This is a genomic window from Parashewanella sp. 2304DJ23-3 (assembly GCF_056591695.1).
The window spans coordinates 115,343-230,685 of the sequence record NZ_JBWQOH010000002.1 but is presented as its reverse complement, the minus strand read 5'-3'; the positions used below and the strand labels follow the sequence as shown (position 1 = coordinate 230,685).

Here is a 115,343-nt window from a genome sequence, read left to right as displayed (position 1 = left end):
GAACCAGCATGGATGACGCTGGCATTGACTTTACCAGAAGTAGATGAGCAGTGGCTTGAAGCCTTTACCAAAGGCTTATACGAAATTGCTGAGTATTACAGTATTGCTTTGATTGGCGGAGATACAACGAAAGGCCATAGAAGCCTTACTATCACAGTGAATGGTCAGGTGCCGCCTAAACTGGCATTACGCCGAAGTGGGGCACAAAATGGTGACTGGATTTACGTAACAGGTACTTTAGGTGACTCAGCGTTAGGTTTGGATGTTCTGCTGGATAAACGAGATGTTCCACAAGAGCATAAAGACTATTTGGTCAAGCGCCATTATCGTCCTACACCAAGAGTTTTTGCTGGACAATCGATTAGAGGTTTAGCGACCAGTGCAATCGACTTGTCTGACGGTTTAGTGTCAGATATTAATCATGTGCTTAAAGCATCTGGCGTTGGAGCAAATATTGCTGTGAATGCGTTACCGTTATCTGATGAATTGATTGGTTCTGTGGGTAAAGAGCATGCCATTGAATATGCATTAGCTGGTGGTGAAGATTACGAGTTACTGTTTACCGTGCCTGACGATAATACAGGTGCTCTAGATACGGCTTTGAAGCAAACTGGTGTGAGTTATACCAAGATTGGTCAAATTACTGCAGATGGTAAGTTGACATTAAGGCAGGGAAAGCAAGAATACATACATCATAAACAAGGGTTTAAACATTTTTGATGTTATTTATCTCTCAAGATCCAAACCTTAAAAAGCTTTCTTTATCCAATCCAGTGCATTTTCTGGCACTGGGTTTTGGCAGTGGGCTAGCAGCTAAAGCTCCTGGTACATTCGGAACCGTGGCAGCATTGCCAGTATTTTGGTTAGCCAGCCAGTTATCACTAACTGGATACCTAATCTTTACGCTTATCGCTTGTGTTATTGGTATTTATATTTGTGATAAAGCGTCGAAAGACATGGGCGTTCATGATCATGGTGCTATTGTTTGGGATGAGGTTGCAGGTTTACTGATTACTTTGATCGCCGTTCCTGCTGGATTACTTTGGGTATTACTGGGGTTTGTTTTATTTCGCTTCTTCGACATAGTAAAACCTTGGCCAATCAAGTGGCTAGATACAAAAGTATCAGGTGGTTTTGGTATTATGATTGATGATGTCGTAGCGGGGATTTTCTCATTTATCTGCCTTCAAGCAGTGTACTACTTGACGCTTTAAGCTGGGAAACGGATTGATTTTAGTGTTCTGATTCAGAACGAATAAAAACGAGAGCAATGGCTCTCGTTTTTTGTCACTGTAATTCTCTATTTCGATTCAATCGGTTCAAAACTCGGTTTACTTTTATAAAAATAAAGCACATTCACCACCCAAATGATCGGGCTTAAACTGCAAATTGTTCCAATAAACCAAGCCGTTTTATTTCTTTGTAATATTAAAAATGAGCAAGCGAATAAGACAACATTCACTACTAACATAAATATTGCTCTCTCTAGACCTTGATTCATGCTTTCGGCGATGGTGATTTCTCTAGCTTCTAACGCCAAGAAGAAGACTGACTGAAGGCGGATACTGAAAGCAAACCAAGGTAACCAGATTTGTGAGTATTGATTAGTTTGCTGCTCTTGTTCGAGTTTGTCTAGGTAATTACAAGTAAAGAAATAAGCGAAAAAAAAGCAGGCGATTGAGATATATGCGTGAACCATTTTTGACTCCATCCTTGAGATATCAAAACATTACTTATCTCAAAATAGTGTAGTCTGCATGTCATTAGCCTGCCACTCGTATGGTGTTGAAAGTGCTATCTCATAATGTTCATATTAGTATTAACAGTAAACCAATTTATCACCTTTTTACTGAAAGAAAACCAAAGTTGCAGCACGCAAAAAGCACTTGCGATAGATATCGCTAAAACATCGTAATCTGAATTAAATGCGATAGAAGCTGGTAGTTTTAGCAATTGGCTAATGGATTCGCTATCTTGGCTTAAAATAAAAGGAAATAGAGATAACGTAATACCTTGTAGGATAGCAAAAGCACGCAGCATATTAAGCGCTGCTCTTTGCTTGCCAATTATAGCAATAGCTAAAATGATCAGCAGTACGCCAGCAATGACGCCTATTTTTAAGATGAACAGGCTAATAGCAGTAAGAATGTAAATAGAAATTAAAAATAGTAATCGTTTAGGCATGTTAGTTTTATCATCAGAAATATTGCTGCCGATGCTATCCATTTTAATCTTTAGATTCAACCGTTCTGTGGCGTCTTTGCTCTTTCCATGGGTCACTGTGTTCAGGCATCGTAATAAACGTTTCATCGGTTAAGGTTTTTAAAAAAGTGATCAGTTGTTGTTTTTCTTCATCGGTTATTTCAAAGCCTTTTACAAATTGGCTTTTTAATGGGTTTTTTCGTCCGTCACCTTGATGAAGACCTTTAGTCACATTTCTTCCACCTGCCGCATAAATATCAATCACTTCTTCTAGCGTAGGCACACTGCCATCATGCATATAAGGAGCTGTAAGTTCGATGTTTCTCAGTGTCGGTGCACGGAAGCGACCATCATCAAGAAAGTTGCCAGTGATACCGGCAAGGCCAATGTCTTTTTCTGGATAACCCAGGCTAACCTCTCCTTGGTCGAGCTTGGTTAATGTTAACTTCTTACGTTCAGTGAAATACAGCCCTGTATTATGAAATGGTCTTCGATCTAAAGGCTGTTTTTCATGGCTGGTAGATTGAGTGAAGTTAAATCCGCCATGACAATGATGACATTCTAATTTTTCTGAAAAGAATAGATTCATGCCAGCCAAAGCATCTGCTGATATAGCATCGTCAATCCCTTGATAAGCATATTCATCAAAAGGTGTGTTTAATGAGATTAAGCTACGAGTGAAGCTTGAAAGGGCTTGAACAATCTTATTAAAATCAGGCTTTGGCTCGCCGAACGCTTTTTTGAATAGTTTCGGATAAGGAGCTCGTCCAAATCGATGAAGTATTTTCGTCTCATTTCCTGTTGCGCCTAGCTCTAAAGGACGCTCACCAAAAATAGGAAGCAGTAACTGCCTTTCTAATTCAGTCAAACCGTCATGGGCCCAAGTGAGTGTTTTGTTATAAGCAATGTTAACCAAAGCGGGCGAATTTCTATGATGTGCTTCGCCAGTACTACCGATGGAAACTTTTAAAGGCTCAGCAAAAGCGTATTTTTGTATATGGCAACTTGAGCAGCTTTGTGACTGATTGCTTGAAAGTGCTTTGTCATAAAAAATGTAACGGCCAAGCTCTATTTTAGCTTGCGTCATAGGATTATTTTCAGGAACAAAGGGTTTTGGAAAGCCTGCCGGTACATCCCATGAATATTCTTGCTCTTGAGTACGTTCTTGCTGCTTGAAGCACGACGTAAGTAATATTGATGACGAGAGAATAATAAAACATTTGATGAACTTCATTTCTGCTCCCCCCGCCAAATTGAATTCGTTCCAAGCGTTTTAAATAACATCTGACAAACGCTGTTTTGAGGTTCGGACATGCAGGATTGAGAGTGAAATTCTTGTTTGCTCAACACTGCATCGAGAAGCGGCTTTAAATCCAGAATCAGTGTATGACTTGATAAATCGACGTCATGAGTAAAACGGTTGGGTTGCTTACACCCTTGTGAAGGGCTTCTCATAACACTTGCAGACTTACAGCCTGTGGAGCCTAAATGAAAATGCCAACCTGTTTGAGGGCTCACTGGGTTATTGTTTTTCAGATCTAATCGAAGAAATTTATGCCCTAGCTGCCAATTCCAAAACATATCGCTTTGATTCAACGGGCTGTCTTGAGTCAGCGGGTTTTTATGGTTATCGGTAAAAGGTACGCCCAAGTCGAAGCTTAATTTTCCAACACTCATTTTGTTAGAAAACAAGAGCGTTAAATTATCTGGTGACTCACTATTGCAGAGCTTATTCAACAAAGCTGTTGTTGAATTTTGATTTTTCGTCTTTTTGAGGTTTAAGGGTTCACCATTAACACTAAAGTTCGATAGAAAAAACTGAAGCTGTTCAAGTTGAAAATCAGAGTTTTTGGCTATTGGCACATCGCATTCAAGTTTCGTTGAACCGTATTTTAGAATGATGTTAACTTGTTGATGCTGTTCAGAACTTCCACAGCTAGATATGAGTATAGCTGTTCCAACTAACAAACATTTTTTTACCTTGTGTTTTATTGAAACAGTGTTTCTAACTAAAAATGAAAATAGCAGCATTGTTATTATTTTGTTTGTTATTTGTTATATTGCCGATTCTACAAATAAAAAATAAGAAATGCACGGGCCTAAATGTCGTGGGGAGTAATTTAAGTTCGGAGCAGCTAGGAGCTACAAATGAAATTACGGAATGCAGTTATATTTTCTATTGCTGCAACGGCAACAATAGCGCCTCTCGATAGAGTTTTGGCTCATGCAGAGCATGATAAAGCTCGATTTGTGTCCACGTCGGGCAAAGATATTGGACGTTGTGATAACCCTCTAAGACCTTGTGAAACCATAGCGTATGCGGTTAAGCATGCCAATAAAGGCGATAGAGTATTAGTGTCAGGTGGGCAGTACGACTTTAATAACTCAGAGGATGTCTTTCTTTTGACTAGCGAGCTTGTCCCTGTTTTAGGTGGGTACAATAAGTTCGATCACTTTTTAGCACAAGCACCGCAGCATAACCCAACTTTACTGACTGGCATACCGCAAGCATTCGTTTCAGATTTAGAGTCAAAGGGATTTAAAATTCTCAATGATGGTATTGCTCAATATGGAATTGAGTTATCTCAAAAACTTGAACAAAATAAAGCACTAGAGCAAAGCCAGCCAGCAACGGAATGTACTAACGGTAAAGCAGGTAACTTCAGCTGCAATAATATTGATTTAGTCGCTCATATGGCATTGGGAGACTTTTCAACATCACCTGGTTCAGGTAATGATATTTGGGGGCATGTAGATCTCAATTCTGGTACTGAATATGCCATTATGGGGTTCAATAATGGTACGTCTGTCATCAATCTGTCTGATCCTGAAAATCCAACCGAGGTAGGCTTTATTGGTGGAACAAGAACGACGTGGCGAGACATTAAAGTCTATCAATGGTTTGATTCCGAAGCGTTACGTTGGAGTGCGCACGCATATGTCACCTCAGAGGGCACTGATAGTGTTCAAATCATTGACTTAAGTAATTTACCTGATGATATTTCTAAAATTGCTACAGATAGTGCAAGTAAGAGTGCGCATAATGTTTATATTAGCAACGTGGATTACACAACCAACTCAGCACTAACCGGGTTAACCCCGTCGCTGCATTTGGTTGGTCAAAATATTGGTGGCGGTGCATTTCGCAGTTATCACTTAACAAATCCTGCAGCCCTAGGGGCTGAGTTTAATCATACTGGGTCTACACGTTCTGATTATGCTCATGATGCATCATCTATGGTTGTAACTGACAGTAGGGCACAGAGTAGCTGCCAAACGTCAATTTGTACCGTGTTACTTGATTTTAATGAAGATGAAATGCGCTTATGGAATATCTCTGAACAAGCTTCTCCCGATGAATTGTCTAATACGACTTATCCCAATGCGGAGTACGTGCACTCGGGTTGGTGGAGTGAAGATAAGCGATACGTATTTGTCCATGATGAGCTTGATGAACAACGTCATGGTTTAAATACGACATTACGAGTGTTTAATGTCGATAACTTACAAGCTCCACAGCTGGTTAAAACATGGTCTGGGCCAACGAAAGCTATTGATCATAATGGCTTTGTTCGTGGCAATCGATATTACATGTCAAATTACCAACGTGGGGTTACGATTTTAGACATTAGCGATCCTTCTTCACCTTCTGAAATGGGATATTTCGATACGTTTCCAGCCTCTGATGGCAATGCATTTAACGGAGTATGGGGCGTCTATCCTTATCTACCATCAGGGCTAATTTTAGCCAGTGATATCAATAGTGGTTTATACATTCTTCGTGATAAAACTCATCGTCAAGCTCAAGGAACAGTTTCATTTGTTGCAGCTGAAAGCCGAGGGAATCCAGGAGATACAATCTCTATTTCTGTTCAGCGTCCACAAGGTTCAGGGGAAGTCAGCGTTGCGTATGAAGTGGTAGACGGGAATACTGAATTTGGTATTGATTACCAGCTAATTTCTGGTCGTCTGACGTGGGCATCTAATGATAATACACCTAAAACGATAGAATTAGTTACGTTAAATGCTAATAAGGATATAGAACGCCAAGCATTTGTGAAACTGCATGACCCAAGAGGAGGGGCTTCAATAGTCTCACCAACTTATCATGTCGTGAAGTTTGGTGAAAATGCACCAAGACCAGGTACGCTGGCTTTCGAGCAAACTTCAGTAACTTTTGCAGAGAATGCGCAGAATGCCTCAGTAAATGTTTTACGCTCAGGTGGAACATCCGGAACAGTCAAAGTGAATTACCAAATTGCTAGTGGAACGGCTGAAGTCGGGGATGATGTAGAAGATACTTCCGGTGAATTGGTATGGCAAGATGGTGACTCAGACTCTAAATCAATTTCAGTTAAGTTAATTGATGATAGTGAAGTTGAAGAAAGTGAGACCTTCACGATTCAATTGACGAGCGTAGACGGTAGTGTTCTAGGTGTAAAAGAGTTAGTTGTAACAATTTCTGATAACGATAGCGTGAATAATGCTCCAGTCGTTTCTGCCGGTGATAACCGTGATGTTAATGCTTCAGAGACGGTAACATTAACGGCCACAGCGACGGATGCAGATGGTGATAGTATTTCTTATCAATGGAAGCAAATAAGCGGTACCAGTGTAACTCTGAACAATGCGAGTACTCAGGAAGCGCAATTTGTGGCACCAAATCAAAATAGTGTACTTGTGTTTTCTGTTATGGCTACCGATGCAAAGGGTGAAAGCAGTGAAGCCGAGGTTTCAATCAATGTAGTTGTTCAGCAAGTGCCGGAAGGTGATGATTTTGGAAAGTCTGGTAGTTCTGGAGGAGGAAGCTTGAGTTTTATCAGTTTAGTATTACTTCTTTTGATTCGAAGAAAGCGAATTTAAAATGATATAGGGCAGTATTTACTGCCCTATAGATAAATTATTTTGCAGGGAATCGAGCACCTAAAATGGCTTCTCGACTAGCTCCTGTTACTTCAGGTAGGTTTGCCGATAAATGATGTTCAAAGCGATAGGCAAGCCAAGCAAAAGCAATCGCTTCAACCCATTGTGGGTCAACACCTAATAAACTCGTAGTCTCAACGGTATAAGTTGGGAGTAATGTCTTCAGACGCTTCATCAATTCTGTATTTTTAGCACCGCCACCACAGACAAAAAGTTCTCCAGATTGAGAAAGTTTCAAAATGTCATTAGCAATACTGTGGCAAGTTAAATCAAGCAATGTCGATTGAATATCTGCAACAGACAAGTGTGAATATTCACTGATTTGTTGTTCTAACCAGTTTTGACTGAATAATTCTTTACCAGTGCTTTTAGGGTAAGGTTGAGCAAAATAAGTATGTGACAGTAAGTGCTTCAATAACTTTTCATTAGTCGAGCCCGATGCAGCAAGTTGGCCATCATTGTCATAAGGTTCTTCTCGTGACTGTTGAATCCAAGCATCTACAAGCGCATTTCCTGGGCCGGTATCGAAGCCTAAAACTGGCTGATCATCTTGCGGTAAATAAGTGATGTTGGCGATACCACCGATGTTCAAGATGACTCGATCTGCAGTTGCTTTACTGAATACTTGTTGGTGAAAGGCTGGTACAAGAGGAGCGCCTTGACCGCCAAGAGCAACGTCTTTACGACGAAAGTCAGCGATAACATCAATACCAGTTTCAACGGCGATGGTGTTCGGATCACCTATTTGAGTCGTAAAAGCAACTTCAAGGTTAGGCATGTGACGCACAGTTTGGCCGTGGCTGCCAATTGCAACGATATCTGATGTTGCAACGCCTGCTTTTTCTAAAAGCCCATTTACTGACTTTGCAAAGGCTTTCCCAACTTGACGATCGAAACGTCCGAGTCGATTAATTTCATCATTACTTGGCTGACTGAGTCGTTGAAGCCCTTTAAAAAGGTGAGAAGGGATCTCTTCAGTGTAAGTTTCAATTAATTGTGGTTTTTCAGAGGAAAAATCAACAAGCACAGAGTCGATACCATCCATGCTTGTTCCTGACATTACGCCGATATAATAATTCTTGGACATAATTGTTAAATTACTGCCTTTAAATTGTGCCTGCTAAGTGTAGTTGTTTTTTATGCTCTAGTTCGGCCATGATGTTTGAACTATGCGCTAAAAACACTTGTTTTTCTTTCTTAGCAATAGGGTTAGATTTTGGCAGCTTAACAGTCCTAGGGTTTCTGTGCACTCCATTTACAATGAACTCATAATGAAGATGCGGCCCTGTAACTCGACCAGTACTGCCCAATGTTCCAATAATTTGACCCTGTTTAACAGATTGCCCTTTTCTTACTTTGCGTTTTTTAAGATGTAAATACTTCGTCGTATAAGTATCATTATGTTTGATGAATACGTAATGACCATTGTATTTATTGTAACTTGAGGCAATGACTTTACCACGGCCAGCAGATTTAATTGGGGTGCCGACCTTTGCAACATAGTCCACGCCACGATGCGGTTTCACTCGACCCGTAACAGGGTGCAAACGTCGAGGGTTAAAGTTAGAACTCACACGGTTAAAGTCTACTGGAGAGCGCAAGAAGGCTTTACGCATACTGCGGCCTTCATCTGAGTAATACTCACCGTCTGAGTGACGAATTGCAGTATAACGATCGCCTTGGTTTGTGAATTCTGCCGCAAGGATATTACCGTTTTCTAAAAATTCGCCGTCAGTATATTTTTGTTCGAAAATGAGTGCGAAATTATCACCTTCACGAATATCAAGTGCGAAATCGACATCCCAACCAAATAACGTGGCTAGCTGCATAATTTGATTAGCGGTTAAACCTGCATCTACGCCAGCATTCCAAAAGTTACTGGTAATTGTGGCGGTGGTGAAGCTTTTACGAACATTAACCTGTTTCTTATGAACTCGTTCTTTATACTCATCACCATTATGAGATATTTCAAGTGATGTAATTGGGTCCATTTGATAAGTGAGATTGATGAAGTCGCCTTGTGAATCCTTGGTAAGTCCAATGGTTTCGCCAGGAATTAACTTTAACAAATTCTTCTTTGCGAGCGGTAGCCTTGATACTTCATAAACATCACGTGAGGTTAAGCCTGCACGATGAAACAGTTTTGCAAGCGTGTCGCCAGAACGAACCTTAAAGGTTTCTATATTCTCAACTTCTTGTTTTTTCTCAGGCTTAGGCGCAGTGACGCTTTCAATATCTTTGGTTATTGAGGATTGAGCATGTAATGATTGAGGCGGCTCTGGCGTGCGAAACGCCAAAGGTACCGTATAGCGTTTATTCGGTTGGTACTGATTTTCCACAGTCTGTCTAGACGCTTGCGCATCTTCAGAAGGTAACATCACAATAATAAGAGAGACTACAGTCAATACACTTAGAATAATTTTGTGAGTTTTTGGTAATAATTTAAATAATGTGACAACTCTTAACATCGACCCTGATACCAAATTGCAATATCTCTATTACAACCCAGTTTACACGCTTTCAATTGTTCTGGCTAACAAGTAACATTACAACCTTCAAATTTTGAGATTTAGGCACAGTTCCTAATTATAACGAGGTCGCATAGGCAATGGCTGATTTAGATAAAGCTTTAGCTGAAATAAAACGTGGTACAGATGAGATATTGCTAGAAGCTGATTTAATTGAAAAATTAAAATTAGGACGTCCACTTAAAATAAAATTAGGGGCAGATCCTACCGCACCTGATATTCACTTAGGTCATACGGTAATTTTAAATAAGCTGCGTGCATTTCAAGAGCTTGGTCATGAAGTGATCTTCTTAATCGGTGACTTCACAGGTATGGTTGGTGATCCAACGGGGAAAAATAGTACTCGTCCACCATTAACCAAAGACGATGTCATGCGTAATGCTGAGACCTATAAAGAACAAGTTTTCAAAATTTTAGATCCAGCCCGAACTCGTATCGAATTTAATTCTAGTTGGTTAGAACCACTTGGTGCGGCCGGCATGATTAAGTTAGCGTCAAATCAGACCGTGGCGCGTATGCTAGAACGTGATGACTTTAAAAAGCGTTACGGCTCTGGTCAGCCTATTGCCATTCATGAGTTTATGTACCCACTATTGCAAGGTTGGGACTCTGTTGCATTGGAAGCAGATGTTGAGCTTGGTGGTACGGATCAGAAATTCAACCTATTAATGGGTCGTGAGTTACAAAAGTCTGAAGGTCAAATGCCTCAGACTGTAATTATGATGCCGCTGCTTGAAGGTTTGGATGGTGTTAAAAAAATGTCTAAATCAGCTAATAACTATATTGGTATTAGCGAGCCTGCGGGTGAGATGTTCGGCAAGATCATGTCGATTTCTGATGATTTAATGTGGCGCTATTTCGAACTATTATCTTTCCGTCCATTAGAAGAAATCGAAGCATTCGAGCAACAAGTTGCTGAAGGCGCAAACCCTAGAGATATCAAAATTGCCTTGGCAAAAGAGATTATTGCTCGCTTCCATGATGAAGCTGCAGCTGAAGCTGCTCATCAAGAGTTTATCAATCGCTTCCAAAAAGGGGCAATTCCTGATGATGTACCAGAAATGGATATCGATGCAGGTGAGGGTATTGGTTTAGCTAATTTGTTAAAAGAAGCAGGCCTAGTTGCATCAACATCTGAAGCCATGCGAATGGTCAAACAGGGTGCAGCAAAATTGGACGGTGAAAAACTGACAGATGCTAAACAAACATTTGAAGCAGGTACTGTTGGTGTTTTCCAAGTAGGTAAGCGTAAATTTGCTAAAGTAACACTCAAGTAAATCTTTCCTATAAATACAAATGGCGCTCAATCATGAGCGCCATTTTTGTATCTTTATTAAAACAACATTGAGTGCTATCGAGCTATGCTTTCGCAGAGCTGAGACTCAATATTAGTCATTAATTTCCGCATTATGATAGACGTTTTGTACGTCGTCACAATCTTCAAGTGCAGCAACCAATTTATCAAATTGCTCTACTTCTTCTGCATCTGCAATCTCTGTCATGGTCTGTGGTAACCAAGAGATATGATCAACTTTAAAGTCAATATCAGGGTATGCGTCTGTTAATGCCGTTCGAGTATTGTTGAATTCAGTATGTGGCGCATAAACACTGATTAATCCATCTTCTAACTCAACATCGGTAACATCAACATCAGCCATCATCAATGTTTCTAATACTGCATCTTCATCGTCACCTTCAAATACAAACGCTGCAGCATGATCAAACATGTGTGCACAAGTACCAGGGCCACCAAGTTTGGCGTCATTTTTAACGAATGCTTGGCGAACTTCGGTGTAAGTACGTTTTACGTTATCAGTTAAGCAGTCAACAATAAGCATGCAATTGTTTGGACCAAAGCCTTCGTAGCGAGCGACTTCATAGTCTTCACCACCGCCACCCTTGGCTTTATCAAGTGCTTTATCAATTACGTGAGCTGGAACTTGGTCTTTTTTTGCTTTTGCAATCAAGTGACGCAGGGCTAAGTTGCCATCAGGTTCTACACCACCATTTTTTGCACAAACGTAGATTTCTTTACCGTAACGAGAATAAATCCGAGTTTTCATACCAGCTGTTTTAGCCATTGACTCTTTACGGTTTTGATACGCTCTTCCCATCTTAATCTCTAATCTTGTGACAAAAATTCTGATTGATTTTAACAGGATTAGATTAAAACCCAAGAGCCTGTTTAAATTGATATTAGGGTATTTGAAGTATTTCCCATCTTTGCTTCTTGAGAATGGGTGCTTGTCATTTTACAAGTCGTGCTTATATGTGTATGAATTTAGCTATTTGATTGAGTTTTAATTTACAAAAGTAAAACAATTTAATTACAACTGCTCAAATTTTTCAGAGTGAGCTATAACTATTTATGAAGGTTCATAATTTATCGAGAAACTTAGATGAAATCTCAAGTAGCTACTGCAATAAGTACTAAAACAGTGACAGTACTTTTTTATGATGCACCAGTAGGTCTATTAATGCGAAGTGAAGTACTTCGTGATTTATCTGTTGGTCGTAATGGTCGTGTAATCATCCCTCCCTGCTTTAGACAACATAAGTCAATCGTTGCTATTTTAGAGGGAGACTGCAAAGTCTTGAATGCACTGGGTGATAGAGCAGTAGAGACTGCAGCGAATGAATAATTAAACGAAATTACTCATTCACTACACGTTTCAATTGAAGCGACTACTGAACGTCTTTCTCGTGTTCTTTTCTGAGTTTTTCTAACTTAACTCTGGCTGATTCGTAAATTGAACCTCGAGTGAATTTATCATTTTTAAAGGTTCCGGCTTTCTTTTCTGATAACAATTCTATGGCATCTGAGACATGAGCAATCGCCCAGATATGAAACTTCCCTTGTTTTACATCTTCAACAATGTCTTTTCTTAACATTAGGTTGCAGACATTGCTGTTCGGGATAATCACACCTTGAGATTCTGTTTGCCCTTTTATTTTACAGATATCATAAAAACCTTCGATTTTTTCATTAACGCCACCGATTGGCTGGGCAACACCAAATTGATCCATTGAGCCAGTAATCCCAATATCTTGCTTGAGTGGAATTTCACTGATAGCGGATAACACTGCACAATACTCAGCCATTGAAGCACTATCACCATCAACACCTGAATACGATTGTTCGAATGTAATATAAGTTGTAAGCGGTATCTCCGCTGACTTACCTAATACAGAAGCCAGATATGAAGTGAGTATGAGTACTCCTTTAGAGTGGATTTGCCCACCAAGCTGTACTTTATGCTCAACATCTAACACTTCACCTTGTCCGAAAGCGGTATTGGCTGTGATGCGACTCGGCAAACCAAAACGATAATCTGCAGTGGAAACGACAGTCAGTGCATTGACTTGTCCAACTTTTGCTCCTGAAACATCGATGATGGTTTTGCCAAACTGAAAATCTTCTTTCATCAAATCCTGCAATTTAGAGACTCGATGAATTTGGTTGCTAAGCGCTTGTTCAACATGCTCTGCACGAATCGATTTTGCTTGATCTTGTTGGGCCACGAAGTTTGTTTCACGCAATAGATTGGCGACATCTGCGGAGTAAAGTGAGAGTTTATTTTGATCATCGGCTTGCCGAGAACTGTATTCAACAATGCGTTCAACAGCAGATATGTCACATTCGAGCATATTTTTTTCGCTGACAATACAAGAAATAAAACGAGCATACTGCTCTTCACTTTCAGAAGTTCTAGGCATGCTGGTTTCAAAGTCAGCCGTTACTCTAAATAGCTCACTAAAATCAGGATCATAATGTTGTAATAATTGATAAGTTTGATGATCGCCAAACATAACGATTTTTACATCAAGTGGAATAGGCTCAGGCTCTAGTGATATCACACCTGACAGCGAAACCTCACGTTCTAATGAACTCAGATCCAACTGTCGTGAACGTAGGGCTCTTTTTAACCCGTCCCACACATAAGGTCGCTCCAGTACCTTCGTCGCATCAATAAGTAATACACCGCCATTAGCTTTGTGGAGGTTACCTGCTCGGATAAGAGAGAAGTCAGTAAACACCGTACCTTTAAACGTTGCATTTTCGATGTAGCCGAACAAGCTGTGGTAGCTTGGGCTCTCTTCTACGCGAATTGGAAAGTGATCATCAGATTGTGGAACGAGCACATTGACTAAATATCGTCTTGGTAGTTTTTTGTCTAATGTGGCATAAGCAAGACCGAGTTGTTCTTCTGTTTGCTCTAAAAAGATATCAACGTTGGTGATCATATCTTTTTGCATCGCTTTTAAATGCTCTACGACTTCGTGGTCTTTTTTATACTTTCTCGTCAAAGGCTTTATAAAATGACCAATAACATCTTTCGCTGTTTTTTCCGTGTGCTGTTGTAATTTGTCGTTGTATTCTTCTTCCCACTTTGTGAAGGTTCGTACGACTTTTCTAAGATCTGACTCTAAGCCTCGGATCACTTTTTCAATTGCAATTCGCTCTTCGTCTTGCAAAGCGTCATAGGACTCTTCCGTATGCTGCTCTTCACCATTCATTGCGATGAGTTGATAATCACCCTGGGTAGTAACAGCTAATTGTACATGTTGCTCTTTGGCCTTTGCGGAAATATCGGCGAGTTCGGCTTCTTGTTTTTCTGCCAATTGCTTTTTTAATTGCTCAGTGCGACTGTAGTAAATTTCATTTTCAAACGTTAGTGGGAGTGATTTAACCAGTTTGACGACCAGCTTTTCGATATCCTGGCTAAATGGCTCTCCTTTACCGCACTCAAGCTTAAGAACTTTTGGTCGACGAGGGTTTTCAAAGTTGCTGACATAACACCAGTCATACAGTTCTGATTGCGTTTCCAACCTTTTTAGATAACGCAGCATCATAGTACGCTTACCTAGGCCATTTTGGCCAATCGCATATATGTTGTAGCCTTTTTCTTTAATGCCCATGGCAAACTCAACCGCTTTTTGAGCACGAGCTTGTCCAACAATTTCAGTGATCGGTTGTAAGTCAGCAGTGGTTTTACAATTTTTTAATGAGTCAGAAAGCGAACAAGAACGGTAGATATCACTTTCGGTTAATTTAGTCGTTTTTTTACTTAATGATGCATCTGAGGCGGTCATAATCCTTCCTGAAATATTGACGAAAAATGAATGATGTCGTCGAGTTCGCCATTCCTTTTAGCGCGGGGCATTGACTTGAGGCCGTTCCCACTAAACTTCTTTCTTCGTGCCTCGATTTTGCCAATTTTAGGCAGTAACAAATCGAAATGACTAATTGGGAACGACCTCCAATGATGAATTTAATTAAAGAGTTCCTAAATATTTTTATACCATAGAGTTTAGTAATCTCCCATTACTTTTGAGAGATTACTTTCATGGCTTCGAGAGCTCTACTTCTTGCTCGTTTGTGTTCGACAATGGCGACACTGTAATTGCTTGAGATAGCATGGCTTTTTGGTTCTTGAACGACTAAGTTAGCTTGATGAAGAGCTTTAGCTGAAACTGACGATAATTCGGGAACAAAGTGGTAGATGAATGCACCTTGATTATCAAACTTTTTACTTTGTTCCATTGGATTAAAAATTCGAAAGTAAGGTTGTGCATCACACCCTGTGCCAGCAGACCATTGCCAGCCACCATTGTTTGCGGCCAGATCACCGTCGATTAAATTTTGTTTGAAATAGCGCTCACCCCAACGCCAATCTATCAGCAAATGTTTACTCAAAAATGACGCTGTAACCATTCTCATCCGATTATGCATCCAGCCTGTTTGATTTAACTGACGCATGGCGGCATCAACAACTGGGTAGCCTGTATTACCTTCACACCAAGCTTTAAATTCGTCTTGGTCATTTCGCCATTGAATCGCATCAGCATTACTCTTGAAGTTTTGGTTTTTACAAAGCTTAGGAAAAGCAACAATAAGGTGGCGATAAAATTCCCGCCAAATTAATTCGCTTAGCCAAGTTTCTGCAGGTGTTGTGGCCTCAACTAATGCTTGCGGGAAATAATGCAAAATAGCATAAAGACATTGTTTAGGGCTAAGCACACCTATTGCCAAATAAGGCGAAAGTTGGCTGGTGCCTTTTAATGAAGGAAAATCTCTTTGCTGTTCGTAATTCGTTAGCTGGGTTTCACAAAAACGCTTCAAGAGACCGAGTGCTGGTTTTTCTCCTGCTGGCCAATCCGAACTGTTTACTTTAGGAGCATTGATTTTAATTTTTTCTGGAACAATCTCTTTTTGACTTAATTTAACAAGTTCAGCTTTTTGAAGGCGGTGTTGACTAACCACTTCACGCCATTTTTTTTTGAATGGCGTAAACACCTTGAACATTTGCCCTTGTTGATTGAGAACTGAGCCCGGAGCCAAAATACAATGCTCATCGGTAAACTTTATAGGAAGTCCATGAGATATTAATTGGGCATCACGGTGTGTTTCGTTCCATTCAGGCTCTTTACCTGCGAAAATTTGTACCACATTAGTTGTTTTACAAAACTCAGTTAAAAATTTAATTTGGTCCTGAAATGTCGGAGTTTGAAAGTGTTTTAGTTGAACGCCGAGTTGAGCTAACTCAACAGAAAGGCCGTTTAAATTTCTCTCTATGAAGTCAATCTGAATAGGCGCAACATCATGACTTTGCCATTGCTCTGGTGATGACAGGTATAGAGCAATAAGTCGACATCGCCTTTCGGCGGCAAACCGAAAAGCGCTTGCAACACTTTCATTCTCTCTAATTCTAAGATCTTGGCGGAACCAAATGACAACGGTGTTGTTAGAATCCATATCTTAACTTCAGCTCTTGCGGGTGAGGATTCAAATAAACCTGATCTTGGATGTACTCTTTCGGATGTTCCCGCAAGTAATGATTGATCAATGTTATTGGAACCAAAAGTGGCGTAAGCCCTTGGTTAAAATTTAGAATACTTTCAGTCAACTCGGCTTTTTGTTCTTTGTTGAGTTCGTTTTTAAAATAACCCTGAATATGCTGGAGTGTATTGGTATGAGAACGTTTTGTTGCCGAGCATTTTAGCGCAATCATAAACCCCTCAAAATACTCATTTGCTCTGGCTTCCAAGTCTGTTAAATCAGCAAGAATAGGCCCTAACTTTCGGTACCATTCAGTGCTGTGAGCCATGAGCAAATATTTATAACGTGAGTGAAATCGAATTAACTCATGCCTTGTTAACCCTGCTTGTTTCATGCTCATCCAGTCATGGTACGCATAGACTCGTGTAAAAAAGTTCTCTTTGAGGTTGGGATCGTGTAATCGACCTTCTTCTTCAACAGGTAACAGTGGATAACGTTCCATTAGCGCTTTAGCGAAAATGCCAACACCAGATTTTGTTGCGTTATTGGTGCCAATGTTATATTCGAGCACTCTTTCCATGCCGCATGTTGGCGATTTTGCACAAAAAATGTAGCCGCCAAGGCTGTTAAGTTGCTCAACTTTTGTTTCACTGAATTGAACGAGATCTTGAGTAACTTCAAAGCTTTCGTCAGAAGCCATTACTCTGACTTCATCACCGTCTTTGACTAAACGAATGGTTTTTCTTGGTGTGCCAAGTCCTATTGCCATTTCAGGGCATATTGGTACAAACTTAAAAAGTTGGCTGAGATCTCGGGAGCAGTACTTTGAATTTTTGTGTCCACCATCGTAGCGAACTTCTTCGCCGAGTAAACAAGAACTAATCCCAATTTGAATTTTGTCTTTCGTAAAAGGCATCATGCCATTAAGTCCTCTGTAGGGTCTTTATTAATACTACGATAAAAAGGTGAACTTGGATTAGTTAAGGGCGATTTTTTTAACCATTATTTTATGTAACGACAAAGTGTTTCAGCTAATCATTTAGATTTAGTGTCGTTGATTTCTATGTATGAGGAAGGACAGGGCCAGATGCAGTTAATATGGATTGGTAAATCATGAGTAACTCATCTATTACCATCTTTCATCGTATAGTCTTATACGAATATTAAATCTGACTGATTTGAGCGTGTAAATAATGACACGCTCAGGTACTAGAGGCCGTTCCCAATTAGTCATTTCGATTTTAGGCGTAACCCGAAGGGCTGTGTATATTTTTCGTTTCTTCTGTGTTGCCGAATGCTTATGTAGAACAACTACACTTCACATTCGTCGCCTTGAATAAACAAAAAATCTACAACAGCAAATCGAAATCGTTAATTGGAAACGGCCTCTAGCTCACTAATAATTAGTTAAATGTAGCGGTATAGTTGGTGACTGTTGGCTCTAATTCACCAGTTTTTTGGATAAAATGTGAAAGAATCATTTGATTAGATTCTGTATCTACAGCTTGAGAAATCCATGATGACATTAGTCCGTCATCAATTTTATTATCACTGACAAAGTTTACGTCATGTACCGAAGGTGATAGTACATCTCCGCTTAACGCTTTAAACTTTTTTAAGCTATCAATAAACAATAGGTTTTTACCATGATTAACGATCCAAATTGGAGATGAAAAATGGACGTTATCATAGTTATATATTTCCCAATGGAGCCCTTTATCAGGACTGTACCACATGCGTGAGCTATTTGGTGAGTCAGTATCAGCGTCAAGATCCACTGCGTAGACCATATTATTATTCGGGTTAAAGCTGATGGTTAGACTATCATATTTTGGCGTAATTTTAGGGTCCATAAATATTGCTGATTGCCAGCTTAAACCGTGATCTGTTGAGCGTTGAATTTTACCACCGGATGAAGCAGCAAGAATTACACTTCCATCTTTTGAACTTGTAATGTTCCAATAGCCCTCACCATTATTCAATGTGCTTGGTTTGCAAGTCTGTCCTTGATCAGTAGAGACATACATTCGATCTGAACCACCGTGAGTATGCTCTAAAAACATTAAGCTTGATTGCCCTGGAACAAAAGTGATATTGCCCCAGCTCAATTCTTTATTAACATCCATATTGCAAGTAGAGTTTGTGTAAGGAGTCCAAGAAACACCTGCATCTGCGCTTTTAAATAATTGGTTATTAATGAGAGCGACTGCAACATCGGGGCTGTCTTTTTGTTGTTCAAATAAAATTTGATCCCAGCCTGTCTTTTGAGAACTAATAACTTCTTTCCAAGAGTTACCGTTATCAGTGGACTGCCAGACACCTTGTCTGGGGTTATTGGTTTTATCTGAATCGTAAGCAAGAAGTACATTGGATTTTGAACGTGCAAATAGCATGGCTGTTGATACTTTTGTACTAATTTTCAGAGGCGTTAAGTTGATGGATAATTCAGGTGTTGAGGCTGCTGAAGCATTATTCATTATGATTAATGAGATAAATACAGCGAGTGCAATTTTGCTTTTCATAATGGTTACCTTACAAGACAAGAACAAATAGAGAATAGCGTTGAAAGCCATTCTCTGTGAATTATGCAAGATAGAGGGATTTTGTTTTTACATACTTTAACGTAGTTCTATTTAGTGCACCTAGTAATAGATAATTAAATGAACAAAAGTTAATCGGGAAATCTTAGAGGTGATTTCATCCAGCTACGATTTACTTATTCAGGATTAAATTTTGCGCTATTTTAGCGTTTACCTGTTCAAGGCGTGAGCAGTGAAGCTTAGTCATCTAAGTGAGCTGGTCACAACACAAAACAGTGAACGCTAAAAAGCATCGAAAAAAGAGAAAGCGAAAATTGGTCGCTCTTTCAAAATAAAAAGTACTGCGTTATCGCTTGTTTATTTGGAAACGAAGTAACGACAGTTTTATATGTCGGTAATAACCAAATCGCACAAGCGCTGCCTTGCATAAAATAACCAATTTATCGCTGCAAAAATAATCACGAAAGATCAACAGACTCTAGAATTAGACGCAAATTTTTCTAATCCCCATACTAAAGCTATTGCCGCAAGCATACAGATAATTGCAAGCCAAAGTTGATGAGGTTGACCCGTAATTTGTTCGTAAGCAAAAGGCGATAACGGTTTTTCAAGTAATGGAATTTTTTCGCCGTGTGAGTTAGTTCGCCATGTTTCAGCTATTTTCCAAGGCCAAATTTTTCCGAGCGTTCCAAGCATTAGCCCCGTTAAAAAAGTAAGCGTTTCGTTATGCCATTTTTTTAACAGCGCACTGAGTAAACGACTAAAGGTTAACAATCCCGTTAGTGCACCAGCCGCAAAAATAGCGAGTATACTAATATCAAAGCCTTTCGCTGCACCAAGCACAGTAGAGTAAAGACCTAATAAAAGTAAAAGAAAACTACCGGAAATTCCCGGAAGTACCATAGCGCAAATAGCTATCGCACCACCGATGAACAAAGATAAAGTATTAACTTCAGTATGAGCAGGAGAAAGCTGAGTTATTGCGTAAGCTACAAACATGCCTACTAAGAAAGTTAACCCTCTTATAACATTAAAACCTTTAACCTGCTTAAGTATGTGAACGACTGAAATTAAAATTAAGCCAAAGAAAAAAGACCAAATAGGAACAGGGTGAGTAACGAGTAACCACGAGATCAGTTTTGCTAACGAAAATATGCTGGTTAATATACCGGCGAATAAGCTGATTAAGAAGCCACCATTAATGTGATTAAACGCAGCTTTAAACCCTTTTTCTTTAATCATCTTAAATAATGAAGGTTTAATTCTATTAATGCTTTCAAGCAAGGTATCTAAAATACCTGTGATAAAGGCTATTGTTCCACCAGAGACGCCAGGAACAACATCAGCTGCTCCCATAGCAATTCCCTTTAAATATGTTTTAAATAAACTCACATGGATTTCCATAAAATATTTTCAGATGAGTATATCGAAAAAAAGTTCCAAAGTGCTTTGAATATTTCCATTGTTCAAAAATACTGCTAGTCTCATCTGACCAGTATATGGATATGATGATAAGAGACGTTAAGCCAATGAATCAACGTGAAAACTATGCCCTTAAAATGTTCAATAAACTCAAGAAGTATCCATTAGGAAAGTGGCTGTTCTCAGTTTATATAAGTTTTAAAGCACCTTACTTCGGCACTATTCGGCCATTGATTCGAGTATTACGTAAAGATTATTGTGAGTGCTTCTTAAGAAAACGTTGGCGTGTGCAAAACCACATTGGCACTGTTCATGTTATTGCTATTTGTAATGGACTAGAGATGGCAATGGGGGTACTTGCAGAGGCATCGATTCCAAAAAATTTAAGATGGATCCCAAAAGGCATGACGCTCGACTATACCGCTAAAGCAGGCAGTAATATTCGCTGCGTGGCAGAGGTAAAGCAACCATGGCAGCCCGGTGACTTGATGGTTGAAGTCACTGCGTATGATAAAAATGACGTTGTTGTGGTAAAAGGCCAGATAAAACTCTGGATTTCTGAGAAGAAAAATAAACAAAATTAAACCGCTTTAGGTAAAAACTTGATATAAATAGAGATTGATTGTTGATGTATGTCAGTACTTTATAAATTTGATGTTGGAGTAGTAATGAAGCACTTTATTGGCGGAATAAAAAAGTATGCTGATTTCACGGGAAGAGCCAGACGTGAAGAGTTTTGGATGTATACCCTTGTTTATTTTTTATTAAACATAGTTATTGGTACGTATGAGTACATGTCAGGCTCAAGTTGGTTAGGTTTTGTTTTTGCTATTTTTATGTTTTTACCAAGTATCGCAATGGGTGCGAGAAGGTTGCATGATACGGGAAGAACGGGCTGGTGGCAGTTAATTGGTATTATTCCTTTGATTGGTTTGATTGTGCTGATCATTTTCTATTGCCAAGACAGTCATGACGATAATGATTACGGCCCTAATCCAAAAGCTTTAGGTGAGTAGTCGCTAAACAGTATTGAAAGCCCGTATTCATAATTTGAATACGGGTAAAATGAATTTTAAGAAAATTGTTATCAGATACCTATGCGCCGTTAAAGGCTTTAATAACTTGTCCATTTTCTACACCCAGTATTGATCTTTTGTAGTACTCTGCGACACACTTCCCGTCGATGGGAATGAAACCAGGAAAGAAGTCTTCATACTTATCAAGGGATTCTGTCAGCATTGTTGGGCTAACAATGTTTATTCGTTGTTTATTTGGTAGTTCCAATGAGGCCGCTTGAACAAAATGTTCTAATGCGCCATTAACCGTGGCTGCAGCAAGGCCATATGCGATGGGGCGTTCAGAAATGATCCCGCTTGTAAGTGTTATGCTGCCATTGTTCTTAAGATAGTTGCTACCGACTTGTGCAACATTTATCTGACCCAATAATTTATTTTTGAAGCCTAATTCCCAATCGTCGTCAGTTAATGCATCAAATGTTTTAAATGCGACCTTACCTGTTGCTGAGACGATAGCATCTACCATTCCTATTTTTTCGAATACTTCACTAATCGCTGCTTTGGAACTAATGTCTACTTTATAGTCCCCGCTCGAATTACCGATTTTTATAACTTCATGTTGTTTTGAAAGTAGTGTCGTAACTGCTTGACCAATTGTTCCTGTTGCACCAAATATCACAATTTTCATTTATTACCTCAAAGAGTTTACTTACCCGATAAAGTTAGTCGTCGGGTAAGCAAAATGACAATTAATTATTGTTTAAGGTCTGCGATTATTTAGATAATGAAAAGCGCTCAAATTTCATTGCGGATTTATCCTTCATTGAAAAATGCATGAGCATGGCTATGCCCGCTTGATTTTCATAGGAGAAATTTTTAATGCTCCATACGTTGTATGCATCATCGTTGGATGTAGCGCTACCTAGTGACGTAGGAGCAAATGCAAGGTTGCTTAAATCACCACTGGCCTGCCAAATTCCTTTATTTCCGTTGGTAAAGAGGAAGTAATTAATAGAATTAGGAATCGTCACCCCTAAGCTGAAATCCATATCTTTGTGTGGGGCAGACTGCCAAGATTTACCTGCATCTAAGGAGTACCATAACCATGAGTTATGATGACCATCATTGTATATTGCGAGTACATTATTTGTGTTAGTCGGGGAGAAACGAATAGAGAAAGTGGTATTCCCATGCAAACCATCATCTGATTTTGTTGTATCTAAATTTACTGAAGCCCACGATTTACCGCCATCAATTGATCGTTCGACTTTACCGCTAAAACTAGAAGCTAAAATTACGCTTCCATCTTTTGATGGAGAAAATACCCAGTCTTCTGAGCTGATGTTTGTTTGCTGACAAGTTTGGCCATTATCTGCAGAATAATAAATTCCAGTACCGCCCAAATTGCTTAATAGGAGTTGATTGTCGGAATTCGGAACATAGGTAAATACATCTTCAACTCCACCAGAATCTTTACTTATTGGACAGGTTGTGGATATTTCACTCCAGTGTGAGCCTGCGTCAGAAGTTTGATATAAATGAGGGGCATCTTTTTCTGAGCTGGATGCTGGGCCGAATTGCAAACCTAATGCTTGCGCTGAATTTTCAGGGGAGAATTTAATATTTGCCCACTGTTTTTTGGACGATGAAAGTAACGACCAAGTAATCCCTTTATCTACAGATTGCCAGAGTGACACATCTTCTTGATCATTGGCTTGGTAATTGAAAGCAAGCATTGTGTTGCCATTATTGTTCACGGCAAAATTCATTAGATGATCATCAAACTTAGAGCTGTTAAGAGGAGAGTGTGACAATGTTGGTGTTGCAGCAAAAGCAACGGTGCTTAACGAAGCGGTTAAAAGAAAACATCCTGTTGCTAATAATTTCCCTGAAAACCTAGAGTTATTCATGTTGTTCCCAAGAGAGCTAATAAAGATATGGAAAGTATCATTTTGTGGCTTGTTTCACACTTTTTATGTTATTAATGTTCAGTAAAACTTAAGCAATAGATTTGTAGATGTTCAAATTTTTATTGGAGCAGATTTTATTTATTAAGCTTATGAATTTATTGTTTATAAAGAAATCCGTACATCGAAAAATAAAGGATTATTGATGCCTGTCAAACTTAATATTTTGTTAATCACTTGCTTGTTAACATCGTTTTCTTCATTTGCGGCTCAAAAGTTTGCTATCGCTATTCACGGAGGTGCAGGAACCATTTCACCGAGCACTGTAACAGCTGATAAAATCAAACTTTACGAAGTAAAACTCAAACAAGCTACAGATGCTGGCTATGCCATCCTAGAGCGAGGCGGATCAAGTCTAGATGCTGTCAACACCGCAGTGAATATCCTTGAAAACTCAGAGTTGTTTAATGCAGGTAAAGGCGCTGTTTATACGTTTGATGGCACGCATGAATTGGATGCTTCTATTATGGATGGTCGTACTCGTCAAGCAGGTGCAGTTGCGAGTGTTAAACATATCAAAAATCCAATCAATCTAGCTCGTCTAGTGATGACCGACTCTGTTCATGTGATGTTGTCAGGGAGTGGAGCTGAAGAGTTTGCCCTACAAAAAGGCATGGAGCTGGTTCCTAATCGCTATTTTGACACCGTTTCACGCTATCAATCACTTCAAAAAGCAAAAGAAAAAATTAGAAAGTTAGAGAGTGTCTCGTCTACTGCGAGTGCTTTACGTGTGAATTATGTTGAACTCGACAATGAATATAAAATGGGTACTGTGGGCGCTGTTGCTTTAGACAAACAGGGTAATCTTGCGGCGGCAACCAGTACCGGTGGCATGACAGCAAAACGCTACGGTAGAATTGGTGATTCACCGGTTATCGGCGCTGGAACATGGGCTGACAATGAGTCTTGTGCCGTTTCAGCAACTGGGCACGGAGAGTTTTTTATTCGTTATAATGTTGCTGCTGATATTTGTGCAAAAGTAAAATACCAAAATAAAAGTATTGAAAAAGCCAGTAACGAAGTGATTTTTGGACCAATGCACAAAGCGGGTGGCACTGGTGGGGTTATCGTAATTGATAATAAAGGAAATGTTGCACTAACCTACAATACAGTTGGCATGTATAGAGCATCACGAAAGCAAGGTGAAGATGCTAAAGTTGCTATCTTTGCAGACTGAACCGTTTGCTTAACAATCTTCCAATGCATCTAAAGATTCAGGTAAGGTTTGTCCACCGTCTACAACAATAGATTGTCCTGTAATGTAGGCGGCTTCTTTAGATGCTAAAAACAGAGCCGTATTTCCGATATCCTCAACATCACCGAGCCTTTTTAAAGGAATTGCTGCTGTCATTGCGTCTAAATAGTTTTGGCCTAAATCTTTCAAACCTTCAGTGTAGATATTTCCAGGTAAAATCGCATTTACCGTAATCTTGTGTCGTGCCAGTTCGATCGCTGCTGTACGCATAAAACCCAGTTGCCCAGCTTTAGATGCTCCGTAATGAGAAAAGCCTGGAACTCCAGTTATTGCACCAGTTATTGACGACGTTAGAATCACTCGCCCGTGTCCCGATTGTGCTAAGTGAGGAATTGCCGCTTTCACGCACATGAAGCTGCTCTTTAAGTTGTTTTCGAGGATATCATCCCAATCGTCAGGAGACATTTTTTCAATGGATTGCATTGGATAAGAGCCAGCATTGGCACACATGGCATCTAACCGGCCAAACTTTTCAATGGTGTGATTCACCAAACTAGATACTGACTGCCAATCTGATACGTCACATTGATAAAACCCAACTTGACCAGAATATCGTTTAAGTTGATTAACGGTATCCTCAGCTGATTGAGTATCTCGCACCGCAATAATTACATTGGCTCCTTGTTTAGCAAATGCTGTGGCAATGCCCTTGCCAATACCTTTACTACCGCCTGTAACGATGACCGTGTAATTATTGATTAGTGTAAACATATCTAAACTCTATTTATTCCAATTGAGTAAATATAGATGATATTTGTTCTTTGGTAGGAGATTCAAAGTGTTTAAAAAAATCTCCCATACACGCCTTATCGTTTTTAATTGATGCAGCGGTATCAATTAGCCAACCAATCGTATAAGCCGCATATTTTGTACAATTGTTGTCCCTAAACCTGGATTGAATCCCAGTGTTGATACAACTACCTGGTGGGAGGTACTTTTCATAAAAAGGCTCTTTTGAATCTAAAATACAAAAGCCATCTTTACTCACGACTGCTACCACGGTATGTTTTCTTTCGGCGTTGAAAAGAGTTGGTCCATGAATACAGATAGGAATAATCGCGGGTTTGCTTTTAAAGTGTCTAATTCTCCATTTCTCTAATTCAATGAATTTTCCAAAATCTTTTTCTGCAATTTCACTTGGCATTTCGAGAGCAAAACCGCTGCTCATTATTGTGTCTTTTTTATCCTCAGAGTACTGTTCTATGAAAGTACTAAGTGCGCCAGATGACTCCTTTAGTTCACTTTTCATTAATGGATTAATGAAACGTCGATGGAGCACCCCTGCCATTTTATTCTGCAGAGCTTTAGCCGGCGATATGACGCATTTATCCTCTGTTTTCTTTTGTTCTTCGGGGGGATTTGGTAATGAAATTGAGGCAAACCCCAGTTCTTCAGACTCTGAAACTCCTTGAGGTAGTGGCTCCTCAGCAGTAGGTTTATTTGAAAAGAATCTGTCTGCGGAGGCATTTGGATTATAGTTTTCAGGTAATTGTATCCCTATTGTTTTTGCCTTTGCCATCATCTTAATATTCCAATCTCTAATAAGGCTGAAGTAGGCTTTTTCTCCTTGAAAATCAACTGGGCTAAAGAAGTTTGGTCTTAAAAAAACTACAGATTTTGAATGATCATCAGACTTTATTTGATGTCCTAAGAATCTGAATCCCCAGTGCTTAGGGTGATGGAGGCTTTTACATTCAATATAGAATTCATTTTTTTTGGTCTTTGAAGGTGCAATTTTTAGTGATGATTTACTATCGCCATAATTGCCAAATTTGTTTGTTTCTGTGTTCCAGTACATTAAGTTATTTGAACTTTTAGCTGGTTGTGATGCAGGATTTGAAGCCGCCATTATTAAAGTATCTATGAAAATGCCTAAAGGGCATATTAAGTTTAATCGGTGCGCATGGATGTTTTATGTTTTAGAGGTAGCTATTTTTATAAGCAGCGTAGATAAGACCAGATTTAATTAAAAGCTTCAAGCAGATAAATCAAATTTAATCTAGTGTTCATTTCCTTTTTGAATAATGTGGCGAAATACTCGATATAATTATTTGATTTTCTGAACAGTCTGAATGATGATAAATTTACTTTTTTACGTGGTAATAACAAGATAATTAATGATTGATTTAAGAAGTGATACGGTAACTCAGCCCACAGACGCGATGCGTAAAGCGATGGCAACTGCACCAGTTGGTGATGATGTTTTTGGCGATGATCCAACCGTCAACGAATTACAAGATTTTGCTGCCGATAAATTCGGTTTTGATTCTGCACTTTTTACCTCTTCAGGCACTCAAGCAAACTTATTAGCTTTAATGAGTCACTGTGAACGTGGTGATGAATACTTGTGTGGGCAACAGGCACATAATTATAAGTTTGAAGGTGGCGGCGCTGCGGTACTTGGAAGCATTCAACCACAGCCATTACAGAATTTGGCCGATGGCAGTATTGATTTATCAGAAGCAAAGGCAGCTATAAAACCTGATGATTTCCATTTTGCTCGCACAAAACTTTTGAGTTTAGAAAATACCATTGGAGGTAAAGTATTACCGCAACATTATTTGGCAGAAGCACAGGCTTTTGCTTTCAACCACAATCTTAAAATACACCTTGATGGCGCACGTGTAGCAAATGCAGCTGTTGCTCAGAATATTTCTATCTCTGAGATTACTGATCACTTTGATTCAGTTTCGATTTGTTTATCGAAAGGCCTTGCAGCTCCAGTTGGCTCATTGCTTTTAGGTAGTGATTTATTTATTAAAAAAGCCCGCCGTTGGAGAAAAATGCTCGGTGGCGGAATGAGGCAAGCTGGCATTTTAGCCGCTGCAGCAAAACTGGCATTAACCGAACAAGTTGAACGTTTAGCTGAAGATCATGATAATGCAAAATACCTAGGCAAACGATTGACAGAAATAGAAGAATTGCAGGTTAACTTAGCCGATATTCAAACAAATATGGCGTTTGCAGCACTCGATGATAAGTACGACGTTAAGCTTTTAACAAGAGAGTTGAAGGCACAAGGTATTCTAATTTATCCTACTCAAAATTTAAGGTTTGTGACACATAAGGATATTTCAAAAACTGATGTTGATACCTTTATCGATGTATTAAAAAGCACAGTAAGAGATCTTTAGAATGCACATACGCTCACTTCTGGAAGCGGATTTTGATGATGTCATCAAGCTCGGTAATGCTATTCATGGTAAAGGCTACTTAACTAAAAGCTCTTTACTTGAAATGTTCAAAAAGGGCATTAAAGATGGCATAAATGCTCACGCTATAGCAACAAAAGGTGAAAAAGTTATTGGTTTTAGATTAACTTATTCACCAGGGAATTGGGATTCAGATGACTGGTGCTCACCTAAGCATTGGAATGTTTCTGAGCAAGAAGTTTGCTATTTTAAGACCAATAACGTGTTACCTGAGTGGCGTGGAAATGGAGTCGGACATCTTTTACTTGAACACTCCGTCAATGCAGTAAAACAACAAGGTGCTAAGGCAGGGGTTGCCCACATTTGGAAAGAAAGTCCAAATAATTCGTCTATTCGTTACTTCTCTAAAGCAGGCGCAAGATTAATAAAGGAACATCCTAAACGTTGGAGCTGGGAAAACTACGACGATAGTTACGATTGTGCGCATTGTGGTGGTAATTGTCATTGTACAGCGTGCGAAATGTTGCTGGAATTTAAATAAACCGAACACTAAGCCGATAAAAGAACAATAATAAATCTATGTACGATCCTCTGATTAATACTTCACCTAAGAATCAGCCTTTAGCTAAAAGTTATTGGCTGGATAATATTTCTCTGAGCCATGATGCTCCCGCTCTCGTTAATACTCAATCGACAGATGTCGCAATTATTGGCGGTGGTTACACTGGTTTGCTGACTGCTTATTACTTGGCTACTGAATTTAATATTGACTGCCATGTACTTGAGGCAAACCAAATTGGTTTTGGTGCAAGTGCGCGAAATGCAGGCTTTGTTTTGAAAGGTTCTGGTCGCTTAAGCTATTCCCAAATGGCGAAAAGGTGGGATATTGATACCTCCAAAGAAATATTTAATGAGTTTACTCAAGCGGTTGCCAGAGTCGATGACTTAATCACTTCAAATGGAATTGATTGTGATAGGCAAGAAAAAGGGTATCTGAAAATTGCTCATAATCAGAAAGCGATGCAGCTTATGCAAAACGCCGCCGCTTTTATTGAGAGTAACTTTGGCGATTCGGCAGAATTCATCCCACCTGATGAGTTTAAGCAACGCTACATGAATCATCATCAAGCTTTTGGTGCTCTGAGGCTGAATGATGGCTTTGGTATTAACCCTGTAAAATTACTGCTGGGTTACAAACAACTCATTCAAAACGAAGGTGTGGCACTTTCAGAACACTCTTGCGTGCATGACTGGATTGAAGAGAACGGCACACATCGACTTATTACTGATAAAGGTGAACTGCGTGCAAAGCGAGTAATTTGTGCCGGTAATGGCTATACACCTAAACAGTTTAATCAAAGGGTAGATAACAAATATTTACCTATTCTTAGCAATGTGATTGTCACTGAGCCGATTTCAGTTGAATTGCTTCAACAAGCTGGCATTGTTACTCATCAAGTCGCCATGGATACTCGAATTCTTAAATATTATTATCGTTTGTTACCTGACAATCGGTTGTTATTTGGTGGGCGAGGAGCCGTGTGGGGCAAAGATGCTTCGGATCCTAAGTATGGTTACCGTTTGAAGCAAGCACTGAATAAGTGTTTTCCAGCTCTAGCGGCTTGTAAAGTTGATTTTAATTGGACTGGGTGGATAGCAGCCGCTTTTGATGATATGCCTCATGTTTTTGAACAGAACGGTGTTGGTTATAGTTTAGGTTATTGTGGCGCTGGAGTATCATTCAGTTCGCAGGCTGCGTATCGTTTAGCGCAATCGATTGCAGGAGAGAAAATACCAAATTTGCCTTTGTATCGCTCTCCATTACCCAAAATGCCGTTTGCACAACTCAGACGTTGGGGGCAGTGGGGGTATTACCATTACGGTTTTATAAAAGATAAATTTACTTTTTAGACTCGATATCTGGTGGGATAACATTGAGCACGCCGTAGATATTAAAGTTGTGCTCATCAACTCCCTTTTCATCTTTTCCTTTCATTTTTGGATAGATAGCGACTCTATCAATACCAAATATTTTTCCATGATTACTTTCAAAGTGGAAGGTTTGAGGTGATTTTCGCTTTTCTTGCAGGCTAGCTGGGTAAATCACTTTTACGCTATCAGGGGCGCTTTTCAAAAAAATACAGGTAAGATCTCGTTCGGGCTGTTGACCAATAACGGTCAATGAACATTTTAATGGCTGATTATCGAGCTTTATTCCCTGAAATGTAGTTGCTAGAGAAGTGTTTGTAAAAGCTAGAATAGTGACTATAAGTGCACCAATCCTTTTCATTGTCTACCTCAAGTTAACGCTATGCTTCGAGAAAAGAATTCTGAAGCATAACGGGTGTATGAGGGAAATTCGAATTAAATATTATTTATGCAATTTGCGCTTCAGGGTCTAATGGTTCTAGCTTAAATTTGAAGTAAGCGTAAGAGCCACTCACAAGTGGGCAAATTAAGTTAAAAAAGGCAAAAGGCAAATAAGCGAGAGTTGCAACGCCTAGTGTACTGGCCATAAAGGCACCACAAGTGTTCCATGGCACAAGTGGACTGGTGATGGTTGCTGAATCCTCAAGAGAACGACTTAAATTCACAGAAGCTAAGTTTTGTTTTGCATACTCAAGTTTTAGCATTCTTCCAGGAAGAAGAATCGCAATATATTGATCGCCACAAACGATATTGGCACCAATACCACAGCTCAAGGTGGCAATGATCAAGCTTGAACCACTTTTTACCATTTTTAGCACGCCTTCTAAAATCTTTGCGAGAAGTCCTGTCACTTCCATTACGCCGCCAAAAGCCATTGCGCAAAGGATTAACCAAACAGTGGTCACCATGCTGCTCATGCCACCACGACTGAGTAGGTTATCTAACACTGAATCGCCAGTATTTGCTGTGTAGCCATCAAACATCGCAATCCAAATGCCTTTAATAAGTGCGACAGCAGGATATAAGCTCTTATCATCTATCGATGCAATGATGGTTTCATATTGAAAAATAGCGGCCATAGCGGCGCCTGCTAATGTTCCTAGAATTACAGTAGGAAACGCAGGTGTTTTTTTGTAAGCCAGCCACAAAACAAACGCTAACGGGGCTAATAAAACTGGGTTAGGGTTAAACTCTTGCTCCAGTAACGCTAGGCTTGCCGTTAAATTGGTGTTTAGTCCAGTTGTATCTGTGCTTAGCCCTAAAAAGAAAAAGATGATTAAAGCCAGAATAATACTTGGAACAGTAGTCCAAGCCATATAACGAATGTGGCTAAAAATATCGGCACCGGCTACGGCTGGGGCGAGGTTGGTAGTGTCCGAAAGAGGAGACATTTTATCACCAAAATAAGCACCACTGATGATAGCGCCTGCGGTAATTTCAACGCTGAGTCCCATCGCTCCAGCAATACCGACTAAAGCAATGCCTAAGGTACCTGCAACAGTCCAAGAGCTACCAACACTTAAGGCAACTAACGCACATAAGACACAACATGCCGCATAAAAGTATTCAGGATTCAGCACCTGCATTCCGTAATAAATCATCGTCGGAACGGTACCGGCTAAAATCCAAGTTCCAATGAGTGACCCCACGGCGAAAAGGATTAGAAGTGCAGGAGTGGCGACACCGATGCCTTCGATAATGCCTTTTTCCATTTCTTTCCAGGTATATCCATTCTTTACGCCAATGACTAAAGCTACACAGGCTGCAAGAATTAATGCAATTTGGTTGGCGCCGGATGAACTGTCTGATGAAAATAGATAAACGGAAGTCATTAGCATGGTAATCAATGCTAAGACTGGCAGCAATGCATCAAGCAAGCTGGCAGGTTTATGTTGTGACATAATTTTACCCAAAAATTTATTGCTCAAATCTGTGGAATATTTTTGAGCTTATTATTATTTCCTGAGTGAATCGTGACATAGATCACGGTGGTTTGTCGAATTTAATGATTAAGGCTAATCAACGACTGTCGGACCTTGAGGAGGGCTTATGTTGATTAAAACTGTCTCACTGAGACCAAGCTGATCCCATAATTGAGGTCGACAAATGAACTCAGGTTGGGTGAAGTTAACGCCACGTTTGGTCGTTACGATTTTGTATTTATGGTAATTGGGGCGCTTTTTGCAATTGCTTGGTTTGAAAGTAAGCATATTGAAACGAAAAAATATGTCTTCAATTCATACACTGGTCTATTACCAACACAATGAATTGTATTTGATTATTAACGGTGATTGATAAAAAAGCCAGCTTGAAACGCTGGCTTAATGAATAATAATGATAGGACGTGTTGATCTTTAGACAGTAAAACTATTTTTCTTCAGGTACGTAACCTTCAACATGAACGTCTTTGCCTTCAAACAAAAACTCGATCATATTCTTCTCAATAAACTGGCGGTCTTCAGCATTCATCATGTTTAACTTGTTTTCATTAATTAGCATGGTTTGTTTCTTTTGCCAGAGACTCCAAGCTTCTTTACTAATAGTGTCAAAAATTCTTTTTCCAATTTCACCTGGATACAGTTGAAAGTCTAATCCGTCTGCTTCTTTATTTAGATATACGCAATTTACGGTACGTGCCATTTTCTCATCCTCGTGAAATTTTTACTTCTGCTAATACTTTTTCAGTTGCAGCGGCTAGCCCAACTTTTTCAGGATTATCCAAGCTATACCATAATCCAGAATACTCGCAATCAGGTTCGGTAAGTTGATTGGTTTTATTGCTCAAGTTTATCAGAGTTGCTGAAATATCTAAATGAAAGTGGCTGAAGGTATGCCGAAAACCTGAAAGTTCTGAAACTGTGTTTAAATCAATATCCATGCTCAATAGGTACTCATCAAGTTCAGCGCTCGTTGAAAATTCAGGAAAACACCATAAGCCTCCCCAGATCCCTTGTTGAGGTCGCTGTTTAAGCAGAACCTTTCCATTTGAGACAAGTACTGCGAAAAAAGCGTTACGAACAGGCTTTTCTACTTTTGGTTTCTTGCCTGGAAACTCAGTTTGTCTACCTTGAAGCTGTGCTTTGCAATCTTGGTTGACGGGGCAGTCTTCGCATCGTGGCTTCGAGCGAGTGCAAATTGTTGCACCGATATCCATCATTGCTTGATTGTATTTTTGGATATCATCTTGTGGTGATAAGGTTTCAGCCGTTACCCAAAGTTGATTCTCAACGTGTTTTTTCCCCGGCCAACCCTCGATAGCATCATGGCGTGCAAGAACACGTTTAACGTTGCCGTCTAAAATTGCAAATTGCTTTCCGAGAGACAAGGATAAAACGGCGCCTGCTGTTGAGCGACCAATACCAGGCAATTCAATCACATCATCAAATTGTGTAGGGAAACTACCTTGATGTTTGTCTCTGATGATTTGTGCGGCTTTGTGTAAATTCCTAGCTCGTGCGTAATAACCTAAGCCAGTCCAGTGATGCAGTACTTCATCTTGCTCAGCATTAGCAAGCGAAATGACATCAGGAAAACTCGACATAAATTTTTCAAAATAAGGAATAACTGTCGTCACTTGAGTCTGTTGCAGCATGATTTCAGAAATCCATACTTTATATGGGGATTTATGTTGTTGCCAAGGAAGCGTTTTACGTCCAAAAAGATCGTACCAATCGATGATACGCTGGGAAAATGTTTTAATTTTTTTCATGGTAAGAAGTGTAACGAGCCGCAATATTTAACACAAGGGAGACAGTAAAATTGCAACTTAGTTAGGTAAGGGTATAATGCTGCCCTTTTCTTTACTACAGCAATACTTGTCGGGGCAAACATGAGCGAAGTTACAACGGCTGAATTTAACGAAGAAGGCAAATACCTAAGAAAGGTACGAAGCTTTGTTTTACGTGAAGGTCGTTTGACCAAAGGTCAGGCTCAAGCGATTGAAAAAAACTGGGATAGCATGGGATTAGAGTATTCCCCTGAAGCTATCGATTTGTCACAAGTATTTGGTCGTGACGCTGACACCGTTCTGGAAATTGGTTTCGGTATGGGGGCTTCTCTTGTTGAGATGGCTACAGCGGCGGCAGAAAAAAACTACATCGGTATTGAAGTTCACAAGCCAGGTGTTGGTACTTGCTTAATGGCTGCAGAAGAAGCAAGTTTAACTAACTTACGTGTATATCATCATGATGCGGTTGAAGTGCTAGAAAACTCAATCGCTGATGGTTCTTTAGCGAGAGTTCAACTGTTCTTCCCTGATCCGTGGCATAAAAAGCGTCACCATAAGCGTCGTATCGTTCAACCTGAATTTGTGCAATTACTTCGTAAGAAGCTTAAAGTTGGTGGTGTTTTCCACATGGCGACTGACTGGGAAAATTACGCTGAGCATATGCTTGAAGTGATGGACGCATCTGAAGGTTACAAAAATCAGTCTAAAACAGCTAACTATGTTGAGCGCCCTGATCATCGACCTCTCACAAAGTTTGAAGCTCGTGGTCATCGTTTAGGTCATGGTGTTTGGGACCTTATGTTCGAAAAAACCGAATAAGCTTTCCCTTTTACTAAGAGTTGGTGAATATTACCAACTCTTAGCCATTCTAATTTTTACCTCATCTGACTCCTTTCATCTAAAACTAATTAAATCCAATTAATACAGCACCTTAACCTAATTGGCACAGTTTCTGTTATCCCTAGTGTAATCAAAATGGAACAAAAGGGACTGACTCATGAAATTGAATAAAGTAGCTACCGCAATATTAATAACGTCTTCATTAACTGCTGGTTCTGTAATGGCGCATGACAGTGACGGCTGTAACGTTTCTCTGAATTACGACTTAGCCATAAAACCCAATATGATGGTTGTAAGTGACAATGGTTCTGAAAAGTACCGCATAGAACAAAGTCAGCTTTTTGTTGATGGAAAGAAAATCAAGCTGGACAGTGGACAGGTGCAGTTACTGAATCAGTATTCTGATGAAATGTATGCTCAAGTCCCAGAAGTTATTGATTTAGTCAATGATGCAATGGAAATGGCCTCGGGTGCTGTTTCTATTACAATGAATTCGCTTCTTGGTGATGACGCTGCTGATAAAATTGATGAATTGATGGAAGGTCTTGAACAACGTATCGCAAAAGTAGCTTATCAAGATGGTAGTGAGTTTTACCTTGGGGCGACAGATTCAACACTCGATAATGCTTTTGATGAAGAGTTTGAAAAAGAAATCGAAGATGCAGTTAAGAATTCAATTGGTAGCATAATGATTTCACTGGGCAGTCAGTTGATATCCTCAGAAGGTGGCAGTTTTGACGAGAAGATTGCAAGCTTTGAGCAAAAGATGGAAAAGATGGGCAAAGATATCGAATCACAAGTAGAAGCAAAGGCACAAAAATTGGAATATAAAGCCGATGCAATGTGCGAAGACTTCAAAGAACTTGCTGTCTTAGAAGCGAAAGTTCGTGATGCGATTCCTGAAATATCCGATTTCCCAGTTGCTGTAACAACATCAAATGGTGGAAAGAATATCTCGTTTTAATTTCTTATGTTTTAGCTTTGCTTGATCCCAACTTCGGCGCTTTATGCGCCTTTTTTTGTGTTTTTTAAAAATCCGTCAGTCTGTTTTAAGTTTACGTAAGTGTTTTTGATTAAAAGCGTAGGCATAAAAGACGATGCTCAAATAAGGTAAAGCAGTGAACTGGAAGTTCGAATAATGATAAAGGGGAAATTGAATGCTGCGCTCGTCAACAATAAATAAAAAAAGCAATAATCATCAAAAAACTAATCCATCAATTAACTTGGTGACTAAAGCCATTTTAGCTTCGTTGTTTGTGTCACCATTTTCCTTTTCAGCGTTGGCTGAAAATAAAGATAGCGATATTGAAATCATTACGGTTACAGCTCAAAAACGTTCACAAAGTATTTTAGAAGTTCCTGTTACGGTCAGTGCGGTAAATAACGACCTAATAGAAGAAAGTAAATCCATTGGCTTAAGTGGTATCGATAAGTTTATTCCGGGCTTTAAGTTCAATGATAAGAATGCAACTCAACCCAGCGTAGCCATAAGAGGTGTATCCAGCCCGAACATCAGTGCAGGTGGTGATCCATCATCAGCGACTTTCTATGATGATGTTTATATGCCAAGAGCGGCGCAAAACGTCATATTCTCAGATCTCTCTCGTGTTGAAGTACTAAAAGGCCCTCAAGGGACGCTCTTTGGGCGTAATGCTGCAATGGGAGTCGTAAATATCGTCCCTAATTCGCCATCCGCTGAGTTTGAAAGCTTTCTTCAAGGCACATGGGGAACAGATAATTTACAGCGTTATGAAGGCATGGTGAACTTTCCAATCAACGATACGTTTTTTTTAAGAGCGAACTGGATCACCAATAAACAAGATGGTTTTATTGAAAATGTCGCAGATACTGTCTGGAATGGCGAATATAAAAAGTGGGATTTAGGTGCTAAAGATCATAATGCTGCCCGAGTTGCATTTTTATGGGATATATCAGAGCACACAAATCTACAATTTTCTTACGATTGGGACGATTTAGACCAAGCGCCTCCTATGGCGGTTGGCGTAAGCCCATTTGCCTATAACATGGGGAAGACACCATTTGCGTCTAAAGCTGAAAACGACGTATTTAAAGGCGGAGAATCTAGAGATATGTATGGTGTCAATGCAAAATTAAACCATGAGTTTAATGATGAGTGGTCACTAAAGTACATTGTGAGTTACCGAGACTGGGACACCAACAATCGTGAAGATGAAGACGGTACGGGAGATATCACACGTTATTTTGATACTAATAATCAAGAAGACTCAGATATTTTCTACACAGAACTTCAGGTAAATTATTCGACAGATAGAGTTAATCTAGTAACGGGTTTTTCATATTCAAAAGAGTCGGTGAACCAAACTACCGATCTTAATTTAACCGCTGATACAGCCGAAAGATTGACTACGGGTGCTTTAAATCAGCGTATCCAAGGGATCATGGCGCAACAACTTGCAGCTCAACTTGGTGGTAATTCTGATGCGCATGCTGCTGCGGCTTTTGGGGAGGGGGCAACGTTTGATGGCGTTGTTCAGCAGCTTTATAGCAGCAGTGGTTTCCCTCTGGATCATATCTGGAATCCACAAGAGTGGGCTGGAGCATTAACCGCACTCGGTTTTGCTGAAGATATTATGGCTGCAATTGGTATGCCTGGGCAGCCTTTAACGGCAGAAATTGTTCAGTTCTCAGGAGATATAACCTACGACGCCGTTGCTCAGGCATTAGGCATTGCTGAAGTTTTTGGGCCAAGTCATTCGGGTAAGTTTTGGACTGAAACCGTTAATAATAAAGGGAGCTTCACTAACTGGGGTGTGTTCGCCGATGTTGACTTTTCAATCACCGAAAACTGGAATGTCATTGCTGGCCTTAGATACTCACGTGATAAGAAAACATTCAGTTGGAATATCCCGGAAACGACTTTTACTTCTGTCCGACCAGGAGTCAATAACTTAATTTTCCAACAAGTTAATTTAAAGACGGAAGATGAATGGGATAAAGTGACAGGTCGTTTAGTGACCAGTTATGACTTCGCTGATAATCATATGATTTTTGCTTCATATTCTACAGGGTACAAGTCAGGCGGGTTCGACTCGTTAACACCAAGTTTAACTTCATTTAAACCTGAAGATACAACGAACTATGAAGTTGGCTACAAGGGATTAATCAATGATGTATTTGTTGCCAATGTCAGTGCTTATTATTTAGAACTTGATAACTTCCAAAGAACCGTTGACTCGAAAGCTCCAGGATTTACTCAAGCGATTCCGACCATCATTAATGACGACCGAGAGATCAAAGGTCTTGAGTTTGAATTTAAGTGGATGGCTTCAGAAGACTTAAGCTTTGGTTTGGTATCTGAATATCGAGAAACTCAAATCTCGTCGCCTGAGTTTTATAATGGTGAAGGGACATTAGTTGTAGCCAGTACTCGAGATGTTGACCCTGCGACCAACTATACCGTGTCGATGGACTGGATGCCTGATTTTGGTGCAGGCCATAGTCGTTTACATTTAGATTATGTATTTGTTGAAAATACCAATGCTGATGAACCAGGACTCGAAGATTACAAGAAAGCTATTCCGTCTTTCTTTGAAGACACAAAAGATTTAAACGCTCGATTGAGTTGGGCGATTGAAGATGAGAGCTTAGAAGTGGGCATTTGGGGTAAAAATTTACTCGATAATCGCCAAATGCTCGCTGTTGGTGGGTTGACTGCGGATGTATTGGGTACGCCATATGGTCGGATAAATCGTGGCGTCGAATTCGGCTTTGATGTGAAATTTGCCTTTTAACAGGTAAGAATATAAAGCCCTCTTTCTAAAGGCGTATTAGAGGGCTTTAACAAAATTGTAAAATCCTGCTTTATATCTGTATAGTAAATTTAGGAATGGAATTACTATAAAGATAAAGCAAGAATGCTGTCGACTTTTCTCTATCACTTCGCTTTCGCACAAATGTTTTTTTGCGTTTTAATTTTATTAAAACGATTCCCTCGTAGTCAGCCGGTTTGGTGTTTTATTTTACTGATGCTTTGTGGCTGCGGTTATGTGATCGGACGTTTGTATTCCGTACCTGGTGTTAAGGATATTTATCTTGTTATTGATTTTATAACGGGAAATGCACTCATAGGGGCATTTTGGTTAGTCAGTAATAGCGTGTTTGGCGAGAGTAAAAGAATTAAGCTCAGCCAATATATGATTGCATCCAGTACGCTGTTATTTCCTGTGATTGTAAATGGTACTTCAGCAGCCTTAAACCTTGAGATGGGCAAAGGCGTGTCTTTAGCTTCACCCTTCAATTACATCCAAATCTTTGTAGAGCTCAGTTTACTTTTACACGCACTGACCATGGCGCTAGCGAATTGGAGAGACGACTTAGTACAAGAGCGGAGATACATTCGAGGCGCAGTACTGAGCTTAGCGGCAATCTATATTGGTTTTATTATTATCTTTGAACAAGTATTACAACTGAATTGGCCTGTTTTTGAGCCTATAAAAGCATCATTGTTAGTATGCTTAGTCACAATGATTAATTTCTTTTTGGTTGATGTTAAGTATGAAGTCTTTTTTGCTTCAAAAGAGCCTAACGTTCCTGAATCAAATCAGTTAAAAGAGAAACCAAGAGCTGAGTTGCTGCGGATTTTGACCGCCATGGAAACCGATAAGTTTTATCAGCAAGAAGGGCTGACAATCGCAAAGCTGGCTAAGCATGTGTCCATTCATGAATATAAGCTGAGAAACATCATCAATGGTGAATTGAACTATCGTAACTTTAATGACTTCTTAAATTACTATCGAATTAAAGAAGTGACCGAACAATTAGAGCAAGTCGAAAATAATCAAATCCCAGTATTAACCATGGCACTGGAAAGTGGGTTTCGCTCTCTGAGTTCATTCAATAAAGCCTTTAAAGAAACGCACGGGAAAACACCGACAGAGTATCGAAAACACGCAATTGGCTAGTCGAATTTAACACCATGTAGTTTCATAAAAGCTGACGATTTATAGAATTCGTCAGCTTTTTTTATTTATCCGTCGGAATTAATTATTTGCAGTACATATAGTAACCAAAGTGACGTGTTGCTTAATGGACTGCTACATGAAAAATAATAAAAAAATAATACTGTTATTTAGTTTTTGCTTGTTTGAAACTGTAGGCATTTGCTCCGCAAATGAAGGGCAGAATACCTATAAAAAGTGTGTGGCTTGCCATGGCGTGAATGGCGAGGGGAATATTGTACTCAATACCCCCCAAATAGCGGGACAGCAATCTTGGTATCTAGAGAAACAGCTCAATGCATTCAAAGCTGGATTCCGAGGAAGTAATCGCCAAGACACATTGGGACAACAAATGAAGCCCGTTGCCCAGTCACTTTCAAGTGATGAAATGGTTTCTGTCTCAAAATACATATCAGAAATGCCTATATCCACTCATACCGTCGACACCAGCTCTGAGCACATGAATGGCTATCGTTATTATCAAGCAAAATGTGGCGCATGCCACGGTGGTGTTGCTGAGGGAAACCAAGTGTTTTCAGCACCTAGATTGGCTGGGCTAGATATTGAATATTTACAACGCCAAATGAATCACTTCAAGACGGGCATTCGAGGTTACGCTCAAGAAGATAAAGCGGGTCGTCAAATGGCGATGATGTCAAAAATCGTCAACGACAAAGAGCTTGGGGATATATTACATTATGTTTCGAAGCTTTAAGTATTTCACACTTACCTTGTTGTTTATGAATATAGCGTCAGCTCACGCCATGACGTTATCGTCCAACTGCCCACCCAGTTTTGAAAACGTTAATGGTGTGTGCAAGCTGGTTACTCGTTATCAATTCTATGATTCGGTTCAAGATCGCGGTGTCGGTGGAACGCAGACCGGATTACCTAAATACCGTGATGGTTTTACGCCTCAACAAATAGACCTAGGACGATACTTATTTTTTGATCCAATTCTATCTAAGAATAACTCGCTGTCTTGTGCAAGCTGTCATCGTCCTGACAAAGGGCTTGCTGATGGACTGGATAGAAGTGTAGGTGTGACAAGAAAAAAAGTTGGCCGCTCTGCTCCAACATTATGGAACATGGCCTTTCTGGATAAATTCTTCTGGGACGCAAGGGCGACCACGCTAGAAGAACAAGCTGAAGGCCCCTTGTTCGACCCGAAAGAAATGGGAAACACGCCAGAAAAACTTTTGATGAAACTCAACGGAAATAAAAATTATCAGTTGTTATTTCAGCAAGCGTTTCCACAATCAAGCGCAATTTCACTCAATAATATCTACACCGCACTGTCAGCCTTTCAAGCGTCGCTCATTTCTTTAAACAGTCGCTATGACCAATATGCACATGGCTATCATCAAGCTTTAACGGAAGATGAAATTAAAGGGCATAACATCTTTCGTTCATTCGTCGCCCGCTGTTCTGAATGCCATCAGCCACCGTTATTCACTAACAATCAGATAGCGGTTATTGGTGTGGCTGAACCAGAAGGTACGCCAAGAGATATTGGCGCACAAAAAACATTTGGTTCTGAAAAGTTACGGGGAGGCTTCAAAGTTCCCACGCTGCGGAATATTACAAAAACGGCGCCTTACATGCACGCAGGCCACTTTGAGAAGCTACGAGACTCCGTTGAGTTTTATAACAAAGGGCGAGGGCATGCAGTACCAGAGGGAGAAAAGCTTCAACTGCACTGGCACATTTGGGAGCCCAACCTGACGGATGAAGAAATCGATCTTATCGTCACTTTTCTTGGTGCATTAGAAGATGAAAGCTTAACCCCACAAACACCAACGAGTGTGCCTTCTGGTTTACCTGTTATTGACTCGGATTTTCAACAACAACGAAACGGATTTAAAATTACAAAGAATGGAGAAGAATAATTATGGATACCAAAAAAGTCTTGGTTCCACTGCTTATCGTTGGTGCATTTGCTGGTGGAATGTATCTAGAGAAATCTAAAGTCCAACCTGTACTGACTTCGAGCCATCAGGATGCGAGTTATTCTGGCGGTTACGATGAGTCGGCAGATAAAGATATTGGCAAGGGCAAAAGTGTCGTTAAAAATACGGTTGAGGGCAAAACACACGTTGTGAAGGATGGTGACTTCATAATGAATGCAGTCAAAGCTGCTAACCCTGGTGACACCATACAAATCATGCCTGGTTTGTACCATGAAACTGTTTATGTAGACAAAAACGACATCCGAATTATTGGTGTAATTCAAGAAGGTAAGCGCGCAGTATTGGATGGTAAGGGAAAGCTCAATGATGCGATCCTTTATTCGGGTAATAATATCGTTGTTGAGAACCTGTACATCACTAAATATAAAGGTAATGGTGTGATGGGGCAGGCGGGTAACAACTTTGAAATCCGTAATAACATCATTGTCGATACTGGCGTTTATGGCATTTTTCCGCAGTTAGGGAAAAACGGTGTTGTTGAGCATAACGTTGTGTCAGGCATTGAAGATGCTGCTATTTATGTTGGAATGAGCGATAACATTCATGTGGCACATAACGAAGTTTTTGATAGTGTTGCAGGTATCGAGATAGAAAACTCAAGACACGCTTTAGTTGAAAACAATTACGTTCATGACAACACGGGTGGCTTACTGGCTTTTATTACCCCCGGCTTACCGATAAAGACAACCAGAGACGTTATTTTCAGAAATAACTTTATCGTAAACAATAATACTGCAAACTTTGGTGCTCCGGGCTCGACGGTTTCAGGTATTCCAGCGGGAACAGGAATATTAATCATGGCAGCTGACGAAGTTATTGTTGAAGGTAACATCATTACTGGCAATAAAACCGCTGGCATTATTATTACTGATCATGAAAACGCCCCCAATACAACCATTGATCCTGAGTCAGACCCTACACCAGACAAAGTTATGATTTTAGATAACCTAATGGCGAATAACGGTTATGACACCATTGATGAAGCGAAAGCTCTGCTATTAACCGAGTTTAAGGGCGGAAACCCAGATATCATTCGTGTAGGCAAACATCGAGACTCATGCATTATTAACCGTCATCGCTATGTTACTGTTGGCGTAAATGATTGGGCTGAGTGCAACTTCAATAACACGGATTCAGTAGACACTTATTTATTGGATGAGCCCGTCCCTGCGAGAGAAATTGCACTCGAAGACAAAGGGAAAGTGGCATATTTAGGTATTTGCACAGGTTGTCATACTTACAATGGCCGCATGATTGGTCCACCGGTTCAAATTATACAAGCGCTTTATATGGATGATCCTAAAGGATTAGCTGAGTATATTGCTAACCCAATTAAGAAGCGTGAAGATTACCCTGAAATGCCGCCACAAAACTATTTAGATGAAGCGACTCGACTCGCGGTAGCTGAATATATGTTGAAAGTCAGGAACTAAAATCTTTTGTTGATGAGTGTTACCGCTAATAATGAGGTAACGCTCAATTTACAGAACACCATATGAATTATCTTACTGTGTTTTTCCTTTTGAGTTTCTGTACGTTTCCAGTTTTTGCTCAAACGGTTTACGTTCAAGCATCAAAAGGCAGCTTTAATGATCTTGCGTTTCAAAAGTTCACCAAGCGCCATCCTAAATCACTACTTACTGCAACCTTCACGGGCACACTGAACAATACTGTTAAGTTAGGTGCAGAGCACTCGAAACTTGTGTTTACAGCGGTATCTAATTCATCCATCAAAGGGCGGCTAGTTCCGCAGGCAGTTCAAACACTGCAAAAGTACGAAATTGATCGTGTATTAGGGCATGTTGAGTTACCCATTAAATTTTGCGCTTTTACTCTCAAGGATGAATCGAAAACACCAAAGACGGTAATCTCGCATCCAGCAGCACTACTTCAGATATCTCATTGGGTGAGTCAGCACAATTTACAAGCCCAAGATGAGTTGGCCGGAACAGCCATGGCTGTTAAAAAGTTATCTTTAAATGAATACCACTCAGGCACATTAGCCGTTGGCTCATGTCATTTAAAACAGACATATAAAAACCTGAAATTGTTTGCAGAAAACATCGGGAATCATAAAAAATCGTATACTCAGTTTTTATTGATGAGCGTTCACAAAAGAGCGCACTTGATAAGTTTGAAATCAGCATCAACTGAACTTCTTACGAAATTGGCGAATTTAACGTTGAAAGTAGAGTAATTACTGCATGTTTGTCTTGTATTCGTGTCAATTGAAAGTATAAAAGTCGGAAACTAACAATATAATAACAACTTAATGGTAAACACTGTGTTTCTAATACTAGAATAATGTAACCTCATTTTGATATACTTCTAACGAAATAATCATAATTCCTGACATAACTAGTCAAGAATTATCAATAAAAATATAAGCAATGTTGTCTGAAAGTTGAAGAATGTCTGATTTTTATCATGATTATTCTGATATTTAGGTAACAGAATACTTAACTAATCTTGCGTTACTTGAGGCGGCTTTAATGTTAGAACTATTAGAACCAATCGCCATTTTTACCCATGTTGCCCGTGCGGGCAGCTTTAGTGCAGCAGCCCGTAAATTGGGCATTTCCAAATCAAAAGTAAGCACTCAGGTCGCAGATCTTGAGCACAAACTTGGCATTCAATTAATCCAAAGAACGACACGCAGTTTGAGCTTAACTGAAGCGGGTACTCTTCTTTATGAACAAGGTGAAGAGCTGCTGCGTGATGTTGAACAATCAGTTGCCAGTGTTCATAACTTAAACGAGTCAACTCGTGGTGTTTTAAAAGTCGGTATCTCTCAATCATTCGGTACGATGCACTTAATTCCTGCACTGCCTGATTTTATGGTGCGACACCCTGAACTTGAGCTTCAGGTGAGCTTACTTGACCATAAAGTCGATGTTGTTAATGAAGGGTTAGATCTTTTACTGACTATGTCTGAGCAACTGCCTCTTGGTATGGTGGCGCGTCCGCTAATGAAAAGTCAGTTTGTTTTAGTGGCGTCGCCAGAATACATTGCCAACAACGGTGAGCCAACTCGACCTGAAGAATTGGTGGATCATAATTGTTTGGTGTATCAAGGTGAGTGGCATGAGCATAGCGTCTGGCAGTTCAAACGTGGTGAAGATTACTGTGAGATCAGTGTTTCTGGTAACTTCCGTGTTGATAATGCACCAGCACTTAAATCAGCTGCGATTAGTGGGTTAGGTGTCGTTTACCTCGCATCTTACTTACTTGAAGATGAAATTGAAAAAGGTACGTTAGTCCCAATTTTAAGAGATTGGCAAATGACGCATCACCTACCATTGCAAGCGGTTTATCCTCGTCGTAAGCATTTGGCTCCAAAAGTCAGCGCCTTTATTGAGTTCATAAAAGAGCATATTGGCGAAGTACCTTATTGGGATCGTAAGCTTCAAGACCTATATTCTGAGCGAAAGTAATTGTTTTATAGTAGTTTTTAGCTTTATTTAGATTAAAAACTCGGAAACATTGTTCTGTAAGCAAGATACTGATTAGCAAAATCTAATATTCGAAAGTTGGATTTTGTATACAAATCAGTATCTTGTTTTGTTTTTAGAGGCTATTCAAACAGTTATTTGAATGTTTCAAAACAGTGAATTTTTATTTACGAATATTGCACATTTCATTCAATTCCATAGAATGGTGGTCAGTTAATTAAGGATGATTTGATTCCATATTTAAGATAAGAAACGACCCCTTTTATCTTAGATAGGCAAGTCGGCTTAGACTCTCCAGTTATGAGCACTCTTTAATTAATGTCAGTCGTTCACCATTTTCGAATTACTGACTTTACAACCATCACCCTCGTTTTGGTTAACCCTGAGCTTTGCTCGGGGTTATTTTTTTCTGCTAGTCAGTGATTCTCTCTTTGTGTTGCCTCCCATATTTATCGCTTTAAGAAACATTAACAAAAGTTAATCTTTTATTTCTCAAGTTGGCTAAATATTGTCCGTTAATAAGTTTGTGGTTAAAAAAGCATCTGTTTCATTTTGATTCATGGTGCTAAGCCAATCACGGTTTGGATTGCGACGGTTTGCAACCCTTTAGAAACTTACCTTCGGGTAAAGAAAGCATGGATGCTGATTTAACTCTTACTTTTTTCAATTAGAGATAACGAGAAAAGAAAAGAGCCACTTCGTGACCTTGCTGAATTCTATGGGTCAAATCATATGCCAGTTCTCACCGAGATTGCAGTCAATCAAGGATTAAGAGGACAACACAATGGCTATTACTGTAAACACAAACGTGACAGCAATGCGCGCTCAAGGAAACACCAACCGCGCTAACATGTTCGTATCACAATCAATGCAACGCCTATCATCAGGTTTGCGTATTAACTCAGCAAAAGATGATGCAGCAGGTCTAGCAATCTCTAATCGTCTAACATCGCAAATCCGTGGTATGGATGTAGCAATGCGTAATGCCAGTGATGGTATTTCGATTGCACAAACAGCTGAAGGTGCAATGCAGACTTCAACGAATATCCTACAACGTATGCGCGACTTAGCATTGCAGTCTGCTAATGGCTCGAATGGTGCCTCTGAAAGGGATTCACTTCAAAAAGAAATCGTGGCATTACAAGCGGAATTAAATCGTATTGCAGAAACAACTTCGTTTGGTAGCCAAAAATTACTTGATGGAACCTATGGAACTCAGGCATTCCAAGTTGGCGCTAATTCAGGTGAATTGATCGATGTTACATTAAGAGATGTTTCTGCAAACCGATTGGGCAGTAACACTAAAGATATTTCTAATACTGCATTGATAGGTGGTTTTGCAGGAGTTCGTTCATCTGCAGTTGATTTATCTGGCTCAACTATAACTGCTCAGTTAGATGGTGAAAACCACGGTATAGATCTGACTTCAGGTATGTCTGCTGAGGAATTAGCTGAGGAGTTTAATAAAGTAGATGGCCTATCAGGCGTAAAGGCTGTAAATGAAGTCGCTATTCATACATTAAATGGTACTACGGGTGATAGTTATTCGATTAATATTGGTGGGGTGGTCATCAATGCCAATGCTGGAGCTAATAATGATGCTAATGTTTTAGCATTGTATGATGCAGCAAATACAAGCGCAAAAGCAGCAGAATTAGCTGCAATTGGTATAACAGTTCAAAATGTAAATGATGGTGCAACAGATAAGTTGGTTTTTAGAAATTCATCCGGTGAAAATATTTCAATATCAGTTACTGCAACATCTGATAGTTCAGGAGCAGCAAATGCTTCTATACAGTCATGGGACAATGATCAAAGCGATGCAGCTAGATTACTTGGGGCTCCAGAAGTAGTGACAGGTAGTACAGATAACTCAGTAACAGAAACGCGAACTGTAACTGGTCACTTAGATTGGTCTGGTGCCACCGTCGATGCCGAACACAGTACGTTTGCTCTAGATATAACGGAATCAGGTTCGACTTTATCTGCAGCTACACCTTCTTTTACTGTTGCAGCATTAGCAACGCTCAAGAGTGTTGAGAGTATTGATATTGGAAATGCAAATGGAGCACAAGAAGCAATCGCAATTATTGATTCTGCATTAAATACAATTGATACTAACCGTGCAGACTTAGGTGCAATACAAAACCGTATAAGTCATACATTGGATAACTTAGCAAACATCCAAAATAACGTTTCAGATGCACGTAGCCGTATTATGGATGTGGATTTTGCTCGTGAAACTTCAGAGATGACTAAGCAGCAAATCTTGTTGCAATCGTCTTCTGCGATGTTGGCGCAAGCAAATCAAATCCCGCAAATTGCGTTGTCATTGCTGCAGTAAGTTCTACCGTCATACCAGCGCAGGCTGGTGTCTAGGAACGTTAAAAGAGTCACTCATTTGAGTGGCTTTTTTGTTTTCTGTGTGTATTCAAAACAAGATTTCTTCGAAATCTATAAAGTCGTGGTGTTGCACACCACACCGCCCAAAGGGGCGTTCTCCAGCAAACGCCCCTTTGGAAACCCCATGCCGCCCCAACGGAGTTAGAGGCCGTTCCCAATTAACTATTTCGATTTGCTGTTGTAGATTTTTTGTTTATTCAAGACGACGAATGTGAGGTGTAGTTGTTCTACATAAGCATTCGGCAACACAGAAGAAACGAAAAATATACACAGCCCTACGGGTTACGCCTAAAATTGGCAAACTCTTTGTTACTCATCTTTCATTTAGCTCACTAAACTTCTATCTTCGTGCCTCGAGTTTGCCAATTTTAGGCAGTAACAAATCGAAATGACTAATTGGGAACGGCCTCTTAACGTTTCAAATATTTTTGAATAAATGACTAAAAGCTCTGATGGTATATCCTGTACCCCAGAGCTTGGCTCGACGTCCATGTCTCGCCCACGTCATTTCATATTCAAAAATATCCTCAACAGCTTCAATGGGATAAATCAGCCTTTAAACCGCATTTGTTTTTTGAAAGCAAAGTAAACTCATCAGACATACAGGGAGAATAGTAAAAACACTTAACGCTCAAGGGCTGAATGTCCCCGTTGAAGCTGCCGAATGACATTGGAATAAATATCGTAGTCGCAGCATGGATGCTGTGACAGATTTCGAGCTACATGGATGTAGCATCGAAAGCGTTAGATATTTATCCAAAAGGAATGAGGAGTTTTCAGCTTCGTTGGGGCGGCGCAGGGGATTCGAAAGGGGAGAACGCTGTAGTTTTCCCCTTTTGGCGGTGTGGTATGCAATACCACGATCTTAAAACTTCGAAGAAGTTTCGTTATCACGTTTACAAAAGCAGCGACAAAGATACTAGATGCCCGACTAAAGGCATTCGAGCATAACATCAGACTAAATACGCAATAAAAAACAAAACTATAAAGTTTTTAAGAAGCTCGCCGATAAAGTAGAGAACGAGAAAACCAACAGGTGGTAAATGTGATCTCGACACAACACCGAGTGATCAGAACCTAAGTACACAACAAGTCCTAGGTTCCTAATCACTCAATAGAAAGAAGTATTAGGACTAATTTCCGTAAGGAGAAGGCAAATGGACATGAATACAGTTGCAACTGGCTCAAAAGTTGCTAATGAACAAAAGGTCAATCAGCAAATTGACGTTGCACCGCTTCAACAGCAGAAACAGCAAGAAGTGAATGCGGCAGAAGGCGGCAATCCTCGTGTAGAGGAGGCGGCAAAAGCGGAAAATATTGGCGCTTTGGAAAGCACCGCAAGTGAGCTTACCGAAATGATGGCGCTGTCGCATAAAAGCATTCAGTTTCAAGTGAATGATGACAGTGGTAAAACCGTGATCAGTGTTACTGACACGAGTTCTGGTGAAGTGATTCGTCAAATTCCGTCGGAAGAAGCGATAAAGCTGTCTGAAAAATTTGCTGAAATATCAGGTTTGTTATTAAAAACAGAAGTGTAAATTGACGATTAACGTCAAAATCGCATTACTTCGGAGTCAGAAATGAGTATCGCATTACAAGGTCAAGGTACAGGTTTAGATATTGGTGGTATCGTTAGCTCGTTAGTGGGCGCAGAGCGAGGACCAAAAGATGCCCGATTGAACCAAAGTGAGGCACGATTTACTGCTGAGATATCAGCGATTGGTTCACTCAAAAGTGCGATAACTACCTTTACTGACTCACTGGAAAAGCTCGAAGATGCTGAGACATTTTTAGGCAATAAAGTCAGTGTGCCTGATAAAGATTATTTTACGGCTAAAGCAGATGAAAATGCGGTTGCCGGCAGTTATAACGTGACCGTGAATCAACTCGCTCAGAGTCAAAAATTAGGTACGACCGACGTTGCAGACATTACTGCACCCGTTGGCGAAGGCACACTAAACTTTGAAGTTGACGGTGAAAGCTTTGACATTAACGTTGGGGCAGACGATTCACTGCAAGATGTGATGCGAGCGATTAATGATTCTGATGATAATGTAGGTGTTACTGCCACCATCATTAACAGTGGAACAACCTCAAAATTAGTACTAACGTCGGATAAAACAGGTACTGAAAATACCATCGATGTTACGGCAACCAATGCTGATGGCACGACGGGTTCAGGTTTGAATAGTACTTTTGATATGAGCCGTTCTGATGCCGAGCTGCAGCCTCCAGTGAATGCTGAAGTGGTGGTTGATGGTTTAGTGATTACTTCTCAGTCGAATGAAATGGAAAATGTGATCACAGGTATCACGCTTGATCTAAAAAAAGCGGATGCTGACGAATCCATCACCATCAAAGTTGAGCCAGACAAAGAGAAAGCCAAAAAAGAAGTTGAAGAGTTTGTTGAAGCTTACAACAGTTTGATGAGTACCATCGATGGCTTAACCAGCTTCAATTCTGATACTAACCAATCTTCGATTTTTCAAGGTGACTCGATGGTTCGAGGCATTGAGTCTCAACTACGATCGTCAATATCCAGTGGTTTCAGTACTGAAGATGGTGAGTTACGTTTAGCTGAATTTGGTATTTCAACGACTCGAGACGGTACTTTAGAAATCGACGATGATAAGTTAGATGATGCACTGGATAATAACTTGTCTGAAATGTCAGAATTTTTCTCGACTGAAGATACGGGTTTCGTTGCTGATATTGCCGCTAAGATGGAAGTGTATACTCAAACAGGTGGTATTCTAGATTCAAGAGATGAAAGCGTTGATCGCCAAGTCAGTCGCATTCAAGATGACCGAGATGCTCTAAACTTAAGAATGGCATCTTATGAAGAACGATTAACAAAGCAGTACAATGCCATGGATGCCGCAGTAGCTGAACTTAGTGGGCAATTAAGTCAAATACAAGGTGCCTTGAATTCTTTACCTGGTTTCACAAGAAATCAATAACTTGAAATCATAAAGGTTTGTGCGATGAATGAAGCAGTAATGGCCAAAATCAATAGTGTTAATGCGGAAATTAATCAAATTATTACTGGATTAGCTGCAAGTCGTGATAATGACTTCAATAAAGCTGAAGATCTGGCATCCTCTTTGCTCGATCAAATTGATAAGCGTCAAAAATTGTTGAATGAGTTAAACAAAGAATCTGACACAGAAGAGTTAGGTGAATTTTTAACTCAGCAAAAAGCGCTAGGACAGAACTTTATTGACAAGCTAACAGAACATCGCAAATTTTATTACGATGCGATAACTAAGATGAAGGCAAGCAGTCAAAAAGTTGGTTTATATCAATCGGTAAATAAAAGTAGGTAGGTATCCATGAGAGGCTCTTTACAGTCTTACCGTAAAGTATCGGTGGACAGCCAGTTATCAGAGGCATCACCACATCGTATTACGCAAATGTTATTTGCGGGTGCGTTAGAACGCATTGCTCAGTCTAAATATGCAATCGATAACAACGATATTGCGGGTAAAGGTATTTTGATCGGTAAAGCTATCGGTATTGTGCAAGGTTTGCGAGGTTGTTTAGTGATGGACGATTCTGAAGTTGGCCAAAACTTAAATAGCTTATATGATTTTGTTCTATCTGGTTTGTCACAAGCAAATGTCAATAATGACACTGCTGTATTAGATGATGTTTCTGAGATCTTAAGAACGATCAAAGAAGCGTGGGATCAAATTCCTCAAGAAGAGCACAATATCACAGCTCATGCGAGCTAGAGAGATTGTGTATCAAATTTATTGCTGTAACTGGTGATGTGAGCTTGTAATTCAGCACCAGTTAACAGCAGTGAAATTATTTTATTTCTTCACTGTTTTACCACTATATTTTCAGCCTTTTTTAAGCTCGTTTCAGCAAACTTCTGTATTTGTCTGTTTCGCTCTGGCTGTGAGTTTAGATATAATTTTAAGAAATGGAAAAACCAGTCGCCTTGTTATAAAGACAACAGTTTTTAAGTGTTAAAATTTCGTAGAAAGTCACTTTTTTGACAATTAAAACTGCGGTTGTGTGTATTTTGAGCTATAAACAGATGAGAGCGAAAGAATAGCTAAGTTGGACTTGCTTATCTCTGCTTGATAATACAATATGCCTCGTGGATTATAAGTGTTCACGATTGGATAACATAAAATCACTAAACGTAATACTGAAAATAACAACAAAATTGATTGTACTACGCGAGACGACCTTAGCGCATTGATGGCCTTTTAAATGATGCAAATAGATCAACGAATTTTACTTGTCGGAGCAGAACCAGAACGATTTAATCGTTTGGTTTGTATTTTAGAATTTTTGGGTGAACAAGTTGAATTTGTTTCAATCGATAAGCTAGTTAGCCTTACTCAAGGAAATCGTTTTAGAGCTATCATTGTTGAGCAAAATTCAAATTTTCAAGAAGCGATTCAAGGGATCGTTCGCCAATTACCGCATCAACCATTTATTGCTTTAGCTGGAGACATTTCTCTAGATGCCAGCAATATTGTTGGCTCAGTGAACGAGCCACTTTCATATCCTCAATTAACTGAGTTATTGCATTTTTGTCAGGTCTTTGGTCAAGCTAAACGTATCGAAGTTCCTACCAGTGTTAATCAGACAAAACTCTTCCGTAGCCTTGTCGGTCGAAGTGAAGGGATAAATCAAGTTCGTCACATGATTAATCAAGTGGCGGGCTCTGATGCTACCGTGTTAATTTTGGGTGAGTCTGGCACAGGTAAAGAGGTTGTAGCGCGTAATATTCATTACATGTCTGAACGCCGTGAAGGCCCATTTATTCCTGTTAACTGTGGGGCTATCCCTCCAGAATTGCTTGAATCAGAACTGTTTGGTCATGAAAAAGGATCGTTTACTGGTGCGATAACCGCCCGTAAAGGTCGCTTTGAACTTGCCGAAGGCGGGACACTCTTCTTAGATGAAATTGGTGATATGCCTCTGCAAATGCAGGTGAAATTACTCCGTGTTCTTCAAGAGAGAGTATTTGAGCGTGTCGGTGGTACTAAGACCTTAAAAACGGATGTTCGTGTTGTTGCGGCAACTCATCGCGATCTTGATAAGATGATCACTGAAGATAGCTTCCGTGAAGATTTATATTATCGCTTGAACGTATTCCCAATCGAAATGCCTTCATTGAAAGAGCGTCACGAAGATATTCCTCTGTTATTGCAAGAATTGGTAGCGCGTGTATACAACGAAGGCCGTGGTAAAGTTCGTTTTACTCAAAGAGCCATTGATTCGTTAAAAGAGCATTCGTGGTCAGGCAACGTTCGTGAGCTTTCTAATTTAGTGGAAAGGTTAACCATTCTATTCCCTGGCGGTTTAGTGGATGTGAATGATTTACCTCATAAGTATCGCCACATCGATGTACCTGAGTATCAGGTTGAGATCAGTGAAGAACAGGCTGAGCGCGATGCGTTAGCAGCCATCTTTAATGATGAAGAGCCCGTGGAAATACCAGAGACTCGATTCCCAAGTGAGTTACCACCTGAGGGTGTGAACTTAAAAGACTTATTAGCCGAGCTTGAAATCGACATGATTCGCCAAGCATTAGATCAACAAGACAGTGTTGTTGCTCGAGCTGCCGAAATGTTGGGTATTCGCCGTACAACGCTTGTTGAAAAAATGCGTAAATATGGATTAAATAAAGATTAATTCCATTATCTATCTGAATAAGGCTTTAGCTAAAAACTAAAGCCTTTTTTGTATCTATTACCTCTATACCCCTCTATAACTCTCGCTGGCACAGTTAATGCTTTCGCATTCATATTGATATTTTTTTGACGTGGTCAATTTTCTGATTGAGGCGTTTGCAAGTATGAGTGAGGTTGCCATATGTCGGACCGAATGGAACGAATTCTTGAAGCTATGCCTTCAGGGGTTGTGATCTTAGATAGAAATGGAATTGTGTCGCAAACAAATCCCGTTGCGATTTCATTACTTGGCGAGCCGCTGGAAGGTCAAAGTTGGATATCCATTATTCAACGTTCTTTTGCACCTCAAAAAGATGACGGTCATGAAGTTTCATTAAAAAATGGACGTCGAGTAAAGTTGGCAATTACTCCGCTTGAAGAAGACGGCGGGCAGTTGATTGTATTAACTGATCTGACTGAAACCCGCCAACTGCAAAATAATATCTCGCATCTTCAACGCTTATCTGCACTCGGAAAAATGGTGGCGAAACTTGCTCATCAAGTAAGAACTCCACTCTCAGCTGCCATGCTCTATGCCACTAACCTTACAAATCCTAGATTGCCTGAATCGAGTAAATCTAAGTTTCAAATGAAGTTGATTGACCGACTTAATCAGCTTGAAAGACAGGTCAATGATATGTTGCTCATGGCAAGAGGGCGACAGGAACAACAAGGTGAAGAAACCTACCTAACTGATGTCATTTCTCAAGTTCAGGCGGACTGTGAGCCGATTTTGCAAAAGCAAAATTGCAAACTGACATTGATAGATTCTTCTTCATCGAAATTGTTAGCTAATGGTAATGCGCTCGGTTCAGCGGTTAATAATTTAGTGATGAACAGCTTAGAGGCCGGTGCTACTGAAGTTGTAGTGAAAGCAAGCCAAAGCAATGCTCAGCTGTTTATTGAGGTGATTGATAATGGTGCAGGCATTGATAAAAATCAAGAAAAGCAAATTCTAGAGCCATTTTATACCACGAAATCACAAGGTACTGGGCTGGGTTTAGCTGTCGTGCAGTCTGTTGTGATGAACCATGGCGGCAACCTCAACCTGAATTGTGAGTTGGGTAAAGGATGTCATTTTGTTCTGAGTTTTCCAGCATTGTCTGTTGCAGCATAACTTGAGGTGTTAACTATGAGCCAAGCAAAGATATTACTTGTAGAAGATGACGCTTCATTGCGTGAAGCTTTAGTGGATACGCTATTAATCGCACAGTATGAATGTTTAGATGTAAGCTGCGGTGAAGATGCAATCATTGCACTGAAAAGTCAAACATTCGATATGATCATCAGTGATGTTCAAATGGACGGTATTGGTGGTATTGGCTTATTGAATTATGTCAATGTGCATCACCAGAACATTCCTGTGCTGATGATGACAGCCTACGCAACCGTTAATGCAGCTGTTGAGGCAATAAAGCTAGGTGCCGTAGATTACTTATCAAAACCCTTTGCAACGGAAGTGTTGTTAAATCAAGTCAGCCGTTATTTACCGAACAAAATTGATGTTGAAAAGCCTATTGCTGAAGATGAGAAAAGTATAAGCCTATTTTCTTTAGCAAAACGAGTCGCAAAATCAGAGGCATCAGTAATGATTATGGGGCCAAGCGGTTCAGGCAAAGAAGTCATGGCGCGTTATATTCACCAAAATAGCGCCAGAAAAGAACAACCATTTGTCGCAATTAACTGTGCAGCAATACCTGAAAATATGCTTGAAGCTACATTATTTGGTTATGAAAAAGGTGCATTTACCGGCGCACATCAGGCCTGTCCGGGTAAGTTTGAGCAGGCTCAAGGTGGTACGTTGCTTCTTGATGAAATTTCAGAGATGGAAATTGGGCTACAAGCAAAGCTACTGCGTGTACTTCAAGAACGTGAAGTTGAACGACTTGGTGGTCGAAAAACCATTGAGCTTGACGTTCGTGTATTAGCGACATCAAATCGTGATTTAAAAGCAATGGCTGAGTCAGGTAAGTTCAGAGAAGATCTCTATTATCGCATAAATGTATTTCCATTAACTTGGCCTGCACTTCATCAGCGCCCAGCAGATATTATTCCTTTGGCCAAACATCTCATTGGTCGTCACAGTCAAAAACAGGGGCTTATGGTTACTCCAGAGCTAGATGAGTTGGCTTGTCGCAAACTATTAATGCATCGCTGGCCAGGTAATGTTCGTGAGCTAGACAATGTCGTTCAGCGAGCATTGATTTTGCATCAAGGTGAGCAAATCATTGTGGATGATGTCATTATTGATGTTAATGAAGTCCCCGGTAGTGCTTACGTAGAGCAAGCTGATAATTCGAATGCTGCTGCGGATAGCTTAGGCAATGAGCTTCAAAGCCAAGAACACATGATCATCCTTGAAACGCTAAATCAGTGCAATGGTAGCCGTAAAGATGTTGCGGAGAAACTAGGTGTTAGCCCTCGTACTTTGCGTTATAAAATGGCTAAGATGAGAGAGGCGGGTATTAATATTCCGAGTTAGCGTTCATTTAATTCAAGCTAAAAGGTTTAGCTTTTTGGCTTGAATATAGAATGTTCAACAGTTCCTAAAATTGATCAAGAATACTTCCTTTTTTCTTTTGGCCGCTTTCTTCGGCCAAAGGAGCACCAGCAAGTAATTCTCTCACTTGGTCATAAATTGGGGTTTCGCTTTCATCTTCTGTTCTTTGTCCACCATGCATTTTCCGTTCAATTCCGTCTCGGTATTCATTAAGTTTTTTACTTGCAGCTCTTTCCAAAAGATCCGTTTCATCGGCTTTAATGTCTTTCACTTTTTTCATACCATGAGTAATAGTAAACCGTTTCTCTAAAGTGGAACCTTTTGATATCGCTAACTCACAAGTATTACTGCCGACAGTAACCATCAAGAGATAACCTTCTTGGTGTTCAGTTTTTACGCTTAATTTTATTTCGCCAGTTGTTTCACGACGAAGCCGTTCGAGTATAAGATTCGAAGATTTTAAATGCTGAGTAGCTACTGCTAATGACATTATTACTTGCGCTCTAGCTTCTGGAGAGCAGTTAGTAGGCTTCAGTAATTTCATCCATAAAACGGCATTATCTGGTACTTCATTTTTCTTTATTAATTTTTCTTCAGTTCCTCTCTTCTCTGTGTAGGCAAATTGTTGTGGGAGGTTTATGGTGGCTAGCTTCAATTGAGGGGACATTGGATTATTGGGTAATGCCTGTTGTGAATCATTAGTTGTTTGCGGTTCTTGCTTTTTTGAATGTTCGTCCAGATTTTGTTTATCTATTTGAGGTGGAGGAACATCAGTATCAGATTCCGTGATTTCTATATGCTGTCTTCTTGTTGATGTATTTGCAGGGGATTCAGTACTTCTAGCGAGCTGAACACTTTCCTCTTGTTCTCTTGTTGAGGATGGATTTACTGGTTGTGGAGTGCTGTTCCCCTGAGGAATGGGAGCATCAACTTTTGAAGATATACTTTGAACTGGTGATGGGTTGGGTGTCGGTAATGTTTCAGCTTTAAAATAAACTATTTCTTCGTAAACTGGGAGAGATTTAAAGTCTACCAATAGAAAATGATTTTTCTCTTCGTTTATATCAGCTAGATTAATCGTAGTTGTAACAGTACTGTCCTCTAATAGCTCATCTGTTTTTTTTACAAAAAACCAGCTTTCAAGTGGGTGCGAAGAATTTTTATCACACAATAGTGTCCAAAACATTCGAGCTATTGAGTCATGAGTCGTTATTCCACCTTGCAAAGGTGATAGCTCATCACTTAAAAGTTCTAAGCTCCTATTTTCGAGCATCTTAAAATAAATGTGTGACGAACTTTGCTCCTCAGGGATTTGTGTCAAAAAGACTTTGTAAACTTTATTTGGAAGCATGCTGTGTGAGAAGCTCTGAATGTTTTCAGACGTAAGCAACTCAGCACTTTCCAGCTGTTGATCGCATTTCGAAATATCTGCATTTAATTCAACGGCCATAAGAACACCAACTTGTCATAGGTATTTCGAATGAAACCTAACACAGTTAAATTTAACTCTCTGTTAATGGAATATGAGCAAAGTTTCATTAACTTAAATTTGAGTAAACCTCTCAAGTAGATAAATCACTGTTATAAATCGTGAAGATGGGTGGAACTGTCGGCTCCCGCTTCTCGTTTACTGCGATTTTTAGGAGCTGATGTTGCTTGCTTCCTTTCTATTTTAGATGTTGATACAGTGCTTAGAGTGTCGTCTTTATCTGTTGTATGTCGATTTATCATGCTTGCCAGCATTTTTTTCATCTCTTTAAAATTTGTTTTTGAATCAACTAGATGCCATGTGCTTTTGTGTTCTAGTAACCCCACAACTCTTGCTTCGGACATTTTTTTATCTGCTATAAAAGAACTAGATGTAGAGTTTTCTTTCTCATACTCCTCTTGAAAAACTTTTGCAGCCTCAATGTTATTGTTCTCCACTGCAATAGCGAAAGCATCCTTGTCCTGTGGCGAAGTTGAGAACAACCCCTCCTGGGAATGCTTAATTAAAAGTGTAAGAATTGGTTTTTCAGCAGGAGTCATTCTTGCTGCTGTCATTAGTGGTGTATCACTTGCACAAGCTTGAATTTGCTTCCAGTCTACATCATTAATTCTATCGTCACGGGATCGAGGTATTGAGCGAGTTGCTGTTGCAAAAGAGGGGACACATTCTAGCAATGCTTTAAGTGCGCCGATATTGTTTTCACTAACAGCTAAATGTGCCAAACCTTTTCCGTGAATATTTTTTAGATTAACAAGGTCTGTTAATTTGTCCTCTTGTTCATATCTGGAGCAAAGAAATGCCACTACTTTTTCAGTACTTCTGATGCACGCAGTCATAACGACAGATTTTCCTTGAGCAAAGATATCGAAACCTTCTTCTTCGAGCATTTCTATTATCTTAATACTGTTTTCATCACCTTCGGTGTTAAACAGTGCATCAACAATTGGTGAGTGTTTTAGTTCTGTTGATAACTTTCTAGGTTTTACTGATTTAACCAGCCATTGTAAACGCTCAAGGTCATTAGCTTCAATTAAGTCAAGGAAAGCCATTCTTTTTTCTCGGTAAGTTAAATTCTCGATTTCAAGTCTATTTTTATTTCGATAGCAAGGAGTTACTTTGTTTAAAAGCCTTTTGCAGTTACGCAAGCCCCGATTTTCTATACTGTCATAGTGAAAACGGCCAGCCACTCTTCCATGCATAGCCGTTCTTTGACCTTCGGTTAGATCTCTAAAGGCTGGATATCTGGCAATAAGCTTGATAGCATTGCTTGAGCTTTTTTGTCCCATTTCTCTTAAAAATTCATAGTTATCAGATACCAAAGAACTAAATTCCGTACCAGGCTGCTCTAATAAGTATTTTAAACATTTAGTGTCATCTAATTTTGCCGCGTCTTGAAATAAGACTCCACGCTTAAAAGGGGGGCGATAATCGGTTAGAGATACGTCAGTGGCTTTTAATATGATTTGAAGACATTCTAGTTGTTTGTATCTTATAGCGGCTAGTTCAGGGTAGCCCTCCTTAAACCGCTCACTCTTCCTGATACTATTAGGCAACTCAGGTATACGATAAAGCGCTTCTAGAACAGCATGATTACCATACCCTACAGCTAAAAAAACAGCATCACTATAACATTGAGGTGACTCTTTTAATTTAACCTTCAATAAGGTTTTTGCCGCCTTTGTCGAGCATTCATCCGGTTTATGCTTACATATTGCCTCAAGAGAAGCTAAAACAACTTTTTCAGGGCATTTTTGAAGTGCTTCAGGGGCGATGAATTCGATGAGTTTTTCATCTATTACATTATTTAGGTCTGTTAAGTAGCTCCCTCCTTTCAGCATAACTTCGATGCACTTTGCTCTTTCTTTAGGAGCCTCTAAAAGTGGGAGTATTAGACGTATATACATCGAGGAAAATTTTGATAAGTACTCTATGAATTGTTCGTTATTTGCTGATTTTGGGTCATTAAGTACTTCCAAGCATTTTCTTTTTAAATCAATTTTGTATAGCTCACCTTTGTTAAACTGTTTAGAAAACAATTTAAAATGCTCTACGAGTTTGATGATTGATTCTTTAGTGTCAGCCTTTGAATTTGAAAAAGCTTTTTCAATAAGTAAACTTTGAATATGTGGTGGTAAATTGGATAAATTTATTTTAGATAAATCGGACGGTTTTATTTTTGAACCTCTACCATTCGGCCCGATTGTAACGGTGTGATTTTTATGTATTTTAATCTCTTCTTGGGGCGTTGATGTAGGAACGTAAACGGCTTTAGTTGGACACAAATTTGCAGCAATCAGAGAAGCTAATTTATCGCAGCTTATCGCTTTCATTATTTCACTGGGCGTAACTTCAACGGTGCCCTTTGTTTGAATGTCTGAACAAACCTGTTCAAATTGATCCTCACCGATTGCATCTTTTATATCTTGAAGGTTGATCTCTTCAGCTTCATTTTCTCTTACTTTCGTAGACAAATACCTGGCGTACCTTATTGTAAAATAAGTTGGGCTTATACGTTGTTCTCGGTATTGATCATATTCTGTCAAAGAGGCTGAGCCAGCATCAGAGAGCAATGCCCAGTCATCTTGGTTAGTTTCAATTTTTTTCTCTTTTTTTGGTATTTTATTCTGGTAGTCAAAAAAGAGCTCACAACTTCGACTGTCCATTTTTTGATAAATATGATTTAGATGTTCTGCGTGCCTCAAACTTGAAGCCTTGAGGATGATAACGGCTCTGTCGATCTTAAAAGGTAAAAATTCAGCATCTCCTACGGTAAGTTGTTTTACTGCTAGTTTTTTTATTTCAGTATCGATAGCTGTGTCGTTAAGTAACTCTATTAAATTTTCCAGTTTCTGGTTTAGGGGGGCTGAACCATTTGAAGTTTCAGTTAAGCGAGTGACATCTACATGTTTGAGTTCATCTGCAAACTTGAAAAGCAAAGTATATGCATCACTTTCAGTTTCGAAGGCCGATTTACCAGCATCTAGTACCTTAATTGGGAAATGAGACTGGTTGCTACTTTCTAATGGTAATAACTCATGCGCTTCATTTTGATCAAAGCTTGTTGTGAGTGTTGATGATTGTGAAGGACCAAATACTGACGCCATTAAAAATCTCAATTATCAAAATGTATCTTAAGTAAAGCTTATCAAGTGTAGGGCTTTTTATTGTGAATGGTGGATTATCATTTAGTTAAGATTTATTTATTTATATAAGTTTCTTGGCATACAATTTGCATTTTTAGTTTCGAGTTCATAATCGTCAAAAATAAGTCGCAGGGAGACGAGCATGCAAATCGGAGCAAATTCACTTTACGCTGAAATGGAATCCATTAAAGGTGAAGTAACCCCGTCAGTAAATTTACAAGGTGGTTTAGTCCGCGAAATCAATAACACCAGTGGTGGTGATTTTGGCGAACTGCTGTCAATGGCAATTAACAACGTTAATCAGCTGCAATCAAACTCAGCGAGCTTAGCTACTCGTTTGGAAATGGGTGATACCTCGGTAACTTTGTCAGATACCGTCATCGCACGTGAAAAAGCGAGCGTAGCATTTGAAGCAACGGTTCAAGTGCGTAATAAACTTGTAGATGCTTATAAAGAAATCATGAATATGAGCGTTTAAAGCTAAGAGTAAAAGGTAGTTATTGTGAGCACAGAAATCGCCATTAGCGGAAATGCCGCTTCCGACCCAAGTTCATCGTCAGAAGGTGTTCAACAAGAACACAAGTCGGGAGTGTTAGGAAACTTAAATAGCAGTAATACGCTTAGACAAATTGCAATGATCCTTGCGTTAGCAATCTGTCTAGTGATGGCTGTTGTTGTGATCTTAGTTGCATCAGAAGCTGAGTATCGTCCACTTGCTAAGATGGACACTCAAGACATGATTCAAGTGCTCGATGTACTCGATAAAAACAAAATTGACCGCCAAATTGATGGCAATGTCATTCTTGTTCCTGAAGATAAATATCAAGAAGTTAAATTACTATTGGGTCGTGCTGGTATCGAAGCAACAGCATCAAAAAGCGAAGACTTTCTGAATAAAGACAGTGGCTTTGGTGTCAGCCAGCGTATGGAGCAAGCTCGCCTTAAGCACAGTCAAGAGCAAAACCTTGCTCGCGCCATTGAAGAATTAAAAAGTGTTACCCGAGCCAAAGTTATTTTAGCGATTCCGAAAGAAAACGTATTTGCTCGTCGTAAGTCAAAACCGAGTGCTACGGTAGTGATAACCACTCGTCGCAGTGGATTGACACAAGAAGAAATTGATTCAATTGTTGATATTGTCGCATCAGCTGTTCAAGGCTTAGAGCCGTCTCGCGTTACCGTAACGGATTCTGCGGGACGTTTATTGAACTCAGGCAGCCAAGATGGTGTGTCTGCGCGAGCTCGACGTGAACTTGAATTGGTTCAAAGCAAAGAAGACGAATATCGTAATAAAATTCAATCTATCCTTATTCCTATCTTAGGCCCTGAAAACTTTACATCACAAGTTGATGTGGGCATGGACTTTACGGCGACAGAGCAAACGACTAAGCGCTTTAATCCTGATCAAAACGCTATTCGTAGCGAGCAGACTTTGGAAACAAATTCTAGCGGGAACGCAATTGCTGGTATTCCTGGCGCATTAACTAATCAGCCGCCGATGCCAGCAGAAATTCCTGAAGATGCAACTGATGCTACTGCACAGCAATCTGAAGCAAGTGGCTCATCACATCGTGAAGCGACTCGTAATTTTGAGCTAAATACCACTATCAGCCATACTCGTCAGCAAATTGGCGTAGTCAAACGTATCAGTGTTTCTGTTGCAGTGAACTACAAAAATGGTGCGGTGGGTGAAAATGGTCAAGTAACCAAAGAGCCTCGCACAGAAGCAGATTTGAATAACATTCGTCGCTTACTTGAAGGTGCTGTAGGTTTTAGTCAAGCTCGAGGCGATACGCTTGAAGTTGTGAGTGTACCATTCATGAACCAAGAGTTTGATGTTGCACCCGCACCAGAAATGTGGGAACAACCTTGGTTCATGCGTGCGATTAAAATGGGGTTAGGTGCATTAGTGGTGATTATTTTAATCTTCACTGTGATTCGCCCAATGTTTAATAAGATGGTTCAGCCGGATGCTGCAAATAAGGACGACGGTAGCACGGGCAACGAACTCGCTGAAATTGAAGATCAATATGCTGCTGATACACTTGGCATGCTGAATAATTCAGATTCGGAGTACAGTTACGCCGACGATGGGTCAATTTTAATACCAGACCTTCATAAAGATGATGATATGATCAAAGCAATACGAGCGCTTGTGGCTAATGAGCCTGAGCTTTCTACTCAAGTAATTAAGAGTTGGTTGCAAGAAGAACATGCCTGAAGTAACGAATAGCCCATCGACCGAGGTTGCAAAGTCGAACACGAGTGGTTTGACTGGAATGGAAAAAGCCGCCATTTTACTGCTGAGTTTAAGCGAAGCTGATGCGGCATCGATTCTGAAACATCTAGAGCCTAAACAAGTTCAAAAGTTGGGTATGGCCATGGCGTCTACCCAAGAGTTTGGCCAAGAGAAGGTCATTGGTGTTCACAAGCTGTTTTTAGATGAAATTCAGCAGTTCTCTGCTATCGGCTTCAACAGTGAAGATTTTGTTCGTAAAGCACTTACTGCCGCTTTAGGTGAAGATAAAGCGGGTAACGTGATTGAGCAAATTATCATGGGCAGCGGGGCTAAAGGTCTCGATTCATTAAAGTGGATGGACGCAAGGCAAGTTGCGACGATCATTCAAAATGAGCATCCGCAAATTCAAACCATCGTTCTTTCTTATTTAGAGCCAGATCAAGCTGCAGAAATCTTTGGTCAGTTCCCAGAAAATACTCGTCTAGACTTGATGATGCGTATTGCTAATCTCGAAGAGGTTCAGCCAGCAGCATTACAAGAATTGAATGACATTATGGAGAAACAGTTCGCAGGTCAAGGCGGTGCTCAAGCTGCGAAAATGGGTGGCTTGAAGGCTGCAGCGAACATCATGAACTACCTAGATACATCAATCGAAAGCCATCTTATGGAAACGATGCGCGAATCTGATGAAGAGATGGCGCAGCAAATTCAAGATCTTATGTTTGTATTTGAAAACCTTATTGATGTGGATGACCGTGGTATTCAAGCTCTGTTGCGTGAAGTGCAGCAAGACGTACTGATGAGAGCGCTAAAAGGAACAGACGATGCGCTTAAAGATAAGATTCTTAACAACATGTCTAAACGTGCAGCAGAATTACTTGCCGATGATCTTGAAGCCATGGGACCAATTCGTGTTAGTGAAGTTGAATTAGCACAAAAAGAAATTCTTGGCATTGCACGTCGCTTAAGTGAAAGTGGTGAATTAATGCTTGGCGGCGGTGGCGGCGACGAGTTTTTATAAGCTGAAATCAAAGGATATTGAGTAGTACGCATGACAGAAGAGAATGATTTTCAGCATTGGCAATTACCAGATGTAACCGAAGAAGCTGGCGATGACATTACCTTATTTGAGCGCCAGCCTTATTCTCAAACAGAAGTCGAAGAAGAAGAGTCTGTAGTACCGTTAACCATGGCTGAGCTTGAAGCTATGCAAGCCCAAGCCGAAGAAGAAGCGCGTGAGGCTGGACGAGAAGCAGGTTATCAAGAAGGTCTAGAAAAAGGTCGACTAGATGGGCTTGAACAAGGTCACGAAGAAGGCTTTAATCAAGGGAAACAACAAGGCGTAGAGGAAGGTTTAGTTGAAGCAAAAAGCTTACTTGAGCGTCTAGAGCAGTTAGTTAAGCATATAGAAAACCCCATTGCGACCGTTGACTCCCAAGTAGAGACGAGTTTACTGAACCTTACGACCAACTTAACAAAAGCGGTTATTGGTAGTGAAGTCAAAACACACCCAGAACACATTTTAAGTGTCATGCGTCAAGGTATTGATGCACTACCCCTCAAAAAGCAAGAAGTTACGATTCGTCTCAATCCTGCAGATGCTGAACTCGTTGAAACCGCGTACAGCGTAGCCCAATTAGATAGAAACAAGTGGGAGATTGAATCTGACCCCACTCTTGAACAAGGTGACTGTATTGTGGGTAGTTTGAAGTCTGAAGTTGATATGGGACTTACCTTGCGTACACAGGCTGTTTTAAATTATTTAACCGAGCAACAAACTCAACTTCAAAAACAGCTGCAACAGTCATTAGCAGACGAAATCGCTAAAGCAGAGAAAGCCAATTCAGTATCCGATACTGCGGAGCCAAGTGATGAGCAAACAGAATCAGAACCTACTGAATAAACTAGAACAATACAACCAGAAAGCCACGCCCTTCAGAGCTGTAGCGAGTGGGCAATTAGTTCGTGTTGTCGGCTTAACGCTTGAAGCTAGTGGTTGCCGAGCACCTGTTGGCAGTTTGTGTTCAATAGAAACCATTGAAGGTGAATTGACTGCTGAGGTAGTAGGGTTTGATGATGAACTGCTTTATTTAATGCCCGTTGAAGAAATTCGTGGCGTTTTACCAGGTGCGAGAGTTGTGCCGCTTGGTCAAAAGTCAGGTCTAAATGTCGGTCTTTCATTACTTGGGCGTGTGTTAGATGGTAATGGTCAACCTATCGATGGCCTTGGCTGTATTCGAAATGCTGAGCAGGCGAGCACTCACGCAGATGCGATTAATCCGTTAAATCGCCGTCCTATTTCTGAGCCACTCGATGTCGGTGTTCGTGCTATTAACGCAATGCTAACGGTTGGAACTGGTCAGCGTATGGGTCTTATGGCGGGCTCTGGTGTCGGTAAGAGTGTGCTATTAGGCATGATGACACGTGGTACTACCGCCGATGTTATTGTTGTTGGCCTTGTAGGTGAACGTGGCCGAGAAGTAAAAGAGTTTATTGAAGAAATTTTGGGTGAAGAGGGCAGAGCTCGTTCAGTCGTTGTGGCTGCACCAGCAGATACATCACCGTTAATGCGATTGAGGGCCTGTGAAACTTCAACTCGTATTGCAGAGTACTTCAGAGATTTAGGCTATAACGTACTATTACTGATGGATAGCTTAACCCGTTATGCCCAAGCGCAACGTGAAATTGCACTTGCGGTTGGTGAGCCTCCCGCAACTAAAGGTTATCCGCCGTCGGTATTTGCTAAATTACCAAAGTTGGTTGAACGAGCTGGTAATGGTGGCGGAACGCAAGGTTCAATTACGGCATTTTATACTGTGCTAACTGAAGGCGACGATCAGCAAGATCCTATTGCAGATGCATCAAGGGCTATTCTTGATGGCCACATTGTATTGTCTCGAACGCTGGCTGACTCAGGGCACTATCCCGCTATTGATATTGAAGCCAGTATCAGCCGTGTAGCGCCCATGGTGATCAGTGCTGAGCACCTAGAGTGCATGCGTAAAGTAAAACAAATGTATTCACATTATCAGCAGAATAAAGATTTGATCTCAATTGGAGCATACAATCAAGGTAGCGATCCAGTGCTTGATAATGCAATCAGATTACAACCAGCAATGAATTCTTTTTTGAGGCAAGGTATGCGGGATGCACTTCGTTTTGAAGATTGCGCAAAGATGCTTACTCAAATTGCCGCACAAATTAAATAGGTTGAACATTGGCCAGTAAAGATCCGCTTTTTACCGTGTTAAAACTCGCAACAGAAGCTGAAGAGCAAGCTTCATTGCAGTTTCGAAGTGCAACAATGGATGTGCAAAAAGCTCAATCCCAATTAGATGCTCTTAATCAATATCGTTTAGATTATATGTCTCAAATGAAAGATAAAGTTGGTACTAACCTTACTTCATCTCAATACCAGCAGTTTCATAAGTTCATCGCTCAAATTGATCAAGCTGTTTCGCAGCAAGTCTTGGCGGTAAAAGAAGCAGAAAAGTTAAAAGATCACCGTAAGAAGAACTGGCTCGAGAAGCAACAGAAACGTAAAGCCGTCGAATTACTCCTAGAAAAGAAAGCTTTTAAACGCCAACAAGCAGAAGCAAAGTCAGAGCAAAAAATGTTTGATGAATTTGCAGTGCAGCAATTCTTTCGTAATAAACATTTCCAGAAATAAATAAGTTACCAAATATTCACTTTTGGCATAAGCTTTGCTGTTGTATCTCTGTACAAGTGCAAATTGGATTTATTGACACTTGCAATGGAGGAAGTCGTAGTGCCACAAATACATTCAACAACTCAAATGAGTGCTGATTCATCAGCGTTGAACTCAAGTCAGCAACAACCAGAAGGCATTGATGCGCTGTTTGCGAGTATTCTTGCAATTGAAAAAACGTCTGAAAGCTCTGATGGTGAAGCGAATGTTGATGTGTCAAAACAGTTTTATGATCAATTAGAAGCCTTAGTTGAAGCGCCTCTTGAGGAAACGTTTGCCACTTCCCCTGAAGAATTGCTTCAGCAAATCGGTCATTCTGTCAGCTTTAATACTGAGCTGAACAAGAATCCAGAACAAAATTTACAAGTTGGTGGCGAACTTTTGCCGCAAACTGGACAAAATGTAGCCGCAGAAACTTTAGTTAGTGACGCAGATATTTTAGCCGCAGAATCTACAGTTCTCGATTCAGGAACGAAAATTACAGCAGAGTCTGACGTAGAGTCAATGACAGATATCGACGTGTCTCTGGTTAGCGGTACCGCTGCAGTTGGGCATTCTTCAATAAACGCTTCCAATGCTACACTAAATAACACCGAAACTTCCTTGAAAACCATTAATTCAACGTTTCAGTCGACAGCAAAGCCTAATGCTACTCCAAATACAGAGGGTGCTTTAGCTGATGATATGGCTGTTGCAGTCGGCATCGACGACATGGCTGAATCTGTCGAAGCGGAAATAGATAAAGATACTAAGAAACCAGCCATTACTCCTGAAGTATTAGTGGCAAAAAATGATACTAAGCGTATTTCAACGGAACAGAAAAACATTGAAGCTCAATCAATAAAGCTCGGACAGCCTACGCCTGAAGAAATACAGGTCGACAGTGTTCAAGATGTTTCTGACAGTATCGATGGAGTAGAAAAATCGACATCAAAGTCATCACCGCTTAATTTCGGTCAAAACAATACTCTTTTAGCCGGTAATGAGCGACTTGATGCCAAAGCGGACGTACCACGCTTGAACGTGTCACTCAAACAAGGTTCTGAGCCACAAGTACAGATGCAGGATATGATCCAGCGCTTTGCTCCAGTAATGAAGCAGCAAGTCATGGCGATGGTGAATAATGGAATGGGACAAGCTGAAATCCGCTTAGACCCGCCAGAGCTTGGGCATATGATGGTTCGAATTCAAGTACAAAACGACCAAACGCAAGTGCAATTCCAAGTTGCTAACCCAGCAGCAAGAGAATTGCTCGAACAAGCTACTCCAAGATTGAGAGATATGCTTGCAGAGCAAGGCATGAACCTAGCAGATAGCGAAGTGTCATACCACAACGGCGGAAATAATGACCGTGGAAATCAAGGTGATGACGGTGAAACCGGATCAGGTCGTAATGCTTATGCTGATTCGACAGTTGAAACAGAAGAAGTTTCATTGATTAATATCGCAGCAGATCAATCTTCAGGTATAGATTATTACGCATAAACCTTTAAGCTATGCGGAAATGGCGCCTAAGAGTAAAACGGAGAAATTATGGCTGAGGAAGAAACACTATCACTAGAAGAGCAAGCACCTAAAGGAAAAAATAAGCTTGTGATCATCATTGCAGCAGTAGTGTTACTGCTGGCAATTGCTGGTGGAGCGTTTTTCATGCTTTCTGGCGATGATAGTGCCGATATTGAAATGGCAGATGGTGCAAGCGCTCCTGCTGAACAAGTCGCGGGTGATAGTGAAAAAATGAGTGATGGGCAAGCGCAATACGTTGCACTACCAAGACCATTTTTGTTCAATCTGCCTGGTGCCAAGCGTTCTGTACTTGTGCAAATTAAAGTGCAACTGATGGTTAGAGGCTCAGATAATGAAGTTGCAGTACAAAAGCATATCCCATTGGTTGAGTCGGAATTGCTATCAACATTTAGTAGCTCTAATGTACAAAAATTAAGTACCCAAGCGGGTAAAGATGAATTACGCCAACAGGCTTTAGTTAATGTGCAAAATGTTTTGACGCCAATTATTGGCCGCAAAGGCGTAGAAAAAGTGTTGTTCGTTGGATTTGTAATGCAGTAATCGTTCTGCAAACATCACAGAAATAAGGCAGTTATTGTGAGTGATTTATTAAGCCAAGACGAAATTGATGCGTTGCTCCATGGGGTTGATGACGTAGAAGAAGATGATGCAGGTTTCGGTGATGAATCTGCACAGTCTTATGACTTTTCTTCTCAAGATCGAATTGTCCGTGGTCGTATGCCGACGCTGGAAATCGTTAACGAACGATTTGCACGTCATTTGCGTATAAGCATGTTTAATATGATGCGTCGCACAGCTGAAGTATCAATTAACGGCGTACAAATGCTCAAGTTTGGTGAGTACATTCACAGTTTATTTGTACCAACAAGCTTGAATATGGTGCGCCTCAGCCCATTAAAAGGTACTGCGCTTATCACAATGGAAGCCCGTTTGGTTTTCATTCTAGTAGATAATTTTTTTGGGGGCGATGGTCGCTTTCACGCCAAGATTGAAGGCCGTGAATTTACCCCAACTGAGCGTCGAATTATCCAGTTGTTGCTTAAAATCATTTTTGAAGATTACACAGAAGCATGGGCGCCTGTAATGGATGTTGAGTTTGATTATCTTGACTCTGAAGTTAACCCAGCGATGGCCAATATTGTCAGCCCGACAGAAGTGGTTGTGATCAGCTCATTCCATATTGAAGTGGATGGTGGAGGTGGTGACTTCCATATCGCAATGCCATATTCAATGATAGAGCCAATTCGTGAACTCTTAGATGCAGGTGTACAAAGTGATAAGCAAGATACCGATATGCGTTGGTCTCAAGCACTCCGTGATGAAATCATGGATGTTGACGTAGGCTTTAATGCAACAATTGCTGAAGAAGAGATTACTTTGCGTGACGTGATGAAGTTGCAAGAGGGGGATGTTATCCCTGTAGAACTTCCAGAGCACGTATTGATGAAAGTTGAAGATTTGCCGACGTTCCGCTGTAAGCTTGGCAAGTCCAGAGATAATCTCGCACTTAAAGTAAGTGAAAAAATTCCACGGCCTGAAACCGTGAAGTCTGAGTTGCAGTTAGTAACTTTGAGACGAAAATCGAATGAAGTTGCTGAAGTAAAGGATGAAGTATGAATACAGAAGATGATTGGGCAAGCGCCATGGCCGAACAAGCCATTGAAGAAGTCAGTGCTGCTGAATTAACGGAACTGAGTGATGAATCAGGAAGCGTTGGGGCTGATAAGGAAAACCTAGATGCCATTCTGGATATTCCTGTCACCATCTCAATGGAAGTTGGACGTAGTCACATCAGCATCAGAAACTTATTACAATTGAACCAAGGTTCGGTTGTTGAACTTGATCGTATTGCAGGTGAACCGCTTGACGTAATGGTCAACGGTACCTTGATTGCTCATGGCGAAGTCGTCGTAGTAAATGATAAGTTTGGTATTCGACTCACTGATGTTATTAGTCAGACAGAACGAATCAAAAAGCTGAAATAGTTAAGCTCATGATGCTAAGTATTCACTCCTGTTGAGGCAGGAGTCTTGCATCCTTACTCTTCACTTGAGATATCACTTGTTATCCGGCTCAACCGGGATAACAAATCATCAATCTTTTCTCGGCCAATCGACCTAATTTCTGCTAAAGTAGAGCAAGGAAGAAATTAACAATTAATAAGGGAGAACAAAGTGAGTTTTCTCATTACTGCTCTAGCTGCTACCGCTACATCTCTCACAGATAAAAGTGTGCCTGCCGTAACAGATGCTGCTCCAAGTACTTTGGGAAGTTTTACTAGCATGATTGGAGGGCTCGTTGTCGTTCTAGCTCTTATTTTTGTGCTCGCCTATGTCGTTAGACGCTTTAATCTGGCTCCATCAACCAATAATGTTTTAAAAACTGTTGCCGTTGCTCCGTTGGGGCAAAAGGAAAAAGTCGTCTTGATGGAAGTCAATGGTAAACAATATCTGCTAGGTGTGACGCCTCAGCAAGTTAATCTTATTGAAAAAATTGAAGACCCTATTGAAGTAAAAGCGGAATCTTTTGCCAGTAAATTAAGACAAGCAAAAGCAAGCAGTAAAATGGGAAGTAAAGATGCGTCTGCTTAAGTTATTAATCTATTCTTTATTGCTGATTTCGCCAGTAGCTTTTGCAGAACAAGGTATTTTACCTGCTGTAACCGTATCGACTGGGGCTGATGGTTCGACTCAGTATTCTGTGACGATGCAAATCGTGATGTTGATGACCGCACTGAGCTTTTTGCCAGCAATGGTTATCATGCTAACGTCATTTACCCGTGTCATTGTCGTATTGTCTATTTTGCGACAAGCCATTGGTTTGCAGCAAACACCATCGAATCAGGTACTGATTGGTATCAGTATGTTTTTGACGTTTTTCATCATGTCACCTGTTTTCAATAAAATCTATGATCAAGCTGTTAAGCCTTACATGGATGAGCAAATGACCATCGAGCAGGCTTATGATGTGGGTAAAAAACCGTTAATGGAGTTTATGCTGTCACAGACTCGTACTACGGACTTACAGACGTTTGTTGAAATCTCTGGTTATAAAGATATTAAGTCCCCAGAAGAAGCGCCGATGCAGGTGCTGATCCCTGCGTTTATCACAAGTGAATTAAAAACAGCGTTCCAAATTGGTTTTATGTTATTTGTGCCATTTCTGGTTTTAGATTTAGTGGTTGCGAGTATTTTAATGGCAATGGGTATGATGATGCTCTCGCCGATGATTGTATCGCTGCCATTTAAGATCATGCTATTTGTATTAGTTGATGGCTGGGGGCTTGTAATGGGTACTCTAGCCAACAGCTTTGGATTATCCTGACGGGAGTCGAAGTATGAGCCCAGAAGCACTCGTCGACATTTTTCGTGAAGCCTTATCGGTTATTGTGTTGTTGGTTTCAGTGATCATCATTCCAGGTCTAGCTGTGGGTTTGGTGGTTGCAGTGTTCCAAGCCGCAACCTCTATCAACGAACAAACGTTGAGTTTCTTACCGCGTTTGTTAATGACGTTATTTGCGTTAATGATATTAGGCCATTGGTTAATTCAGACCATGATGGAATTCTTTTTTGAAATGGTTAATCGCATTCCACAGGTTATAGGCTAGGTTCATGCACCTGTTGATGAGCACCATTGAGCAAGGAATCGCTGGCTATCTCTGGCCGCTATTTCGTATCGCCAGTATGTTGATGGTGATGGCGATTTTTGGTGCAGGAACCACACCTGCGCGTGTTCGATTGATGGCTGCCGTTACCATAACCGTTGCCGTGTCGCCGATGTTGCCCAAAATGCCTGATGTTGAACTTTTTTCTCTTCAGTCTTTTTTTATAACAGCCCAACAAGTGATGATTGGAACCGCAATGGGATTTGTTAGCCAGATGCTGCTTCAAACCTTTGTGTTAACAGGGCAAATTATCGGTATGCAAACCTCACTTGGCTTTGCGTCAATGGTTGATCCTGGTTCTGGGCAACAAGTACCTGCTGTAGGTAACTTCTTTCTCATTCTATCGACGTTTATTTTTTTATCTGTCGATGGTCATTTAATGATGATTAAAATGCTGATTGCCAGTTTTGATACGTTACCTGTGTCTGAAACGGGAATTAATATTGCCAGTTATCGGGCTGCCGCAGACTGGGGAGCTTACATGTTTGGTGCCGCACTAACGATGTCAATTTCAGCCATTTTAGCTTTATTACTCATTAACCTTTCATTCGGTGTAATGACGCGAGCAGCACCACAATTAAACATTTTCTCAATTGGTTTCCCAATCACCATGTTGAGCGGCTTATTAATACTTTGGCTAACACTTTCGCCAATCATGGCTCACTTTCATGAAGTTTGGAAAGCAGCACAGGTGTTAATGTGCAACATGCTTGAACTTCAATGTACTGTTAACCCTAACCTTATACCTGTAACAAGGTAATCAGCGAAAATGGAGCGGTAAAATGGCTGAGAGTGATGGACAAGAACGGAGTGAAGCCCCCACCAGTAGGCGCTTACAACAGGCGCGAGACAAAGGACAGGTTGCACGATCGAAAGAGTTAGGTACATCAGCCGTTTTACTTTCAGCAGCGATAGCGCTTGCCATGTTAGGCCCAAGTTTGGCGCAAAGTTTAGTGCGCTTAATGACAGAGATTTTCACCATAGAAAGGGCAGATATCTTCGATACTAGCTCGATGCTTAAAGTGTTTGGGATCGTCGGGAAGGAATTGGCACTGCCTGTCTTAGGGATTGTTGTACTCGTGGCTATTGTTGCGTTTCTCGGTAATATTGTTGTTGGTGGGATGTCTTTTTCATCTAAAGCCATTATGCCAAAGGGCAGTAAAATGAATCCGTTAAGTGGCTTTAAACGGATGTTTGGCATTCAAGCGGTGGTTGAGCTTACCAAAGGTATTGCTAAATTTTCGGTTGTTGCAATTTCAGCTTTCTTACTGCTTAAGTTCTACTTTAATGACATCTTAGGTCTGTCGTCTTCGCACTTACCAAATAATGTTTATGAGGGGCTAGATCTTCTCGTTTGGATGTTTATCTTGCTTTGTAGCGCAACATTATTGATTGTGGCCATTGATATTCCTTATCAAATTTGGAATCACAATAAACAACTGAAAATGACGAAACAAGAAGTGAAAGACGAATATAAAGATACTGAGGGCAAGCCTGAAGTTAAAGGTCGTATTCGCCAACTACAACGTGAAATTGCACAACGGCAGATGATGGCGGAAGTTCCTAATGCTGATGTTATCGTTGTTAACCCTGAACATTATGCGGTTGCAGTGAAGTACGACGCCTCTAAATCGGCGGCACCTTATGTTGTTGCAAAAGGCGTTGAACAAGTTGCATTTAAGATTCGAGAAATCGCCCGTGAACACGAGATCGCAATCGTATCTGCTCCTCCATTAGCTCGTGCTATTTATTATACAACTAAGGTCGACCAACAAATCCCTGATGGCCTATTCACTGCAATTGCTCAGGTGCTGGCTTATGTATTTCAGTTACGTCAGTATCAGAAAGGTCAAGGACGTAAACCTACCCCTGTTCCTGTAGAGCAGCCGATTCCTGATGAGCTTAAACATTAAATATTTTACATTATTGAAGACGCTAAACTAATGTACTATCAAATGTAATCCTTTAAGATATTTTCCATTCGGTTTAGGGGAGCCTCAATTGAGAATTACTAAAGTGGCGGCGCTTCAAAAGCTAGAAAAATTACCTTTTGAGTTATCTCAATTTATTTTGCCAGAATTGAATTTTAAGTACTCAGACGTTGAAAATAAACGTTGGGGCTTCTTATTGAAGCAGAATTATTTACATATCAACAAGGTTGCTCATCCTAAGCATTTAGATGGACTAAATATTTTAGATTTTTCAGTAGATACTGTTGCTAAATTTGATGAAATTAATAAGCTTTTAGTTCGACAAGAGTGGGTAGCAGCACCTGTTGATGGGTTCATTCCGCCTAAGATCTACCTAGATCTTCATTTCTATAAAGTGTTACCAGTAACAGTAAATTTGAGAAAAATGGAATTTATCGAATACTCTCCAGCACCTGATATTTTTCATGAGTGTTTTGGACATATCCCATTACTTTTCGATGGTGAATATCAAGCTATTTTGAATCGTTTTGGAGTTCTTTCAAGAAAATTGGAATCTTCTCAATATGATAAGTCGTTCCACTCTATTCTTAGGGAGTTATCCAATTTGAAAGAAAGTGAGCAGACAGCTTCAAATATCTCCGAGATTGAATCACAACTGATTGAATTACATGGAAAGCGAGAAAAAAACTGTTTATTTACAATGCTCCAAAATCTTCACTGGTACTCTCGCAGAGTACGGTGCGATGAAATGTGATGGGGAAATTAAGCTCATTGGCGCTGCTTTATTAAGTTCATGGAGCGAATCTAAAGCTATTTTAAGTCAAAATGTCGAAAAGCATCCTCTGTCGTTAAAAGCTGCCAGAACTTCATTCAATATTACTGATAAGCAGAATAAAATTTTTATTGCCGACAGTTTTCAGCATATTAATGATATTTTGGATGAGTTTGAGTGTTTGATTCAGACGAGTTAAGTGCCGAGATTTACCTCGGCATTTAGTCTCTAAATTATACGACTATGATTCTTTTAGTCTAAACTGCATCGCACTTTGCTCAAGTTTATCAGCCATCTCTAGAAGTTTATTTGCAATTGCAGCGGTACTTTCTGCATCAATAGAAGTTGTTTCGGCTGACTGGCTAATCTCGATGACATTAGCGTTAATCGACTCTGAAACATGGCTTTGTTCACTTGCTGCGGTTTCCATTTGCGCATTCAGCTCACAAATTTCATCAATTGAGTCGTTAATGTGTTTAAGCTCTTCAGCTACAGTTTGGATGGCAGCCACTTGTTGTTGGGCGAAATCTGACGCTTTATCCATGATTTGTACACAGTCTGCAGCTTCTTCCCTCAGCCCCTCAATGGTTTTACGGATATCTTGGGTAGACTCTTGAGTGCGCGATGCTAAGGTTCTGACTTCGTCTGCAACTACTGCAAAACCTCGACCTTGCTCTCCAGCTCGTGCTGCTTCTATGGCAGCATTTAATGCCAGTAAATTGGTTTGTTCTGCGATGCCCGAAATTACTGAAAGTACAGCTGCGACTTCATCACTTCGGTGATTGAGTTGCTGAATTTTTGCAGCACCTTGCTGAACTTCTTGGCTAAGTGTCTCAATAGCATTTACTGCAATTTGAGCTCTATTTTCCCCGTCCGAGGCGGCTGAACTGGTCGTTTGTGAGTGTGAAAAGGTTGTCTCAGCATTGGCTTTGACTTGCTCTGCCGAAGCTGCCATTTCTGTCATTGCCGTGGCAACTTGAGTCGTATTTGATTTTTGGGCAAGAACTTCATGCTTTGTTGTTTCTGCCATTGAGGCAATGCTTTTAGCACTCTCGTTAACTTCTCTAGCATTAGTGACAACTGTACAAAGCGTATCATTGATTCGGGTAACCATTTGATTAAAGGTTTTCGACACCGCACCAATCTCATCGTCGCGATTGACACTCAATTGTAGTGTTAAGTCAGACTGTTCAGTAACTTGTGTCATTGTGTGTCGGAGAAGTCGTAATCGGCTAATAACGAAATGGTTAAGAATAAAGCCGGTAATGACAAATGCGATTATAAACAGAGCGGCTTGAATTAGAGCGCTGGTGAATAAACTTTTCTCAAGTTGCTTATCACTTTTTGCGAGAGAGTAATCGATTCGAGTTGCGCCAAGAATGGTACCCTCGGAAACTTGATGGCAGCCCAAGCAATTAACGCCTTGGTAATTAGCTTTTGCTAAAATGGGCTCGATTCGCGTAAGTACACGGCCATCTTTTGATTGAATGATGGTATTAACTGTCTTGCCAGCTAAGGCTTGTTTATCGAAGTTGTCTTGAACCCCTTCTCCTGGGAGTCCTTTGCCGAAGGTTTTATTCAATGCAGGGCTACGGATGATGCGGATATCTTTAATCTCGTCTTCAGCGGTCATTTTTTTACGCAAAAGCTCTCGGTTACCAATGGTGCCTGTGAGCATCATGGTGTTCAGAGAATCGAAGTAGGACTTCGTTAAACTATGGGTATGGTCTTGGGCATATTCCTCTAGATGAGCCCTCTGACTTGATGAACTAAACCACAACGTAAATGCAAGTACGAAAAGAAATATTATCGCTAGAGTTGTTAACACCAGAGAACGGATGGACAGAGGCTTAGACATAATGCTCAATTCTTATTTTTGTCAGCTAATGAATCTATATCGTCAGCTATGAATAAGTCTTAACATAAAAAAGCTTATACATGCTTATATGGATAAATAAAGTTCACATTTCAAGTGAGCACAAAGAATAGTGATCTAAATCACGCCAAACGTTGATTTGGATCATATATTGAAACGTTGAGTATAAATTGTCGATACAATTGGACGTTGTTGCTTCCATGTCTCACGGTTTATTTTTGGTGTCGTTCATTTTTGTGGTAGTTCTGCTTTAATTCTTACAAGATTTGCTTGTACAAAGCAGCCGATTGCTGGCATAGGAAAGCATAAAAATCGAGCTATTTTTTCTAAATGATTACTTCTTTTCTTCGGCAATAGCGGCTGACTTTCTGGAGTGTAGCCATTAACTGAAGCAGCGCTTTCAATATCAGCTCCCCACCTTCGAGTGCGAGATAATGTTCCTATATCATCTCCTTTTATATCAAATTTATTAGTTAGGTTCGTAGATTTCCTAGTTGATTTTTCGTTTCCAAGCCAATTAAAGGATTTAAAACTTAGTTTTATATTGTTGGAACCATGACTGTTATCAACCACTGTAAAAGTAATGGTACTTATCCGATTTAAAACAGATGTTCTGTAAGGTATTACAATGACATTAGGTTTATTGTCATTATGTCCTACACCTTCAATGTTAAATTGTTGAGCTGCTGAATCTACTGCTCTTAATTGATCATCTGTTGGTTGTTCGAATTCACGACCATTCCATTTTAGGGGGGTCATAGAAATTTGTTGTATAGACATATCAATTTCTTTCTCATTGATTTATCAATTTCAACAAAGCATTAACTGAAAAAATATATACTGTTGAAATGATTATGAATGCTGAGGTTTTTTTCGAATGAGCTGGTTTTCTTAATTGAATACATGATTAAAAATTTAGCTTTTTTATACAAGTTAAAAATAATTAATATTGACTATCACTAAGCTATTTTAAATAGTTGGCCTAATAATTGCTTTATACAAGATAGATACTATATTTGCGTCAATCTTTGGGCTATCGGTAATGGATGTAAAAGCAACGCTAGGTCAAGTTAAACAGTTTAATGTCAATAACCTTAAAGGTATTGGTACACCTTTATTAGTATTGGCTGCAATGGCGATGATTATTTTGCCAATGCCAGCTCTTTTACTCGACACCTTATTTTCTTTTAATATTGCGTTAGCCTTAATTGTACTTTTGGTTGCAATTTATACTGACCGTCCATTAGATTTTGCGGCATTCCCATCCGTTTTACTTATCGCAACTTTACTCCGTTTAGCATTAAACGTAGCGTCCACCCGTGTGGTATTACTTGAAGGCCACAATGGCGGTGATGCCGCAGGTAAGGTCATCGAAGCTTTCGGCTCAGTCGTTATTGGCGGTAACTATGCCGTTGGTTTAATTGTTTTTATTATCTTAATCATCATTAACTTTGTGGTAGTTACCAAAGGTGCGGGGCGTATTGCTGAAGTTAGCGCTCGCTTTACTTTGGATGCAATGCCAGGTAAACAAATGGCGATTGATGCGGACTTAAATGCTGGGCTCATTAACCAAGAACAAGCTAAAGAACGTCGTAAAGATGTCACTCAAGAAGCTGATTTTTACGGAGCGATGGATGGTGCATCAAAATTCGTAAAAGGTGATGCCATAGCGGGCATCATGATTCTGATTATTAACATCATTGGTGGTTTTGTTATCGGTATGGTGCAGCATGGACTCGATTTATCGAGTGCGGTTGAAATCTATACTTTACTTACCATTGGTGATGGTCTCGTTGCTCAAATTCCAGGTTTGTTGCTCTCTATTGCTGCCGCATTAATGGTGACTCGACAAAATGAGTCTGGCGACATGGGCAAACTGATGATGAGTCAGATGTTTGACAATCATAAGTCATTAATGATTGCAGCTAGCTTATTGATGATCATGGGCTTGGTACCGGGTATGCCACATTTTGCCTTCATCAGCTTTGCATTACTGACTGCTGGTGCGGCTTATTTTGTATTTCGTCGTAATAAACAAAAACAACAACAGGCATTAGAACTTGCTAAAGCTCCACCTGTTGAAAAAGACAATAAAGAAGTTAAAGAGTTAAGTTGGGAAGATGTTCGTCATGTTGACACAATTGGTCTTGAAGTGGGCTATCGTTTAATTCCTCTCGTAGATAAAGCGCAAGACGGCGAATTACTGACGCGGATTAAAGGTGTTCGTAAAAAGTTGTCACAAGAACTCGGTTTCTTAGTACCAGCAGTGCACATTCGCGATAACTTAGATTTAGCACCAAATACGTATCAGATTTCATTAATGGGTGTTGTGGTTGGTGAATCTGAGATTCGACATGACAGTGAGTTGGCTATTAATCCGGGACAAGTTTATGGCAAGCTTGATGGGATAGAGACCAAAGATCCGGCATTTGGCTTAGATGCTGTGTGGATCTCGCCAGAGCAGCGTGAGCATGCACAAACATTAGGTTATACCGTTGTGGATGCCGCCACCGTAGTCGCAACTCACATCAGTCAGCTACTTACCAATAATGCTTCTAAGCTACTTGGTTATGAAGAAGTTCAACAATTACTTGATATTTTACAAAAACAGTCGCCTAAGTTAGTAGATGGTTTGATTCCTGACGTCATGTCATTAGGCATTGTTGTGAAAGTTATGCAAAACCTATTACACGAAGGTGTTTCAGTACGTGACTTGAAGACAATTGTACAAACCTTATTGGAGTACGGTACTAAGAGCCAAGATACTGAAGTATTGACCGCAGCTGTGCGAATTGCGTTGAAGAGAATGATCGTTCAGGAGATAGCTGGACCTGAATTAGAAGTACCTGTCATAACTTTGGCTCCAGAGTTGGAACAGATGTTGCATCAGTCTATGCAGGCAACAGGTGGAGACGGACCAAATATTGAGCCAGGCCTTGCAGAGCGTATGCAGAAGTCGTTAAACGATGCATCGCAGCAGCAAGAATTGGCCGGTCAACCTGCCATATTGTTGACATCGGGAATGCTGCGTTCGACATTGTCACGCTTTGTTAAGCACACCATTCCAAACTTGAGGGTGATTTCTTATCAAGAAGTTCCCGATGAGAAACAAATTAGAATTGTATCAGCTGTCGGTCAGTAGAGGATGTAGCCGTGAAGATAAAACGTTTTTTTGCCAAAGATATGAGAACAGCATTAGCACAAGTGAAGGAAACCTTGGGTTCTGATGCTGTAATCATGTCCAACAAAAAAGTAGACGGTGGTATCGAGATCGTTGCCGCAGTTGATTACGATGAGCCAAAGCCGCAAGTTAAAGTTGAGCCGAAGGCACCTAAACGCTCATTTATGGATTTGTCTGACGATAGAGTTTCAATTGGTGCTAATACAGTTCGTGCTACCAAGCCGACTGACGTTTCGCCTGTTAAGAAATCTATGAAAACGCCAAAGGCAGCACCGGCGGATTCGTTACAAGCCTTATTGGAACGTCAACACGCTAAGCTTCAACAGCAAGAACAAGAAGCCAAAGATGAACTTGATATGCCTTCATGGGCCAAAGGGCTTGAAGCTAGCCGAAACTCACAAGCTGCACCAGCTCAAAATCATCGTCAGGCCATGAAAGTAAAAACAGAAACAGCCGTTCCTGTTAGTAATGAAATGCAAGCGATGCGAGATGAATTAGCGTCTTTACGCAGTTTATTGACGCATCAAGTTTCAAGCTTGATGACAGATAAAAAGCAGCAAGTTGATCCTGTCGGCTCAATGCTGGAAACAAAATTACTGGAAGCTGAATTTACACCAGCATTAGCGAAACAACTGTCTGAGCTTACTCAACATTATAAGCCAGCCGATTTAGTAAAAGCATTACCACAGAGTTTAGCGAATTTACTCGATAATCAGGGTGATGACATTGTTAATCGAGGTGGAGTAGTAGCATTAGTTGGCCCAACAGGTGTGGGTAAAACAACAACTTTGGCTAAGATTGCAGCAAGGTTTGCAGCGAAACACGGCAGTGACCAAGTTGCGTTGATTACGATGGATCATTATCGCATCGGAGCCTATGAGCAGCTGGCAACTTATGGCAAAATAATGGGGTGTCCGGTAAAGCTTGCTCACGACGTAAGTGAATTGGAACAAATTTTATATCAATTCAGAAGTAGAAAACTGGTATTGATTGATACTGCCGGTATGGGACAGCGAGATCAGCGTTTATATCAACAACTTGATAATTTAAATGCAAATAAACGCATACCTATCCGTAATTATCTGGTATTGTCTGCGACAGCTCAAAGAAGAGTGCTGCAGGAAGCCGTAGAATACTTCAAACGAGTGCCATTAGCGGGTGCCGTTTTAACAAAATTAGATGAGTCAGTTTCATTAGCAAGTGCATTAAGTGTATTAATTAGCAACAAGCTTCCATTAAACTATGTCACTGACGGCCAAAGAGTACCAGAAGATATCCATCTTGCTGATACCTTTAAGCTTGCAGAGCAGGCGTTATCTGTCTTAGATGAATCTGAGCCAGAATTTGTTCAACCGGTGAGGGCCACCGAATTAGCCCATGCATTTGAGTAAAGCTATGACCCAAGATCAAGCAAGCGGTTTACGTATGATGAATCAACCTAACAATGAAAAAGTAAAAGTTATTGCCGTTAGTGGTGGTAAAGGGGGCGTAGGTAAAACCAGCGCTTCAATCAACACAGCAGTAGCACTTGCCGAAAAAGGCAAGAGAGTTTTGGTATTAGATGCCGATCTAGGTCTTGCTAATGTCGACGTAATGTTAGGCATTAGAGCTGAAAAAAACCTATCTCACGTATTATCAGGTGAAGCTGAACTGGACGATATTATCGTTCGAGGTCCAAAAGGTATCGGTATCATTCCAGCAACATCAGGCACTCAGGCTATGGTGGAGCTTAGTTCAGCGCAACATGTAGGTCTTATTCGCGCCTTCAGTGAAATGAAAACTCAGTTTGATGTACTGATTGTCGATACGGCAGCGGGTATATCAGATATGGTATTGAGTTTCTCTCGCGCATCACAAGACGTACTTATCGTCGTCTGTGACGAACCTACATCAATTACTGATGCTTATGCTTTGATTAAGATTTTAAGTCGTGAACACGGCGTGTTCCGTTTTAAGATTGTCGCAAATATGGTGAAGAGCCTGCGTGAAGGAATGGAACTGTTTGCTAAGTTAAGCAAAGTGACAGATCGATTTCTTGATGTCGCTCTTGAACTGGTTGCTACGATACCGTTTGATGAAAACTTACGCAAATCTGTACGTAAACAGAAACTGGTCGTAGAAGCATTTCCTAAATCACCTGCTACAATTGCCTATCATGGTCTGGCGAATAAAATTATTAGTTGGCCAATTCCACAGCAACCAGGCGGGCATTTAGAGTTCTTTATTGAACGTCTAGTTAAGCGCCCTGAGCAGGAAGAGGACAGGTCGAGTGAATAAAGCGGCAGCGTATACTAGTTTTGACGATAAAACATCGACAGTCGAACAGTATGCTCCGTTGGTTAAGAAAATCGCTCATCATTTATTGGCGAGATTACCAGCATCTGTTCAGCTTGATGATTTATTGCAAGCTGGCATGATGGGGTTGCTCGAAGCATCCTCGAAATTTGATGGTTCCAAAGGCGCAAAGTTTGAAACATTTGCCGGGATCCGTATTCGTGGCGCTATGCTTGATGAAATTCGTAAAGGTGACTGGGTACCTCGTTCGGTACATCGTAATCACCGTATGGTTTCGCGAGCAATTGAAAAGCTAGAACAAGAGTTAGGCCGTGAAGCATCTGTTCAAGAGGTTGCGGCAGAACTTAACCTATCGATAGATGAATACCACCAAATTCTGAATGATGTATCCTCAGGAAAAGTTATCGGGATGGATGACATAGGTGTATCACAAGATGTGATTTCTACTGAGAATACGCCAGAAGATGAAACCTTTGATTCACTGACAGATGAGCATTTTCAGCTTGCTTTAGTCGAAGGGATCAAACAATTACCAGAAAGAGATGCATTGGTCTTGTCGCTTTACTATGATGAGGCCTTGAATTTAAAAGAAATTGGCGCTGTTCTCGAAGTGAGTGAATCACGTGTTAGCCAAATTATGAGTCAAGCGATGATGCGACTCAAAAGTAAGCTACGAGATTGGACGCAAGAATAAATAGAGTTACCTGGAGGAAACCTTGGACAAGAATATGAAAATCTTAATCGTTGACGATTTTTCGACGATGAGACGTATCATTAAGAACTTGTTGCGTGATTTGGGGTTTAACAATACCCAAGAAGCAGACGATGGAACAACCGCATTGCCAATGTTACAAAAGGGTGATTTTGACTTTGTTGTAACAGATTGGAATATGCCTGGTATGCAAGGTATTGATCTATTAAAAGCCATTCGTGCTGATGATAAATTAAAGAATATCCCTGTTCTGATGGTTACAGCAGAAGCTAAGCGTGAACAAATTATTGCTGCTGCGCAAGCAGGTGTTAATGGTTATGTAGTAAAACCTTTCACAGCTGCAACGCTTAAAGAGAAGCTAGATAAAATCTTCGAACGACTAGGCTAATCAAGGATGAGCTATGCAGGCAGAAATCACAGGGCTTATTAGCCTTGGGCAGGCTCAAGAGCTTGTTGAGTTGCTCTCTGCTGGTGAGCAACAAAAAGCTGATGAGCTGCTTAAAGAGTTGGCTTCTCCTCTTCAAAAAGATCTTTATGATGAAATTGGCAAGTTAACACGTCAACTCCATAGTGCTCTGATTGAATTCCAAGTTGATAATCGTCTTAAAGAGTTAACCAATACCGATATCCCAGATGCTAAGGAGCGTTTGAATTACGTTATTGATATGACTGAGCAAGCCGCTAACAAGACGATGGATGCTGTCGAAGAGTCTCTTCCTCTTGCTAATGCGTTAATTACGAATATCAATAATGTTCAACCTCAATGGGATAGGTTGATGCGTCGAGATTTGGACTTACAAAACTTTAAAAAGTTATGTTTTGATATCCAAGATATGATGCAACGAAGTGGTCATGATTCAGCACGTTTGAGAGATCTGTTAAATCAAATTCTGATGGCGCAAGACTTTCAAGATTTAACGGGGCAGATGATCAGAAGGGTCATTACTCTAGTGCATGAAGTCGAGAGTAACTTAATTTCAATGTTAACCATTTTCGGTGAACAATCGAATGAAAACGAAAGTCCTTCCACAATAAATAAAATTGAGGCTGAAGGTCCGATTGTTAATGCCGATACAAGGGAAGATGTTGTCACTGGACAAGATGAAGTCGATGACTTGCTATCAAGTCTAGGATTCTAACAAGGAGTCAATTGCATGTCGTTTTCAGTTGATGAAGAAATTCTCCAAGATTTTTTGATCGAAGCTGGTGAAATTCTAGAGCTATTACAAGAACAATTAGTCGATTTGGAAAACAACCCTGACGATACAGATCTGCTTAATGCTATTTTCCGTGGATTTCATACCGTTAAAGGTGGTGCTGGCTTTTTAAGCTTAACGCCAATGGTTGACGTTTGTCACGAAGCTGAGAATACCTTCGATTTACTTCGCACGGGTCAACGTAATGTAACAGCAGAATTAATGGATGTTATTCTACAGGCTGTAGATGCAATTAATTCAATGTTCGGGCAAACCCAAGCAGGTGAAGTACAAGATCCAGCTTCTGATGAGCTTCTTGCTGTTCTTAAAATATTAAGTTCAGGTGAGCCACTGCCATCCGAAATTGGCAATGAACAGGCTGTTGTAGAAGAAGAGCCAGAACCGGAACCTGAAACTTCTCAAGAACATTCCGAATCAGTCACAGATGAAAGTAGTGATTCAATTGATGATATCACCGAATCTGAATTCGATGCTTTATTAGATGCGCTTCATGGTTCAGGTAATGCTCCTGGTCCAGCTGGAAGCTCTGCGGTTGAATCAGTTCCTCCAGCTTCAGCTGAGTCGATAGCATCGGGTGACATTACTGATGATGAATTTGAAGCATTGCTTGATGACTTACATGGCAAAGGTGGCTTTAAAGCAGAAGTGTCGGAGCCCGTTAATGCTGAATCAGAAAGTGCGCCTAAAGTTGTTGAAGCAAAATCTGACGATGAAATTACTGATGATGAGTTTGAAGCATTACTAGATGAATTGCATGGCAAGAGCACTAGCCCAAGTTCAAGTAATCATCAACAGTCCGAAGCAACCGCTCCTGAAATAAAAACTCAACCCGTTAAAACTGACAAGGCTCCAGCAGCGGCTAAGAAGGCAGAGGCTAAAAAGTCTGCTCCGAAAAAAGTGGCTCAAACGAAAAAAGAAGCCCCTAAAAAGGATGCTCCAGCAAGAGCCACTGGTGGTGCTCAGGCCGAAACAACGGTTCGTGTTGATACTGCACGCTTAGATCAGATCATGAATATGGTGGGTGAACTGGTATTAGTTCGTAACCGCCTAGTCAGTCTTGGTGTCAATCGAGATGACGAAGAAATGTCTAAAGCGTTGGCTAATTTAGACTTAGTTACTGCAGATCTTCAAGGTGCGGTAATGAAAACACGAATGCAGCCAATTAAGAAAGTCTTTGGCCGTTTCCCTCGTGTTGTTCGAGATCTTGCTCGAACGCTCAATAAAGACATTAATCTTGTAATGGTTGGTGAAGATACCGACCTGGATAAAAACTTAGTTGAAGCTCTTGCTGATCCGCTTGTCCATTTAGTTCGAAACTCCGTGGACCACGGCATCGAAATGCCTGATGAGCGAGAAGTGAATAACAAATCAAGAACAGGTACGATTACACTATCTGCGAGCCAAGAAGGTGACCACATTCTTCTAAAAATTGAAGATGATGGTGCTGGTATGGATGCTGAGAAGCTTAAGCAGATAGCCATCAGTCGTGGTGTACTTGATGAAGATTCAGCTGCGCGCATGTCAGACAATGAAGCCTATAACCTGATCTTTGCTCCTGGGTTTTCTACTAAAGTAGAAATATCTGATATTTCAGGTCGTGGTGTGGGGATGGACGTGGTTAAGACACGTATCACCCAGCTTAACGGTACGGTTCATATCGACTCTCAACGCGGTGTAGGAACTGTATTAGAAATTAAAGTACCATTAACGTTGGCAATTATGCCGACATTAATGGTGGAAGTAGCTGAGCAGACTTTTGCATTGCCACTTTCGAGTGTTAATGAAATCTTCCATTTAGATTTAACCAAAACCAATGTCGTTGATGGTCAATTAACGGTTATTGTGCGTGAAAAAGCAGTACCATTGTTCTATCTTGAGCATTGGTTACACCGAGAGACAGATTTCCGACATGGTGATAAGCAACATGGTCATGTTGTGATTGTCCAACTTGGTACAATTCAAATTGGCTTTGTTGTTGACGCACTGATTGGACAAGAAGAAGTTGTAATTAAACCATTAGGTACGCTATTACATGGCACTCCTGGGATGGCTGGTGCTACAATAACTTCAGATGGTGGAATTGCGTTAATTTTAGATGTGCCTGGTTTACTCAAGCATTACGCAAATCGAAAATAAAAGATACACAAAATAGAAAAATGATAAGCGCCTGAAAAATCAGGTGCTTTTGTATCTAAAAGGATTTAAATGACTATTAAAGTTTTAGTCGTCGATGATTCAAGTTTTTTTCGACGTCGAGTCAGTGAAATACTCTCCCAAGATCCAAGACTGGAAGTCGTTGGAGCTGCCACTAATGGTTTGGATGCAACAAAAAAGGTTGCAGAGCTTAAACCGAACGTGATCACCATGGATATCGAAATGCCGATCATGGACGGTATCACTGCAGTTAGAGAAATTATGGCGGAAAACCCTACGCCGATTCTGATGTTTTCTTCACTTACTCACGATGGTGCACAAGCAACGCTTGATGCATTAGATGCGGGTGCATTGGACTTTTTACCAAAGAAATTTGAAGATATTGCGACCAATCGTGATGAAGCGATACGTCTATTACAGCAAAAAGTAAAAGAGTTAGGGCAGCGTCGTTTATTCAGACGAATGCCACGAACGCCAATAACAAAAAAAGCTGAAATAAAACCGACAACCCGACCGTTAAGTCAGCGCTTTTCAACTGTTGGTGCTAAAACGGATGTAGAAGATACTCCTGCACCAAAAGTGGTTATAAAAGCCAGCGGCAAACGTTATAAATTGTTGGTCATTGGTACTTCAACGGGTGGTCCGGTTGCTTTGCAACGAATTCTAACTCAAATTCCTGCGAATTATCCGCATCCAATTTTACTTGTTCAACATATGCCAGCAGCGTTCACACCTGCTTTTGCTGGTCGATTAAACAGCTTGTGCAAAATCGAAGTCAAAGAAGCTGAAAATGGCGATCTATTAAAACCGGGTTGCGCTTATTTAGCACCTGGTGGCATGCAGATGATGGTGGACAGAAGTGGTTCTCATGGGCGTTTAAAAGTCTTAGCAGGTAAAGAAGAGATGAACTACAAACCTAGCGTAGACATCACCTTTGCTTCAGCAGCCAAATCATTTGCAGGTGATGTACTTTCAGTTGTGCTTACTGGGATGGGAGCTGACGGAAGAGAAGGCGCAAGGCTACTTAAATCTGCAGGTTCTACTATTTGGGCTCAAGATGAAGCCAGCTGTGTCGTTTATGGTATGCCGCAAGCGGTAACTAATGCGGGCTTATCAAGCAAATCTATTCCGCTTGATAGCATGGCTGATGCTATTTTAAAAGAGTCAGCCAGTGGCTAGCAGGAGTTCAGGCGGGATTTATCTTAAGCTGGCGTTATTTTTATTAACGACAGCTTTTTTATCTGTTTCTGCGCTATATTTTGATCTAAGAAATAAAAATTCGAATTTAAAAAATGAGGTTAAATCACTGAGGGAATCACAAATTTTGTTGATGGTACCTGATAATCAAGCTGATGCACTGAGTGAGTGGCTAAAATCTCATCCTGAATCGATAGATTCTCTGCTAAAGCACAAAAAAAGTAATGATATGAACAACCAGGATGTTGTTAAACCGAAGCCAACATCTTCTGAAAAGAAGATAGAGCAAACTAAAGTTCAAGCTTCGGTAACTGACTTTGGTAGTAAAGATATCAAAACCTACAAGTTACCTCATGGTGGGATTAGGGTAACAACGAGACAAGAATAACTGCGGGAATCCCTAAGTGAAAGTTTGGACTATAGCTAATCAAAAAGGCGGTGTAGGTAAGACAACGACCGTCGTGACCCTTGCAGGTGTATTAGTAAAGCAGGGTAAACGAGTATTGGTTATTGATACCGATCCCCATGCTTCACTGGGATATTACTTAGGTGTAGATCCTGAAGAAGTCCCAGGCTCTCTTTACGATTTATTTGAAGCTCACGATCAACTCACAGTTGATAAAATCACCTGCCAAATTGTGCCCACCTCAGTCGAACATTTAGATTTACTTCCTGCAACGATGGCTTTGGCTACAGTGGATAGAAAATTAGGTCATGTTGATGGCATGGGGCTGGTACTAAAGCGAATTTTAGCCTTAATTGAAAATAATTACGATTATGTGCTTGTGGATTGTCCACCTGTACTTGGCGTGTTAATGGTGAATGCTTTAGCGTGTTGTGAGCATATTATTATTCCCGTTCAAACGGAGTTTTTAGCATTAAAAGGCTTAAATCGAATGGTGAAAACCATGGTGTTGATGGGGCGTTCTCAAAATACTCGCTATCAATATACTATCGTGCCAACGATGTTCGATAAAAGAACAAAAGCTTCTCCGCAAGCACTAAGGGAGTTACAAGAAAACTATAAAAACACACTTTGGCCGAATGTCATTCCCGTCGATACCAAGTTTCGTGACGCAAGTTTGGCACATTTGCCAGCTTCGCATTACGCATCTAAAAGTCGAGGTGTTAAGGCATACAGTAACTTATTAACTTATCTAGATTCAAAGAGTGTGGGTAATGGTTAATAAAGTTGATGATACCGTTGTTGATTTCTTTTCTGTTCTTTTAAAAGATTCTAATTCAAGTCAGAAGCTTGATTTTGCTGAGCCTGAAGAAAAAGAAATCAAACAACAAAAGGATCAAGAGTTACAAGCGTTACTATCCACGATTCCAACTGTGACGACAACAGTAATAAATGAATTTACTGATAAAACAGAAGTCTCACTTGCAACAGAAGAAGTAATCGTTGAAAAAGTTGAAATAAAACCTGAAACAAAGCCACTTCTTGCCGATATATTAGATGAAGAATTTCAGGTCTTATACTTTTCTGTCGCAGGTTTAGTACTGGCGGTTCCTTTGGTGAACCTTGGTGGGATTATTAACTCTGCCAATTATACCAATATACCGGGAAGACCTACTTGGTTTCGTGGTGTGCAAACCAATCGTGAGCAAAATGTAAACGTGGTTGATACCGCTGCTTGGGTCATGCCTGAAAAATATACTGATGAACTTAAAGCCAGCATAAGTTACCAGTATGTTGTATTATTAGAGGGCAGTGATTGGGGACTAGCGTGTGAATCACTCATAAGCGCTGACACCATTGATAAGTCAAAAGTGAACTGGCGCCAAAAAACAGGAAAAAGACCATGGCTTGCTGGCGTCGTCAAAGATAGAATGTGCGGAATTTTAAATGTTGATGCTTTGATCCAAATGTTAGGTAAGGGTCTAAATTGTCAAGATTCGATTAATTGAGGTAACTATGACAGATTCAAAAAATTTAGCTGTATCTGCCAGCAAGGATGATTCAGTGCTGCAATGGGTGACATTTAGGCTTGATAATGAAACCTATGGCATCAATGTAATGCAAGTCCAAGAAGTTTTACGCTATAGCGAAATTGCGCCTGTACCTGGTGCACCTCACTATGTGTTGGGTATTATTAACCTACGTGGTAATGTCGTTACCGTTATTGATACACGTGCACGCTTTGGTTTACCGAGCTCTGAAGTTGATGATGCGACGCGTATTGTGATTATTGAAGCCGAGAAGCAAGTTATTGGTATTCTTGTCGATAGCGTAGCTGAAGTGGTATATCTTAAGGGGTCTGAAATTGATAATGCGCCTAACGTAGGAACTGAAGAAAGTGCTAAGTTTATTCAGGGCGTAAGTAACCGCGGTGAAGAGCTATTAATTTTGGTTGATCTTGATAAACTTCTATCAGATGAAGAGTGGAATGAAATCGCTCAACTATAATTCAGTTTGTGACGTACTTTTATTAGGGAGCTGGCGTAAATAATGGGAAATGAGTTATTAATTGCAGCCTTGTTTTATGCCACTGCTTGTCTTGGTCTCGTTTTATATTTACAAAAACAAATAGGCAAGCAACGTTCTAAAGTTGATGCGTTAACCACACTGGTTAAAGATACTGAGAAACAAAGAGATATCTTTAAGAAAGAGCTTCAAGAGCTCCGTAATGGAACGATTGGGGTTGGGCGTCGAGTTATTGAACTCGAAAAAAAGTTAAAACAATATGAAGCTCGACTGGATGAAGCTGAGCAAGAAGAACCGCAATCAAGAATGTATACTCGAGCAATGAAAATGGTTTCACTTGGTGCTGATATCAAGGAAATTGTTGCAGAATGTGAGTTACCACGTGCGGAAGCAGAGCTATTGATTCGATTGCATGGTTCGAAACAAGAAGCGTAAGCGTTTCTCTATGTAATGCCCACTAATATTGGGTATTACATATCTCTAGGATCTTTTCCTTCAAGCATATAAACAAACGATAAAATTTCAGCGATCAAGCGGTAAAGTTCTTCAGGAATTTCTTCGCCTAAATCTAGCGTTTGCAAAAAATCACTCAAATGCTTGTCTTGATGTATATGTACCCCAGCCTGTTCTGCCAATGCAATAATATCAGCAGCGATGACACCTTTACCTTTAGCTGATACGAAGGGCGCACCCTTTCCATTATACGTAAGTGCTGTAGCTTGTTTTTGCTCTTTGGTCATGTTGAAACCTTAATGAATGCGTTTACATCTTCTAATAAGCTTATTGGTATCGGTTGTTGAATAATGTTTATTGAATTCACGGTAAAACCTATCGGTTCGATTTTTGATGTGAGATGATTTTTTAATCTGTTAATTTTGTCGATAACCGCAGAGTGATTGGAAGATAACTCTATGCTGAGTTCTTGTAAGTTGCTACTTTTAACCGTAACCAGTAATGAGCCTAAGCTGATGTTGAACTTAAGTGTGAGTTTCCAAGCATGCATTTCATCATCATTGTTATTATTTCTTTCCTGCTGATAATGGCCCTCAAAGTATTCAAGTTGATTCTGTTGCCAATAAGGCAAACCAAAGAACCAAGATGTTTTATCATCAGAGAAGTTAGATGCTGATTGATACTGTATGATTTTATTTTTGATTTTGTCAAAAATGTGTAAATCATCAACATCAAATATCTTTTCTAAATCAGATAACTGTTGGCAATATAAACTCTGCTTTAATGTCTGAATTGATTGACTACTCGCCATGGAATTGTCACTTTTAAGCAGCAATAGTTGCCAGATAAACTTTATGGAATGAGCGAAAGATAAAGTCGTGCTGTTACTTGTATCAGTAGGTTTAAATACTGATATGTCAGATAACTCCGATTGAAGGTTGCGCCAAGAGCGTAGGTTTGCCAAATGCGGAGTATTTAGTGTATTCGCTAGTGCAGCTGTATCGTGGACATTTTGTTGAGTTAATCGACTTTGAGAACGACTTGCACCCAAATGTTTAATGCGTTTCATTAGCCGATTATTGGAAAGTGATAACTCTAAATTGTGGCTATGACGTTGAGTCACTCTGTTAAATAAAGAATTAAGTAGAGAAAAATAAGAGTGATTAAGGTTTCCTTGTGCTTGGTTAAGCGAAACAGGCAAGCTTGATGCTTCTATCAAGGGTAACGAGGCAACTAAATGCATTGTTGTTAGCTTAACTTGCTTGCTGGATGACTCAAATTCGACCATTACGGTTTTATCATTGAATGCTTTCTCTTTGATCTGAAACTTTTTACCGCAAAAATACAAGTAGCAGCCTTTCACATTACCGAACCCAAGAAAATGCAAAGCAGAATGCTCAGGTAATTGAGGCAATGCCATTAAAAGTCGCTGGAACTGCGGTGTCAGAGACAGATTTTGAAAAGAACCAGGGGAAAACACCAAGAGATCACGAGCTTGGGTGTTTGCTTGAGATGTTGCAAATGTGATCGATGATGAAACCTTTGGCAGTAATAACGGGTCAATAAAGTAGTGTGCTCCATTCAATGTCAGAGGCTGACGACCTGTTAACTGAGGAGTGCTGAGTTTTTGTAAAGAAAGTTGCGAGAGAGAGTGACTCTTCTTCGGCACAGAATTGAACTCAGACGGCGAGACACCATTAAAATTTGTCATAATTACTCTATTGGTATTACTTTGTATATATATCGACTCATTGAATTAGAAATAAAGTGATTTTATCAAATGTTAAAATTACTTATAATTTATTCAGCTAATAATATTGGAAACCAAGAAATTCATGAAACTTAATCTTGCATTGGTAGTTGCTATCACATCGATATCATTTACAGGTCTCGCTCACTCTGCAGAGAAAAACAAAGAAGATACTCATGCAGAGCCACAAAAAGAAAAGGCTGAAGCTGAAGTAAAGTATATGGATGACAGAGATCCTTTTGAAGGCTTTAACAGAGCTATGTGGAATCTCAACTACAACTACCTAGACAAGTATGTTTTGAGGCCTGTTGCACATGGCTACAATGATTATGTGCCGAACTTCATGCAAGATGGTGTCGATAATTTTGTGCACAATTTAGATGAGCCTTCCTCTTTAGTGAATAACACTTTACAAGGTAAATGGAAATGGGCATTGAATGCCGGGGGCCGTTTTACGATTAACTCTACATTTGGCATATTAGGTTTAGTAGATGTTGCAGATAAAATGGGGTTACCAAGAAAGCAGGATGAGTTTGCTGAAGTTTTAGGGTATTACGGTGTTCCGAATGGACCGTATTTTATGTTGCCAGCATATGGCCCGACAGTGACTCGAGAATTAGCAAGTAATTGGGTTGATGACCTTTATTTTCCACTTTCGGATTTAAACTTCTGGCAGAAAGTGGCCAAAGTAGGCTTAGATGGTATAAACACACGCGTTAAGGCGATACCTCAAGAAAAACTCCTCGATAATGCATTAGATCCATACACATTTGTAAAAGATGCTTATCTGCAAAATCTTGATTTTAAACTTCATGATGGAAAGGTTACCCAAAAACAGGGTGATGATGAGCTCATTAATGATTATCTTGATGAATTAAATTAGCGAAACATCAATACTGGTGTTATAAGTTAAATACTGTATACAAATTGTGGAGCTTCTAAGGGATGAAAAGAAGTTCTACAAAGCATAATGACATCAAAAAAAAGAAGTTTAGGGAATGCTTGTTTACGGATAAACATTCACCAATTGAATTAAGGTGAGAAAATGGCGCTAAATGATGTTTCTATCTTGTTTATTGAACAAGAGTCAAAGTTTCGTTCTAATACTTTTGAATTTCTTTCTCGGCAAGGGGCTAACGTCTCTGTCGCCGAGGACGATAATAAAGCGCTATCTTACTTCAAAAAGCATCGATTTGATCTCATATTAATCGATCTTTCTTCCCCTGAGCTGAATGGTTTAGAGCTTCTCAAATCACTCACAGATATTAATGCATCAATTCCCTCTATTGTGTTGTCAGGGAATAATGTCATGACAGATGTAGTTGAAGCACTAAGAATCGGAGCCAGCGATTATCTAATTAAACCGATTGATGATTTATACGTTGTTGAACACGCCATACAGCAATGTCTATCTGATAAGTCTGATGATATACCTTCTGAAATCGTTGATGAATTGGCTTATGAAGAGTTTCAAAGTAATTTAGAGTACGTTGAAGAGAGTGTCGAAGCGGTCAATTGTATTCAACAACAGTTATTTCCAGCTGCTGAAATTAATTATCCTGCCGCAGATGTCTGCTATAGCTTATTTAAAAAAGAAGATGTCAGTAGTTATTTGATTGACTCCACATTAGTAGGCGAACAGCACTTACTCATGTACATGGCTCACTTCCAACCGGAAGATGACAGAGCAGGCTTTGCAAGTGTGTTATTACGGAGCTTAGTAAATCAAAAGCTCAAAGCATTTAGAATGGGAAAGAGTCAATCAGTGATTGAGCCCTTCAATATGCTGAGTTACTTAAATGATCGCATTGCAAAGTCTGGCTTAGATATCTTTATTGATATGATTTACGTTACAGTGGATTTAAGAAGTTACCGAACCGCAATTGCACAAGCTGGGCAAGGATTAAGGTGCTACCTCAGAAATACTGAAGGTTTAATGCCATTAGCGTTATCAGATACCTTACAGTTAGGTATGAATAACTGGGGAAAAACAAGTACTCAGTATCGGACGTTAAATCGTGGTGAACACTTGTGCATTTCAACGAGTAATCCTGAACATAAACCTTTATTGTTAAACAACCAATTTGTTGGTCTTGTACAAAATAATGACGTGCCATCGGGTGGATATATTGAGTTAAGACTTTAGGTACGTTCAGTTACTGTCTTTCATAGTTTCTAATAATTTAAGATGTCATTAGTAATATATTTTAAGAAATAAAAAACGCCTCATTTGAGGCGTTTTTTATTTCAGCTGCATTAAATCAGATATTAATGCTTAATAGCTTCATGTTCAGCTGTTACTGCAATTTCTTCTTCAATCGCTTCAGTTGTTGTGTGTGCATGGTCTGCATCTTCAGCACCGTGCATCCAATCAACAAGCTTGTCAGCCATAAAGTAAAGGATAACGCCTGAAACAACAGATACGATAGCAATACCAGAGAAGATACCCATCGCATTAGCAAGTTGTTCTTCAACCGTACCATCATGGCCGATGAATGAACCAACAACACCACCAATTTTGTTTGCAGCAGCAATAAATAGGAACCAAGCACCCATCATCAGAGACATAATTCTGAGAGGAGCAAGTTTAGTTACCATTGATAAGCCAATTGGAGACAGACACAATTCACCAATTGTGTGGAAGAAGTATGCACCCACTAACCACCACATGCTTGACTTACCGCCAGCGTCACCACCTAATTCAAGAACAGCACCGATCATGAATAAGAAACCAACGGCTAGGAAGAACAAGGCTAAAGCAAACTTAACTGGAGAGTTTGGCTCTTTACTACCAAGCTTTATCCAAATAGAAGCGATTACTGGTGCAAAAATAACAATGAAAAGTGCATTAAGAGACTGGAACCAAGTTGTAGGTACTTCAAAACTACCTAGCATTCTGTCAGTAAAGTCGTTGGTGAATAAATTCATCAAACCGCCAGCTTGTTCAAAACCAGCCCAGAAGATAATGGTGAATAAACCCATAACCATAATCACTTTGATACGGTCACGTTCTATTTTAGTTAGAGGCTCTTTACGCGTATTACCATTGCTAGCATTACGTTCTTTCTCAAGTTTTGCGGCTGGAACATTACCAATATCACCCAATAGTTTTTGTGCAAAAACCATCTGTATGATCAAAGATAAAATCATACCAATACCAGCAGTTAAGAAGCCAACTTGATAGTTACCATCGTAGTAAGCCACGATCGAACCAACTACGATAGCACCTAAGAATGCACCTAAGTTGATACCCATATAGAAGATGGTGAATGCACCATCACGACGATGATCGCCTTCTTCGTATAAGTCACCAACCATGGTTGAAATGTTTGGTTTAAATAAACCGTTACCTATGATCAGTGTAAACAAACCAAGGTAGAACATTTCAGTTTCAAGGCCAGGAACCATTGAGTGAGGGAAGGCAAGCGTAAATTGACCCAAGGCCATCAGTGCACCACCAATCATGATGGTTTTACGTTGTCCAAGAAGGTTATCTGCAATCCAACCACCTAAAAGTGGTGTTAAATAGACTAAACCTGTAAAAGTACCGTATAAAGAGATTGCATCTGCTTGGTTCCAACCAAGACCATTACCACCTTCAGATTGAACTTTATCCACTAGATAAAGTACAAGAATGGCTCTCATCGCATAGTAACTGAAACGCTCCCACATTTCAGTTGTGAACAACAGGAATAATCCTTTTGGATGTCCCAGCATTGTTCCCTGAGGTTTTGCTGCACTCATTTAAATTCCACCTTAAGCTCGTGATTGTTTGTATGCGAAAAAAGTAGACTACCGCATACTAATTTTTATTAACTGCTTTTATGTCACCTTTTCGATATTTGCCAGTTGCTCCAGCATTACCGTAAATTGTTAAACAATTAGTCAGTGAGTTTGTAATTTTGTTGAAATCACATTGTATATACCTTTTCTGTTGAACTAAAGTCAATTTTGTAACCGTAGGTGGTGAAAAAGTGAACGAGGTGAGTGGTGTCACAAACACAATGACAAAGTTGTATCAGAAGTTGAATTTAATTTTAATAAAGGAAGAAGCAGCTATAACAGTATGACTTTTATGTTATTTAGTATTTAGTATGAAACAAAGAAAGTTAGAAGGTAGTATATATATTGGGCATTCGTTATTGATAAATTAATATTAGCTTTTTAGCGTTCCAGATTTTTGATATTATCCCTTCTCGATAAAGGATGTCTACGCTATTAGTTTAATAGGATAAGCAATGAAAGCTTGGTATTTGTTATATTGTAAGCCTCGAAATGAAATTCGAGCTAAACAAAACCTAGAATTGCAAGGTGTCGAAACCTATCTTCCTTTAATTACTGAAAGTAAGAAACAGCGAACAGGGAAGATTCAGAACACGCAAGTTCCTCTATTTCCCAACTATCTTTTTATCAACTTTGATCCACAACAATTTCCTGTGAGTCGTGTTCATTCCACTCGTGGTGTGAATCAAATTGTCGGTGTAAAAGAAGATATGTTGCCGCTCGATCCAGAATTAATTACTCGTATCAAAATCAAATTGGCTGAGCTCTCGAATTCTGAACCAGAAACGTCAGACGAGATACAAAAAGGCGACAAAGTTCGCTTTTCAGAAGGACCATTTGCAGAAGTTGAAGGGATTTTTGATGAAGCATCAGGAGAGAAAAGATGCTTTGTCTTATTGAATATTTTAGGGAAAATGAAACGGGTAAATGTTGCAAGTGAAATGGTAGAAAAAATTACTGTTTAAATTGTGACACTATCCTTTGCAAACACCTCCAGAATGATCTTTAATAGGCGCCAATTTATTAAAATTAAGTTTTAATAATGTAAAATTTCAGTGGAAGAAAAATCCCAGATTTAACTGAATATAAAATGATGAAGGGCAAGTTGGAAGCCGAAATCCATGGGCGGTAGCGTGCCTGAAAGGCAATAGAGTGAACAGTTTCACTCTATTAGCTAACGCCGAAGGGCCTCAGGCCCGCCACGCGGATCGGTAGTGTGCGACATGCAAAGCATGTCATTGGAAGTTTTATCCATAGCACCTGAAAGGCAATAGAGTGAACAGTTTCACTCTATTAGCTAACGCCGAAGGGCCTCTGGCCCGCCATGCGGTTCGGTAGTGTGTGACATGCAAAGCATGTCATTTGAAAGCTTTATCCATAGCACCTGAAAGGCAATAGAGTGAACAGTTTCACTCTATTAGCTAACGCCGAAGGGCCTCTGGCTCGCCACATGAGGTATGTCTCTTTTTTATATCATTGCTGAGAAAGCAAGTATTTAATGGCTTTTTTTGAAAATACAAAGTTACTAAAATCCTGCTTTCGTAGGAGTGACATCAGCAGATTCATTAAATACTTCTAACAGAACAACACCATACTAATACGGAGATAACACGTGTTTCCAAAAGCAAAATCACTCATTGCCGCCGGACTTACCGTTGTAGCCTTGGGGGGAACTCAAGCTATGGCGGTCACACCATCGCCACAAATGATCGAGCAATTCAAGCAACTGCCAAAATCAGAACAAGTAAAGCTCGCTAAGCAGTATGGAATTGATGTTTCTGTATTAACAGGTAACAACAATGCTAATCAAGAAGTAGACACAACTTCAAAATTAGTTAACCCTAGAAGTGAATTGTTTACGGGTGAATGTGTCGAGTACGACGATTATCTTGCTGAAAAAGATAGATACGATGAAGCGCTCCTTAAAAAAAGTGAAACAGACAAAAAAGTCAGTTTAGAATTTTGTAAAGATAAGCAAATAACTAAAAAGCTTATACTAAATGACGATGGCGAGTTAGTAATAGAAGAGCAAGACTCAGAAGAACAACCTAAACCAGAATTGAAAGTATTCGGGTTAGATATGTTTGCAGGCGAGCCGACCACTTTTGCACCCGTCTCTGATGTTCCTGTCCCAGCTGATTATATGGTGGGGCCGGGTGACACCATCAATGTTCAGTTATATGGTAAAGAAAACAATGACTACCAATTAGTTGTTCAGCGAAATGGCAGTGTTCAATTTCCTGATCTTGGTCCCATTTCATTGGTCGGCCTCAGTTTCATTGAAGCTAAGCAATTATTAAAATCAAAAATTAGTAACAGCATGATTGGTGTTGACTCGAACATCAGCATGGGAGAATTACGCTCAATTCGAATTTTCATCGCAGGTGAAGCTTATAAACCAGGTACTTATACCGTATCGAGCCTAGCTACTATCACTCAAGCATTGTATGTTTCAGGCGGTCTGAGTGACATAGGTTCATTAAGAAATATTCAATTAAAGCGCAGTGGAAAACTTGTCGGTCAACTTGACCTTTACGATTTGTTGCTTAACGGTGATACGTCTAACGACTTACGTTTGCAGTCAGGTGATGTTGTGTTTATTCCTGCTGCAAAAGCTTACGCAACGGTTGATGGTGAAGTCCGCCGTCCGGCCATCTATGAGCTTAAGGGAAAAGAAACACTAGCTGATGTTATTAAAATGGCGAGTGGTCTTAAAGCTTCTGGTTACCCTAAAGCTATTTCTGTTGAACGCTTCAATGACAACCACCTAAAAACCGTTCTGTCATTAAACTTGAATTCAAAAGCCGGTAAGTATGAGGCAGTAAGAGACGGTGATATTGTTTATGTCAATTCTTCATCTGAGCGTATCGATAATTCGATTGATGTTGTTGGGGCTGTAATTCGCCCTGGGCAATATCAGTGGAAGGATGGAATTAAAGTTTCTAGCCTCTTTTCTTCAATTTGGGGGGCACTTGATGCAACTGCAGATTTAGATTACGCACTCGTTCTTCGCCAAGTTAATGCTCATGGTGATATTAAAGTTAAACAATTTTCTATTGGTAAGGCTATTAATCAACCAGATTCAAAAGATGACCTGGCCTTAAAGCCTCGCGATCAAATAATCATTTTCAAATACGCTGAACGTGAAGAGCAGCTGGCATCGCTCATTGAAAAACTAAGAAAACAAACTCGACTAGGAGAAGCGTCACAACTGGTGGAAGTTAATGGTAATGTGCGCTTTCCTGGTGTATATCCATTAACGGATAAAAATAAAGTTGTAGATTTGCTTGCTGCTGCAGGTGGCTTAGATGAAGGCAGTTACACCCTTTCAGCAGAGCTCACTCGACAAGTTGTGAACCCTGAAGTGGGTGTATCAATTATTCACAAAGCCATCAACATCAGTAAAGCACTTGAAAAAGATGTAAGTCAAAACGTGAAGCTTCAATCACGTGACATATTAACCATTCGTACATTACCCGATTGGCAAGAAACACGTTGGGTCACGGTAAAAGGTGAAGTTCGTTTCCCTGGTACTTACAGCATTCAGCGTGGCGAAACCATGCAAGATTTGCTAGAAAGAGCAGGTGGATTAACTCATGATGCCTTTCCATATGGTGCTATTTTCTTACGTGACTCAGTTAAAGGTAAAGAGAAAGAACAAGTTAGAAAGTTAGCTGATGAGCTTCGCCGTGAAATAGCAGCAAAAGCACTGACTAAAGATGGTGGAAGTATTAGTTTTGAGCAGGCACAACTGATGCTTAATCAGCTTGAAAATATAGAAATTCTCGGTCGGTTAAGTATTGATTTGAACGGTATCATAACTGGTAATAAAAACGCTGACATTCAAATGCAAGCTGATGATGAACTGTATATTCCAGCACAAAATCAGACTGTATCAGTTATGGGGCAAGTACAATACCCAAGTACACATCGATACATCCCACAAGATACATTTGAACAATATTTAGAAATGGCAGGCGGACCACGTAAACGAGCTGATGATGGCAGAAGTTATATTCTTCGCGCCAATGGCTCAGTAATTTTTCCGAATGAAACATGGTTCTCAAACGGCACACAAATGATGCCGGGCGACACGATCATTGTGCCACTTGATACTGAGTACAAAGACACTCTAACAGTATGGCAGCAGGTAACAAGTGTCATCTATAACAGTGCGGTTGCTGTAGCATCTATTGCGAGAATTAATAATTAACCTCAGCTCGTTATGTCCAAAAAATCGGACATCTAGTGCCTTAATTAAGATTTAAAAAAAATCATGGAAAACAAAACAAACACACAGCTTTCACACAATTTCGTGGCTGATGATGAAATAGATTTAAAAGAACTCTTTTCTGTTATTTGGAAAGGGAGATGGCTGATTATTGCAACCACAACAATCTTCGCAATAGGATCTGTTATTTTTGCGTTAATGCAGCCAAATATTTATAAGTCAGAAGCGTTACTTTCACCGGTTTCTGAGAAACAAGGCGGCGGGTTATCTGCATTAGCTGGGCAGTTCGGCGGTTTAGCGAGCCTAGCCGGAATTAATTTGGGCGGTGGCGCCAGTGGAGATAAAAGTCAACTGGCAATTCAGATTCTAAAATCACGTGAGTTCACCAGTAATTTCATTAAGAAGCATAATACTCTCCCCGACCTAATGGCTGTTGAAAAATGGGACAGAGCAAAAAATAAGTTAATTTATGATCCAGAGCTTTATGATGTTACAAGTCAAAAATGGGTACGAGAGGTCAAACTGCCAAAGCTTCCTAAGCCTTCAATGCAGGAAGCTTATAAAGAATTTTCAAAAAATATAAGTATCAACTCTGCTAAAGATACTGGAATGGTGACTATTTCAATTGAACACCAGTCACCATATATTGCGCAGCAATGGGTTAAGTGGCTGGTGGAAGATATCAATGCTGAAATGAAAAAGCGTGATGTTGAAGAAGCAAACAAAAGCATTAACTTCTTAAAAAGTGAATTAAGACAGACTAAAGTAGCTGATATTCGTAATGTTCTGTTCAATCTAGTTGAAGAGCAAACCAAAACTATTATGTTTTCAAAAGTACGTGATGAATATGTGTTTAAGACTCTTGATCCAGCGTTAGTCCCGGAAGAAAAATCAAAACCTAAAAGAGCTTTAATTTGTGTTTTGGGTACCTTTTTGGGAGGGTTATTAAGTGTTGGATTCGTTCTTATCAGATTCGCATTCCGCAATAAAGATTAAATAGAAAATAAAAAAATTGAGCCAACTGTTGTCGAGGGGAAACGCTAAAAGTGCCTTTTCAATAGTTTACAAGTAGATAGCTCGACATGAGTGTCTGAAAATGAATAAATAAGGTCTCAGGCAAGCAAAAAGTTTGAGATTGAAAGTTGACAAATGTCAATAAATTGAAGTTAGGGATTTCTTAAATGAGCAGTATTTTGCCACTTATTGGTCGTGAAAAAGCACTCTTTTCGACAGATATAAATGCTAATGAAGGGGAGTTAAAGAAAATTGTAGCAGATTCTAAATTCTTGGTATTGGGTGGTGCAGGGTCAATCGGTCAAGCTGTGACAAAAGAAATCTTCAAGCGTCAACCGAAAAAACTGCATGTTGTAGATATTAGTGAAAACAACATGGTCGAGCTAGTCAGAGATATCAGAAGCTCTTTGGGTTACATTAATGGTGACTTTCAAACGTTTGCTTTAGACATTGGTTCTGTTGAGTATGATGCTTTTGTTAAGTCAGATGGAGAGTATGATTATGTGCTGAATCTTTCTGCACTGAAGCATGTTCGCAGTGAAAAAGATCCATTTACCTTAATGAGAATGATTGATGTAAACGTATTTAATACGGATAAAACAATACAGCAATCTATTGATGCAGGTGCAAAAAAATATTTTTGTGTTTCGACTGATAAAGCTGCAAACCCTGTCAACATGATGGGGGCTTCCAAACGTATTATGGAAATGTTTCTAATGCGAAAAAGCGAAAATATGTCGATTTCGACTGCTCGATTTGCGAATGTCGCATTTTCCGACGGCTCACTATTACATGGGTTTAATCAGCGAATTCAAAAACATCAGCCCATAGTCGCTCCAAATGACATCAAAAGATATTTTGTAACGCCTCAAGAGTCTGGAGAACTGTGTCTTATGTCGTGCATTTTTGGGGATAACCGAGACATATTTTTTCCAAAACTAAGTGAAGCACTAGATCTTATTTCATTTGCAGACATTGCCGTCAAATATTTACAGCAACAGGGTTATGAGCCTTATTTATGTTCTGATGAAGATGAAGCAAGAGAGCTTGTACACACTTTACCTGCGCAAGGAAAGTGGCCTTGCTTCTTCACCTCTAGTGACACCACAGGTGAGAAAGATTTTGAAGAGTTTTATACTAATAATGAAACGCTTGATATGGCGCGTTACGACAACCTAGGCATCATCAAGAATACACCGTCATATGAAAAAGAACTGCTTGAGTTATTCGAAAGTCAAATTAAAAAAATGAAATCTAACGGTTCTTGGAACAAAGATGAATTAGTAGAGCTCTTTTTTAAAATGATCCCTGATTTTGGACATAAAGAAACGGGTAAGTACCTTGACGGCAAGATGTAGTGACGATTCACTACTGAAAGTAAGACTGTTAATTAACCAAAGAAGTGTGTAATGAGCCAAACAACGATTGCTGAATATATCCGTGATATATACAAAACCACCGAATTTATTCCACTGCATGCGCCAACTTTCAATGGAAATGAGCTGAATTACGTTACAGAAACGATTAACAGTACATTTGTTTCAAGTGTCGGCAAGTTTGTAGATGAATTCGAAAGTAAGATTGAGAATTTCACTGGAACGGCTAAAGCCGTTGCAACAGTGAATGGCACAGCGGCTTTGCATGCAGCGCTTTATATGGCAGGTGTTCAACAAGGTGATTACGTTATTACGCAGGCTCTTACTTTTGTCGCAACTTGTAATGCATTACACCATATGGGCGCAGAACCTATTTTTGTAGACGTTTCACCGAAAAGTTTAGGTTTATGCCCTAATGCTTTGGACGAGTTTTTAATCGAGTATGCACAACGGACTGAAACAGGTTGTATACATAAAAAGACTAAAAAAGTCATTCGAGCGGTTGTACCTATGCATACTTTTGGTCACCCTGTTGAGTTAGATGAATTAATTATAGTTTGTAAAAAATGGAATATTGCTTTGGTTGAGGATGCTGCTGAAAGTTTAGGTTCTTATTACAAAGGGATACACACGGGTACATTAGGAGATTTTGGGGCGTTAAGCTTTAATGGTAATAAAATAATTACTACTGGTGGTGGTGGTATAGTATTGTGTCAAACACTCGACAGTGGTACGCATACAAAGCATATAACAACCACTGCTAAAGTTCCCCATCCTTATGAGTTTTATCACGATGAAGCTGGCTTTAACTATCGTATGCCAAATTTGAACGCAGCATTAGGCTGCGCTCAAATGGAAGTATTATCGGAATACATTGAGAAAAAACGTATTTTGGCAAAACACTATGAAGAATATTTTAAAGAAAGTGATTATGAATTTGTAATTGAGCCAGAATATGCTCGTTCAAATTATTGGCTGAATGCAGTTATATGCCCTTCAACAGAAGCTCGAAATGAGCTCTTAAAAAGTACTAATGATGCAGGAGTGATGACTCGCCCTATTTGGCGGTTAATGCATCGTTTACCAATGTTTAAAAATTCGATTCGTGGAGATTTATCCCATTCGGAACATATAGAGTCGCATCTAATTAACCTACCAAGTACCCCAATAACTATTTAACTCATCTGTTGATGAGTAGGCAATAGGAATACATTTCAAATGAATAACGCTATCTTGACTTCTGTGGAAGAGCTAAAGAAAGTAGCTGTTTTTTCCGGTACTAGAGCTGAATATGGTCTTCTTTACTGGCTGTTAAAAGATATAGAGAATGATTCGGGACTTCATTTGCAGTTGCTGGTTTCTGGTATGCATTTATCTCCGGAGTTTGGTGAAACTTACAAAGCTATAGAAGATGATGGCTTTAAAATTGATGAAAAAATTGAAATTCTGCTTTCATCAGATTCAGCCGTCGGAATAGCAAAGAGCATGGGACTTGGCGTATTAGGGTTTACTGATGCACTTGCTCGATTAAAACCAGATGTACTAGTCATTTTAGGTGATCGATTTGAAGCTTTAGCTGCAGCACAAACTGCAATGATTTTACGCATACCAATTCTCCATCTGCATGGCGGGGAAGTGACTGAAGGGGCTTATGATGATGCGATTCGTCATGCTATTACTAAACTTAGTTACTTGCACGGTACCTCAACAGAAGAGTATAGAAATAGAGTAATTCAGTTGGGTGAATCACCTGAGAGAGTCAGGAATGTTGGAGCAATTGGTCTTGACCATCTAAAACGCTCTAACCTCATGGAAGTAAATGAACTTAGTGATTCATTAAATTTTTGTTTATCAAAGCCATTCTTTGTTGTTACATATCACCCTGTTACGCTAAGCGATGAATCGCCTGAAGAAAGTTTCCGAGCTATGCTTGATGCCCTTGACTTTTTCCCGGGATATCAAGTTATTTTGACGTATCCAAATGCCGATGACGGAGGACGAAAGATTATTCCTATTTTAGAAAAATATGCGCAAACTAACCCTGAACGCATTCTAGCGATTAAGTCTCTCGGCCAAGTTCGTTATTTAAGCGCAGTTAAACATTCGTCAGCAGTAATTGGAAATTCTTCTAGCGGAATTATAGAAGTTCCAGCGTTTGATGTGCCTACAATTAATATCGGTTCTAGGCAAAAAGGGCGTCTGGCAGCTAAGAGTGTTTTGACAGTTGATGCCAGTAAATTGGAAATCATTAAAGCCATTGAAACAGCTATTTCTGGTGATTATAAAAAAAGAAATGAAAAGATTATTAACCCGTATGGTCAAGGAAATACGAGTGGTCAGGTTATAGATATGATCAAGTCGTTAGATTTTATTCCGGAAAAAACTTTTTATAATTTAAATTTTGATGATGTGAAGTGAGAATAGCGTGACTTTAATTATTGCAGAAGCGGGCGTGAATCATAATGGTAATGAAGAGTTAGCCTTTGAATTGGTGAATGCTGCTCATAAAGCTGGAGCTGACATTGTTAAGTTTCAAACATTCAAAGCTAAAAACTTGGTGACATCTGAAGCAAAGCAAGCTGATTATCAAGTCACCAATACACAAAAAGAAGAATCACAACTAGCGATGCTAAGTCGTTTAGAGTTGTCGTATGATGTTCACCACAAACTAATTGAGCATTGTAATTTCTTGGGTATAGAGTTTTTATCAACAGCATTTGATTCTGAAAGCTTAGACTTTCTAGTCAATAATTTAGGGCTGACAAGGCTTAAAATCCCTTCTGGTGAAATTACAAATGCCCCTTTAGTATTAGAACATGCTCGTACAAAGTGTGATTTAATTGTTTCAACAGGTATGGCGACGTTATCTGAAGTAGAAATGGCATTAGGTGTCATTGCATTTGGGTATACTTCTGAATCAGGTGTTGAGCCATCAATAGAGGCATTTCAGCAAGCGTACGCATCCGAAGAAGGCCAAAAAGCATTAAAAGCTAAAGTAACCGTTTTGCACTGTACTACAGAGTATCCTGCACCAATGGCAGAAATCAACTTAAAAGCAATGGATACTTTAGGCACTTCGTTTGACTTACCAGCGGGTTACTCCGATCACAGTCAGGGTATAGCAATCCCTATTGCAGCTGTTGCACGTGGTGCAGTTCTAGTTGAAAAACACTTTACTCTTGACAATGAAATGGAAGGACCAGATCACAAGGCTTCGCTTGAGCCAGATGAATTGAGTGCAATGGTTAGTGCTATCAGACAAGTTGAACTAGCACTAGGCTCAAAGGTTAAGGCGCCAACGGTTTCAGAAGTGAAAAACAAGATTGTTGCTAGAAAAAGTATTGTTGCTCTTGAAGACATTAAGGCTGGGGAATTGTTGGATAATCAAAATATGACAATTAAACGCCCTGGAAATGGAATGTCGCCTTACTTATATTGGAAGTTAACAGGACAAAGAGCTACTAAGGATTATAGTGTAGGGGAGCTTATTTTTGAGTAATCAATCAAAGTTTCCTATTGTTTTGATTGGAGGTGGTGGGCATGCTTCTGTTCTCGCTGATATTTTATTAGGACAAGGAAGAGAAATTATCGCAGTTATATGTCCTGATGATATCAATAATAAACTGTTATCCGATTTCCCTCATTTTACAAATGATAGTGATATTTTAAAATATAAATCACATCAAGTTCGTGTTGTTAATGGCATTGGGGTGATGCCAAAATCGAATACGAAAAGATTAGTAAATGATAAACTGTTGTCACTAGGTTATGAGTTTGAAACCGTTATATCTGAACATGCTTGCGTTTCCACACATGCAGTTATCGAGCAAGGAGGACAAATACTTCCTGCTGCAGTTATAAATACAGGTACACACATTGGTGCTCACAGCGTTGTTAATTCAGGAGCACTGATAGAACATGATTGCGAAATAGGGCAATATAATCATATTGCTCCAAAGGCGGTACTTTGTGGCCAAGTAACTACAAAAAACAATGTTTATGTAGGTGCTGGTGCTAATATAATTCAAAGCATAAGAATAGGCGAAGATTCAATTGTTGGGGCAGGCACAACAATTGTGAAAGACATTGAAAATAATCAACTTGTGTACTCTTCACTAAATCAAATAAAACAATCGGTACTAGAATGATAGATTTCTGGAAGAAAACAATCTTGCCACCTTTGGCAACAATAAAAGATGCGCTTACAATTATTGACTCAGTGGGACTTCGAGCCGCATTGATTGTAGGGCAGCAACAAAAGCTACTAGGTGTTGTGACTGATGGAGACATTCGTCGAGCTTTACTTAATGGTCAAAATCTTGATACGCCTGTGTCTGAAGTAATGAACTCTAACCCACTCACAGCTCAAATAATGACAGAGAAAGCAGATTTAATTGGTTTAATGAATGAAAATGATCTGTTATTTATACCTCTTTTAGAAAACGATGTTTTGGTTGGGCTAGAAACCCTACATGGTGCCTTGGTGGATAAGCCTTCTTATGCTAATCCAGTATTCATAATGGCTGGTGGCTTTGGTACTCGCTTGCGCCCGTTAACCGATAATTGTCCTAAACCAATGTTAAAAATAGGTAACAAGCCAATATTAGAGACAGTTATACAGAGTTTTATAAAAGCAGGTTTTACAAACTTCATCATTTCTACTCATTACATGCCGGAGCAAATTAAAGCTCACTTTGGAAGTGGCGAAAATTTTAATGTTAATATCCAGTATGTTTATGAGGATACTCCGCTAGGGACTGGTGGTGCACTAGGTTTGCTTCCAGAAAATCTGCCAAAAGACTTGCCTTTAATTATGATAAATGGTGATGTGCTAACGAATGTTGATTTTCAGCGATTACTTGAGTTTCATAACGAACAAGACGCCGATGCCACCATGTGTGTAAGGGAATACGACTATCAAATTCCATATGGAGTCATCAATGGAGAGGGAAATAAGATAACCAGCATGGTTGAAAAACCAATTCAACGTTTTTTCGTTAATGCAGGAATATATGTTGTATCTCAGCAGGTTATCCAGTCTGTTCCTAAAAATCACAAAATAGACATGCCAACACTGCTTGAAGAACATATGACTAAAAGAGACAAAGTTCTGATGTTTCCAATACATGAATATTGGTTAGACATTGGACGGATGGACGATTTTAAGCGTGCTCAGGTTGATATTCATACCTTAGGTCTTGATTAGTTATGAATAGAATAGCAGTAGTTGGATTAGGTAATATAGCAACTCGTCATCGAAGAAATGTTAAACAAATATTCCCAAGTGCAAAAGTTTACACCATGTCTGCTAGCGGTCGAATTCCGACCGAAGCTATCACAGATAGTGACGTTATATGTCGCTCTGTTGATGAACTAATTGAAGCTAATGTCGAAATGGTTATCATTGCATCACCAGCTCCGTTCCATGCACTTCATGCTATACCTTTTATTGAATCCAATACTCCTACACTAATTGAAAAGCCTGTTGCTACTTCAGAAGACGATCTTACTGAATTAAAGTTAGCGATAGATAAGTATAAAACTCCTGTAGCTATCGGCTATTGTCTTCGTTATTTACCTTCGGCTCAGAAGTTAAAATCACTTTTGGAAGAAGGTATCTTAGGTTCAGTTTATAATGCACAAATAGAAATAGGGCAATATTTACCAGATTGGCGACCTAATAAAGACTATCGAAATTGCGTATCAGCAAATAGTAAATTGGGTGGAGGAGCATTGTTTGAGTTAAGTCACGAGCTTGATTACACGCAATGGCTACTCGGGTCACTATCAATAAAACATGCGATGTTACGTTCATCTGATGAACTTTCTTTAGATGTTGAAGATTTAGTAAACATCACAGCCTCTACTTGCGATAAAACAGTTGTCACAATCCATTTAGATTTTTTACAAAAAAGAGCACGTCGGCATTGCAGTTTTATAGGTAGCCGAGGTCGAATTGATTGGGATTTGATTGAAAATAAATTAATACTGAGTAACGCCGTCGGTACACAAATCCTTTATTCGGATTCTGAGTGGGATAAAAATCAAATGTATCTCAACATGCTCAACGATTTCTTAAAAATGATCAAAGGGCAGAATTGTTCTTGTGTGAGTGTAGATGAAGGAGCCAAGACAGTGTCCTTGATAAATGAAATTAAAACAAAGAATAGCAATTAAGAGATAATTCATTAGATGAAAAACTATGCATTTATTTTTGCTCGTGGTGGTTCAAAAGGGTTGCCAGGGAAAAATATTAAGCCGTTAGCAGGAAAACCCTTGCTAAAGTATTCGGTGGATACGGCGCTTAATTCACCATCGATAGATACAGTGTTTGTTTCAACTGATGATGCAGACATTTCTGAAGTTGCACGTGAAGCTGGAGCAATTCTGATTGATAGACCCCACCAGCTAGCTACAGATAAAAGTCCAGAATGGCAGTCTTGGAGGCATGCAATTGAATGGGTAATACAACATTATGGTGAATTCGATGGTTTCGTTAGTTTGCCTGCAACGAGTCCTTTAAGAGCTGTCGAAGATGTCGAGGCTGCAATCCGACAACACAAATCTGTTGGTGCCGATATTTGTATTTCAGTGACAGCGGCTAACCGAAGTCCATTCTTTAATATGGTCGTTAATACCGATGAACAGTTAGTGGAACTCGTTAGTAAACCAGAGTTTGATGTAACACGCAGGCAAGACGCTCCTGAAGTTTTTGATATTACTACAGTTGTTTATGTTGCAAGTCCTAAATTCATATTGACTCATAACGGGCTATTTTCTGGGAAAGTTACAAGTATTGAAGTGCCGAAAGAGAGAGCCGTTGATATTGATGATATTTATGATTTTAAGTTAGCTGAGTCAATATTGATGGAGAATAATAGTGAATAATCTACTTACAAATCAAAAAATATTAATAGTGGGTGCAGGTGGCTTGCTCGGAGCACAGCTTGTGCATAATGTTTTAGAGCAAGGTGCAAACGTTGTAGCAGTAGATATCAATCTAGACTTAATGCGTGAAAATTTGGCCAAACAAAATGTCAACATTGATGATACTAAATTAACATTGCAGGAATTAGATCTAACAAATGAAGCAGAAGTCGAATTCTTTTTTGAACATTCGTCGGATCTTTCAGGGGCGGTTAATTGTACTTATCCAAGAAACAAAACATATGGTGCTCACTTCTTTGATGTTTCTTTAACTAGTTTTAATGAAAACCTCTCTTTACATTTAGGAAGTGCTTTTCTATTTACAAAGCAATGTGCACTATACTTTAAAAAGTATCAAACTCCCTTTTCATTAGTGAATATATCGTCTATTTATGGCGTGATAGCACCCAAGTTTGAAGTTTATGATGATACCCCGATGACTATGCCTGTTGAATACGCAGCGATAAAGTCGGCAATTTTGCATTTAAATAAGTACGTAACAACATACGTAAATAATAGTGACTTTAGGGTTAATAGCGTTAGCCCTGGCGGAATTTTTGATGACCAACCTAAAGCATTTCTAGATGCATATAAATCTAAAACATTCGGTGAAGGAATGTTGAATGTCGCAGATATAATCGGTTCAATTTTATTTTTACTCTCATCTCAGTCAAAATACCTAACAGGGCAGAATTTGATTGTCGATGACGGTTTTAGTTTATGAGTACTTTGGAAGTAAAATGAAAAAAATATTTTGGTGTAAAACTTGTTTGAATATGTCAACTAGACCTCGTATTTCATTTGATGAGGATGGTAGTTGTAACGCATGTAATTGGAAGGAAGAAAAAAAGGAACTTGACTGGGACTCTAGACAAGAACAGCTTACTCAGCTGCTAAATAAATATCGCTCAAGTAATGGTAACGGTTTTGATTGTATTGTACCTGTTAGTGGTGGAAAAGACGGTTCTTACGTTGCCTATACTCTTAAGCACAAATATGGAATGAACCCTCTCGCAGTAACTATTAGACCCGCACTAAGTCTTGAGCTGGGTGATGAAAATTTATCTAACTTTATTAATTCTGGATTTAATCATATTCATGTATCTCCAGATGCAAAGATAATGCAGAAATTAAATAAGTTAGGATTTATTGAAAAAGGTTTCCCTTATTACGGTTGGTTAATCGCCATAAAAACCGCTGTTATTCAAACTGCAATGAACTTTGGTATACCCTTAATATTTTATGGAGAAGATGGTGAAGTTGAATATGGAGGTTCGACGGAGAGTAAATATAATCCGCTATATAATATTGAATATATGAAGAGGGTATATTTTGAAGGTGGGTACGATAAAGTATTCGAAGAAGTTTTGAAGCAAGAAGATGTTAGGCAAGGTGATTTAGCGTTCTGGAATTTTCCTAGTGATGAGCAAGTTGCTGAATCCGAACTAGCATTTACCCATTGGTCTTATTTTGAATCATGGGATTCATATCGAAACTATGTAGTAGCCAAAGAACATTGTGGATTAAAAGAGAAAGAGGAAGGTACGGCTGGTACATTTACTAATTTCTCTCAGAATGATCAAGCTTTATACTCTTTACACGCATATTTAATGTACCTCAAGTTTGGGTTCGGTCGTGCAACTCAAGACGCCGGTATTGAGATAAGAAGAGGTGCGATGACGCGCGATCAAGCTTTAAATTTGGTAATGGCTTATGACAATCAATATCCACATGAGTTTATTAATTTATATCTAGAGTATTATGAAATGACGAAAGCTGAGTTTGATGCTGTTTTAGATAAGTATGCAAACAAAGATCTATTTGAGAAGATAGATGGATTGTGGGAACCAAAGTTTACTGTAGGTGAAGAATTTACAGTATGAAAATAGCAATTGTTGACTATGGCATGGGAAATATTTCTTCTATTGAAAGTGCTCTTCGTTATATAAAAGTAACGGATATAGTTGTGACAAACTGTGAAAAAGAACTTGAAGCTGCTGACAAATTAATATTGCCAGGAGTAGGAAACTACTCTATGGCAATAAAAAGAGTGCGTGAACTTGGATTAGATCAAGTTCTGCACAATTTAGTCATTGACAAAAAAAAGCCAATTTTAGGAATATGTCTAGGAATGCAAATATTAGGCATTTCAAGTACCGAAAGTGGTTTAAATAGCGGCCTTGGCTTTGTTGAAGGAATAGTTACACGGTTTTCAAGTGACAAATTTAAAGTTCCTCACGTCGGATATAATCAAGTAAGCTTTTCTGTAGATAGTAGACTATATAATGGTTTAGATTTGAATTCTGATTTCTACTTTACTCACAGTTTTAAAATGACATCTGATAAAAATATTAATCCAGGCTATTGCGATTATATAAATAATTTTGTCGCTAGTTTTGAGGTAAATAACATTGCTGGTGTCCAATTTCATCCTGAATTAAGTCAAAAAAATGGATTGAGATTGTTAGAAAATTTTATAGAGTTATTTTAATGTTAAGAGATAGACTAATATTTAGTTTAATATATAGCGATGGCGCTTTTATGCAAAGTCGCAACTTTAGATTACAACGTGTTGGCGATATAAATTGGCTGGAGCGTAATTATAAATTTCAAAAAATCTCTTTCTCATTAGATGAGTTAGTTGTACTAAACGCTTCCCGTAAGCACAAGGATATTAAAGATTTTTCTTCAGTTGTAAAGCGCCTGGTAGATGATGTGTTCATACCAGTTGCGGCAGGAGGAGGCATTAGAAGTTTATCTGATGCAGATCTGTTATTTACAAGCGGTGCAGATAAAGTCGTATTGAATAGTGCCTTATTTTTAGATCCAAAGCTTATAAATGAAATCACTGATAAATATGGCTCCCAGAGTTTAGTCGCATGTATCGATTATAAAATAGTTGACGGAGTTAGAGTTGTATTTATTAATGATGGTACTGAGGCAATAGATATTCCATTTGAACAGTACATAGATCAAATTCAAGATCTAGGAGTTGGAGAGGTGATACTTAATTCTATTGATAACGATGGTACTGGTTTTGGTCTTGATCTTGAAACGATTGTAGACATAAGTGATTTATTTAAAGTTCCGTTGATTTTAATGGGAGGGGCTGGTAATGAGAAGCATCTTTTTGAAGGAATTCAAATTAAAAATGTTTCTGCAGTTGCAACGGCTAACTTATTCAACTTTATCGGTAATGGCTTGCCTAATGCACGTATGCATTTATTGGAGAATAAGGTGAATCTTGCAAGGTGGAAAGATGTTGCTCTTTGATATATTTAAAAAATATAAATTTTGTAAAGAAACGGATCGTCTTGGTCCAGATCTGCCTTTCACACATTGGAAGTTATATTTTTCATCATCAATGAAGAAATTATGTAAGAGTAAGTTTAAAAAATTTTCAATGAGTACAGATTTTAGACCAGGGGCATACGCAGTTTGTTGTTCTAATATATCTTTAGGAAAAAATGTTGTGGTTCGTCCAAATACAATGATATTTGCGGACGAGTTCGCTCAAGTAGTTATTGAGGATAATGTAATGATGGGCTCAGGGGTTCATTTTTATGTAAATAATCATAAATTTGATCGAAGAGATATTCCGTTAATTGAACAAGGGTATTATCCATCAGAAGGTATTCTAATTAAAGAAGGTGCTTGGATAGGCGCAAATTCAATAATATTACCAGGTGTAACTATTGGTAAAAACTCTGTCGTTGGAGCGGGTAGCTTAGTAAATAAAAGTATACCTGACTTTAGCGTTGCAGTTGGACACCCAGTGAGAGTTATCAAAGAAATATGAATATATTATATATGCCAGTTGAAGTCTATAATAGAGAGTTTTTATCCAGACTTTTAATCTCGATATATTCACTCAAAGAAGGCTTTGAAGAATGTATTATTGGCCGTGATGAGGAGATATTCTTTAGAGCTAGCAAACCTGGACATATTCTTTTGAAAAGTGCAGCATCTTTTGAAGCTAATAAAATAGAAACCTTGAAAAGTGACGGTCATAAAGTTTACAGTCTTGATGAAGAAGGAATACTACCACCTATCAATGATCCATCTATTAACTCTAGATTTTCTTCGCAAACATATTCATTGGTTGAAAAATTTTTTATTAATGGTGATTTAGAGTTATCAACATTACCACATTATTTTAAAAATGGCTCTAAGGCAGTAATAACTGGTAACCCCAGATTTGATTTGTATAAAACAAAGTTTAAAGCTATTTCAACAAATAATAAAAAAGAGATAGAACGTTTAGTAGATAGAAAGCCTGTAATACTCATTGTGTCAAGATTTGGAGATGTAAACCCAGTCGATGGCTTAAATTATGAAAAGCTCTTAGAGAGTAACGGCTATTTGAGTTCTGATAAATCAAAAGACTTTTTTTCAAAGTTTGATGAGCACTCTAATAAAATATTCAAAGAATTACTTAAATTACCCAATGCTCTAGCTGAAAAGTTTCCTGAACATAAAATCGTGGTAAGACCTCACCCATCAGAAAGCCCCGACATTTGGAAGTGTATTTGTAAAAGTAGCAATATTATTATTTCGAAAGAGTACCCAATATCAAATTGGCTTGAGTTAGCTGATGTTATGATTCATAACGGTTGTACTACCAGTGTGGAAAGTGCAGCATTAGGCACACCCGTTATATCATTTCAACCTTATGAGGATGAATGTGTAGATTTAATTCATTCAAACGAACTAGGAATAACATGTAAGAGTTCTTCTGAAGTAATAGATTCGTTGAATAAACTTTTAACATCTAGTGGATTAAAAAACTCCAATATCAGAGAAAAACTAAACAAAATTGTTTATTTTAATGAAACTGAATATTCTGCAGAGATTATCGCAAAACATATTGCTTCATTTGAAAGCTGTAAGTTTAATAAGCAGAATGACCTCAACTTTCACAGTGTTGCTTTATTTTATAGTAAGCAATTGATTAAATTGCTTTTAAATAAAATAAAGATTAAAAGTTGCTACTCAAGGAAAAAATTTCCTTTGCAAAAAATGAATGACATAGAGTTGGTGGTAAAAAGAATAGCTGATTCGATTGATGTTGAAGTAGAAGTTAATAGAGTGGGAATTGATGTTTTTTCGATAAAAAAATTATGATAAAAAAACTTTTAAAAATACTATCAGAAAGTGATAAAAAGAAATTAGTTCGTATTCAACTAAAAATATTTTTAGTGTCAATGTTAGAGTTTTTTTCAATAGTAGTTGTTATTCCATATATTAGAATTGTGAATGATATATCTATTCTGAAACAATCAGATTCTTATATTGTGTTGACAAAGTATATTGGAGATGTTGATGAAACACTATTGTTAGGAATCATAGGTATAGTTTTAATAGTTTTACTTTTAATCTCTTCAATTACTTCGATTTTGCTTGTGAAGTCTATATCTCAATACTCAGTTTCTTGTGGTATTAACTGTGGGAATAATATTTACAATAAATATCTGAAAGCGGATTGGCAAGAACATCTTGTATCAAACAGTTCAAAATTAATTAATGTAATCGGAACAGAAACTAATCGATTCGCATTAGGTTTTTTGGTCCCTTTTCTACAAGTCAATTCGAAACTAGCATTAATTGCTATAGTTTCCATATTCATACTTGTTTATAATCCTCAAATAGCAATAATATCAATGGGTTCTTTGTCAATATTATATATTGGGATTTTTATATTAGTAAAAGAGAAGTTATCTAAAAGTTCAAAGGTTATCACTGATTCATACCAAGAAAGAATAAAGCTTGTAAATGAAATTGTTGGCTCTAAAAAAGAAATTTCTTTGAAGTTTGATGTCAAACCTTTCTCAACATCTTTTGTAGAAGTGGGTGAGACTCTGTCCAAAAAATTATCAACAAATCAGTTTTATATGGCCGTTCCTAAATATATTATTGAGTTTATAGCTTTTGGTTGTACACTTGCTGCAATATCGGTTGTAATTCTCTCCTCAGGTGATTCTCAGCAATATACAGAGCTCTTCGCCGTTTTCGCTCTGATTGCTATAAAGCTTTTGCCAGCTATTCAAATAATATATCAATCATTTTCAAGCATAAAAGCACATGAGTACACATTAAATTTATTGGCAGATATGCTTGATATAAGACAAGCGAGGTTCGAAAGCCTTTCAAACTCTTTTTCTAACTTTCATAGTTTGAAATTTGAAAATATTTCTTATAGCTATCCATCGTCAGACAATGACGTAATTGATATGCTAACTTGCACTATTAACAAAGGTGACGTTATTGGTGTATATGGTGCATCAGGTTCTGGTAAATCGACATTAATTGATATTTTCTTGGGGCTATTGGTACCGAGAGGAAATGTATACTTGAATAATCAACTTATTAATAGTTTAGCAGTTAAAGAATTCCAGGAGCGAATAGCTTACGTCTCTCAGCAAATATTTTTGACAGACCGAACTATTGCTGAAAATATCGCTTTTGGTATTGATATTGATAGTATCGATTACGATCGCCTCGAATGGGTAATTAAGCAAACAAAATTAGACGAAGTTGTGAATAAGTTGGAGTTAGGTGTTCATAGTCTTGTGGGAGAAAGAGGTGCATTTCTTTCGGGAGGACAAGTTCAAAGGATTGGAATTGCTAGGGCATTATATAATATAGATACAGAGATAGTTGTTCTTGATGAAGCAACTAGTGCATTAGATACTGCTACTGAAGCGAGAATCATAGATATGATTGAAGATATATTTAAAGATAAAACTATTATAATGATTGCTCATAGAGTTACAACCTTAAAAAATTGCACTAGATTTTTTGAAATAGACAAAGGAGTATGTAGAGAGAGGGAGTCAATAAATGACTAATTTTTTTCAATTAATTAAAATGGATATGGAAGCGCATTGTTTCAAGTATTATGCGTCAAATAAAAAACTTACATTTATAAAAATTATCTACTGTTTTTTTTCTCCAGAGTTTAGACTCGTTTTATCTTATAGATGTTATTCATCT

General features: G+C 39.5%; 106 protein-coding genes and 1 pseudogene (2 of these 107 running past the window's edge). 80 read left to right on the top strand and 27 right to left on the bottom strand.

Annotated features, from left to right (window positions below):
• Together thiL and AC1EU2_RS06920 are read left to right on the top strand one after the other, a co-directional pair.
• Window positions 1–720 carry the 3' portion of a thiamine-phosphate kinase gene (gene thiL, locus AC1EU2_RS06925; RefSeq protein ID WP_480297352.1) on the top strand. Its footprint begins 237 nt before the window's first position, so only the last 720 of its 957 coding nucleotides appear in the window; its start codon lies off the left edge, out of view; the stop codon is at window positions 718–720.
• On the top strand, window positions 720–1,214 hold the full coding sequence (locus AC1EU2_RS06920) for a phosphatidylglycerophosphatase A family protein (RefSeq protein ID WP_480297634.1): 495 nt from the start codon (window positions 720–722) through the stop codon (window positions 1,212–1,214). Before thiL ends, AC1EU2_RS06920 begins: the two co-directional genes overlap by 1 nt.
• Before the next feature lie 86 nt (window positions 1,215–1,300).
• Here AC1EU2_RS06920 and AC1EU2_RS06915 read toward each other — a convergent pair whose 3' ends face one another.
• From AC1EU2_RS06915 to AC1EU2_RS06900, 4 genes are all read right to left on the bottom strand, one after another.
• On the bottom strand, window positions 1,301–1,699 hold the full coding sequence (locus tag AC1EU2_RS06915; RefSeq protein WP_480297350.1) for a hypothetical protein: 399 nt from the start codon (window positions 1,697–1,699) through the stop codon (window positions 1,301–1,303).
• Between the two features lie 95 nt (window positions 1,700–1,794).
• Window positions 1,795–2,226 (bottom strand): hypothetical protein, encoded by a 432-nt coding sequence (locus AC1EU2_RS06910; protein ID WP_480297348.1) that lies wholly within the window; start codon window positions 2,224–2,226, stop codon window positions 1,795–1,797.
• A gap of 1 nt (window position 2,227) precedes the next feature.
• The gene (locus AC1EU2_RS06905) at window positions 2,228–3,436 is read right to left on the bottom strand and encodes an MbnH family di-heme enzyme (RefSeq protein ID WP_480297346.1); all 1,209 of its coding nucleotides are present in this window, start codon (window positions 3,434–3,436) and stop codon (window positions 2,228–2,230) included.
• Complete coding sequence (locus AC1EU2_RS06900; protein WP_480297344.1) at window positions 3,433–4,170, bottom strand: MbnP family copper-binding protein; 738 nt, start codon at window positions 4,168–4,170, stop codon at window positions 3,433–3,435. Before AC1EU2_RS06900 ends, AC1EU2_RS06905 begins: the two co-directional genes overlap by 4 nt.
• Before the next feature lie 180 nt (window positions 4,171–4,350).
• On the opposite strand from AC1EU2_RS06900, the gene AC1EU2_RS06895 reads away from it, so the two are divergent.
• Window positions 4,351–7,065 (top strand): choice-of-anchor B family protein, encoded by a 2,715-nt coding sequence (locus AC1EU2_RS06895; protein WP_480297343.1) that lies wholly within the window; start codon window positions 4,351–4,353, stop codon window positions 7,063–7,065.
• Window positions 7,066–7,102: 37 nt separating this feature from the next.
• On the opposite strand, the gene AC1EU2_RS06890 is transcribed toward AC1EU2_RS06895, so the two are convergent.
• Together AC1EU2_RS06890 and AC1EU2_RS06885 are read right to left on the bottom strand one after the other, a co-directional pair.
• Window positions 7,103–8,212, bottom strand: a complete 1,110-nt coding sequence (locus AC1EU2_RS06890) for an anhydro-N-acetylmuramic acid kinase (protein WP_480297341.1) — start codon at window positions 8,210–8,212, stop codon at window positions 7,103–7,105.
• Between the two features lie 19 nt (window positions 8,213–8,231).
• Entirely contained in the window at window positions 8,232–9,593 is a 1,362-nt protein-coding gene (locus tag AC1EU2_RS06885) for a peptidoglycan DD-metalloendopeptidase family protein (RefSeq protein WP_480297339.1), read from the bottom strand.
• Between the two features lie 140 nt (window positions 9,594–9,733).
• Here AC1EU2_RS06885 and tyrS point away from each other — a divergent pair, with 140 nt between their 5' ends.
• Entirely contained in the window at window positions 9,734–10,930 is a 1,197-nt protein-coding gene (tyrS, locus tag AC1EU2_RS06880; RefSeq protein WP_480297338.1) for a tyrosine--tRNA ligase, read from the top strand.
• A gap of 111 nt (window positions 10,931–11,041) precedes the next feature.
• Here the strand turns inward: tyrS and AC1EU2_RS06875 are convergent, their stop codons facing one another.
• On the bottom strand, window positions 11,042–11,767 hold the full coding sequence (locus AC1EU2_RS06875) for a YebC/PmpR family DNA-binding transcriptional regulator (protein ID WP_480297337.1): 726 nt from the start codon (window positions 11,765–11,767) through the stop codon (window positions 11,042–11,044).
• A 285-nt stretch (window positions 11,768–12,052) separates the two neighbouring features.
• On the opposite strand from AC1EU2_RS06875, the gene AC1EU2_RS06870 reads away from it, so the two are divergent.
• On the top strand, window positions 12,053–12,295 hold the full coding sequence (locus AC1EU2_RS06870) for a TIGR02922 family protein (RefSeq protein WP_480297335.1): 243 nt from the start codon (window positions 12,053–12,055) through the stop codon (window positions 12,293–12,295).
• A gap of 43 nt (window positions 12,296–12,338) precedes the next feature.
• Here AC1EU2_RS06870 and AC1EU2_RS06865 read toward each other — a convergent pair whose 3' ends face one another.
• From AC1EU2_RS06865 to AC1EU2_RS06845, 5 genes are all read right to left on the bottom strand, one after another.
• A complete protein-coding gene (locus AC1EU2_RS06865; protein ID WP_480297334.1) occupies window positions 12,339–14,747 on the bottom strand; it encodes a Lon protease family protein in 2,409 nt (802 codons plus the stop codon).
• A 232-nt stretch (window positions 14,748–14,979) separates the two neighbouring features.
• Window positions 14,980–16,410: a deoxyribodipyrimidine photo-lyase gene (gene phrB / locus AC1EU2_RS06860; RefSeq protein WP_480297333.1), complete on the bottom strand. Its 1,431-nt coding sequence runs from the start codon at window positions 16,408–16,410 to the stop codon at window positions 14,980–14,982.
• On the bottom strand, window positions 16,400–17,353 hold the full coding sequence (locus AC1EU2_RS06855) for a YbgA family protein (protein WP_480297332.1): 954 nt from the start codon (window positions 17,351–17,353) through the stop codon (window positions 16,400–16,402). The genes phrB and AC1EU2_RS06855 overlap by 11 nt, the downstream gene beginning before the upstream one ends.
• 484 nt (window positions 17,354–17,837) lie before the next feature.
• Window positions 17,838–18,956 (bottom strand): WD40/YVTN/BNR-like repeat-containing protein, encoded by a 1,119-nt coding sequence (locus AC1EU2_RS06850; RefSeq protein WP_480297331.1) that lies wholly within the window; start codon window positions 18,954–18,956, stop codon window positions 17,838–17,840.
• A gap of 486 nt (window positions 18,957–19,442) precedes the next feature.
• Entirely contained in the window at window positions 19,443–20,366 is a 924-nt protein-coding gene (locus AC1EU2_RS06845; RefSeq protein ID WP_480297330.1) for a polyprenyl-phosphate transporter, read from the bottom strand.
• Window positions 20,367–20,482: 116 nt separating this feature from the next.
• On the opposite strand from AC1EU2_RS06845, the gene AC1EU2_RS06840 reads away from it, so the two are divergent.
• Complete coding sequence (locus AC1EU2_RS06840; protein ID WP_480297632.1) at window positions 20,483–20,980, top strand: hotdog fold domain-containing protein; 498 nt, start codon at window positions 20,483–20,485, stop codon at window positions 20,978–20,980.
• Between the two features lie 84 nt (window positions 20,981–21,064).
• Window positions 21,065–21,412 carry a DUF805 domain-containing protein gene (locus AC1EU2_RS06835; RefSeq protein ID WP_480297329.1) on the top strand — a complete coding sequence of 116 codons (348 nt, stop codon included), beginning with the start codon at window positions 21,065–21,067 and terminating at the stop codon, window positions 21,410–21,412.
• A gap of 79 nt (window positions 21,413–21,491) precedes the next feature.
• Here AC1EU2_RS06835 and AC1EU2_RS06830 read toward each other — a convergent pair whose 3' ends face one another.
• Both AC1EU2_RS06830 and AC1EU2_RS06825 read right to left on the bottom strand, forming a co-directional pair.
• Complete coding sequence (locus tag AC1EU2_RS06830; protein WP_480297327.1) at window positions 21,492–22,100, bottom strand: short chain dehydrogenase; 609 nt, start codon at window positions 22,098–22,100, stop codon at window positions 21,492–21,494.
• An 85-nt stretch (window positions 22,101–22,185) separates the two neighbouring features.
• Window positions 22,186–23,322, bottom strand: coding sequence for a WD40/YVTN/BNR-like repeat-containing protein (locus AC1EU2_RS06825; RefSeq protein ID WP_480297326.1), 1,137 nt, complete (start codon window positions 23,320–23,322; stop codon window positions 22,186–22,188).
• Window positions 23,323–23,524: 202 nt separating this feature from the next.
• Here AC1EU2_RS06825 and AC1EU2_RS06820 point away from each other — a divergent pair, with 202 nt between their 5' ends.
• Window positions 23,525–24,556 (top strand): isoaspartyl peptidase/L-asparaginase family protein, encoded by a 1,032-nt coding sequence (locus tag AC1EU2_RS06820; RefSeq protein ID WP_480297325.1) that lies wholly within the window; start codon window positions 23,525–23,527, stop codon window positions 24,554–24,556.
• A 9-nt stretch (window positions 24,557–24,565) separates the two neighbouring features.
• Here the strand turns inward: AC1EU2_RS06820 and fabG are convergent, their stop codons facing one another.
• Both fabG and AC1EU2_RS06810 read right to left on the bottom strand, forming a co-directional pair.
• The gene (fabG, locus tag AC1EU2_RS06815) at window positions 24,566–25,345 is read right to left on the bottom strand and encodes a 3-oxoacyl-ACP reductase FabG (RefSeq protein ID WP_480297324.1); all 780 of its coding nucleotides are present in this window, start codon (window positions 25,343–25,345) and stop codon (window positions 24,566–24,568) included.
• A 13-nt stretch (window positions 25,346–25,358) separates the two neighbouring features.
• Window positions 25,359–26,483, bottom strand: a complete 1,125-nt coding sequence (locus AC1EU2_RS06810) for a hypothetical protein (RefSeq protein WP_480297323.1) — start codon at window positions 26,481–26,483, stop codon at window positions 25,359–25,361.
• Window positions 26,484–26,751: 268 nt separating this feature from the next.
• Between AC1EU2_RS06810 and ltaE the strand changes: the two genes are divergently transcribed.
• Genes ltaE through AC1EU2_RS06795 form a run of 3 tightly spaced genes read left to right on the top strand, consistent with a single transcriptional unit; the run spans window position 26,752 to window position 29,697 of the window.
• The gene (gene ltaE, locus AC1EU2_RS06805; RefSeq protein WP_480297322.1) at window positions 26,752–27,768 is read left to right on the top strand and encodes a low-specificity L-threonine aldolase; all 1,017 of its coding nucleotides are present in this window, start codon (window positions 26,752–26,754) and stop codon (window positions 27,766–27,768) included.
• A 1-nt stretch (window position 27,769) separates the two neighbouring features.
• On the top strand, window positions 27,770–28,327 hold the full coding sequence (locus AC1EU2_RS06800) for an N-acetyltransferase family protein (protein WP_480297320.1): 558 nt from the start codon (window positions 27,770–27,772) through the stop codon (window positions 28,325–28,327).
• 38 nt (window positions 28,328–28,365) lie between these two features.
• Window positions 28,366–29,697, top strand: a complete 1,332-nt coding sequence (locus tag AC1EU2_RS06795) for an NAD(P)/FAD-dependent oxidoreductase (protein ID WP_480297319.1) — start codon at window positions 28,366–28,368, stop codon at window positions 29,695–29,697.
• Here the strand turns inward: AC1EU2_RS06795 and AC1EU2_RS06790 are convergent.
• The 4 genes from AC1EU2_RS06790 to mutY all read right to left on the bottom strand — a co-directional run bounded on the left by AC1EU2_RS06790 (window position 29,687) and on the right by mutY (window position 33,424).
• Window positions 29,687–30,076, bottom strand: a complete 390-nt coding sequence (locus AC1EU2_RS06790) for a hypothetical protein (protein ID WP_480297318.1) — start codon at window positions 30,074–30,076, stop codon at window positions 29,687–29,689. The genes AC1EU2_RS06795 and AC1EU2_RS06790 overlap by 11 nt on opposite strands.
• 85 nt (window positions 30,077–30,161) lie before the next feature.
• Entirely contained in the window at window positions 30,162–31,616 is a 1,455-nt protein-coding gene (gene nhaC, locus AC1EU2_RS06785; RefSeq protein ID WP_480297316.1) for a Na+/H+ antiporter NhaC, read from the bottom strand.
• 466 nt (window positions 31,617–32,082) lie between these two features.
• The gene (locus AC1EU2_RS06780) at window positions 32,083–32,355 is read right to left on the bottom strand and encodes an oxidative damage protection protein (RefSeq protein WP_480297315.1); all 273 of its coding nucleotides are present in this window, start codon (window positions 32,353–32,355) and stop codon (window positions 32,083–32,085) included.
• 4 nt (window positions 32,356–32,359) lie between these two features.
• A complete protein-coding gene (gene mutY / locus AC1EU2_RS06775; RefSeq protein WP_480297314.1) occupies window positions 32,360–33,424 on the bottom strand; it encodes an A/G-specific adenine glycosylase in 1,065 nt (354 codons plus the stop codon).
• 120 nt (window positions 33,425–33,544) lie between these two features.
• Here mutY and trmB point away from each other — a divergent pair, with 120 nt between their 5' ends.
• The 18 genes and pseudogenes from trmB (at window position 33,545) to AC1EU2_RS06685 (ending at window position 55,264) form a co-directional block, all read left to right on the top strand.
• On the top strand, window positions 33,545–34,261 hold the full coding sequence (gene trmB, locus AC1EU2_RS06770) for a tRNA (guanosine(46)-N7)-methyltransferase TrmB (protein WP_480297312.1): 717 nt from the start codon (window positions 33,545–33,547) through the stop codon (window positions 34,259–34,261).
• Between the two features lie 178 nt (window positions 34,262–34,439).
• Window positions 34,440–35,246, top strand: a complete 807-nt coding sequence (locus AC1EU2_RS06765; RefSeq protein ID WP_480297311.1) for a YggN family protein — start codon at window positions 34,440–34,442, stop codon at window positions 35,244–35,246.
• A gap of 193 nt (window positions 35,247–35,439) precedes the next feature.
• A complete protein-coding gene (locus AC1EU2_RS06760; RefSeq protein WP_480297310.1) occupies window positions 35,440–38,055 on the top strand; it encodes a TonB-dependent receptor in 2,616 nt (871 codons plus the stop codon).
• Window positions 38,056–38,178: 123 nt separating this feature from the next.
• Window positions 38,179–39,225, top strand: coding sequence for a helix-turn-helix domain-containing protein (locus AC1EU2_RS06755; protein ID WP_480297309.1), 1,047 nt, complete (start codon window positions 38,179–38,181; stop codon window positions 39,223–39,225).
• Window positions 39,226–39,361: 136 nt separating this feature from the next.
• A complete protein-coding gene (locus tag AC1EU2_RS06750; protein ID WP_480297307.1) occupies window positions 39,362–39,976 on the top strand; it encodes a c-type cytochrome in 615 nt (204 codons plus the stop codon).
• A complete protein-coding gene (locus AC1EU2_RS06745; RefSeq protein ID WP_480297305.1) occupies window positions 39,960–41,150 on the top strand; it encodes a cytochrome-c peroxidase in 1,191 nt (396 codons plus the stop codon). The genes AC1EU2_RS06750 and AC1EU2_RS06745 overlap by 17 nt, the downstream gene beginning before the upstream one ends.
• Window positions 41,151–41,152: 2 nt before the next feature.
• A complete protein-coding gene (locus tag AC1EU2_RS06740) occupies window positions 41,153–42,664 on the top strand; it encodes a parallel beta-helix domain-containing protein (protein WP_480297304.1) in 1,512 nt (503 codons plus the stop codon).
• 62 nt (window positions 42,665–42,726) lie between these two features.
• Window positions 42,727–43,428 carry a prephenate dehydratase domain-containing protein gene (locus AC1EU2_RS06735; protein ID WP_480297302.1) on the top strand — a complete coding sequence of 234 codons (702 nt, stop codon included), beginning with the start codon at window positions 42,727–42,729 and terminating at the stop codon, window positions 43,426–43,428.
• A gap of 295 nt (window positions 43,429–43,723) precedes the next feature.
• Complete coding sequence (locus AC1EU2_RS06730; protein WP_480297300.1) at window positions 43,724–44,665, top strand: LysR family transcriptional regulator; 942 nt, start codon at window positions 43,724–43,726, stop codon at window positions 44,663–44,665.
• Between the two features lie 802 nt (window positions 44,666–45,467).
• Complete coding sequence (locus tag AC1EU2_RS06725; RefSeq protein WP_480297298.1) at window positions 45,468–47,027, top strand: flagellin; 1,560 nt, start codon at window positions 45,468–45,470, stop codon at window positions 47,025–47,027.
• Window positions 47,028–47,809: 782 nt separating this feature from the next.
• A complete protein-coding gene (locus tag AC1EU2_RS06720) occupies window positions 47,810–48,037 on the top strand; it encodes a hypothetical protein (RefSeq protein ID WP_480297297.1) in 228 nt (75 codons plus the stop codon).
• 206 nt (window positions 48,038–48,243) lie between these two features.
• Window positions 48,244–48,624: a flagellar protein FlaG gene (locus tag AC1EU2_RS06715; RefSeq protein ID WP_480297296.1), complete on the top strand. Its 381-nt coding sequence runs from the start codon at window positions 48,244–48,246 to the stop codon at window positions 48,622–48,624.
• A gap of 42 nt (window positions 48,625–48,666) precedes the next feature.
• Window positions 48,667–50,046, top strand: a complete 1,380-nt coding sequence (gene fliD / locus AC1EU2_RS06710) for a flagellar filament capping protein FliD (protein ID WP_480297295.1) — start codon at window positions 48,667–48,669, stop codon at window positions 50,044–50,046.
• A gap of 24 nt (window positions 50,047–50,070) precedes the next feature.
• Window positions 50,071–50,412, top strand: coding sequence for a hypothetical protein (locus AC1EU2_RS06705; RefSeq protein ID WP_480297294.1), 342 nt, complete (start codon window positions 50,071–50,073; stop codon window positions 50,410–50,412).
• A 6-nt stretch (window positions 50,413–50,418) separates the two neighbouring features.
• On the top strand, window positions 50,419–50,820 hold the full coding sequence (fliS, locus tag AC1EU2_RS06700; RefSeq protein WP_480297292.1) for a flagellar export chaperone FliS: 402 nt from the start codon (window positions 50,419–50,421) through the stop codon (window positions 50,818–50,820).
• Window positions 50,821–51,310: 490 nt separating this feature from the next.
• Window positions 51,311–52,744, top strand: coding sequence for a sigma-54 dependent transcriptional regulator (locus tag AC1EU2_RS06695; RefSeq protein ID WP_480297291.1), 1,434 nt, complete (start codon window positions 51,311–51,313; stop codon window positions 52,742–52,744).
• A gap of 177 nt (window positions 52,745–52,921) precedes the next feature.
• Window positions 52,922–53,899 (top strand): annotated as a pseudogene (locus AC1EU2_RS06690) (sensor histidine kinase); the annotation flags it as partial.
• Between the two features lie 15 nt (window positions 53,900–53,914).
• The gene (locus tag AC1EU2_RS06685) at window positions 53,915–55,264 is read left to right on the top strand and encodes a sigma-54-dependent transcriptional regulator (protein ID WP_480297289.1); all 1,350 of its coding nucleotides are present in this window, start codon (window positions 53,915–53,917) and stop codon (window positions 55,262–55,264) included.
• A gap of 64 nt (window positions 55,265–55,328) precedes the next feature.
• Here the strand turns inward: AC1EU2_RS06685 and AC1EU2_RS06680 are convergent, their stop codons facing one another.
• A complete protein-coding gene (locus AC1EU2_RS06680) occupies window positions 55,329–56,633 on the bottom strand; it encodes a hypothetical protein (RefSeq protein WP_480297287.1) in 1,305 nt (434 codons plus the stop codon).
• Between the two features lie 230 nt (window positions 56,634–56,863).
• The gene (locus tag AC1EU2_RS06675; RefSeq protein ID WP_480297286.1) at window positions 56,864–59,875 is read right to left on the bottom strand and encodes a hypothetical protein; all 3,012 of its coding nucleotides are present in this window, start codon (window positions 59,873–59,875) and stop codon (window positions 56,864–56,866) included.
• A 181-nt stretch (window positions 59,876–60,056) separates the two neighbouring features.
• Here AC1EU2_RS06675 and fliE point away from each other — a divergent pair, with 181 nt between their 5' ends.
• The 17 genes from fliE (at window position 60,057) to AC1EU2_RS06590 (ending at window position 73,952) form a co-directional block, all read left to right on the top strand.
• Complete coding sequence (gene fliE / locus AC1EU2_RS06670) at window positions 60,057–60,392, top strand: flagellar hook-basal body complex protein FliE (protein WP_129946634.1); 336 nt, start codon at window positions 60,057–60,059, stop codon at window positions 60,390–60,392.
• A 24-nt stretch (window positions 60,393–60,416) separates the two neighbouring features.
• On the top strand, window positions 60,417–62,132 hold the full coding sequence (fliF, locus tag AC1EU2_RS06665; protein ID WP_480297284.1) for a flagellar basal-body MS-ring/collar protein FliF: 1,716 nt from the start codon (window positions 60,417–60,419) through the stop codon (window positions 62,130–62,132).
• The gene (fliG, locus tag AC1EU2_RS06660) at window positions 62,125–63,171 is read left to right on the top strand and encodes a flagellar motor switch protein FliG (RefSeq protein WP_480297283.1); all 1,047 of its coding nucleotides are present in this window, start codon (window positions 62,125–62,127) and stop codon (window positions 63,169–63,171) included. The genes fliF and fliG overlap by 8 nt, the downstream gene beginning before the upstream one ends.
• 30 nt (window positions 63,172–63,201) lie before the next feature.
• Window positions 63,202–64,053, top strand: a complete 852-nt coding sequence (locus AC1EU2_RS06655; RefSeq protein WP_480297282.1) for a flagellar assembly protein FliH — start codon at window positions 63,202–63,204, stop codon at window positions 64,051–64,053.
• Window positions 64,022–65,359 carry a flagellar protein export ATPase FliI gene (gene fliI, locus AC1EU2_RS06650; RefSeq protein WP_480297281.1) on the top strand — a complete coding sequence of 446 codons (1,338 nt, stop codon included), beginning with the start codon at window positions 64,022–64,024 and terminating at the stop codon, window positions 65,357–65,359. The genes AC1EU2_RS06655 and fliI overlap by 32 nt, the downstream gene beginning before the upstream one ends.
• An 8-nt stretch (window positions 65,360–65,367) precedes the next feature.
• A complete protein-coding gene (gene fliJ / locus AC1EU2_RS06645; protein WP_480297279.1) occupies window positions 65,368–65,820 on the top strand; it encodes a flagellar export protein FliJ in 453 nt (150 codons plus the stop codon).
• Between the two features lie 99 nt (window positions 65,821–65,919).
• Window positions 65,920–67,344: a flagellar hook-length control protein FliK gene (locus AC1EU2_RS06640; protein ID WP_480297277.1), complete on the top strand. Its 1,425-nt coding sequence runs from the start codon at window positions 65,920–65,922 to the stop codon at window positions 67,342–67,344.
• A gap of 48 nt (window positions 67,345–67,392) precedes the next feature.
• Window positions 67,393–67,926, top strand: a complete 534-nt coding sequence (gene fliL, locus AC1EU2_RS06635) for a flagellar basal body-associated protein FliL (RefSeq protein ID WP_480297276.1) — start codon at window positions 67,393–67,395, stop codon at window positions 67,924–67,926.
• A gap of 36 nt (window positions 67,927–67,962) precedes the next feature.
• The gene (gene fliM / locus AC1EU2_RS06630) at window positions 67,963–69,003 is read left to right on the top strand and encodes a flagellar motor switch protein FliM (protein WP_480297275.1); all 1,041 of its coding nucleotides are present in this window, start codon (window positions 67,963–67,965) and stop codon (window positions 69,001–69,003) included.
• Entirely contained in the window at window positions 69,000–69,371 is a 372-nt protein-coding gene (fliN, locus tag AC1EU2_RS06625) for a flagellar motor switch protein FliN (RefSeq protein ID WP_480297273.1), read from the top strand. Before fliM ends, fliN begins: the two co-directional genes overlap by 4 nt.
• A 189-nt stretch (window positions 69,372–69,560) precedes the next feature.
• Window positions 69,561–69,977, top strand: a complete 417-nt coding sequence (gene fliO, locus AC1EU2_RS06620; RefSeq protein WP_480297272.1) for a flagellar biosynthetic protein FliO — start codon at window positions 69,561–69,563, stop codon at window positions 69,975–69,977.
• On the top strand, window positions 69,964–70,710 hold the full coding sequence (gene fliP, locus AC1EU2_RS06615) for a flagellar type III secretion system pore protein FliP (protein WP_480297270.1): 747 nt from the start codon (window positions 69,964–69,966) through the stop codon (window positions 70,708–70,710). Before fliO ends, fliP begins: the two co-directional genes overlap by 14 nt.
• A 13-nt stretch (window positions 70,711–70,723) precedes the next feature.
• On the top strand, window positions 70,724–70,993 hold the full coding sequence (gene fliQ / locus AC1EU2_RS06610; RefSeq protein ID WP_480297269.1) for a flagellar biosynthesis protein FliQ: 270 nt from the start codon (window positions 70,724–70,726) through the stop codon (window positions 70,991–70,993).
• Between the two features lie 4 nt (window positions 70,994–70,997).
• Window positions 70,998–71,810 (top strand): flagellar biosynthetic protein FliR, encoded by an 813-nt coding sequence (gene fliR / locus AC1EU2_RS06605; protein WP_480297268.1) that lies wholly within the window; start codon window positions 70,998–71,000, stop codon window positions 71,808–71,810.
• A gap of 22 nt (window positions 71,811–71,832) precedes the next feature.
• A complete protein-coding gene (flhB, locus tag AC1EU2_RS06600; RefSeq protein ID WP_480297266.1) occupies window positions 71,833–72,963 on the top strand; it encodes a flagellar biosynthesis protein FlhB in 1,131 nt (376 codons plus the stop codon).
• 88 nt (window positions 72,964–73,051) lie between these two features.
• Window positions 73,052–73,735, top strand: a complete 684-nt coding sequence (locus tag AC1EU2_RS06595; RefSeq protein WP_480297265.1) for a hypothetical protein — start codon at window positions 73,052–73,054, stop codon at window positions 73,733–73,735.
• A complete protein-coding gene (locus AC1EU2_RS06590) occupies window positions 73,725–73,952 on the top strand; it encodes a hypothetical protein (protein ID WP_480297264.1) in 228 nt (75 codons plus the stop codon). The genes AC1EU2_RS06595 and AC1EU2_RS06590 overlap by 11 nt, the downstream gene beginning before the upstream one ends.
• 42 nt (window positions 73,953–73,994) lie before the next feature.
• Here the strand turns inward: AC1EU2_RS06590 and AC1EU2_RS06585 are convergent, their stop codons facing one another.
• Both AC1EU2_RS06585 and AC1EU2_RS06580 read right to left on the bottom strand, forming a co-directional pair.
• On the bottom strand, window positions 73,995–75,611 hold the full coding sequence (locus tag AC1EU2_RS06585) for a methyl-accepting chemotaxis protein (protein ID WP_480297263.1): 1,617 nt from the start codon (window positions 75,609–75,611) through the stop codon (window positions 73,995–73,997).
• 246 nt (window positions 75,612–75,857) lie between these two features.
• On the bottom strand, window positions 75,858–76,409 hold the full coding sequence (locus tag AC1EU2_RS06580) for a hypothetical protein (protein WP_480297262.1): 552 nt from the start codon (window positions 76,407–76,409) through the stop codon (window positions 75,858–75,860).
• A 262-nt stretch (window positions 76,410–76,671) separates the two neighbouring features.
• Between AC1EU2_RS06580 and flhA the strand changes: the two genes are divergently transcribed.
• The 13 genes from flhA to AC1EU2_RS06515 all read left to right on the top strand — a co-directional run bounded on the left by flhA (window position 76,672) and on the right by AC1EU2_RS06515 (window position 89,251).
• Complete coding sequence (gene flhA, locus AC1EU2_RS06575; protein WP_480297261.1) at window positions 76,672–78,771, top strand: flagellar biosynthesis protein FlhA; 2,100 nt, start codon at window positions 76,672–76,674, stop codon at window positions 78,769–78,771.
• Between the two features lie 11 nt (window positions 78,772–78,782).
• On the top strand, window positions 78,783–80,201 hold the full coding sequence (flhF, locus tag AC1EU2_RS06570) for a flagellar biosynthesis GTPase FlhF (RefSeq protein WP_480297260.1): 1,419 nt from the start codon (window positions 78,783–78,785) through the stop codon (window positions 80,199–80,201).
• Between the two features lie 4 nt (window positions 80,202–80,205).
• Complete coding sequence (locus AC1EU2_RS06565) at window positions 80,206–81,087, top strand: MinD/ParA family protein (RefSeq protein ID WP_480297258.1); 882 nt, start codon at window positions 80,206–80,208, stop codon at window positions 81,085–81,087.
• On the top strand, window positions 81,080–81,799 hold the full coding sequence (locus AC1EU2_RS06560) for an RNA polymerase sigma factor FliA (protein ID WP_480297256.1): 720 nt from the start codon (window positions 81,080–81,082) through the stop codon (window positions 81,797–81,799). Before AC1EU2_RS06565 ends, AC1EU2_RS06560 begins: the two co-directional genes overlap by 8 nt.
• 22 nt (window positions 81,800–81,821) lie before the next feature.
• Entirely contained in the window at window positions 81,822–82,205 is a 384-nt protein-coding gene (gene cheY, locus AC1EU2_RS06555) for a chemotaxis response regulator CheY (RefSeq protein WP_129946614.1), read from the top strand.
• Between the two features lie 13 nt (window positions 82,206–82,218).
• Window positions 82,219–82,956, top strand: a complete 738-nt coding sequence (locus AC1EU2_RS06550; protein ID WP_480297253.1) for a protein phosphatase CheZ — start codon at window positions 82,219–82,221, stop codon at window positions 82,954–82,956.
• Window positions 82,957–82,971: 15 nt separating this feature from the next.
• Window positions 82,972–85,170: a chemotaxis protein CheA gene (locus AC1EU2_RS06545; RefSeq protein WP_480297252.1), complete on the top strand. Its 2,199-nt coding sequence runs from the start codon at window positions 82,972–82,974 to the stop codon at window positions 85,168–85,170.
• Between the two features lie 69 nt (window positions 85,171–85,239).
• Window positions 85,240–86,367: a protein-glutamate methylesterase/protein-glutamine glutaminase gene (locus AC1EU2_RS06540; protein WP_480297250.1), complete on the top strand. Its 1,128-nt coding sequence runs from the start codon at window positions 85,240–85,242 to the stop codon at window positions 86,365–86,367.
• A complete protein-coding gene (locus AC1EU2_RS06535) occupies window positions 86,360–86,773 on the top strand; it encodes a hypothetical protein (RefSeq protein WP_480297248.1) in 414 nt (137 codons plus the stop codon). Before AC1EU2_RS06540 ends, AC1EU2_RS06535 begins: the two co-directional genes overlap by 8 nt.
• 16 nt (window positions 86,774–86,789) lie before the next feature.
• Complete coding sequence (locus AC1EU2_RS06530) at window positions 86,790–87,572, top strand: ParA family protein (protein ID WP_480297246.1); 783 nt, start codon at window positions 86,790–86,792, stop codon at window positions 87,570–87,572.
• Complete coding sequence (locus tag AC1EU2_RS06525) at window positions 87,565–88,299, top strand: chemotaxis protein CheW (RefSeq protein WP_480297245.1); 735 nt, start codon at window positions 87,565–87,567, stop codon at window positions 88,297–88,299. Before AC1EU2_RS06530 ends, AC1EU2_RS06525 begins: the two co-directional genes overlap by 8 nt.
• Window positions 88,300–88,306: 7 nt before the next feature.
• A complete protein-coding gene (locus tag AC1EU2_RS06520; protein ID WP_480297244.1) occupies window positions 88,307–88,798 on the top strand; it encodes a chemotaxis protein CheW in 492 nt (163 codons plus the stop codon).
• 42 nt (window positions 88,799–88,840) lie between these two features.
• Complete coding sequence (locus AC1EU2_RS06515; protein ID WP_480297242.1) at window positions 88,841–89,251, top strand: DUF2802 domain-containing protein; 411 nt, start codon at window positions 88,841–88,843, stop codon at window positions 89,249–89,251.
• Between the two features lie 35 nt (window positions 89,252–89,286).
• Here the strand turns inward: AC1EU2_RS06515 and AC1EU2_RS06510 are convergent, their stop codons facing one another.
• Together AC1EU2_RS06510 and AC1EU2_RS06505 are read right to left on the bottom strand one after the other, a co-directional pair.
• A complete protein-coding gene (locus AC1EU2_RS06510; RefSeq protein WP_480297240.1) occupies window positions 89,287–89,556 on the bottom strand; it encodes an EscU/YscU/HrcU family type III secretion system export apparatus switch protein in 270 nt (89 codons plus the stop codon).
• The gene (locus AC1EU2_RS06505) at window positions 89,553–90,980 is read right to left on the bottom strand and encodes a hypothetical protein (RefSeq protein WP_480297239.1); all 1,428 of its coding nucleotides are present in this window, start codon (window positions 90,978–90,980) and stop codon (window positions 89,553–89,555) included. Before AC1EU2_RS06505 ends, AC1EU2_RS06510 begins: the two co-directional genes overlap by 4 nt.
• 124 nt (window positions 90,981–91,104) lie before the next feature.
• Between AC1EU2_RS06505 and AC1EU2_RS06500 the strand changes: the two genes are divergently transcribed.
• Window positions 91,105–91,902 (top strand): MlaA family lipoprotein, encoded by a 798-nt coding sequence (locus AC1EU2_RS06500; RefSeq protein WP_480297238.1) that lies wholly within the window; start codon window positions 91,105–91,107, stop codon window positions 91,900–91,902.
• A 162-nt stretch (window positions 91,903–92,064) separates the two neighbouring features.
• Window positions 92,065–93,165 carry a response regulator gene (locus AC1EU2_RS06495; RefSeq protein ID WP_480297237.1) on the top strand — a complete coding sequence of 367 codons (1,101 nt, stop codon included), beginning with the start codon at window positions 92,065–92,067 and terminating at the stop codon, window positions 93,163–93,165.
• Between the two features lie 122 nt (window positions 93,166–93,287).
• On the opposite strand, the gene AC1EU2_RS06490 is transcribed toward AC1EU2_RS06495, so the two are convergent.
• The gene (locus AC1EU2_RS06490) at window positions 93,288–94,763 is read right to left on the bottom strand and encodes a peptide MFS transporter (RefSeq protein ID WP_480297236.1); all 1,476 of its coding nucleotides are present in this window, start codon (window positions 94,761–94,763) and stop codon (window positions 93,288–93,290) included.
• Between the two features lie 494 nt (window positions 94,764–95,257).
• Between AC1EU2_RS06490 and rfaH the strand changes: the two genes are divergently transcribed.
• The 19 genes from rfaH to AC1EU2_RS06395 all read left to right on the top strand — a co-directional run.
• Window positions 95,258–95,767, top strand: a complete 510-nt coding sequence (gene rfaH, locus AC1EU2_RS06485; RefSeq protein WP_480297235.1) for a transcription/translation regulatory transformer protein RfaH — start codon at window positions 95,258–95,260, stop codon at window positions 95,765–95,767.
• A 647-nt stretch (window positions 95,768–96,414) separates the two neighbouring features.
• A complete protein-coding gene (locus tag AC1EU2_RS06480) occupies window positions 96,415–99,015 on the top strand; it encodes an SLBB domain-containing protein (protein ID WP_480297234.1) in 2,601 nt (866 codons plus the stop codon).
• A 63-nt stretch (window positions 99,016–99,078) separates the two neighbouring features.
• The gene (locus tag AC1EU2_RS06475) at window positions 99,079–100,029 is read left to right on the top strand and encodes a Wzz/FepE/Etk N-terminal domain-containing protein (RefSeq protein WP_480297233.1); all 951 of its coding nucleotides are present in this window, start codon (window positions 99,079–99,081) and stop codon (window positions 100,027–100,029) included.
• Window positions 100,030–100,214: 185 nt separating this feature from the next.
• The gene (locus AC1EU2_RS06470) at window positions 100,215–101,405 is read left to right on the top strand and encodes a UDP-N-acetylglucosamine 4,6-dehydratase (RefSeq protein WP_480297231.1); all 1,191 of its coding nucleotides are present in this window, start codon (window positions 100,215–100,217) and stop codon (window positions 101,403–101,405) included.
• A gap of 51 nt (window positions 101,406–101,456) precedes the next feature.
• Entirely contained in the window at window positions 101,457–102,602 is a 1,146-nt protein-coding gene (locus AC1EU2_RS06465) for a LegC family aminotransferase (RefSeq protein WP_480297229.1), read from the top strand.
• 39 nt (window positions 102,603–102,641) lie between these two features.
• Window positions 102,642–103,841, top strand: coding sequence for a UDP-N-acetylglucosamine 2-epimerase (gene neuC / locus AC1EU2_RS06460; RefSeq protein WP_480297227.1), 1,200 nt, complete (start codon window positions 102,642–102,644; stop codon window positions 103,839–103,841).
• Window positions 103,842–103,848: 7 nt separating this feature from the next.
• Window positions 103,849–104,922 carry an N-acetylneuraminate synthase gene (gene neuB, locus AC1EU2_RS06455; RefSeq protein ID WP_480297226.1) on the top strand — a complete coding sequence of 358 codons (1,074 nt, stop codon included), beginning with the start codon at window positions 103,849–103,851 and terminating at the stop codon, window positions 104,920–104,922.
• Window positions 104,915–105,571 (top strand): acetyltransferase, encoded by a 657-nt coding sequence (locus tag AC1EU2_RS06450; RefSeq protein WP_480297225.1) that lies wholly within the window; start codon window positions 104,915–104,917, stop codon window positions 105,569–105,571. Before neuB ends, AC1EU2_RS06450 begins: the two co-directional genes overlap by 8 nt.
• A complete protein-coding gene (locus AC1EU2_RS06445; protein WP_480297223.1) occupies window positions 105,568–106,629 on the top strand; it encodes a nucleotidyltransferase family protein in 1,062 nt (353 codons plus the stop codon). The genes AC1EU2_RS06450 and AC1EU2_RS06445 overlap by 4 nt, the downstream gene beginning before the upstream one ends.
• A gap of 2 nt (window positions 106,630–106,631) precedes the next feature.
• Window positions 106,632–107,600 (top strand): Gfo/Idh/MocA family protein, encoded by a 969-nt coding sequence (locus AC1EU2_RS06440; protein WP_480297222.1) that lies wholly within the window; start codon window positions 106,632–106,634, stop codon window positions 107,598–107,600.
• 15 nt (window positions 107,601–107,615) lie between these two features.
• Entirely contained in the window at window positions 107,616–108,311 is a 696-nt protein-coding gene (locus AC1EU2_RS06435) for an acylneuraminate cytidylyltransferase family protein (RefSeq protein ID WP_480297220.1), read from the top strand.
• A complete protein-coding gene (locus AC1EU2_RS06430; protein WP_480297218.1) occupies window positions 108,304–109,074 on the top strand; it encodes an oxidoreductase in 771 nt (256 codons plus the stop codon). The genes AC1EU2_RS06435 and AC1EU2_RS06430 overlap by 8 nt, the downstream gene beginning before the upstream one ends.
• Window positions 109,075–109,090: 16 nt before the next feature.
• A complete protein-coding gene (locus AC1EU2_RS06425; protein ID WP_480297217.1) occupies window positions 109,091–110,233 on the top strand; it encodes an N-acetyl sugar amidotransferase in 1,143 nt (380 codons plus the stop codon).
• Entirely contained in the window at window positions 110,230–110,841 is a 612-nt protein-coding gene (hisH, locus tag AC1EU2_RS06420) for an imidazole glycerol phosphate synthase subunit HisH (RefSeq protein ID WP_480297215.1), read from the top strand. The genes AC1EU2_RS06425 and hisH overlap by 4 nt, the downstream gene beginning before the upstream one ends.
• A complete protein-coding gene (locus tag AC1EU2_RS06415) occupies window positions 110,841–111,623 on the top strand; it encodes a HisA/HisF-related TIM barrel protein (RefSeq protein WP_480297213.1) in 783 nt (260 codons plus the stop codon). The genes hisH and AC1EU2_RS06415 overlap by 1 nt, the downstream gene beginning before the upstream one ends.
• Window positions 111,610–112,149: an acyltransferase gene (locus AC1EU2_RS06410; RefSeq protein WP_480297212.1), complete on the top strand. Its 540-nt coding sequence runs from the start codon at window positions 111,610–111,612 to the stop codon at window positions 112,147–112,149. Before AC1EU2_RS06415 ends, AC1EU2_RS06410 begins: the two co-directional genes overlap by 14 nt.
• An 11-nt stretch (window positions 112,150–112,160) precedes the next feature.
• Window positions 112,161–113,474, top strand: coding sequence for a surface carbohydrate biosynthesis protein (locus AC1EU2_RS06405; RefSeq protein ID WP_480297210.1), 1,314 nt, complete (start codon window positions 112,161–112,163; stop codon window positions 113,472–113,474).
• Window positions 113,471–115,198: an ATP-binding cassette domain-containing protein gene (locus AC1EU2_RS06400; protein WP_480297208.1), complete on the top strand. Its 1,728-nt coding sequence runs from the start codon at window positions 113,471–113,473 to the stop codon at window positions 115,196–115,198. Before AC1EU2_RS06405 ends, AC1EU2_RS06400 begins: the two co-directional genes overlap by 4 nt.
• Window positions 115,191–115,343, top strand: partial view of a serine O-acetyltransferase gene (locus AC1EU2_RS06395; RefSeq protein ID WP_480297207.1) — the 5' portion only. Its footprint extends 381 nt past the window's final position; the window shows 153 of its 534 coding nt (coding positions 1–153); it begins with the start codon at window positions 115,191–115,193; its stop codon lies off the right edge, out of view. Before AC1EU2_RS06400 ends, AC1EU2_RS06395 begins: the two co-directional genes overlap by 8 nt.

What these genes read in the sequence shown, in the direction of transcription:
- AC1EU2_RS06425 (WP_480297217.1), top strand. Translation starts at nt 109,091, where the DNA reads ATGAAAAAAATATTTTGGTGTAAAACTTGTTTGAATATGTCAACTAGA.
- flhB (WP_480297266.1), top strand. Translation starts at nt 71,833, where the DNA reads ATGGCTGAGAGTGATGGACAAGAACGGAGTGAAGCCCCCACCAGTAGG.
- fliR (WP_480297268.1), top strand. Translation starts at nt 70,998, where the DNA reads ATGCACCTGTTGATGAGCACCATTGAGCAAGGAATCGCTGGCTATCTC.
- fliG (WP_480297283.1), top strand. Translation starts at nt 62,125, where the DNA reads ATGCCTGAAGTAACGAATAGCCCATCGACCGAGGTTGCAAAGTCGAAC.
- AC1EU2_RS06695 (WP_480297291.1), top strand. Translation starts at nt 51,311, where the DNA reads ATGATGCAAATAGATCAACGAATTTTACTTGTCGGAGCAGAACCAGAA.
- AC1EU2_RS06780 (WP_480297315.1), bottom strand. Translation starts at nt 32,355, where the DNA reads ATGGCACGTACCGTAAATTGCGTATATCTAAATAAAGAAGCAGACGGA.
- AC1EU2_RS06895 (WP_480297343.1), top strand. Translation starts at nt 4,351, where the DNA reads ATGAAATTACGGAATGCAGTTATATTTTCTATTGCTGCAACGGCAACA.
- AC1EU2_RS06475 (WP_480297233.1), top strand. Translation starts at nt 99,079, where the DNA reads ATGGAAAACAAAACAAACACACAGCTTTCACACAATTTCGTGGCTGAT.
- AC1EU2_RS06850 (WP_480297331.1), bottom strand. Translation starts at nt 18,956, where the DNA reads ATGAAAAGCAAAATTGCACTCGCTGTATTTATCTCATTAATCATAATG.
- AC1EU2_RS06840 (WP_480297632.1), top strand. Translation starts at nt 20,483, where the DNA reads ATGATAAGAGACGTTAAGCCAATGAATCAACGTGAAAACTATGCCCTT.
- AC1EU2_RS06440 (WP_480297222.1), top strand. Translation starts at nt 106,632, where the DNA reads ATGAATAGAATAGCAGTAGTTGGATTAGGTAATATAGCAACTCGTCAT.
- rfaH (WP_480297235.1), top strand. Translation starts at nt 95,258, where the DNA reads ATGAAAGCTTGGTATTTGTTATATTGTAAGCCTCGAAATGAAATTCGA.
- fliL (WP_480297276.1), top strand. Translation starts at nt 67,393, where the DNA reads ATGGCTGAGGAAGAAACACTATCACTAGAAGAGCAAGCACCTAAAGGA.
- AC1EU2_RS06915 (WP_480297350.1), bottom strand. Translation starts at nt 1,699, where the DNA reads ATGGTTCACGCATATATCTCAATCGCCTGCTTTTTTTTCGCTTATTTC.
- tyrS (WP_480297338.1), top strand. Translation starts at nt 9,734, where the DNA reads ATGGCTGATTTAGATAAAGCTTTAGCTGAAATAAAACGTGGTACAGAT.
- AC1EU2_RS06855 (WP_480297332.1), bottom strand. Translation starts at nt 17,353, where the DNA reads ATGATGCCTTTTACGAAAGACAAAATTCAAATTGGGATTAGTTCTTGT.
- AC1EU2_RS06590 (WP_480297264.1), top strand. Translation starts at nt 73,725, where the DNA reads ATGAAATGTGATGGGGAAATTAAGCTCATTGGCGCTGCTTTATTAAGT.
- AC1EU2_RS06550 (WP_480297253.1), top strand. Translation starts at nt 82,219, where the DNA reads ATGCAGGCAGAAATCACAGGGCTTATTAGCCTTGGGCAGGCTCAAGAG.
- AC1EU2_RS06740 (WP_480297304.1), top strand. Translation starts at nt 41,153, where the DNA reads ATGGATACCAAAAAAGTCTTGGTTCCACTGCTTATCGTTGGTGCATTT.
- AC1EU2_RS06515 (WP_480297242.1), top strand. Translation starts at nt 88,841, where the DNA reads ATGGGAAATGAGTTATTAATTGCAGCCTTGTTTTATGCCACTGCTTGT.
- AC1EU2_RS06545 (WP_480297252.1), top strand. Translation starts at nt 82,972, where the DNA reads ATGTCGTTTTCAGTTGATGAAGAAATTCTCCAAGATTTTTTGATCGAA.
- flhA (WP_480297261.1), top strand. Translation starts at nt 76,672, where the DNA reads ATGGATGTAAAAGCAACGCTAGGTCAAGTTAAACAGTTTAATGTCAAT.
- AC1EU2_RS06810 (WP_480297323.1), bottom strand. Translation starts at nt 26,483, where the DNA reads ATGGCGGCTTCAAATCCTGCATCACAACCAGCTAAAAGTTCAAATAAC.
- fliP (WP_480297270.1), top strand. Translation starts at nt 69,964, where the DNA reads ATGCGTCTGCTTAAGTTATTAATCTATTCTTTATTGCTGATTTCGCCA.
- trmB (WP_480297312.1), top strand. Translation starts at nt 33,545, where the DNA reads ATGAGCGAAGTTACAACGGCTGAATTTAACGAAGAAGGCAAATACCTA.
- AC1EU2_RS06870 (WP_480297335.1), top strand. Translation starts at nt 12,053, where the DNA reads ATGAAATCTCAAGTAGCTACTGCAATAAGTACTAAAACAGTGACAGTA.
- AC1EU2_RS06410 (WP_480297212.1), top strand. Translation starts at nt 111,610, where the DNA reads ATGTTGCTCTTTGATATATTTAAAAAATATAAATTTTGTAAAGAAACG.
- fliQ (WP_480297269.1), top strand. Translation starts at nt 70,724, where the DNA reads ATGAGCCCAGAAGCACTCGTCGACATTTTTCGTGAAGCCTTATCGGTT.
- AC1EU2_RS06525 (WP_480297245.1), top strand. Translation starts at nt 87,565, where the DNA reads ATGGTTAATAAAGTTGATGATACCGTTGTTGATTTCTTTTCTGTTCTT.
- mutY (WP_480297314.1), bottom strand. Translation starts at nt 33,424, where the DNA reads ATGAAAAAAATTAAAACATTTTCCCAGCGTATCATCGATTGGTACGAT.
- AC1EU2_RS06520 (WP_480297244.1), top strand. Translation starts at nt 88,307, where the DNA reads ATGACAGATTCAAAAAATTTAGCTGTATCTGCCAGCAAGGATGATTCA.
- AC1EU2_RS06735 (WP_480297302.1), top strand. Translation starts at nt 42,727, where the DNA reads ATGAATTATCTTACTGTGTTTTTCCTTTTGAGTTTCTGTACGTTTCCA.
- fliN (WP_480297273.1), top strand. Translation starts at nt 69,000, where the DNA reads ATGAATACAGAAGATGATTGGGCAAGCGCCATGGCCGAACAAGCCATT.
- AC1EU2_RS06790 (WP_480297318.1), bottom strand. Translation starts at nt 30,076, where the DNA reads ATGAAAAGGATTGGTGCACTTATAGTCACTATTCTAGCTTTTACAAAC.
- AC1EU2_RS06415 (WP_480297213.1), top strand. Translation starts at nt 110,841, where the DNA reads ATGTTAAGAGATAGACTAATATTTAGTTTAATATATAGCGATGGCGCT.
- AC1EU2_RS06500 (WP_480297238.1), top strand. Translation starts at nt 91,105, where the DNA reads ATGAAACTTAATCTTGCATTGGTAGTTGCTATCACATCGATATCATTT.
- AC1EU2_RS06825 (WP_480297326.1), bottom strand. Translation starts at nt 23,322, where the DNA reads ATGAATAACTCTAGGTTTTCAGGGAAATTATTAGCAACAGGATGTTTT.
- AC1EU2_RS06445 (WP_480297223.1), top strand. Translation starts at nt 105,568, where the DNA reads ATGATAGATTTCTGGAAGAAAACAATCTTGCCACCTTTGGCAACAATA.
- AC1EU2_RS06760 (WP_480297310.1), top strand. Translation starts at nt 35,440, where the DNA reads ATGCTGCGCTCGTCAACAATAAATAAAAAAAGCAATAATCATCAAAAA.
- AC1EU2_RS06905 (WP_480297346.1), bottom strand. Translation starts at nt 3,436, where the DNA reads ATGAAGTTCATCAAATGTTTTATTATTCTCTCGTCATCAATATTACTT.
- phrB (WP_480297333.1), bottom strand. Translation starts at nt 16,410, where the DNA reads ATGGATTCTAACAACACCGTTGTCATTTGGTTCCGCCAAGATCTTAGA.
- AC1EU2_RS06875 (WP_480297337.1), bottom strand. Translation starts at nt 11,767, where the DNA reads ATGGGAAGAGCGTATCAAAACCGTAAAGAGTCAATGGCTAAAACAGCT.
- AC1EU2_RS06730 (WP_480297300.1), top strand. Translation starts at nt 43,724, where the DNA reads ATGTTAGAACTATTAGAACCAATCGCCATTTTTACCCATGTTGCCCGT.
- AC1EU2_RS06910 (WP_480297348.1), bottom strand. Translation starts at nt 2,226, where the DNA reads ATGGATAGCATCGGCAGCAATATTTCTGATGATAAAACTAACATGCCT.
- AC1EU2_RS06465 (WP_480297229.1), top strand. Translation starts at nt 101,457, where the DNA reads ATGAGCCAAACAACGATTGCTGAATATATCCGTGATATATACAAAACC.
- AC1EU2_RS06920 (WP_480297634.1), top strand. Translation starts at nt 720, where the DNA reads ATGTTATTTATCTCTCAAGATCCAAACCTTAAAAAGCTTTCTTTATCC.
- fliD (WP_480297295.1), top strand. Translation starts at nt 48,667, where the DNA reads ATGAGTATCGCATTACAAGGTCAAGGTACAGGTTTAGATATTGGTGGT.
- AC1EU2_RS06755 (WP_480297309.1), top strand. Translation starts at nt 38,179, where the DNA reads ATGCTGTCGACTTTTCTCTATCACTTCGCTTTCGCACAAATGTTTTTT.
- AC1EU2_RS06745 (WP_480297305.1), top strand. Translation starts at nt 39,960, where the DNA reads ATGTTTCGAAGCTTTAAGTATTTCACACTTACCTTGTTGTTTATGAAT.
- nhaC (WP_480297316.1), bottom strand. Translation starts at nt 31,616, where the DNA reads ATGTCACAACATAAACCTGCCAGCTTGCTTGATGCATTGCTGCCAGTC.
- AC1EU2_RS06800 (WP_480297320.1), top strand. Translation starts at nt 27,770, where the DNA reads ATGCACATACGCTCACTTCTGGAAGCGGATTTTGATGATGTCATCAAG.
- AC1EU2_RS06510 (WP_480297240.1), bottom strand. Translation starts at nt 89,556, where the DNA reads ATGACCAAAGAGCAAAAACAAGCTACAGCACTTACGTATAATGGAAAG.
- AC1EU2_RS06890 (WP_480297341.1), bottom strand. Translation starts at nt 8,212, where the DNA reads ATGTCCAAGAATTATTATATCGGCGTAATGTCAGGAACAAGCATGGAT.
- AC1EU2_RS06540 (WP_480297250.1), top strand. Translation starts at nt 85,240, where the DNA reads ATGACTATTAAAGTTTTAGTCGTCGATGATTCAAGTTTTTTTCGACGT.
- AC1EU2_RS06495 (WP_480297237.1), top strand. Translation starts at nt 92,065, where the DNA reads ATGGCGCTAAATGATGTTTCTATCTTGTTTATTGAACAAGAGTCAAAG.
- AC1EU2_RS06580 (WP_480297262.1), bottom strand. Translation starts at nt 76,409, where the DNA reads ATGTCTATACAACAAATTTCTATGACCCCCCTAAAATGGAATGGTCGT.
- AC1EU2_RS06675 (WP_480297286.1), bottom strand. Translation starts at nt 59,875, where the DNA reads ATGGCGTCAGTATTTGGTCCTTCACAATCATCAACACTCACAACAAGC.
- fabG (WP_480297324.1), bottom strand. Translation starts at nt 25,345, where the DNA reads ATGTTTACACTAATCAATAATTACACGGTCATCGTTACAGGCGGTAGT.
- AC1EU2_RS06835 (WP_480297329.1), top strand. Translation starts at nt 21,065, where the DNA reads ATGAAGCACTTTATTGGCGGAATAAAAAAGTATGCTGATTTCACGGGA.
- AC1EU2_RS06470 (WP_480297231.1), top strand. Translation starts at nt 100,215, where the DNA reads ATGAGCAGTATTTTGCCACTTATTGGTCGTGAAAAAGCACTCTTTTCG.
- fliS (WP_480297292.1), top strand. Translation starts at nt 50,419, where the DNA reads ATGAGAGGCTCTTTACAGTCTTACCGTAAAGTATCGGTGGACAGCCAG.
- AC1EU2_RS06705 (WP_480297294.1), top strand. Translation starts at nt 50,071, where the DNA reads ATGAATGAAGCAGTAATGGCCAAAATCAATAGTGTTAATGCGGAAATT.
- AC1EU2_RS06685 (WP_480297289.1), top strand. Translation starts at nt 53,915, where the DNA reads ATGAGCCAAGCAAAGATATTACTTGTAGAAGATGACGCTTCATTGCGT.
- AC1EU2_RS06725 (WP_480297298.1), top strand. Translation starts at nt 45,468, where the DNA reads ATGGCTATTACTGTAAACACAAACGTGACAGCAATGCGCGCTCAAGGA.
- AC1EU2_RS06795 (WP_480297319.1), top strand. Translation starts at nt 28,366, where the DNA reads ATGTACGATCCTCTGATTAATACTTCACCTAAGAATCAGCCTTTAGCT.
- AC1EU2_RS06585 (WP_480297263.1), bottom strand. Translation starts at nt 75,611, where the DNA reads ATGTCTAAGCCTCTGTCCATCCGTTCTCTGGTGTTAACAACTCTAGCG.
- AC1EU2_RS06765 (WP_480297311.1), top strand. Translation starts at nt 34,440, where the DNA reads ATGAAATTGAATAAAGTAGCTACCGCAATATTAATAACGTCTTCATTA.
- fliI (WP_480297281.1), top strand. Translation starts at nt 64,022, where the DNA reads ATGAGCAAACAGAATCAGAACCTACTGAATAAACTAGAACAATACAAC.
- AC1EU2_RS06405 (WP_480297210.1), top strand. Translation starts at nt 112,161, where the DNA reads ATGCCAGTTGAAGTCTATAATAGAGAGTTTTTATCCAGACTTTTAATC.
- AC1EU2_RS06720 (WP_480297297.1), top strand. Translation starts at nt 47,810, where the DNA reads ATGGATGTAGCATCGAAAGCGTTAGATATTTATCCAAAAGGAATGAGG.
- hisH (WP_480297215.1), top strand. Translation starts at nt 110,230, where the DNA reads ATGAAAATAGCAATTGTTGACTATGGCATGGGAAATATTTCTTCTATT.
- fliE (WP_129946634.1), top strand. Translation starts at nt 60,057, where the DNA reads ATGCAAATCGGAGCAAATTCACTTTACGCTGAAATGGAATCCATTAAA.
- AC1EU2_RS06565 (WP_480297258.1), top strand. Translation starts at nt 80,206, where the DNA reads ATGACCCAAGATCAAGCAAGCGGTTTACGTATGATGAATCAACCTAAC.
- AC1EU2_RS06715 (WP_480297296.1), top strand. Translation starts at nt 48,244, where the DNA reads ATGGACATGAATACAGTTGCAACTGGCTCAAAAGTTGCTAATGAACAA.
- AC1EU2_RS06490 (WP_480297236.1), bottom strand. Translation starts at nt 94,763, where the DNA reads ATGAGTGCAGCAAAACCTCAGGGAACAATGCTGGGACATCCAAAAGGA.
- AC1EU2_RS06820 (WP_480297325.1), top strand. Translation starts at nt 23,525, where the DNA reads ATGCCTGTCAAACTTAATATTTTGTTAATCACTTGCTTGTTAACATCG.
- AC1EU2_RS06885 (WP_480297339.1), bottom strand. Translation starts at nt 9,593, where the DNA reads ATGTTAAGAGTTGTCACATTATTTAAATTATTACCAAAAACTCACAAA.
- ltaE (WP_480297322.1), top strand. Translation starts at nt 26,752, where the DNA reads ATGATTGATTTAAGAAGTGATACGGTAACTCAGCCCACAGACGCGATG.
- AC1EU2_RS06830 (WP_480297327.1), bottom strand. Translation starts at nt 22,100, where the DNA reads ATGAAAATTGTGATATTTGGTGCAACAGGAACAATTGGTCAAGCAGTT.
- AC1EU2_RS06865 (WP_480297334.1), bottom strand. Translation starts at nt 14,747, where the DNA reads ATGACCGCCTCAGATGCATCATTAAGTAAAAAAACGACTAAATTAACC.
- neuC (WP_480297227.1), top strand. Translation starts at nt 102,642, where the DNA reads ATGAATAACGCTATCTTGACTTCTGTGGAAGAGCTAAAGAAAGTAGCT.
- AC1EU2_RS06750 (WP_480297307.1), top strand. Translation starts at nt 39,362, where the DNA reads ATGAAAAATAATAAAAAAATAATACTGTTATTTAGTTTTTGCTTGTTT.
- AC1EU2_RS06400 (WP_480297208.1), top strand. Translation starts at nt 113,471, where the DNA reads ATGATAAAAAAACTTTTAAAAATACTATCAGAAAGTGATAAAAAGAAA.
- AC1EU2_RS06680 (WP_480297287.1), bottom strand. Translation starts at nt 56,633, where the DNA reads ATGCTTCCAAATAAAGTTTACAAAGTCTTTTTGACACAAATCCCTGAG.
- AC1EU2_RS06435 (WP_480297220.1), top strand. Translation starts at nt 107,616, where the DNA reads ATGAAAAACTATGCATTTATTTTTGCTCGTGGTGGTTCAAAAGGGTTG.
- AC1EU2_RS06655 (WP_480297282.1), top strand. Translation starts at nt 63,202, where the DNA reads ATGACAGAAGAGAATGATTTTCAGCATTGGCAATTACCAGATGTAACC.
- AC1EU2_RS06505 (WP_480297239.1), bottom strand. Translation starts at nt 90,980, where the DNA reads ATGACAAATTTTAATGGTGTCTCGCCGTCTGAGTTCAATTCTGTGCCG.